The organism is Tamlana flava (genome assembly GCF_041287255.1).
Lineage (GTDB): Bacteria > Bacteroidota > Bacteroidia > Flavobacteriales > Flavobacteriaceae > Tamlana > Tamlana flava.
This window is the reverse complement of the sequence record NZ_JBGGTX010000001.1, coordinates 173,015-288,357: the sequence shown is the minus strand read 5'-3', so window position 1 is coordinate 288,357 and position 115,343 is coordinate 173,015. Positions and strand designations below refer to the sequence as shown.

General features: G+C 37.2%; 78 protein-coding genes (2 of these 78 running past the window's edge). 56 read left to right on the top strand and 22 right to left on the bottom strand.

Annotation, left to right across the window (positions count from 1 at the left end):
- Both ACB104_RS01085 and ACB104_RS01080 read right to left on the bottom strand, forming a co-directional pair.
- A protein-coding gene (locus tag ACB104_RS01085; protein WP_370476427.1) for a transglutaminase family protein crosses the window boundary here: on the bottom strand, positions 1-2,334 show its 5' portion. The gene continues 996 nt to the left of window position 1, outside the view; the window shows 2,334 of its 3,330 coding nt (coding positions 1-2,334); the start codon lies at positions 2,332-2,334; its stop codon lies beyond the left edge, outside the window.
- A 207-nt stretch (positions 2,335-2,541) separates the two neighbouring features.
- The gene (locus ACB104_RS01080) at positions 2,542-3,582 is read right to left on the bottom strand and encodes a GMP reductase (protein WP_370476426.1); all 1,041 of its coding nucleotides are present in this window, start codon (positions 3,580-3,582) and stop codon (positions 2,542-2,544) included.
- A gap of 221 nt (positions 3,583-3,803) precedes the next feature.
- On the opposite strand from ACB104_RS01080, the gene ACB104_RS01075 reads away from it, so the two are divergent.
- A complete protein-coding gene (locus ACB104_RS01075) occupies positions 3,804-5,180 on the top strand; it encodes an ATP-binding protein (RefSeq protein ID WP_370476425.1) in 1,377 nt (458 codons plus the stop codon).
- Between the two features lie 33 nt (positions 5,181-5,213).
- Here ACB104_RS01075 and ACB104_RS01070 read toward each other — a convergent pair whose 3' ends face one another.
- Positions 5,214-6,089 (bottom strand): lysophospholipid acyltransferase family protein, encoded by an 876-nt coding sequence (locus ACB104_RS01070; protein ID WP_370476424.1) that lies wholly within the window; start codon positions 6,087-6,089, stop codon positions 5,214-5,216.
- Positions 6,090-6,145: 56 nt separating this feature from the next.
- On the opposite strand from ACB104_RS01070, the gene ACB104_RS01065 reads away from it, so the two are divergent.
- From ACB104_RS01065 to cmk, 4 genes are all read left to right on the top strand, one after another.
- On the top strand, positions 6,146-6,796 hold the full coding sequence (locus tag ACB104_RS01065) for a rhomboid family intramembrane serine protease (protein WP_370476423.1): 651 nt from the start codon (positions 6,146-6,148) through the stop codon (positions 6,794-6,796).
- Between the two features lie 175 nt (positions 6,797-6,971).
- Positions 6,972-9,422, top strand: a complete 2,451-nt coding sequence (gene lon, locus ACB104_RS01060) for an endopeptidase La (RefSeq protein ID WP_370476422.1) — start codon at positions 6,972-6,974, stop codon at positions 9,420-9,422.
- A 106-nt stretch (positions 9,423-9,528) separates the two neighbouring features.
- Positions 9,529-10,548: a type IX secretion system protein PorQ gene (gene porQ, locus ACB104_RS01055; RefSeq protein ID WP_370476421.1), complete on the top strand. Its 1,020-nt coding sequence runs from the start codon at positions 9,529-9,531 to the stop codon at positions 10,546-10,548.
- A gap of 50 nt (positions 10,549-10,598) precedes the next feature.
- A complete protein-coding gene (gene cmk / locus ACB104_RS01050) occupies positions 10,599-11,294 on the top strand; it encodes a (d)CMP kinase (RefSeq protein WP_370476420.1) in 696 nt (231 codons plus the stop codon).
- A 15-nt stretch (positions 11,295-11,309) separates the two neighbouring features.
- Here cmk and ACB104_RS01045 read toward each other — a convergent pair whose 3' ends face one another.
- Genes ACB104_RS01045 through rlmD form a run of 3 tightly spaced genes read right to left on the bottom strand, consistent with a single transcriptional unit; the run spans position 11,310 to position 13,980 of the window.
- Complete coding sequence (locus ACB104_RS01045; RefSeq protein WP_370476419.1) at positions 11,310-12,059, bottom strand: DUF6048 family protein; 750 nt, start codon at positions 12,057-12,059, stop codon at positions 11,310-11,312.
- A complete protein-coding gene (locus ACB104_RS01040) occupies positions 12,025-12,567 on the bottom strand; it encodes a DUF6452 family protein (protein WP_370476418.1) in 543 nt (180 codons plus the stop codon). The genes ACB104_RS01045 and ACB104_RS01040 overlap by 35 nt, the downstream gene beginning before the upstream one ends.
- A complete protein-coding gene (gene rlmD / locus ACB104_RS01035; protein WP_370476417.1) occupies positions 12,568-13,980 on the bottom strand; it encodes a 23S rRNA (uracil(1939)-C(5))-methyltransferase RlmD in 1,413 nt (470 codons plus the stop codon). It abuts the gene before it with no gap.
- A gap of 135 nt (positions 13,981-14,115) precedes the next feature.
- On the opposite strand from rlmD, the gene ACB104_RS01030 reads away from it, so the two are divergent.
- From ACB104_RS01030 to ACB104_RS00885, 30 genes are all read left to right on the top strand, one after another.
- Entirely contained in the window at positions 14,116-14,673 is a 558-nt protein-coding gene (locus ACB104_RS01030; RefSeq protein WP_370476416.1) for an RNA polymerase sigma factor, read from the top strand.
- Complete coding sequence (locus ACB104_RS01025) at positions 14,663-15,049, top strand: DUF6768 family protein (RefSeq protein WP_370476415.1); 387 nt, start codon at positions 14,663-14,665, stop codon at positions 15,047-15,049. The genes ACB104_RS01030 and ACB104_RS01025 overlap by 11 nt, the downstream gene beginning before the upstream one ends.
- Before the next feature lie 139 nt (positions 15,050-15,188).
- Complete coding sequence (rocD, locus tag ACB104_RS01020) at positions 15,189-16,436, top strand: ornithine--oxo-acid transaminase (protein ID WP_370476413.1); 1,248 nt, start codon at positions 15,189-15,191, stop codon at positions 16,434-16,436.
- Positions 16,437-16,621: 185 nt separating this feature from the next.
- A complete protein-coding gene (locus ACB104_RS01015; protein WP_370476412.1) occupies positions 16,622-17,470 on the top strand; it encodes a dihydrodipicolinate synthase family protein in 849 nt (282 codons plus the stop codon).
- Positions 17,471-17,491: 21 nt separating this feature from the next.
- A complete protein-coding gene (locus ACB104_RS01010; protein ID WP_370476410.1) occupies positions 17,492-19,030 on the top strand; it encodes a sodium:solute symporter family transporter in 1,539 nt (512 codons plus the stop codon).
- 16 nt (positions 19,031-19,046) lie between these two features.
- Positions 19,047-20,195: an iron-containing alcohol dehydrogenase gene (locus ACB104_RS01005; RefSeq protein WP_370476409.1), complete on the top strand. Its 1,149-nt coding sequence runs from the start codon at positions 19,047-19,049 to the stop codon at positions 20,193-20,195.
- 11 nt (positions 20,196-20,206) lie between these two features.
- Positions 20,207-21,232, top strand: coding sequence for a 4-hydroxythreonine-4-phosphate dehydrogenase PdxA (gene pdxA, locus ACB104_RS01000; RefSeq protein ID WP_370476407.1), 1,026 nt, complete (start codon positions 20,207-20,209; stop codon positions 21,230-21,232).
- Positions 21,232-22,389 carry a four-carbon acid sugar kinase family protein gene (locus ACB104_RS00995; RefSeq protein WP_370476405.1) on the top strand — a complete coding sequence of 386 codons (1,158 nt, stop codon included), beginning with the start codon at positions 21,232-21,234 and terminating at the stop codon, positions 22,387-22,389. The genes pdxA and ACB104_RS00995 overlap by 1 nt, the downstream gene beginning before the upstream one ends.
- Positions 22,390-22,413: 24 nt before the next feature.
- Positions 22,414-23,553: an ABC transporter substrate-binding protein gene (locus tag ACB104_RS00990; RefSeq protein ID WP_370476404.1), complete on the top strand. Its 1,140-nt coding sequence runs from the start codon at positions 22,414-22,416 to the stop codon at positions 23,551-23,553.
- Between the two features lie 11 nt (positions 23,554-23,564).
- Complete coding sequence (locus ACB104_RS00985) at positions 23,565-24,710, top strand: CaiB/BaiF CoA transferase family protein (protein ID WP_370476402.1); 1,146 nt, start codon at positions 23,565-23,567, stop codon at positions 24,708-24,710.
- A complete protein-coding gene (locus tag ACB104_RS00980; RefSeq protein WP_370476400.1) occupies positions 24,710-25,849 on the top strand; it encodes a CaiB/BaiF CoA transferase family protein in 1,140 nt (379 codons plus the stop codon). Before ACB104_RS00985 ends, ACB104_RS00980 begins: the two co-directional genes overlap by 1 nt.
- On the top strand, positions 25,842-27,065 hold the full coding sequence (locus ACB104_RS00975) for an extracellular solute-binding protein (protein ID WP_370476399.1): 1,224 nt from the start codon (positions 25,842-25,844) through the stop codon (positions 27,063-27,065). The genes ACB104_RS00980 and ACB104_RS00975 overlap by 8 nt, the downstream gene beginning before the upstream one ends.
- A 4-nt stretch (positions 27,066-27,069) precedes the next feature.
- Entirely contained in the window at positions 27,070-28,140 is a 1,071-nt protein-coding gene (locus ACB104_RS00970; RefSeq protein ID WP_370476397.1) for a Gfo/Idh/MocA family protein, read from the top strand.
- 7 nt (positions 28,141-28,147) lie between these two features.
- Positions 28,148-28,591, top strand: coding sequence for a MaoC/PaaZ C-terminal domain-containing protein (locus tag ACB104_RS00965; RefSeq protein WP_370476395.1), 444 nt, complete (start codon positions 28,148-28,150; stop codon positions 28,589-28,591).
- A gap of 35 nt (positions 28,592-28,626) precedes the next feature.
- Positions 28,627-29,682: an L-rhamnose/proton symporter RhaT gene (locus ACB104_RS00960; protein WP_370476394.1), complete on the top strand. Its 1,056-nt coding sequence runs from the start codon at positions 28,627-28,629 to the stop codon at positions 29,680-29,682.
- A gap of 122 nt (positions 29,683-29,804) precedes the next feature.
- A complete protein-coding gene (locus tag ACB104_RS00955) occupies positions 29,805-30,497 on the top strand; it encodes a LamG domain-containing protein (protein WP_370476392.1) in 693 nt (230 codons plus the stop codon).
- Positions 30,497-32,083, top strand: a complete 1,587-nt coding sequence (locus tag ACB104_RS00950; RefSeq protein WP_370476390.1) for a pectate lyase — start codon at positions 30,497-30,499, stop codon at positions 32,081-32,083. Before ACB104_RS00955 ends, ACB104_RS00950 begins: the two co-directional genes overlap by 1 nt.
- Before the next feature lie 17 nt (positions 32,084-32,100).
- Positions 32,101-34,884, top strand: a complete 2,784-nt coding sequence (locus ACB104_RS00945) for a T9SS type A sorting domain-containing protein (protein WP_370476389.1) — start codon at positions 32,101-32,103, stop codon at positions 34,882-34,884.
- A 93-nt stretch (positions 34,885-34,977) separates the two neighbouring features.
- Positions 34,978-38,124, top strand: coding sequence for a DUF6298 domain-containing protein (locus ACB104_RS00940; protein ID WP_370476387.1), 3,147 nt, complete (start codon positions 34,978-34,980; stop codon positions 38,122-38,124).
- A gap of 11 nt (positions 38,125-38,135) precedes the next feature.
- On the top strand, positions 38,136-40,688 hold the full coding sequence (locus tag ACB104_RS00935; RefSeq protein ID WP_370476385.1) for a hypothetical protein: 2,553 nt from the start codon (positions 38,136-38,138) through the stop codon (positions 40,686-40,688).
- Positions 40,688-42,250, top strand: coding sequence for a family 43 glycosylhydrolase (locus ACB104_RS00930; RefSeq protein ID WP_370476384.1), 1,563 nt, complete (start codon positions 40,688-40,690; stop codon positions 42,248-42,250). Before ACB104_RS00935 ends, ACB104_RS00930 begins: the two co-directional genes overlap by 1 nt.
- 17 nt (positions 42,251-42,267) lie before the next feature.
- Positions 42,268-43,470: a pectate lyase gene (gene pelA / locus ACB104_RS00925; RefSeq protein WP_370476382.1), complete on the top strand. Its 1,203-nt coding sequence runs from the start codon at positions 42,268-42,270 to the stop codon at positions 43,468-43,470.
- 10 nt (positions 43,471-43,480) lie between these two features.
- Positions 43,481-44,740 carry a mandelate racemase/muconate lactonizing enzyme family protein gene (locus ACB104_RS00920; RefSeq protein WP_370476380.1) on the top strand — a complete coding sequence of 420 codons (1,260 nt, stop codon included), beginning with the start codon at positions 43,481-43,483 and terminating at the stop codon, positions 44,738-44,740.
- Entirely contained in the window at positions 44,740-46,095 is a 1,356-nt protein-coding gene (locus ACB104_RS00915) for an MGH1-like glycoside hydrolase domain-containing protein (RefSeq protein WP_370476379.1), read from the top strand. Before ACB104_RS00920 ends, ACB104_RS00915 begins: the two co-directional genes overlap by 1 nt.
- A 15-nt stretch (positions 46,096-46,110) precedes the next feature.
- Entirely contained in the window at positions 46,111-46,884 is a 774-nt protein-coding gene (locus ACB104_RS00910) for a cupin domain-containing protein (protein WP_370476377.1), read from the top strand.
- Between the two features lie 21 nt (positions 46,885-46,905).
- A complete protein-coding gene (locus tag ACB104_RS00905) occupies positions 46,906-47,916 on the top strand; it encodes a zinc-binding alcohol dehydrogenase family protein (protein WP_370476375.1) in 1,011 nt (336 codons plus the stop codon).
- Positions 47,917-47,925: 9 nt separating this feature from the next.
- On the top strand, positions 47,926-48,765 hold the full coding sequence (locus ACB104_RS00900; protein WP_370476374.1) for an amidohydrolase family protein: 840 nt from the start codon (positions 47,926-47,928) through the stop codon (positions 48,763-48,765).
- A 6-nt stretch (positions 48,766-48,771) separates the two neighbouring features.
- Positions 48,772-49,569, top strand: coding sequence for an SDR family oxidoreductase (locus tag ACB104_RS00895; RefSeq protein ID WP_370476372.1), 798 nt, complete (start codon positions 48,772-48,774; stop codon positions 49,567-49,569).
- Between the two features lie 49 nt (positions 49,570-49,618).
- On the top strand, positions 49,619-50,938 hold the full coding sequence (fucP, locus tag ACB104_RS00890) for an L-fucose:H+ symporter permease (protein WP_370476371.1): 1,320 nt from the start codon (positions 49,619-49,621) through the stop codon (positions 50,936-50,938).
- Positions 50,939-51,022: 84 nt separating this feature from the next.
- Complete coding sequence (locus ACB104_RS00885; protein ID WP_370476369.1) at positions 51,023-51,364, top strand: L-rhamnose mutarotase; 342 nt, start codon at positions 51,023-51,025, stop codon at positions 51,362-51,364.
- Between the two features lie 14 nt (positions 51,365-51,378).
- On the opposite strand, the gene ACB104_RS00880 is transcribed toward ACB104_RS00885, so the two are convergent.
- From ACB104_RS00880 to ACB104_RS00830, 11 genes are all read right to left on the bottom strand, one after another.
- Entirely contained in the window at positions 51,379-51,969 is a 591-nt protein-coding gene (locus tag ACB104_RS00880) for a LutC/YkgG family protein (RefSeq protein WP_370476367.1), read from the bottom strand.
- Between the two features lie 3 nt (positions 51,970-51,972).
- Positions 51,973-53,346, bottom strand: a complete 1,374-nt coding sequence (locus tag ACB104_RS00875) for a lactate utilization protein B (RefSeq protein WP_370476366.1) — start codon at positions 53,344-53,346, stop codon at positions 51,973-51,975.
- A gap of 16 nt (positions 53,347-53,362) precedes the next feature.
- A complete protein-coding gene (locus ACB104_RS00870; protein ID WP_370476365.1) occupies positions 53,363-54,100 on the bottom strand; it encodes a (Fe-S)-binding protein in 738 nt (245 codons plus the stop codon).
- A 36-nt stretch (positions 54,101-54,136) separates the two neighbouring features.
- Positions 54,137-54,994, bottom strand: a complete 858-nt coding sequence (locus tag ACB104_RS00865) for a fumarylacetoacetate hydrolase family protein (RefSeq protein WP_370476363.1) — start codon at positions 54,992-54,994, stop codon at positions 54,137-54,139.
- A 25-nt stretch (positions 54,995-55,019) separates the two neighbouring features.
- Positions 55,020-55,799 (bottom strand): SDR family NAD(P)-dependent oxidoreductase, encoded by a 780-nt coding sequence (locus ACB104_RS00860; protein ID WP_370476361.1) that lies wholly within the window; start codon positions 55,797-55,799, stop codon positions 55,020-55,022.
- Between the two features lie 149 nt (positions 55,800-55,948).
- Positions 55,949-56,815, bottom strand: coding sequence for an AraC family transcriptional regulator (locus ACB104_RS00855; protein ID WP_370476360.1), 867 nt, complete (start codon positions 56,813-56,815; stop codon positions 55,949-55,951).
- Positions 56,816-56,883: 68 nt separating this feature from the next.
- A complete protein-coding gene (locus ACB104_RS00850; protein ID WP_370476358.1) occupies positions 56,884-59,040 on the bottom strand; it encodes a hypothetical protein in 2,157 nt (718 codons plus the stop codon).
- A 13-nt stretch (positions 59,041-59,053) separates the two neighbouring features.
- A complete protein-coding gene (locus ACB104_RS00845; protein WP_370476357.1) occupies positions 59,054-60,130 on the bottom strand; it encodes a glycoside hydrolase family protein in 1,077 nt (358 codons plus the stop codon).
- Positions 60,127-63,555, bottom strand: coding sequence for a DUF4450 domain-containing protein (locus ACB104_RS00840; protein WP_370476355.1), 3,429 nt, complete (start codon positions 63,553-63,555; stop codon positions 60,127-60,129). Before ACB104_RS00840 ends, ACB104_RS00845 begins: the two co-directional genes overlap by 4 nt.
- Positions 63,556-63,562: 7 nt before the next feature.
- A complete protein-coding gene (locus ACB104_RS00835) occupies positions 63,563-64,639 on the bottom strand; it encodes a PKD domain-containing protein (protein WP_370476353.1) in 1,077 nt (358 codons plus the stop codon).
- Between the two features lie 11 nt (positions 64,640-64,650).
- Positions 64,651-66,126 (bottom strand): glycoside hydrolase family 28 protein, encoded by a 1,476-nt coding sequence (locus tag ACB104_RS00830; protein WP_370476351.1) that lies wholly within the window; start codon positions 66,124-66,126, stop codon positions 64,651-64,653.
- A 297-nt stretch (positions 66,127-66,423) separates the two neighbouring features.
- Here ACB104_RS00830 and ACB104_RS00825 point away from each other — a divergent pair, with 297 nt between their 5' ends.
- The 14 genes from ACB104_RS00825 to ACB104_RS00760 all read left to right on the top strand — a co-directional run bounded on the left by ACB104_RS00825 (position 66,424) and on the right by ACB104_RS00760 (position 95,179).
- A complete protein-coding gene (locus ACB104_RS00825) occupies positions 66,424-67,470 on the top strand; it encodes a GntR family transcriptional regulator (RefSeq protein ID WP_370476349.1) in 1,047 nt (348 codons plus the stop codon).
- 138 nt (positions 67,471-67,608) lie between these two features.
- Positions 67,609-68,865, top strand: a complete 1,257-nt coding sequence (locus tag ACB104_RS00820; RefSeq protein ID WP_370476347.1) for a rhamnogalacturonan acetylesterase — start codon at positions 67,609-67,611, stop codon at positions 68,863-68,865.
- A 5-nt stretch (positions 68,866-68,870) separates the two neighbouring features.
- On the top strand, positions 68,871-71,729 hold the full coding sequence (locus ACB104_RS00815; protein ID WP_370476346.1) for a glycoside hydrolase family 2 protein: 2,859 nt from the start codon (positions 68,871-68,873) through the stop codon (positions 71,727-71,729).
- An 18-nt stretch (positions 71,730-71,747) separates the two neighbouring features.
- Positions 71,748-73,253, top strand: a complete 1,506-nt coding sequence (locus ACB104_RS00810; protein ID WP_370476344.1) for a rhamnogalacturonan acetylesterase — start codon at positions 71,748-71,750, stop codon at positions 73,251-73,253.
- 228 nt (positions 73,254-73,481) lie between these two features.
- Complete coding sequence (locus ACB104_RS00805) at positions 73,482-75,725, top strand: fasciclin domain-containing protein (protein WP_370476342.1); 2,244 nt, start codon at positions 73,482-73,484, stop codon at positions 75,723-75,725.
- A gap of 1 nt (position 75,726) precedes the next feature.
- Complete coding sequence (locus tag ACB104_RS00800; RefSeq protein WP_370476340.1) at positions 75,727-79,008, top strand: SusC/RagA family TonB-linked outer membrane protein; 3,282 nt, start codon at positions 75,727-75,729, stop codon at positions 79,006-79,008.
- A gap of 20 nt (positions 79,009-79,028) precedes the next feature.
- Entirely contained in the window at positions 79,029-80,522 is a 1,494-nt protein-coding gene (locus tag ACB104_RS00795) for a RagB/SusD family nutrient uptake outer membrane protein (RefSeq protein ID WP_370476339.1), read from the top strand.
- Between the two features lie 12 nt (positions 80,523-80,534).
- Entirely contained in the window at positions 80,535-82,220 is a 1,686-nt protein-coding gene (locus ACB104_RS00790; RefSeq protein WP_370476337.1) for a fasciclin domain-containing protein, read from the top strand.
- A gap of 43 nt (positions 82,221-82,263) precedes the next feature.
- Positions 82,264-83,721, top strand: a complete 1,458-nt coding sequence (locus tag ACB104_RS00785) for a fasciclin domain-containing protein (RefSeq protein ID WP_370476335.1) — start codon at positions 82,264-82,266, stop codon at positions 83,719-83,721.
- A 21-nt stretch (positions 83,722-83,742) separates the two neighbouring features.
- Positions 83,743-86,907: a SusC/RagA family TonB-linked outer membrane protein gene (locus tag ACB104_RS00780; RefSeq protein WP_370476333.1), complete on the top strand. Its 3,165-nt coding sequence runs from the start codon at positions 83,743-83,745 to the stop codon at positions 86,905-86,907.
- 19 nt (positions 86,908-86,926) lie between these two features.
- Positions 86,927-88,690 carry a RagB/SusD family nutrient uptake outer membrane protein gene (locus tag ACB104_RS00775; RefSeq protein WP_370476331.1) on the top strand — a complete coding sequence of 588 codons (1,764 nt, stop codon included), beginning with the start codon at positions 86,927-86,929 and terminating at the stop codon, positions 88,688-88,690.
- Between the two features lie 125 nt (positions 88,691-88,815).
- Positions 88,816-91,806 carry a LamG-like jellyroll fold domain-containing protein gene (locus ACB104_RS00770; RefSeq protein ID WP_370476330.1) on the top strand — a complete coding sequence of 997 codons (2,991 nt, stop codon included), beginning with the start codon at positions 88,816-88,818 and terminating at the stop codon, positions 91,804-91,806.
- Positions 91,807-91,916: 110 nt separating this feature from the next.
- Positions 91,917-93,554 carry a right-handed parallel beta-helix repeat-containing protein gene (locus ACB104_RS00765; protein ID WP_370476328.1) on the top strand — a complete coding sequence of 546 codons (1,638 nt, stop codon included), beginning with the start codon at positions 91,917-91,919 and terminating at the stop codon, positions 93,552-93,554.
- A 167-nt stretch (positions 93,555-93,721) separates the two neighbouring features.
- Positions 93,722-95,179, top strand: coding sequence for a right-handed parallel beta-helix repeat-containing protein (locus tag ACB104_RS00760; RefSeq protein WP_370476327.1), 1,458 nt, complete (start codon positions 93,722-93,724; stop codon positions 95,177-95,179).
- Between the two features lie 81 nt (positions 95,180-95,260).
- On the opposite strand, the gene rhaM is transcribed toward ACB104_RS00760, so the two are convergent.
- The 5 genes from rhaM to ACB104_RS00735 form a co-directional block, all read right to left on the bottom strand.
- Positions 95,261-95,587, bottom strand: coding sequence for an L-rhamnose mutarotase (gene rhaM, locus ACB104_RS00755; RefSeq protein WP_370476325.1), 327 nt, complete (start codon positions 95,585-95,587; stop codon positions 95,261-95,263).
- Complete coding sequence (locus ACB104_RS00750) at positions 95,584-96,597, bottom strand: family 43 glycosylhydrolase (RefSeq protein ID WP_370476324.1); 1,014 nt, start codon at positions 96,595-96,597, stop codon at positions 95,584-95,586. Before ACB104_RS00750 ends, rhaM begins: the two co-directional genes overlap by 4 nt.
- Positions 96,598-96,609: 12 nt before the next feature.
- Positions 96,610-97,977, bottom strand: coding sequence for a sulfatase-like hydrolase/transferase (locus tag ACB104_RS00745; RefSeq protein ID WP_370476322.1), 1,368 nt, complete (start codon positions 97,975-97,977; stop codon positions 96,610-96,612).
- 145 nt (positions 97,978-98,122) lie between these two features.
- Positions 98,123-99,643: a RagB/SusD family nutrient uptake outer membrane protein gene (locus ACB104_RS00740; protein ID WP_370476321.1), complete on the bottom strand. Its 1,521-nt coding sequence runs from the start codon at positions 99,641-99,643 to the stop codon at positions 98,123-98,125.
- 17 nt (positions 99,644-99,660) lie between these two features.
- On the bottom strand, positions 99,661-102,771 hold the full coding sequence (locus tag ACB104_RS00735) for a SusC/RagA family TonB-linked outer membrane protein (protein WP_370476319.1): 3,111 nt from the start codon (positions 102,769-102,771) through the stop codon (positions 99,661-99,663).
- A gap of 454 nt (positions 102,772-103,225) precedes the next feature.
- On the opposite strand from ACB104_RS00735, the gene ACB104_RS00730 reads away from it, so the two are divergent.
- From ACB104_RS00730 to ACB104_RS00700, 7 genes are all read left to right on the top strand, one after another.
- Positions 103,226-104,485, top strand: a complete 1,260-nt coding sequence (locus tag ACB104_RS00730; RefSeq protein WP_370476317.1) for an oligogalacturonate lyase family protein — start codon at positions 103,226-103,228, stop codon at positions 104,483-104,485.
- Positions 104,486-104,494: 9 nt separating this feature from the next.
- The gene (locus tag ACB104_RS00725; RefSeq protein ID WP_370476315.1) at positions 104,495-107,227 is read left to right on the top strand and encodes a glycosyl hydrolase; all 2,733 of its coding nucleotides are present in this window, start codon (positions 104,495-104,497) and stop codon (positions 107,225-107,227) included.
- A gap of 8 nt (positions 107,228-107,235) precedes the next feature.
- On the top strand, positions 107,236-108,360 hold the full coding sequence (locus tag ACB104_RS00720) for a glycoside hydrolase family 88/105 protein (RefSeq protein WP_370476314.1): 1,125 nt from the start codon (positions 107,236-107,238) through the stop codon (positions 108,358-108,360).
- Positions 108,361-108,459: 99 nt separating this feature from the next.
- Positions 108,460-110,013 (top strand): family 43 glycosylhydrolase, encoded by a 1,554-nt coding sequence (locus ACB104_RS00715; RefSeq protein WP_370476312.1) that lies wholly within the window; start codon positions 108,460-108,462, stop codon positions 110,011-110,013.
- 128 nt (positions 110,014-110,141) lie between these two features.
- On the top strand, positions 110,142-113,126 hold the full coding sequence (locus ACB104_RS00710; protein WP_370476311.1) for a glycoside hydrolase family 2 protein: 2,985 nt from the start codon (positions 110,142-110,144) through the stop codon (positions 113,124-113,126).
- Positions 113,113-114,912 (top strand): prolyl oligopeptidase family serine peptidase, encoded by a 1,800-nt coding sequence (locus ACB104_RS00705; protein ID WP_370476309.1) that lies wholly within the window; start codon positions 113,113-113,115, stop codon positions 114,910-114,912. Before ACB104_RS00710 ends, ACB104_RS00705 begins: the two co-directional genes overlap by 14 nt.
- A gap of 189 nt (positions 114,913-115,101) precedes the next feature.
- A protein-coding gene (locus ACB104_RS00700; protein ID WP_370476307.1) for a hypothetical protein crosses the window boundary here: on the top strand, positions 115,102-115,343 show its 5' end (the start). The gene runs 2,302 nt beyond the window's last position; the window shows 242 of its 2,544 coding nt (coding positions 1-242); it begins with the start codon at positions 115,102-115,104; the stop codon falls past the right edge of the window.

Genomic DNA, 115,343 nt, shown 5'->3' with positions numbered 1-115,343 from the left:
AACTTCGCCATTTTTTGGAATTTTGCTAAAGGCAATTTCCAGCTCGTACAGGTTTTCCATACGGGCTTCATCAATTCTGGGTGCTTGACTGGTAGCGCCAATGAAAGCCCCAGAAAACAAATAAGATAGTCCCGGGTGATGTTGCCAAAAGGTCAGCAAACTTCTGAGCAAACTAGGTTTACGAAGCAATGGGCTGTCTGCTGGAGATACGCCGCCGAGGGTCACATGGTTTCCTCCGCCAGTGCCAGTGTGCTTACCATCTAGCATGAATTTTTCAGTACCCAAACGAGATTGTTTGGCATGATGGTAAAGGGTAAGCGTGTTATATGTGAGTTCTTTCCAGTTTTTTGCGGGTTGCACATTCACCTCAATAACTCCAGGATCTGGCGTTATTTTCATCGATTCCATTCGGTTATCGTGCGGTGGGTCGTAACCCTCAAAAATTACGGGAATATTAAGCTCTTTTGAAGTTGCTTCAATCGATGCCACAAGGTCTAAATAAAACTCAGCAGTATCCAAAGGAGGTAAAAATAAATAGAGTTTGCCTTCCCGAACTTCGGCACACAAAGCTGTTCTTACAAAATATTCAAACTTGGGCTTTTCAATGCCTTTGGTTTGAGTTTTTTCAAAACGCTTTTCAACCGTTTTTGAATAAACGGGTAATGCATCCAGTTCTGAAAATTGGTCGGGTTCAAACCTTGGGAACTCTTTTTGTTTTGGTTTTTGGATGAGTGAATTTAACGGTAACCTTAAACCAATCGGTGAATTTCCAGGAACCAGAAAAATGTGTTTTCTTCGAAATTTCCAATCGCTCGTGTACCAAACACCTTCTGAATTATTTAAAGGCAGAACATAGCCCACAGGTTTTGAGCTGCCTTCCTTTAGGATGTCCATTAATTTGTCTTTTACCAACAAATTGCCGTTTTCTTTGGTGGGGTCAATATCCACCGGCATTTGTCCTTCTTGCCAAAGGAAATAAAAACTATCTTCGTAAGTGGGTTTTATGTTTTTACCGGAAATGCCAAGGTATTTGGTCAGCGTTTTTAAGAATTTTTTATCCGCATCTTTTGGCAATTTCGGGTTATCTGAAAATAAGGATAGCAGATTCTTCGTGTTCCAAATAGGTTTGCCATCTTTTCGCCAACAAATTTCTATCGACCATCTGGGAAGTGGTTCGCCGGGATACCATTTTCCTTGAGCTTGGTGCAAAACGCCACCTTTTCCAAATTCGTCATATAGTCTGGCCGACAGGTTTTTGGCCAACTCACGTTTATGAGGTCCGTCGGCATCTGTATTCCATTGAGGTGATTCCATATCATCTATGGAAACAAACGTTGGTTCGCCACCCATAGTCAAACGTACATCGCCTTTTTCCAATTCCTCCTCAACTTTAAAACCTAAATTATAAATGGCATTCCATTGGTCTTCAGTATAAGGTTTTGTAACCCTTGGCGATTCGAAAATTCGTTTTACGGAATTTTCAAAAAAGAATTCGGTTTCGCAAACATCTGTCATTCCTGAAACGGGCGAAGCACTTTCAAATGATGGCGTACAGGCTAAAGGAATATGCCCTTCACCAGCCAATAAACCAGAGGTAGCATCAAATCCTATCCACCCGGCACCGGGAATGTAAACTTCGGTCCAAGCATGTAAATCGGTAAAATCTTCTTCAGGGCCAGACGGGCCGTCCAATGATTTTTCATCACTGCTCAATTGTACCAAATATCCAGAAACAAAACGGGCACCAAAACCTAAATGACGCATCACTTGAACAAATAGCCAGGCATAATCTCGGCATGATCCATTTTTTTGCCCAAGGGTTTCTTCGCAGGTTTGCACACCTGGGTCCATCCGGATATTGTAATTGAGGAACTCATAAATCTTCCGATTGATATCAATCAAAAAATAGATGGTTTTTCGTGGCGATAAATCAACGGTTTTAAGGAATTCTTGTAAAAGTGGGCCATTATCCGTGATCTCCAAATAGGGAAGCAGTTCCTTTTTAGTGGTTTCCAAGTAATTAAAAGGGTAATCCTCGGCATATTTTTCAACAAAAAAATCAAACGGATTTATGGTTTTTAAATCAGCAATAATTTCAACATCTATAGATAGCTCCTTAGTTTTTTCAGGAAAGGTCAATCGGGCCAAATAGTTTCCAAAAGGATCTTGTTGCCAGTTAAAAAAATGGTTTTCTGGCTTTATTTTAATGGAATAGGCCTCAATGGGCGTCCTGCTATGCGGTGCCGGGCGTAGTCTGAAAATATGGGGAGAAAGTGAAACTAAACGATCGTATTTATATAAGGTTTTATGAGAGATTACAATTTTTAAAGCCATAAAGAAATTGATTTTTTGCTGGTCTAGCCAGATACGCAAATATAAAAATACACTAAAATTACAGCTTTGTATATTTTAATGTGTATTTCGTTAAATTATTAATTAGATTTTAAATTTTTACAATCTAAAATGATAATATAATGAATTTAAGCTTTAATTATTTTAAAATCATTAATGCGACTTAAGACAAATTTTAAGGGGATGTTTCTATGAATCGTAAACCCTATTTTCTTGCTCATTCACACGTATAAAAGTGGTTCGTTTGGTGAGCTCTTTGAGTCGCGATGCCCCCACATAAGTACATGTACTGCGCAAACCTCCCAAAATATCTTGTAAGGTGCCTTCAACCGGACCTTTATAGGCTACTTCAACGGTTTTACCCTCACTGGCTCTGTAATCAGCAACGCCACCAACGTGTTTTTCCATTGCAGTTGACGAGCTCATGCCATAAAACTTTCTGAAGGGTTTGCCATTTTTTTCAATCATTTCGCCACCACTTTCGTCATGACCGGCCAGCATGCCACCCAACATAACAAAATCTGCCCCTGCGCCAAATGCCTTTGCAATATCTCCAGGGCTAGTACATCCACCATCGCTAATAATTTGTCCGCCCAAACCGTGCGCTGCATCAGCGCATTCTATGATTGCTGAAAGCTGTGGGTAACCAACGCCCGTTTTTACCCGTGTAGTACAAACCGAACCTGGACCAATGCCAACTTTTACAATATCAGCCCCAGAAAGTAATAATTCTTCAACCATTTCACCGGTAACTACATTCCCTGCAATAATGACTTTTTCAGGATATAGCTCTCTTGTTTGTTTTACAAAATGGGCAAAATGTTCAGAATAGCCATTGGCTACATCAATACAAATGAATTTTAGGTTTGGGTTTATTTCAAAAACTTTTGCAAGCTTTTTTGAATCGGTAAGGCTTGTTCCCGTACTAACGGCGATATTATTTTCGGCACCTTGAGGTAAGTTTGACAGAAAAACGCTCCAATCTGCCATGGAGTAATGTTTATGAATTGCAGTAAAAAGATTTTTTTCAGAAAGAGCTTGCGCCATCATAAATGTCCCAACAGTATCCATATTCGCTGCCATAATGGGTATTCCTCGCCAAACAACTGGGCTATGTAAAAATTTAAATTCGCGCTCTAAATTCACTTCAGACCTACTTTTTAACGTTGAACGTTTAGGTCTTATCATCACATCCTTGAATCCTAATTTTATATCATATTCTATCCTCATTCTTAATTTTTTAATGCATTTGTTTCTCGTTAATTTAAATTTTTATCACCATATGTTTATCTAAGCAATACAAAGGCTTTCACAAGTAAAAATAATGAAATTTAAAATATTTTGCATTGGTATTTGTAAACAATAGTTTTGTAATTTGTAATAATTATGGATAAGTTTGTTAAAAGCACCATATCGTGAATTTTCTTCCAAAATTTTTAGAATCTATCAAAGTGAAGAGGAAACTATCCCTTTTCATTTTTATTTCTATTGCCGCTATTCTTATTGTTGGGTTTTGTGTCATCGAAGGGAAAATTTATACTGAAAGCGCAGCCTTACTTTTGTTCATCATTGCTATTCTTCAGGTATTTGGCTTGCAATATTTTTTGAAGACCATCTTAAAAAATGAGGTTATAATTACTAATCTTAGGCTCAGAATAGATGAATTAAAAGCAGAATTGCATGCCGCTGATGATTTGGCCAATGAAAAATCTGTTTATTTGGCCAATATGAGTTACGAGGTGCGAACACCTTTAAGTACCATTCTAGGCATGCTAAACATGCTGAAACAAACCGATTTGACTACAGACCAAAGAGCACAAGTTGAGATTGCCGAATACTCTTCAAAACATTTGTTGCAATTGGTTAATATGGTGACCGATAATTCGGAAGTTGAAACGGGTGAAGTGTCTTTGAACCTAAAGACCATCGATTTGAGGTCCGATTTAATGAAGTTGTTTAAGGTTTTTGAGTACCAAACTTGGGAAAAAGGTTTGGATTTTGAATTTAAGTTTTTACCACAAGAAAAAGATAAGTTTTTGCTCATGGGAGATTCTGCCCGTATTCAGCAGGTAGTTATCAACTTAATTAACAATGCCATCAAATTTACACATTCCGGAAAGGTTTCAATTATAGTAGATCAGTCCGTGGGTATTAAGGATGATCAAATCGTCACTTTCTATATTAAGGATACGGGCATTGGTATGCGACCGCATGAGGTAAAACAAATTATGGGTAATCCCGATGATGCAGATAGCCAGCTAACATTTAAAGATTATAGGGGGCGTGGTATAGGCTTGACTATTTCAAATAAATTGGTAAAACTTATGGGAGGCCAGTTGAAATTGGAGAGTAAAGAAAATGAAGGGTCAACTTTTCACTTCAGCTTGCAGCTTAAAAAGACCTTGAATTTGAAAGTAGAGGAAGAATTCCTTAAGCCTGTTTTAATGGACAAACTAAGTGTTTTAGTGGCTGAAGATAACCGAACTAACCAAAAGGTTATTAAGTTTTTACTCGAGCGCCAAGGGGCGGATTGCACGTTTGCCAAAAATGGATTGGAAGCAGTTGAACTGTATAAAATATTGGATTTCGATATTATTTTTATGGATATTTATATGCCGGACATGGATGGTTACCAAGCTACAAAATTCATTAAGGAAACCGCTAAATATGCCATGAACAAAACACCTATTATTGCTGTTTCGGCCAGTGCCTTTGAAGAAGACATCAATAATGCAAAACTGGTAGGAATCGATGATTTTCTTGCCAAGCCCATTGAAGTGGTAAAGCTTAGGGAGCTACTGACAAAGCATGCTAAAAAGAGCGCGTAAAAGAATCGCGCTAGTCTCTAATTTTGAAGGTATTTATCCCTTAGCTTGATGTTTCCAGCGTTTGTGGGTCCAGAAATAATATTCTGGGGCTTCATAAATCTGTTTTTCAACCTCGCGCAAAAACATATCGGTCACTTTATAATCCTTATATTTTTTTGGTTCTTCGGTAAGGGTCATAAATTCAGCTTCGTAATATCCACGTTTTACTTTGTTTACTTTTAAGTAGGCAATGGTCAAATCTAATTTTTTTGCCAAACGTTCTGCGCCAGTGAAGGAGGGTACTTTTACCCCCATAAATTCACCCCAATATACGTCTTTGCTCAATCTTGGAGACTGGTCGCTAATAAAAGCCACAATACTTTTTATGCCTTTGGCCTCGTTTTGGTTTATGGTTGCAATGGTTTCTTTGGTGCTTATCAGTGTCGTTTTAAATTTAGAGCGAATGTCTCTTGCCAATTTATCAAAGTATTTGTTAGCCAGTTTTTTGTAAACCCCAAATCCTTCAAAATTAATATGGTTTTGGATTTCAACCGACCATTCCCAACTGGCATAATGCCCATACATTAAAATAATGCTTTTGTTCAATGATTCCAAACGTCGCAATTCTTCTGGGTTCTTAATTTTGAAGCGTTTTTGCATTTCAGCTTTGGTAATGGATAATGTTTTGGCCATTTCCAAAAACATATCGCATAAATGCTTGTAAAACTTCTTTTTAATTCGTTTTAATTCTACTTCAGATTTATCTGGAAACACCAATTTTAAGTTATCTGAAACTACTTTTTTTCGGTATCCAATAACGTAGTAAAGAAGAATATATAAGCCGTCTGATAAGAAATAAAGCAATCTAAAAGGCAATATGGAAATTATCCACAAAAAAGGATAAACCAGAATATAAGCTAGAAATTGCATGAATAAATTTTAGATTTGCAAATATATGTTAATTCAAATTTAAACGTTTACTCCTTATGGGCAAATTAGATTTAATAACGGTCGTTTTAATCGCTGCCAATGTGATTATATCGTACAAAGGTTTTAACGACTATTCCTTTTTTGAAAAATACAAATTTAACGTGGGTGGAGTTAAACGTGGTGAAAAAATAAGGATTTTTAGTTCAGGTTTTCTCCATGCCGATACCCAACATTTATTGTTCAATATGCTTACGTTGTATTTTTTTGCCAATGTGGTAATTGCATTGCTAAATACTGCGGAATTCATATTCATATACTTTGGCAGTTTGTTGTTAGGTAATTTATTGTCACTCTATTTCCATAAAAATGAATACCATTACAGTGCTGTTGGGGCAAGCGGTGCAGTTTCTGGGGTTGTTTATGCCGCCATACTTTTAAGGCCAGATATGAGTTTGTATCTGTTTTTTATCCCGATTCCCATCCCCGCCTATATTTTCGGTATAGGGTATTTGCTATATTCCATTTATGGCATGAAAAATAGGGTTGGCAATATAGGCCACGATGCCCATTTTGGTGGAGCCATAGGAGGTTATTTAATTACCTTGGTCCTTTCACCATGGTTGTTCAAGTACAATTTACTTATGGTGGTGTTATTGGCCATTCCTATTGTCTTATTGTTTGTTTTGAAGAAAATGGGGAAAATGTAAATCTGCATTCAAAATTTTAAGTTTTTCCATCTATGGCATAGCTATTGAGTTTATATAGTGACTGAAAGAATTATGTTATCTTTAAACACTTGTATTTCAGTATTTTAACAAAAATTTGATTTAATTAAATAATAGAACAATCTGGTTTTAATGACAGATTGGCTTAATATAATATATGAAGAAAGCGAATATCATGAATCTTGACAGTTTGTCATTGCAAGATTTTGATGAAAATGCAGAATTGATTCCATTAATGACACCTGAGGATGAGGAGGCCATAAATAATGAAGAGCTCCCTGAAACCTTGCCTATTTTGTCGTTGCGCAATACGGTATTGTTTCCAGGCGTAGTTATTCCTATCACAGCAGGTAGAGACCAATCCATTAGACTTATTAATGATGCCAACAAAGGCGGGAAGGTAATAGGTGTTGTTGCCCAAAAAGATGAAACTGTAGAAAGACCGACGGCCAAAGACATTCATGAAACAGGAACTGTTGCTAGGATTTTACGTGTTCTTAAAATGCCAGATGGTAACGTAACCGTTATTATTCAAGGCAAACGAAGGTTTAAGGTTGCCGAGGTCATTACAGAGGAACCTTATATGAATGCGACGATAAGAGACCTTCCTGAGGCTAAACCTGCCGTTAAAAACAAAGAGTTTATGGCCATTATCGATTCCATTAAGGATTTGGCCTTAGATATCATTAAGGAAAGCCCGAACATTCCTAGTGAAGCGTCATTTGCCATAAAAAATATTGAGAGCAACTCATTTTTGGTGAATTTCGTATCGTCAAACATGAATCTTTCAGTGGCCGAAAAACAAGAGCTTTTAGAGATAAACGATCTTAAAAAGCGTGCGTTAGCTACCTTGAAATATATGAATGTTGAGTTTCAGAAACTTGAACTTAAGAATGACATACAGTCTAAAGTTCAAATGGATATGAGCCAACAGCAACGTGAATATTTCCTTCATCAGCAAATGAAAACCATTCAAGAGGAGTTGGGTGGTGTAAGTCATGATGAAGAGCTTGAGGAAATGAGAGCGAAGGCCGAAGAAAAGCTTTGGGATGAAAAGGTGGCCAAACATTTTGATAAGGAATTGGCCAAAATGCAGCGGATGAACCCTCAGGTGGCAGAATACTCCATTCAGCGCAATTATTTGGAGCTGTTTCTGGATTTACCATGGAACGAATATAGCGAAGATAAATTCGACTTAAAACGTGCCATGAAGATTTTAAATAGGGACCATTTTGGACTTGAGGACGTTAAAAGAAGAATCATTGAATATTTAGCAGTTTTAAAGCTACGTAACGATATGAAATCGCCCATCTTATGTCTTTATGGCCCTCCCGGAGTTGGTAAAACTTCTTTAGGCAAATCAATAGCCGAAGCTTTGGGACGCGAGTATGTACGAATATCATTGGGTGGTTTACGCGATGAAGCAGAAATTCGTGGGCACAGAAAAACTTATATAGGCGCTATGCCAGGTCGAATTATCCAGAGTTTAAAGAAGGCTGGTACGTCCAATCCGGTTTTTGTCTTGGATGAAATAGATAAACTTTCCAATTCACACCAAGGTGATCCATCATCTGCCATGTTGGAAGTTTTAGATCCTGAGCAGAACAGCGATTTTTATGATAATTTCTTGGAAATGGGTTACGACCTTTCAAAGGTTATGTTTATTGCCACTTCCAATAGTTTATCTACCATTCAACCGGCATTGCTTGATAGAATGGAAATCATCAATGTTACCGGTTATACCATTGAAGAAAAGGTTGAGATTGCCAAACGCCATTTGTTACCCAAACAGCTTAAAGAGCATGGTTTGTCTGCAAAAGATTTAAAGATTGGAAAACCTCAATTAGAAAAAATTGTTGAGGGTTATACCCGTGAATCTGGTGTACGTGGTTTGGAAAAGCAGATAGCAAAAATGGTTCGCCATGCGGCCAAAAATATTGCTATGGAAGAGAAATACAATATCAAGGTGACCGATGAAGACATTATTGAAGTTTTGGGTGGACCAAAATTAGAGCGTGATAAATACGAAAATAATAATGTAGCCGGTGTAGTAACAGGTTTGGCTTGGACAAGGGTAGGTGGAGATATTCTTTTTATTGAATCGATTATTTCAAAAGGAAAAGGAGTATTAACCGTTACAGGTAACTTGGGAAAGGTTATGAAGGAATCGGCTACAATTGCCATGGAATACATAAAATCAAATGCTGAAGAATTTGGTATTGATTCGGATGCATTTGATAAATATAATGTGCATATTCACGTCCCCGAGGGCGCAACGCCAAAAGACGGACCAAGTGCTGGGGTTACTATGCTCACCTCTTTGGTATCGCTGTTCACCCAAAGAAAAGTAAAGAAAAGCTTGGCCATGACAGGTGAGATTACTCTGCGTGGAAAAGTGCTTCCTGTTGGTGGAATCAAAGAAAAAATATTGGCAGCTAAAAGGGCAAGAATAAAAGAAATATTGTTGTGCGAGGAAAACAGGCGCGATATTGAGGAGATAAAACCAGAATACTTAAATGGACTGACCTTTCATTATGTTACAGATATGAGCGAGGTCATCAATATAGCCCTGACCCATCAAAAAGTGAAAAATCCAAAAAAAATATAGCGTTTATTACAAAGAACCTCGAAAACTTTCGAGGTTTTTTTGTGATTTAAAATAAAAGATACATGCTATCGTTTTAAGATAGATTTAGTTACTTTGCGTCGTAAATATGCTAAAAAAACTTATCCCATTTTTCTGTTTCGCTTTACCTACTATGGCCTTGGCACAAGTTGGAGGTGAGCATACCTATCAGTTTTTAAACTTGGTGTCCTCTCCACGTCAGGCTGCTTTAGGGGGCAAGGTGTTGACTAATGTTGATTACGACGTAACCCAAGGCCTGTTCAATCCGGCGACAATTAATGTGGAAATGGATAACCAATTGGCACTAAATTATACCAGTTATTTAGGGGGTATTAGTTATGGTACAGCCGCATACGCCTATACCGTTGATAGGCACACGCAAACGTTCCACGGCGGAGTTACCTATGTGAATTATGGTTCTTTTGACGGGTATGACGAAAATGGAAATTCCACAGGAACCTTTTCTGGTAGTGAAACGGCGCTTTCAATGGGTTATGCTACCCAAATAGGATATTCTGATTTTTATTTTGGAGGAAACTTAAAGTTGATTACCTCAAAGTTAGAGCAGTATAGCTCCCTAGGGGCAGCAGTAGATTTGGGATTGATTTTCATTGATGAATATCTAGATTTTAATGCAGCGTTGGTTATCAGAAATTTGGGTTCTCAAATAACAACATATGCTGGTTTAAACGAATCTTTGCCTTTTGAGGTTGCTTTTGGCATGTCGCAAAGGTTGGAAAACGTGCCTATTCGTTGGCATGTTACTTTAGACAATTTGCAAGAATGGCCAATTTCAAGACCAAACCCAGCACGAACCACAAGCGATTTGTCAGGAAACCAGACCAACGAAAAAATAGGGTTTATTGGGCAGGTTATACGGCACGCCATTATAGGTGCCGAAGTATTTCCAGAAGGAGGTTTTAACATCCGATTGGGCTATAACTTTCGGAGAGGTGAAGATTTAAGAATATTGGACCAGCGTAACTTTTCAGGGCTTTCTGCTGGTATTTCTGTAAAAATGAATAAAATGCGCTTTAGTTTTACCCATGCCAAATATACCAGCGCAGCCAATTCAAACTTCCTAGGGCTTCAAATAGATTTGCAATAGAAGAACTTCTTTAAGTATTTTGAGTACTTTTGGCATTTCTAACCTTGACTATGAATAAAATCACTATTGCCATAGACGGATTTTCATCAACAGGAAAAAGCACCGTGGCCAAACAATTGGCCAAATATCTGGGCTATGTTTATGTTGATACTGGTTCCATGTATCGAGCGGTCACACTTTATGCTATGAAGCATGGATTGATTAATAATGATGATTTTAATGTTGAGGCACTTATTTACCAACTGCCACAGGTCCATATTAGTTTTAAATTCAGGGAAGATTTGGGTTTTGCCGAAGTATATTTGAACGGGGTTAATGTTGAAAATCAAATCAGGACTTTGGAAGTTTCCGGTTTCGTCAGTAAAGTGGCAGCTATATCTGAGGTTCGCCAAAAACTTGTTGAGCAACAACAAAAACTCGGGGAAGATAAAGGTATTGTCATGGATGGCCGAGATATTGGTACGGTGGTTTTTCCAAATGCAGAACTTAAGTTATTCATGACTGCATCACCAGAAACCAGAGCAAAAAGACGCTATGACGAACTGATAGGCCGAGGCGATAAAGTAGTATTTGAAGATGTACTTAAAAACGTTAAGGAACGTGATTATATTGACTCTAATAGAGAAGATTCTCCACTTGTAAAGGCTGAAGACGCCATTGTTATAGACAACTCAAATATGACTTTGGAAGAGCAGTTTGAAAAAATCCTCAACCTCGTAAAAATGACCATTAAGGATTTCGAATAGAAATTTCTTAAATCATCAGTTTTTAGCCTCAGCTGATTGTTTGTACTTTTTATAAAGCGGAATCCTGTAGGATAAAAAGTAGCTATATCCAACCCCGATACCTGTGCTATCATAGGTTTTTCCAAATCCCGGAATATAAACATTCTGAAAATTATTAGGTTCGGTTTCACTGGCTGATACTTTCAGTTGTGCATTAAGGCACATATAGAGATTATTGAACAGCTCTACTTTAATGCCCAACATGATTTCAGCCCAAATGGCCGTTAAACCACTAAAAGATTCGTTTTCGGTTGACGTAAATTGTTCCCAATATTGGTTGGTGTTGTAAACCGTAAAACTGTTTAAATCGTGGCTGAATGTACTGGCGCCAATTCTAAAGCCTGCGTAAATCATGTTGTCCATATCAAGCCAGTTTTCATACATGTTGTAATCAACACCGGCTTTAATATAACTGCCTTTGCTGGTAATATCTAGATAATCGTTAATGGTGCTTTTTTCTTCAAAACCAATTTCACCGGCAATGTAGAGGTCTTTTTTTATGCGATAATCTCCTTGGATTTCAAAACCACTATAGTCATCATCAAGTGTGGTTCTAATAAGTTTTCCAATGTCGCCACCCAATCTTAACCCATACTTTAGTTTTACCCTTGTAGTATCAACTGAAATTTCTGCAATAGTGTCATTTTGAGCATTAACCGATGCACAAAACAAAAAAAGCACTAAAAAACTTTTAATGTGTAATAGTAAAGTGCGTTGTTGTTTCATCTTCTACAGATTGGTTATCGGTTAAAGGTTGTCTGGATAGCATCCAATTATCACTATCGGGTTCAATGGTGAGCGTTACATTTTTGAAAATGGTTTTGTAACCGCAGGCACGAGAAACAAAAACTTGTTCTCTGCTATAGTTTATAGTTATGACATCTGAATTGCCATCAACAAAATCATCCGTATTGTCGTCAGGCGTGCCGTTCTCATTTACTTCCGCTTCTTTAAAAATAACGTATTGCGTGGTGTTGTCATCCGTTTTTAAGGGTAACATTAGGGTTGAGGCACTAACAAAATTATAGCCTTCGAGAATAAATTCATTCCCAACACCTGCAACAACAATATCAAATACATTTTTTTTGTTATCGGGGTTTACACTATCTAAAAAATCGATAATCAATCGAGGGGTTGTTGGTGTGCTTTCCGGACAAATATCATCGCGTTCGCAGCCAACGGACAATCCAACAATCAATAGTATTGGAATGATAAGTATTTTAAAATATTTCATTTATCGTCTTTCTAAAAGTACTACATTTTCAACATGAAAAGTTTGTGGAAACATGTCAACGGCCTGTGTTTTTACAACCTTATACATCGTGTCCATTAAAGCTAAATCCCTTGCCTGTGTGGCACTGTTGCAGCTTACGTAAACCACACGCTTTGGTGAAATGTTCAATATTTGTTGCACAACATCTTTGTGCATACCATCACGTGGTGGGTCGGTAATGATAACATCGGGTTGCCCGTGTTTTTTGATGAAATCATCATTAAAAACATGCTTCATGTCGCCCACAAAGAATTCAACGTTATTTATGTTGTTTAATTGTGCATTTTCCTTGGCGGCAATAATAGCATCAGGCACGGCTTCAACACCAACTACCTTCTTTGCCTTTTTGGCAACAAATTGAGCAATGGTTCCTGTTCCGGTATATAAATCGTAGACGAGTTCATCCCCTGTTAAACCTGCAAAATCACGTGTAATTTTATAAAGTTCAAAAGCTTGATCTGAATTTGTTTGATAAAAAGATTTGGCATTGATTTTAAACTTAAGGCCTTCCATCTCTTCAAAAATATGGTCAGAACCTTTATAACAAATGATTTCCTGATCGTAAATCGTGTCATTAGCTTTTCCGTTGATAACATAAAGTAATGAGGTTATTTTTGGAAAGGTTTCAGCAACAAAATTTAGAAGCAATTCACGTTTTGCCTTGTCTTCCTTAAAAAACTGAATGAGCACCATAACATCGTCTGTGCTTGCCGTGCGAATCATCATAGTGCGCAAAAAACCCGTTTGGTTTCGGGTATTGAAAAATTCCAAATTATTATCAATTGAGAAATGCTTAACCGCGTTTCTTATGGCATTTGATGGGTCTTCCTGTAAATGGCATTTTTTTATGTCCAGAATTTTGTCCCACATACCGGGAATATGAAAACCAAGCGCATTTTTATCTCCTAAATCTTTGTCAGATTGAATTTCGTCAAGTGTTAACCACCGGCTGTCACTGAACGAAAATTCCATTTTGTTTCTGTAGAAGTATTGTTTTTTTGAACCTAAAATGGGTGTGACTTCAGGTAGTTCGATATGGCCGATTCGGGTTAGATTATTGGTAACTTCCTTTTGTTTGTAAAACAATTGGTGTTCGTAAGCCATATCCTGCCATTTGCATCCACCGCATGTTCCAAAATGCTCGCAAACAGGGGCCGTGCGTTTTTCCGAATATGTGTGAAAATGAATTGCTTTTCCCTCGTAGTAAGCTTTTCGTTTTTTAAACGTTTGAACATCAACTACATCACCTGGCACAGCATTGGACAAAAAGATAACTTTTCCATCTGGTGCTTTAGCGATGGTTTTCCCTTTTGCACCCGCATCCATTACCTTAATATGTTCAAAGATTTGTTTCTTGGCTAATTTTCTGGACATGCTGCAAAAGTAATAATTGCCAGAAAAAAATATCATTTTATTTCTGTTAACTTTGGTTGAATTCCTTTTTCCACAAAATAAAATGAACCTTTTCAGATTTTCTATGTCTTTAAGGTATAAGTTCGGATTTATTTAATGAGCGCAAAGCAACGAATTAGAGACAGTAAGTTAGTTTCAGATTATCAGGCGGGCGATTTAAACGCATTGAATGGCCTTGTAAAAAACTGGCACAAAACATTTTGTGAAAAAGCTTTTTGGTTGGTTAAAGATGCCGATGTAGCAAAAGACATAGCTCAGGACAGTTGGAAGACGATTATTGCCAAAATCAATGACCTTAAAATTCCTGAAAGTTTTGGCAGTTGGGCTTTGCGAATAGTCTATACAAAATCTATTGATTGGATTAATTTGAACAATAAAACGATTGAAAAACATCAAGTTTATAGTTATGAACAAGAACTGACAACCACAACTGTAAATACGGATTATGAAGATTTGAAGCGTGCACTTTTAGCAACTGTAAAGAAGTTGCCCAAACAGCAACAAGTTGTTATTAAGTTGTTTTATGTTGAAGACTATTCATTAAAAGATATAAGTGAAATGCTAAATATTTCAATTGGAACTGCAAAATCGAGACTGTTCCATGCTAGAGAAAAATTAAAAACAATATTAAAAAATATAAATTATGAAAACTAAGATGGAAGACATTGACAAATTAATCAAAGAAACGCTTACAGAAGAAGAAGCAAAGTTTTATGATGAGTTGGATGAACAAAACCTCTTTCAAATGCTATGGGGCGTGTTTAAAGGCAAAAACTCTTGGGTGGCACTAGTTATGAATATTTTCAATGCCTTGGTTTTTGGGCTTCTTATTTATTGTATTATTCAAACCATGGATGTTGAAAAAACAAATGATTTAATTCTATGGGTAGGTGCAGTAATTATGTGTTTTTTAACCATGAGCATGATTAAAATCTACATTTGGATGCAAATTCACAAAAATGCTGTTATTCGCGAAATAAAAAGATTAGAATTACAGGTGTCATCACTGTCAGCAAAAATCTCAGAATAAGACTTTTGCGAGCCATTAATATTTACTAACTTGCACGCCTATCCAGGGATGATTTCTCTCCCACGCTGCTTTTTCGGATTCCACGAAAGAATAAAGGTACAGAAGGAATGGTTGTTTTATCAATTTAAATTTCATTAAAATGGCTGTTTTAGACCAATTAACTTCGCAACAAGCGATAGATTTAGAAAACAAGTATGGCGCACATAATTACCATCCATTACCTGTGGTTTTGGCAAAAGGTGAAGGTGTTCATGTTTGGGATGTAGAAGGAAAAAAATATTACGACTTCCTATCGGCTTACTCGGCGGTTAACCAAGGGCATTGCCACCCGAAAATTGTTAATGCCATGACACAGCAAGCACAAACCCTAACCTTAACTTCACGGGCATTTTACAATGACATGCTCGGTAAATTTGAAAAATTTGCTTGCGAATACTTTGGATACGATAAACTTTTACCAATGAATACAGGGGCTGAGGCTGTTGAAACCGCCTTGAAGTTATGTAGAAAATGGGCATATGAAGTAAAAGGTATTGATGAAAATGAAGCTGAAATCGTTGTGTGCGAAAATAACTTTCACGGACGTACAACAACCATAATATCATTCAGTAACGATCCAGTTGCCCGAAAAAACTTTGGCCCATATACAATGGGCTTTATTAAAATTGAATATGATAATTTGGATGCTTTAGAAATGACTCTGAAAAGCAATCCAAATGTGGCAGGTTTTCTGGTAGAACCTATTCAGGGCGAAGCGGGTGTTTATGTGCCAAGCGAACACTACCTTGCAAAAGCAAAGGCACTATGTGAGCAGTATAATGTTTTGTTTATTGCAGACGAAGTCCAAACCGGTGTTGCACGCACAGGAAATTTATTGGCAGTAGACTACGAGCATGTAACCCCGGACATTTTAATTTTAGGCAAGGCCCTAAGTGGTGGTGTTTATCCAGTTTCTGCGGTTTTGGCAAATAATCAAATAATGAATGTTATAGAACCAGGTAACCACGGAAGTACTTTTGGTGGAAATCCCGTGGCAGCCGCTGTAGCCATGGCCGCTTTGGAGGTAATAAAGGATGAACATTTAGCCGAAAACGCTTTTACTTTGGGTGAATTGTTCCGAACAGAAATGAGCAAATACATAAAAACCAGTAATATTGTTAACCTAGTTAGGGGGAAAGGCTTATTGAATGCCATAGTGATAAACGATGATGAAGATAGCGATACTGCCTGGAACATTTGTTTGGCATTGCGCGACAATGGTTTATTAGCAAAACCGACACATGGTAATATTATCCGTTTTGCACCTCCATTAGTTATGACCGAAGAGCAATTATTGGATTGTGTAAATATTATAACGAAAACACTTCAACAATTTGAAAGGGAGTAATTTATAAAAAAATATGCGAGCAAAAAATGTGCGTTTCACAAAGAAACGCACATTTTTTTATGTCCTTTTGAAAGAAAAATTCACTTGTGAATTTTACAAAATCGGTCGACGCTCAAAAATAACACCGAAATATTTTTTAAATGGCAATATTGCATGTTGCAATTTTTAAATACCTTTTCATCAATATGCAGAAACGTTTCTCCGGTGTTGTTGTACCCATGATTACCCCATTAAATGAGGATTTAACTGTGGATTTACATTCGGTAAAGCTCATAGTTGAACTTTTCGCTGAGAATGGAATACACCCACTTGTTTTGGGAACTACTGGTGAATCCAGCTCTATTGGGGAAGTTGAAAGTTACAGGATGGTAGAAACATCTGTTAAAGCAAAATCGGAAGGGCAATGCATTTATGCTGGATTGGTTGGTAACCACGTGAATAATCTTATTGAGCGCGGAAACACTTACATTAGTTTAGGGGCCGATTGTGTTGTGGCAACACTGCCTTCCTATTATGGTCTTACGCCAAACCAAATGACTGCTTTTTATGAAACCCTTGCAAATCATATTTATGGCCCGTTAATGATGTATAACATTAAGGCGACAACGCAAATGTCTATTCCTTTAGAAGTGGTTGAAAAATTATCTGAGCACCCAAACATTTGGGGTTTAAAGGATTCTGAACGTGATGTGGGACGAATGAAAACCTGTATTGACCTCTATAGCAATGACGAAAATTTTTCTTTTTTCTGCGGATGGGGTGCACAAAGTTATGGTAGCCTAAAATTGGGGGCAGATGGTATTGTACCCAGCACGGGCAATTATGTTCCAGAAATGTATAAAAAAATGTATAAAGCTGCATTGAATAAAGATTGGGAAGAATGTGAAAAATGGCAAAAGGAAACAGATGCTATTGCAGAACAATATCAAAAAGACAAAACATTGGGTCAATCCTTGGCGGTTTTAAAGGCTTTAATGAATAAAAAAGGATTGTGTAATAAAACCATGATGCCACCTTTAACCGAGGTGGAATAAAACTAGCTAAACTAAACTAATATGTTAAATATTCACTGGATTGACATTGTCATTGTAGTCATTTCTGTAGCCTTTACTTTAGGGGCTGGATTTTACTTTGCACATCGTCAAAAAAGTTCCGATCAATATTTTTCAGGAAGCAAAACTATTCCTGCTTGGGCCATTGGTATTTCCATTTTTGCAACGTTAATCAGTAGCGTTACGTTTTTGGCATATCCAGCTGCTGCCTATAAATCGAACTGGATTTTATTGGTTCAGGGTTTAATGGTGCCTATTGTGCTGATAGGATTGGTTTGGGTTATTGTACCGCTATTCCGAAAGGTAATCAGATTGAGTACCTATGAATATTTTGAGCGCCGCTTTAGTCCGTTTGCTCGACTATATAGTTCTGTTGCGTTTATATTGACCCACTTTTCCAAAATGGGGACGGTGCTTTATCTGGTGAGTTTGGCTTTGGCCACCCTTACGGGGATTGATGTGACCACATTTATAATTGGCCTTACCATTATAATCATCCTTTTAACCCTATTAGGTGGAATAGAAGCTGTAATTTGGATGGATGTTATACAAGGATTTTTGCTTATTGGAGGGGGGCTGTTGTGTATTGGCATACTCTTGTTCAAATCCGAAAGTGGAGCAGGTTTCATGATTGATGAAGCTTTTGCTATGAAGAAAATTGACTTCGGACCATACGATTTTACGTTTACAGAACTCACATTTTGGGTTTTGGTAATAAATGGTGCTTTTTATGCATTGCAAAAGTATGGAACCGATCAAACCATTGTTCAACGTTACCTTACCGCCAAAAGTGATAAAGATGCAAAAAAAGCAGCTTATATTGGGGTGTTCGCTAGTGTACCGGTTTGGGCGTTGTTTATGCTGATTGGGTCTTTGTTGTTTGTTTTTTACAATACAGGTGGGGCGGTTTTAGCAGAGGGGTTAAAGTCGGATCAAGTTTTTACTTATTTCATCGGAACAGAATTACCAATTGGTGCCGTTGGTTTGGTTTTGGCAGCACTTATTGCTGCAGCAGTTTCTAGTTTGGACTCTGACATGAATTGTTTGGCGGCCATTGGTGTTGAAGATTTTTATCAGCGCTTTAATCCAAATTGCACCGATAAACAACGTTTAATGGTAGGGCGTTTATTAGTGTTGTTTTCAGGTATAGCCATGTTGGTTGTCGCATTACTTTATGCCGCCTGGGATGGTCAAGGAGTTTTAGGTGTAGTATTCAAATTATACGCCATTTTTTCCGCAGGAATAGTTGGCATTTTTATGTTAGGTTTATTCTCTAGAAGAGCAAATAAAAAAGGGTTGCATATCGGTATTTTCGTTTGCATAGTGTTCACTGCATATGCTGTTTTGACCACTACTGAAATTAACGATTCACTGATTTTGGACTTTGGCTCATATAATTTTCCACATCACAAATACATGTTGGGGGTTTATAGCCATTTAATCGTATTGGTTGTTGGCTATTTGGCAAGCTTCCTTTTTAAATCTGAACCTGTTAAAGATGAATTGACCATTTATGGTTATTTTAAATTAAAAAATAAATAAAGATTAAGATTTGAACATGAATTCAATAACCTTATTGCAACCTGGAAAAATTGAATTTGGAGAAGGCTCTTTAGGTAAACTTTCTGAAGATTCCATTTTGGAAACTTCAAACAAAATATTACTGCTAGTTGCCACACCGCTAATGAATGCTTTGGCGGAAACCGTTAAAACTCTTCGTTCAAAAAATAAAGACGTGAGTTTAGTAGAATATAAATTTGTTGGCGAGCCTACATTTGCGCAATTCAATACATTAATGGATGAAAATGAAGGATTTAATCCAGATTGTGTAATCGGTGTTGGTGGTGGAAGTGTTCTGGATTGTGCCAAGTTGATGGCTGCGCTCATCAACAATACGAAGAAACTTGAGGATGTTGTTGGCATTGGTTTTTTGAATGGAAGAAAAGCAAAATTGATTTGTATTCCAACCACTTCGGGAACGGGAAGTGAAGTGTCGCCAAATGCCATTTTATTGAATGAGGCTACAAATGCCAAAAGTGGCATTATAAGTCCATATTTAGTGCCAGATTCCTGTTACCTCGACCCCGTTTTAACGGTAAGTTTGCCAGCTAAATTAACAGCCGAAACAGGTATAGATGCTTTGTCTCACTGCATTGAGGCTTACACCAATAAGTTTGCTCATCCAATGATTGACACTTATGCATTAAGAGGTATTCAGTTAATTTCTGAAAATCTACTAAAAGCCTATCAAAACGGACAGGATATTGAAGCCCGTTCAGCCATGTTGCTGGGTTCTATGTACGGTGGTTTGTGTTTAGGGCCTGTTAATACTGCTGTGGTTCATGCTTTATCATATGGATTGGGCGGTAAATTTCATATTGCCCATGGTTTGTCAAATGCTATTCTGATGCCAGAAGTTTTAAGGTTTAATCTTCCTTCCAATCCAAAAAGACATGCTGAAGTAGCCCGAGCTTTAGGAATTACTTGGAACGGAAAAGATGAAAATATAGCATCATTAGGAATAGAGAAAATAGAGGGATTGTCCATAGCGTGCGGTATTCCCCAAAAATTATCTGAAATCGGAATCACTGGGGATGTACTACCTGAATTGGCGGATATTGCTATGAAAGTAACTCGTTTATTGAAAAATAACCCTAGAGAAGTGACCAGGCAAGATGCTATAAATATTTATAAAAAATTACTTTAGAATTGGTACATATGAAACCAAAAATAGGAATCTCAATGGGCGACCCTGCAGGAATTGGTCCAGAAATCATTATAAAAACATTGGCATTAAAGGATGTTTACAAGCGATCTAACCCTTTGGTTGTTGGCGATGCACAAACCATGCGAAACGAAGCCAAAGCGTTGAAATCATCATTAAAAATCAACGCCATACAAAACGTTTGCGATGCCAAATTTGAACATGGAACCATTGATGTTTTCGATTTAAAAAATGTAAACATAGAGGAATTACAGCCTGGGGTTGTGACCGGCATGGCTGGTAAAGCGGCTTTTGAGGCTGTGATAAAAAACATAAAATTAGCTTTGGCAAAAGAAATTGATGCCACCGTTACGGCACCTATAAACAAAGAATCCATTCACAAAGCTGGACATAAATATTCTGGTCACACCGAAATTTATGCCGATTACACCAAAACCAAAAAATACGCCATGCTTTTGGCTGATGAAAACTTTCGGGTTATTCACGTAAGCACCCATGTGTCCTTACGTCAAGCCTGCGATTTATGTAAAAAAGAACGTGTTTTTGAAGTGATTACCTTGTTGCATGATGCTTGCCAAAAATTCGGTATTGAAAAACCTAGAATTGCTGTGGCAGGGTTAAATCCGCATGCAGGTGAAAACCAATTGTTTGGAGATGAAGAGGTAAAAGAAATTATTCCTGCTATTCAAGAAGCTCGTGAATTAGGCTATGACGCCCAAGGGCCTTTTCCGCCAGACACCATGTTTGTCAAAGCTGTTCAAGGTAAGTTTGATGGCTGTATTGCTATGTATCACGACCAAGGGCATATTCCTTTTAAATTGGAAGGATTTAAGTGGGACAACGAAAAGGAAACGATGAAAAGTGTTAAAGGTGTGAACATCACCTTAGGATTGCCCATTATTAGAACTTCAGTAGACCATGGAACGGCTTTTGAAATTGCAGGACAAGGAATCGCTTCTGCCGATGCCATGTTGGTTGCGATAGATTACGCCATTGTGATGGCAAAACACAAAAAATAATGATTACCGTTATAGCCGATGACTTAACCGGAGCAGCTGAAATCGCAGGTATTTGTTTACGTTATGGTATTGATACAACTTTTGGTATTGATACTATGTCTGAAAGGGAAGCGAAAGTGGATATTATTGCAACGGATTCACGTTCATTATCAGAGACGGAGGCTTATCAAGTTCATTGCCAATTGGCTAAAAAAGTCATTCAAAAAAACAAAAATCAAATTGTTTTTAAAAAATGTGATTCGGTATTGAGAGGGCACGTTTTAACAGAACTAGCTGCATTAATGGATGCTTCTGGAAAAGAAATCGTATTGTTGCAGCCCTCAAATCCAGTTTCAAATCGAGTCATCAATGATGGTATATATTATGTAAATGATGTAGAAATAGAGAACACGGGATTTTCGGCAGACCCAGATTTTCCAGCAAAAACATCATCAGTTAAAAAGTTGTTTCTGAGTAGAACTTCAAAACAAGATATCGAAGTTTATTCGGGGAATATTTCAAACATTGATTCAAAAGGGATTTACATTCCAGATTGCAATTCTGAAGAAGATTTAATGACAAATCTAAAACATTATCACGATGATTTTGTCATTGGCGGAAGCGCAGCTTTTTTCGAGCAATTTTTAATCCATTTGAACATCGCTTCAAACAAAACGGAATTAAAAAGACTGCATTTTTCAAAAGGCTATTTGTTGGTTTCGGGGAGTATGCATCCTGATAGCATTCAATTTGCAAAAATGCTTCAAACTAAAGGTTGTCAGTTGGAATATTTTTCAACCGGAATGATTAAAAAAGAGGTTGATGCAGATGATATAAATGCTTTTGGTGATAATTTACGTGAAGTTTATAATAAGCACAAGAAACTAATCCTTCGTGTTTCAGATGATATTCAGCTATTTGAAGACAGTTCGAAAATTTTAAAAAACAGGCTCAGCACTGTTGTTAAGCATCTCTTAGAAAATACAGATGTTGATGAAATTTTTATAGAAGGAGGTGCCACGGCGTACAATATTCTTCATGCACTGGGTTGGAATTCGTTCACTCCAACGGAAGAATTGGCTTTGGGAGTTGTACGGATGCAATATAATTCAAATCCCAAAAACCATATTACCCTAAAACCCGGAAGTTATAAATGGCCGGAAGGATTGTTTAATTAGTATATTTAGAAGGAAATAAGTTTTATGATACACTTAAAAGGCATAGCATGGAACCATACCCGGGGGTTTACCTCGGTGGTGGCAACCGCACAACGTTTTGAGGAACTCAACCCAAATGTTAGGATTACCTGGGAAAAGCGTTCGCTACAAGCCTTTGCTGATGCGCCTTTGGATGACTTGACCAGCCAATATGACTTACTGATTATGGACAATCCGCATGTTTCCATAGCGGCGCGCGATAAGGTTTTGTTGCCTTTTGATGATTATTTAAATAACGATTTTTTAACGGAATTGGCCAAAAATAGCGTGGGTAAATCCTATGCTAGTTATCATGTAAATGGGAAGCAATGGACTTTGGCTACCGATGCAGCAACACCCATTGCAACTTGGAGGGAAGATTTGGTTAAAAAGCACAACGTTCAATTACCTAAAACTTGGGAGGACCTTTTGGCGTTGACAAAAACAGGAAAAGTGGCTTTTGCTTCCATTCCAATCGATACCTTAATGCACCATTACATGATGTGCATTGCTTTGGGTGCTGAAGTTTTTGAAAATAAAACTGAAGTGGCGCCACGTCAAATCATGATTGACGCTGTAAAATCTTATAAGGAATTATTGGATTTAGCACCTTCGTTTTGTTTGGAGATGAATCCCATAAAGATTTATGAGCGTATGACGCAAACAAATGATATTGTATATAGTCCGTTTAATTACGGGTATTCCAATTACTCAAAAAAGAATTATGCAGACCATGTTTTAAAAGCAGGAGGTTTGGTAACCTTTAATGGAAAACGACTTCGTTCTACTTTGGGAGGTGCGGGTATTGCCGTATCTGCCAAAACGGAACATGCTAACATATCCATGAAATATGCTGAATTTACGGCTTTGGAAAAAACACAATCGGGTTTGTATTTTGAGTCGGGGGGCCAACCCGGACACCGTAAATCATGGTTAAGTGAAGAAGTAAACAGCCAGTGTAAAGACTTTTTTAAAGACACTTTGCAAACGCTGGATGAAGCTACTATGCGTCCACAATATTACGGTTATATGCATTTTCAGGATGAAGCAAGTCCTGTTATTCATGAGGCAATGACTGAAAGAGTGTCTATTGAAGCAGCCGTTGATAAAATGAACGAAATTTACAGAGAATCATTAACATATTAATGTAATAAAGATTGAAACCACTAGAAGGTTTATTGGTTTTGGAGTTTTCACAGTTTTTGGCTGGGCCATCAGCTGGTTTAAAATTGGCCGATTTGGGAGCTCGCGTTATTAAAATTGAACGCCCTGTGAAAGGTGAAGCTTGTCGGCAATTAAGCATAAAGGATTTATATGTTGACGATAGCAGTATGCTTTTTCATACCATCAATAGAAATAAAGAATCGTTTGCAGCTGACTTAAAAAATCCTGAAGATTTAGAACAGGTAAAGAAACTCATAGTACAAGCCGATGTGATGACACACAATTTCCGGCCAGGCGTTATGGAGAAAATTGGCTTGTCGTTTGATAATGTATTGAAAATCAATTCTAAAATAATTTATGGAGCCATAACAGGCTACGGAGATAAAGGCTCTTGGGCTAACAAACCTGGGCAAGATTTATTGGTGCAATCACTTTCTGGGTTAACATGGTTAAGTGGAAAAAGTATTCAAGGGCCTGTACCATTTGGTTTGGCTGTGGCCGACTTAATGTGTGGTAATCACTTTGTTCAAGGCATTTTGGCAGCATTGTTAAAACGAATAAAAACAGGTAAAGGTGTTTTGGTTGAGGTGAGTTTATTGGAGTCTATTCTCGATGTGCAGTTTGAGGCGCTTACCATATTTCTAAACAACGGTGGAAAACTGGCTAATAGGGGAAACGTGCGGGGTAGTGCCCATGCTTTCTTAAGTGCGCCTTACGGGATTTACGAAACCCAAGATGGCTATTTGGCCTTGGCCATGGGCGATTTGCTTTTATTAGGAAGTATTCTTGAGGTTGATTTAGGAAAGTATACCGATAAAAAATCATGGTTTAGGTCGCGTGCTGCCATCCGAAAAATTTTAAGCAAAAAAATAATAATACAGACCTCAGATTATTGGATTAAAGCATTGCGCAAAAAAGGTATGTGGTGCGAAAAAGTATTAAACTATCAAGATTTGAACAGTAAAGCGTTTATGGATGATTTACAGCTAAGACAGACCATTGTATATACTGAAGGCGAAACAATGACTACCACAAGAAGTCCTATTCAAATTGATGGAACTATTTTAAGTTCAAAAAAGGGAGCTCCAAAGGTTGGGGAGGATAATGAAAAGATTTACGAACAATTTTTAAGCAATTGATGAAGCCTTTAGAAAATTATTTAATAGTAGATTTTAGCCAGTTTCTTTCTGGACCATCAGCCAGTTTGCGGTTGGCCGATTTGGGTGCGCGTGTTATAAAAATTGAAAAACCAGGAACAGGTGATATTTGTCGCTCACTTTATACTTCGGATTTAATCATGAATGGTGAATCGTCCATTTTTCATACCATCAACCGAAATAAAGAGTCCTTTGCCGCGGATTTCAAAAACGAGTCCGATTTAAAAACAATCAAAAAACTTTTGACAATAGCAGATGTGGTAATGCATAATTTCAAACCTGATGTTATGCAACGCGTTGGCCTGAGTTACGATGACGTAAAAGCCATTAACCCAAATGTGGTTTATGCCGAAATCTCTGGTTATGGCAACCATACCGATTTAAAAGAGCATCCCGGACAGGATTTGCTATTGCAATCGCTTACTGCTTTAACTTGGTTAACAGGAAATCAAAACGATGGTCCTGTACCCATGGGGCTATCAATTGTTGATATGTTGGCAGGCGCGCATTTAGCCCAAGGTATTTTGGCAGCGTTATATAGAAAAGCGGTTAATAATTTCGGTGCCCTGGTTCAGGTAAGCATGCTAGAATCGGCCATAGATTTTCAATTTGAAACCATCACAACATTTTTTAATGACGGTGGCGAACTGCCCGTTCGCACCAAAAGCAATAACGCCCATGCCTACTTAGGTGCTCCTTATGGTATCTATAAAACGAAAGAGGGGTATTTGGCTTTGGCCATGGGTTCCATTTCAGTCCTAGCGCAACTTCTTAAGTGTGATGAGTTGCTTCAGTTTCCTGAAAATAAATTCGCTTTACGCGATAAAATTAAGGTCGTTTTGGCAAAACATCTTAAAACCCAAACAGCGGATTATTGGTTGTCTGTGCTCGAGCCTGCCGATGTTTGGTGTGCCAAAGTGTTGAATTATCAAGAGCTTTTTAAAGAAGAAGGTTTTAAGGTACTGGATTTTGTTCAAAAAGCAACCATGGGGGATGGGTATGCATACGAAACTACTCGATGCCCCATAAAAATTGATGGCGAATTATTCACTTCGGGTAAAGGGTCCCCGAAATTAGGAGAGCATAACGATAAAATTTTAGAAGAATTGATGCATGGATAAGATAAGAATTGCCGTTAGAAAATTTGAACCTTTTGAAACCGCCTTACAGAAGTTGTGGAAGTTGTTTTGTACTGAAAATAACTTAACCCTTAAAGCCGAAATGATTCCGATGGAGTTACATGATTTATATGAAGTAACATTAGCCAATAAAGGACTTCAAAAAGGTGATTGGGACATTGCCCACATCAACACCGATTGGATTTTTGATGCGGTTAATGCCCAAGCCGTTGAAAATTTATCACCGTTAATTCAACAAAACCCACCTCAAGATTTCCCTTACGGATGGCATGAATCTTTATTGCATCTTCAAGAAATCAATGGAAATGTTTACGGTTTACCCTTTCACGACGGTCCCGAATGTTTAATTTACAGAACAGATTTGTTTGAAGATGAAATAGAACAAATCAACTTTAAAAAACAATATGGGTACGACTTGAAACCACCAAAAACTTGGCAAGAATTCACTCAAATAGCAGAATTTTTTAATAGACCAGAGGACAATCTTTTCGGTTGTGTATTTGCCAATTACCCAGATGGTCACAATATGGTATTCGATTTTTGCCTGCAATTATGGACACGTGGTGGCTCGCTGTTAGATAAAAACGGTCAAATTAATATCAATACTTCAGAAGCAGCTAAAGCGTTGGATTTTTACCGTTTAATTGTGAATAATCAAAAAACGACCCATCCGAAATCAAAAGACTTTGGTTCGGTTGAAGCTGGTATGGCATTCGCAACAGGTGAAGCCGCTATGGCCATTAACTGGTTTGGGTTTGCTTCAATGTGCGAAGTGATAGACGCATCGAAAGTTAAGGGTAAAGTGGATATTTCCGAATTGCCTCATGATGAAACTTCTAATCCAGCTTCTCTAAATGTGTATTGGCTCTATACTATTGGTTCGGGGAGTAAATATAAAGAACTGGCTTACGCTTTTTTAAGATTTGCTACAACTCCAAATAGTGATAAATTGCAAACAAATGAAGGTGGTATTGGGTGCCGAAAATCGACTTGGAAAGACGCTGAAATCAACAATACCATACCATATTACCATAAACTAGGTATGCTTCATGAAAATGCCATGACATTGCCTCAAACGCCTGTTTGGCCAAAAGTAGCAGAATTGATAGACCATATGGTTTTAAGTGCCATTGAAGGTGTTCTTCCTTCAAAACAACTGCTGGAAGACACGCAATACAACATCAAAAAACTACTATAATATAATGAATATTACTTATAAGCCATTATTGCCCGAAACACTGCAGCCCATCATCATTATTGGTGCGAGTGGTATTGTAAAAGATGCCCATTTGCCAGCGTATAAAATGGCAGGTTTTCAGGTGTTTGGTATAGCAAATAGAACCATTTCAAAGGCACGCGACATGGCCGAAAAATATGGTATTCCGCATGTTTTTGATACCGTTGCCGATGCCGTAAAGAGTGCTCCTAAAAATGCGGTTTACGATATTACAGTGTTGCCAGATCAATACATTGAAATATTAGAGCAATTACCTGATGGTGCTGCAGTACTTATCCAAAAGCCCATGGGGAATGATTACAAGCAGGCAAAGGATATTGTTGAAGTATGTGAACGTAAAAATTTAGTTGCAGGCATCAACTTTCAGTTGCGTTTTGCTTCTTTTGTAAGTGCTGCTAGAAATATTATAGACCAAGGGTTGATAGGTGATTTGTACGATTTGGAGTTTAAAGTTACTGTAAAAACACCATGGGAACTATTTCCAGTAATTAAACAACATCCGCGGTTGGAAATACTTTTCCATAGTGTGCATTATATAGATTGTATCCGGTCGTTTTTAGGCAATCCTCAACGGGTTATGGCAAGAACTTGGAAACATCCAGAAAAGGATTTATCGTCGTGCCGTTCCACAATTATTTTAGATTATTGTGATACCATGAGTGTAAAAATAAACACGAACCACGACCATGATTTTGTTACAAAGCATCAAGAAAGTTACATCAAATGGGAAGGCACAAAAGGAGCAATTAAAGCAAAAATGGGTTTGTTGATGAACTACCCGGATGGCTTGCTCGATGCTTTTGAATACATCATTATAGAAGAAGGCAAAGAACCCGAATGGAAAACGTTAAATCTCGAGGGTTCTTGGTTTCCTGAGGCGTTTATTGGTACCATGTCCAATCTAATGCGTTTTAAAGAAGGTTCCGATAAGGTTTTGCATGCCAGTGTTCAGGATGTTTTGGATACGATGAAAGTGGTGGAGGCGTGTTACATGAGTAGTAATAATGGTGGAATAAAACTAACTGAATTAAATTAAACGATATATGTATTTTAAATCAACATTTTTTGAAGATTATAAACTAAATGAAAAACGGGTTACGCTGGGCAGAACTATTACTGAAACCGATTTTGTGGTTCACGCGGGCCATACGGGCGATTTCTTTCCTCATCACATGGATGAAGAATGGTGTAAAACACAACCTTTTGGTCAGCGTATCGCTCATGGAACGATGATTTTTAGCATCGGAATAGGCTTGACTGCATCAGAAATAAACCCCGAGGCTTTTTCAAAAGGCTATGACCGTTTGAGGTTTGTGAAACCTGTTCATATTGGTGATACCATTCATTCAGAAATTACAATCTCAGAAAAGGGCGACGCTAAAAGACCAGAAATGGGTACTGTAACCGAGCATGTGGAAATCATCAATCAGCGAGGGGAAGTAGTTTTGGTTTGCGACCATTTACTCCTTGTTAAAAGAAAAGCATAAAGCCGAAAAAAGCAATAACTAAAAACTAAATTATAATGAGTTCACCAAATTCCTTATTGGGTACCCTTCTCCATGCTGTAGGTGGAATTTCTGCTGCAAGTTGTTATTTACCTAGTACAAAAACGAAGGGCTGGTCTTGGAATACCTTTTGGTTGGCTCAATCGATATCTGCTTGGTTAATTGTGCCTACATTGTTAGCTTGGTTCACCGTTCCAAGCTTTTTTTCAATAATAGCAGAAGCGCCCTCCAAACCATTTTGGATGGCATTTTTCTTTGGTGCAATTTATGGCTTTGGAGGCATGTCTTTTGGTAAGGCGATTAACCATATTGGGTATTCACTTACCTATACATTGGCTATTGGGATTTCAGCCGTTGTGGGAACGATTATCCCTTTAATTGTTTTTGGAGGACTCGGCGATTTCTTCAATAAACCTGGGGGAGGCATTGTGCTTTTAGGAATGATTTTATCCATTTTGGGTGTTATTATTTGTGGGTGGTCTGGTTTTAAGAAAGAAAAGGATTTAGATGCCGAAAAGCTCAACAAAGCAGGATTTAATATGTTCTTGGGTTTAATTTTAACCATTATAGCGGGGGTGCTTTCGGGCGTATTTAATTTGTCGTTGGAATACGGGCAGCCCATTGCAGATTTAGCCGCTGAACATGGCGCAGGAGATTTTGAAGGAAATGCAAAACTCGTTGTGTCCACTATCGGTTGTTTTGTGACAAACTTTGTCTGGTACATCATTGCGGGCTTCAGGCAAGGAACTATTAAGGAATTTCTTCCCAACAAAATGGAAAATGGTAAATCAAAGAACAGCCTATTTAGAAACTGGTCGCTATCTTCATTAACGGGAGCATTATGGTGCTTACAATTTTTCTTTTATGGATTAGGACATGTTAGAATGGGCGAGTATAAATTTGCGAGTTGGGTATTGCATATGTCTATGCTAATTTTCTTCAGTTACATTGTCGGGGTTCTGATGAAAGAATGGAAGAATGTAAAAAGGAAAACTTATGTTACATTGCTCCTTGGGTTGATTTTATTGGTCGTTTCCTTTTGCGTTACCAGTTACGGTAGTTACAACAATTAATTTGTTAATCGGTCAATTAAACTATTTAATAATTTGTTAGTCATATTTAAGATTTTTAATTTGAGTGCCTTTGTTTTTTTAGATATCTTTGAGTAATCGATTACATTTATCGTTTGGTATAGATGGAAACAACATCAAAAAATAGAGGGTTTGGCTCTCTAAGAACAAGAATTTTAATATCATTTTGCTTGGTCTTCAGTGTTTTTAATTGTCAAAATTCTAATGATGTTTTCGTTTGGGATTTAGCTAAACTGGTTCAGGATAAGCCCAATACTAGTGAAATTAATGGTAATCCAAAAATTGTTGAATCCCCATTTGGAAAGGCAGTCTCTTTCAATGGTAGTGACGATGCCGTTTTTTTAGACGAAAATCCACTTATATCTTTTGAAGAATTCACCGTTGAAATGATTTTTAATCCGGCCATGGATGGCGATTTTGAGCAGCGCATTGTTCATATGGGAGAAGTTTCTGGAGATAGAATGTTACTTGAAATCAGGGCTGTAGATGGTTTTTGGTATTTTGATGGGTTTGTGGCTTCTGGCTACAACAAATTGGCGTTATTTGATGAAAAACTTATTCACCCATTGGGTAAATGGCATCATGTGGCTTTAGTTGTGGGTAAAAATAGCATGAAAACTTATGTAAATGGAAATTTAGAATTAACTGAATCTTTTAGCTTTTCACCCATAAAAACAGGTAAAAGCTCGGTAGGCGTGCGTTTAAATAAGCGTTCTTGGTATAAAGGTTCCATAGATAAAATTAAAATTACTCCTAAACCCCTAAACCCTGAAAGTTTTTTAAAACTTGTAAATTAATGAGACGAGTCTTCCATATTTTACCCATTGTTTCGCTTCTATTTTTTGGATGGAATCTAAAGGGTCAGTCTAAAATTTCTAAAGAGCAAGTTGAGGAAACCATGATCAAGGCAACCAAATTTATGGTTGAAGAGGTGAGCACTAATGGTGGCTATTTATGGTTTTATATGCCTGATTTTTCACGACAATGGGGAGAAATGGAAGCATATAAAACCATGATTTGGCTGCAAAACCCTGGAACCATTAGCATGGGGCATGTCTTTTTAGATGCCTACAGGTCCACTCAAGACGAATATTATTATAAAGCCGCGGAAAAAGCTGCCAGAGCTATTATTTGGGGGCAAAGTGAGGAAGGTGGTTGGAACTATATGATTGATTTCGCCGGAGACAGGTCGCTTAAACAATGGTATAATACCATCGGAAAAAATGGTTGGCGCCTAGAAGAGTTTCAGCATTATTATGGTAACTCTACTTTTGATGATGATGTAACCACTGATGCTGCTCGCTTTCTATTAAGAATTTATCTGGAAAAAATGGACCCAACATATAAACCCGCTCTCGATAAAGCAATAGACTTTGTTTTAAAAAGCCAATATCCAAAAGGAGGTTGGCCACAACGATATCCTTTGCGACATGATTTCGAAAAGCAGGGATTTCCGGATTACTCATCTTTTTACACGTTTAATGATGACGTTATTTGGGAAAACATCAACTTCCTTATGCAATGTTACTTAGTGTTGGGTCAAGAACGTTTTTTGGATCCAATTTATCGCGGTATGGACTTTTATAAAATATCCCAAGATAGTTGTGGTGCTTGGGGCCAACAAATAAATATGAACATGGAAGCTGCTAGTGCCCGTACATACGAACCAGCCGCCTTTTTGCCAAGCGCAACTTGTGAAAATGCCATGTTACTCATAAAATTTTACAGGTTAACCGGCGACAAAAAATATCTTGAGGGTATTCCAAAAACCATTAAATGGCTTGAAGAAGTGAAGCTACCAGAAGATAAAATTGAAGGACATCGAACACATTCAACTTTTATCGATGCAAAAACCAACAAGCCTATTTATGTGCATAGAAAAGGATCTAATGTGAAATTTGGGCGGTACTATGTGGATGAGGATGATAAAAATTTACTTTCTCATTATTACGGCAAGGCCTATGTTAGGATAGATGAACTAAAAAACGAATATCAAAACGTTTTAGTTCTTTCAGCTGAAGAAGTTACAAAAGACTCACCATTAATTCCTGAACAATTTATGTTTCCAGGAACTCCACAGACTTATTATGATTTGAATCGATTTGCGTTTAACTTTAAGGTTGAAGCATCCCAAGTTGAAGAAGTTGTTAATGGTTTGGATAGTCAAAATAGATGGCTCACAACAAGGGCATATATTAGTAACCCATATATTGGAGATGGAAAGAATACTTCTCAAACCGATAAATATGCAACTACAAGAGTTGGAGATGAAACTGATACATCCCCTTTTCCCAATGAAACCAATCAAGAGTATATTTCCACAAGAACCTATATTAGAAACATGAAATTGCTAATCAATTTTATTAATTCAAAAGAAAATTAAGCTAAAGAAAAACTACCATGAAATTATTAAAACAAGCTATGAAAATTACCTATAAACAGTTGTTTTTTCTGTTGATTATAACAGTTACGGGCGTTTATGCCCAAAATCCTGTGGTGAAAATAGATTTTGATCAGGGTGGACGATCTCTGTCAGAGGTTAACGACCCTGCATACGTGTCTTGGGTTGTGCCAGGGGCCGACTCCGCAAGCAAAACTGAGAATGGAATTACCTTTACAATTAAGCGTGTTGGCACTTATGGTAACCAGTTGCGAACCAATTGGGAAAAGGCGGCCGTACAAGCACCCTATTATGCAAGATTAGTCGGTGATGGGGTAACAGTCAATAATTTGCAAACTGGACAAAACGCACAAATTGAGTTTCGTATGAGTGGTTTGCAAGCCGGAAATCATACGTTACTTATGTACTTAAATGTGGTAGACAGTGAAGCATATACTTATAGCCCGATTGATATTTCTGTTGATGGAAACCAAGTTATCAATGACTTAGCGCCAAGTGTAAGAGCAAAAAAGACTTCAGATGCTGCCTATGCCTATATTGAATTTACTGCTGCTGCAAGTACGGACGTGGTTATTTTGTTTGCCGCGGATACCTCAGGGTCTTATGATTTTTACAACGTAATGCTTAATGGGTTTGAATTGAACACGCCAGACCCTGCTAAGTTGGCCAAAGACCCTATTCCGGCCCATGATAATGAACATGTTGAATTATCTTCTGGTGGCGTATTGCTTGAATGGACTCCTGCAGATGCAGGCCCGTCATCCCATAATGTGTATTTCGGTGCAGATTTCGACTTGGTCAATGATGCTACAACCAGTTCTAGTGAATACCAAGGAAATTCTGTTGCTCCCTCATATCAAATAAACAATTTGTACACTGGAGATACTTATTTTTGGCGAATAGATGAGGTGTTTCCAGGAGGAGAAATACAAAAGGGCAGTATTTGGCGTTTTCGTCCTGCTCAGTTAGCATTCCCAGGAGCAGAAGGATATGGGCGTTTTGCTCGTGGTGGCCGAGGAGGCAAAGTAGTAGCCGTAACTAATTTAAATGACAGTGGCCCGGGAAGTCTTAGGGAAGCCATTACAAATGACATCGGTCCAAGAACAATTGTTTTTGATATTTCTGGACGAATTGATTTAAATTCAAGATTGGTTTTAAATCAACCATACGTAACCGTTGCAGGTCAAACTGCACCGGGAAAAGGAATAACGTTGGCAAGAGCACCGTTTGGAGTTACAGGAGATGATTGTATAGCCCAACACATTCGTGTTAGATTGGGTGGTGGGCAAACATACGATGGTATGGGAATGACAGGAGGAGACCACAGTATTATTGACCATTGTTCTATTAGTTGGACCATTGATGAGGCTTTTAGTTCCCGTGGAGCTCATAATATTACGTTGCAGCGAACACTTATTTCCGAAGCCTTAAATGCGGCAGGCCATCAAAATTATCCTGTTGGTACACAACACGGCTATGCGGCATCAATTGGTGGTGATGTTGGTAGTTTTCATCATAATTTATTGGCTCATAATTACGGTCGTAACTGGAGTTTGGCTGGAGGATTGGATGGCAACGGTTATTATTCAGGTCTTTTGGATATTACCAACAATGTTGTTTACAATTGGGGATCACGCACTACAGATGGTGGCACTAAAGAGCTAAATTTTGTTGGTAATTATTATAAACCAGGTCCAGGAATTGAACTTACGAGATATGCATTAACTGTAGACCATGAAAATGTTGGTTTGGGTATGCAACGTGCTTTTTTTGATGGTAATAAAATGCCCGGATATTTTGATGAAACTAACCAGGACTATGGAAGAAGGTCAAGAGACTCCAACGGGGCTAATACAACCTATGAAACGTTTGTTAATGCACCGTTTTTTCCTTCTCACGTAACGACGCAAACCGCAGACAATGCATATAAAATGGTGCTATCAGATGTTGGTTGTACACAACCTGTTTTTGATGATCATGATATTAGAATGATAAATGAAACTCTGGCAGGAACATATTCAGTAATCGGCAGTTATACAGGTAAAAAAGGATTTCCTGATGATGAAGCTGATGCTGGAGGCTATGAAGATTATCCAGAGGTGTTAAGAGGAACAGATTGGGATACCGATGGTGATGGTTTGCCAGACTGGTGGGAAATGTATGCTAGTAATACCTCTATAAACTCTGGAGCAGGCGATTTTTCTGAGACCAATGATGATAAAAATGGCGATGGCTACACCAATATGGATTATTACTTGCAATGGATGAGCTTACCACACTTTAGCACAGATTCTGGAGCTATGATTAGTATAAATCTGCAAGAATTGTCGAGAGGATTTGAAAGCAGTCCTTCGTATCAAATTTCTAACGTGGTTAATGGCTCAACCAATTTGGCAGGAAACGTTTTAGAATTTACTCCAATTGCATTAGGAATGGGGTCTTTCGACTTTACTGTGACCGACTCACAAGGCGATAGTATGACGCGTACCGTGAACATTGTCAATGGTGTTGACCTTACATTGTCCGTCGATAAAAAAGTAATTGAAGATTTTAAGATTTGGCCAATTCCCAATAACGGAACATTCTCGATTAGGATAAAAGGCGGTTTTGACAAATCGGAGTATAAAATATTTGATATTCTAGGGAAAGAAGTATCTCATGGAATTATTGAAGGAGGTGTAGATAACAATCTGAAAATTAATTCAAAAGGAATTTTTATTTTGAAAATCATTGAATCTAAATCAAAACAAATTTTGCGTACTCAAAAAATTATTGTGCAATAAATTTATTGTAGAACAGGTGTTCTATTTGTTATGCCTGTACTATTATTTTGAAGAAATAACAGCTAAAGATAACTGAGAAAATAAAAAGAAATTATGAAAACCAACTGGACTAAACATATAAAAATCTATGTTTTGTTAATCGTTTTGGTTTGCCCTTCGTTTGCCTTTCTTCATTTTAAAACAACAAAAGATTCTCCGATTCATATAACTGATGAAGGGAACTTAGAATATAAAATTCAACCCAATGGTGACCGTGTTCCAGATTATTCATATTGTGGCTATAAGGCATCAGAAAAGGAAATTCCCAATGTACCAATCAAGTTAGTGATTTCAGAAACCAATGAAGACGCCACTTCACTGTTGCAATCTGCAATTGATTACGTGTCTGGTCTTCCAAAGGATGAGAATGGATTAAGAGGTACAATACTTCTTAACAGAGGTACTTATAAAATTAATGGAAGTTTAAAATTGTCTTCTAGTGGTGTGGTTTTAAGGGGAAGCGGTTCTGGGGAAAATGGAACCACACTTTTGGCCATAGGAAAAGGTAGAGAGACGCTTATAAAAGTGGCAGGAAAAAATAATCGCTCAATTGATACACCAATTGAGTTGGAAAACAAATACTTTCCTGTAAATACTTCAATTCTGACCTTTTCGGTAGCTCATCCATTTAAAAAGGGAGATAAAATCATTATAAATCGGCCATCAACTAAGGAATGGATTGAGAGCATTGGAGCAGATAAAATTGGGGCATATGTAGATTATCCGCTTACTGTTTGGGAGCCTGGAGATTTCGATATGAATTGGGATAGAGAAGTTGTTGATGTAACGCCAAATTCAGTTACTATTGATGCACCCTTAACTAATAGTTTAGATCTAAAATATGGAATTTCTACCGTTGCTAAATATATCTGGGAAGGAAGAATTGACCATGTTGGAATTGAAAACTTGAGATGTGTTTCAACTTTTGATACGCTTAATTTAAAAGACGAAAACCACCGCTGGATGGCCATAACTTTAGAAAATGTCCGTGATTCTTGGGTTCGTCGTGTTACAACAGAAAATTTTGTAAGTTCTACAGTAGCTATTTGGGATACAGCCAAACGAATAACAGTCGAAGATTGTAAGTCACTTAATCCAATTGGAGAAATAGGCAATTATCGTCGTTATTCCTTTCAAACCCTTGGTCAGCAAGTGCTGTTCCAACGTTGCTATGCTGAATATGGGTACCATGCTTTTTCTGTAGGTTTTACAACGTCTGGGCCTAATGCCTTCGTGCAATGTTACTCCTATATGCCTTATAATTTTAGTGGAACAATAGGTGGTTGGTCAAACGGTATTTTGTTTGATAAAATGACGATTGATGGAGGAAGTATTAGCTTTGATTATCGTGATGTTGATGGACAAGGAGGCGGATGGAGTGCAGCAAACTCTTTTAGTTGGCAAGGTAGAGCGGCAAAGATTTATCTATCAAAACCACCCGAAGCTCAAAACTGGGCATATGGTAGTTGGGCACAAGGATATGGACAAGGGCATCATGAACTGCAACATACCTTCATAAAACCTGAAAGTTTATATTATGCGCAATTAAAGGCAAGAACGGGAGAAACGTTCAACGAGGAAGATAAAATACTGATTTACAGATCTAGCAGCACTACGGCTCCGGTAACGGAAATGACCAAAGAATTTAGTGAACGTTCCAAAACACCAGATTTAATAATGGATGTTTGGATTGATAAAATGATTGAGGAATACCCCATTAAATCTGATATTTCCAATGCTATAATTTGGGATAAAACCAAAATACCAGAAATAAAAAAGTCTGCTGGAGCAACTTCACAAGTTGAAATTGAAAACGGTAAAATTGTTCAAGAAAATAAGATTCTTTCTGGAGGGCGGCAAAGAACATCACTTTGGCGCGGTTCAACCAGACCATCTCAATTAAAAAGACCAGCACCCAATTTGGTACGCTTTGTACCAGGAAGAGAAGGACGTGGCTTAACGGACAATTTAGATACTTTGGTAAGCGATATGCAAACCAGAAACATTTCTGTAATGCAAAGCTTCCCGTCGCTTTGGTATGAACGAAGAAGAGATGACCATGCTAGAACACGACGTGCGGATGCCGATGTTTGGGCACCATTTTATGAACAACCGTTTAGTAGAAGTGGACAGGGAGAAGCTTTTGACAGGTTGAGCAAATACGATTTAAATTCTTGGAATTCATGGTACTGGATACGTTTAAGACAATTTGCAGATTTAGCCGATAAAAATGGATTGCTTTTTATTCAAGAACACTATTTACAACACAATATTATTGAAGAAGGGGCACATTGGGCAGATTATCCATGGCGTACGGCAAACAATATAAACAATACGGGATTTCCCGAAAACCCTGCTTACGCTGGTGATAAGCGTATTTATATGGCTGAGGAATTTTACGATACTACCAATGTTGTTAGAAATCGACTCCACAAACAATACATTCGTAAAAGTTTAGAGGAATTTAAAAACAACAAAAACATCATTCACCATTTAGGATGGGAATATACTGGGCCTGTGCATTTTGTTCAGTTTTGGTTAGATGAAATTGCCTCTTGGGAAAAGGAAAATAAAAAAGATGTGCTTGTTATGCTACCAGGTACAAAAGACGTGCAAGATGCTATTCTATCTGATAGAAAAAGGTCTAAATTGGTTGATGTTGTTGATGTTATTCAATGGAAATATAGGGAAGATGGTACTTTATACGCACCCCCTGGAGGTGTTAGTCTTGCTGGTCGCCAATATGCAAGAATACTTGACCCCGGACAAACATCATTCGACCAGATTTACAGGGCTGTAGTTGAATATAGAAACAAATATCCCTATAAAGCTGTGGTGTTTTCTCAAGGACGAGCACCTTTTTCAAATTGGGCAATCTTTATGGCTGGTGGTTCTTTAGCTTCAATACCACTAATTGATGATGCAATTTTTTTTCAAGATGCTATTGAAATGAAAAGTTATACAATTGAAAATTCAATTGGAAAATCTTATGTGCTAGAAAAGAAAGGACTAGGGTATATCATTTTTAGCGAAAATGGACAAGTCCAAGTAGATTTCAAAAACGATTCTAATTCTTATAATCTGGATTGGATAGATGTCAAAACAGGTGAGATTACAAAAACAAATATGAGTGTAAATAAAACAACAAAAAACCTAACGGCAAATTCAGAAGGTCCAGCTGTGGCATGGCTTCATAAATAAAAATTACATTTATGTTCATCAATCAATCCATAAAAAAGCAAATAACTACTTTAATTATTTTTCTAGGTATAGTACAGGCTGGTTTTTCCCAAAGTTATCAAGGTGATTTATACCAAGATTTAGAATTTAATAAAACCTACATTATTTATAAAGGCGAGAAAATTGACCTAGGACCAATGGCTTTATTTATTGATGGACAATTGAGCAACGACGAGGCTGCAAAATATGAGTTTGTCTACAATTCAGTTAATGAAGCTTCCAAGCATCTAACCTACGGAACGGAAGAAGCCCCCATGGTGCTCTACATTGCGCCGTGGGTGTACTGGATTGATGATCCAGACGACCCTGAAATTAGATTACCTGATAGAGTTGGAGGGTCACCAATAGGACTGGAAATAAATTGTGAATGGTTAAAATTCCAAGGGTTGTCAGACAATCCGGAACATGTAATTCTAGCCAGTAATCGAGGACAAACCATGGGCTCTAAGGGTAATTTTACCATGTTCAGAATTAACGGTGATGGAATTAGTGCAGAGAATATCACCTTTGGAAATTATTGCAACATCGATTTGGTTTACCCGTTAAATCCAAAATTGAACAGAGAAAAACGTGGCTCAGCTATCGTGCAGGCACAGCTTGTTTTCTCGAACGGAGATAAAGTTGTGGTTAGAAATTCACGTTTTATAAGTCGCTTGAATTTAGGTCCGTTTTGGGGCAGTGAACGCACGCTATTTGATGGATGTCATTTTGAAATGACTGACGACGCGCTTAATGGAAGTGCTGTCTATCTCAATTGTACTTTTGATTTTTATTCTTCAAAACCTTTCTATAGAACAGATGGCACAGGTTCTGTTTTCCTAAATTGCGATATAACCTCATACACACGAGGCAATCAATATTTTGCGAAAGCTAACGGTACTATAGCAGTTATTGATACTCGGTTTTCAGCTGAAAATTTAGAATATCTGGGTTGGCGCGATATTCCAGCTTTAGAAACGCGATATTATCAAAGTAATGTGAATTTAAATGGAAGCCCTGTTTTAATCAGCAAAAACAACCCTGATGCAACGGTAGATATTTCAAAGAAACCACTGCTCAATGCCTATCGTTTTGATTATAACAATGCGGTTATTTACAATACCTTTAATTTACTTCGAGGAAATGATAATTGGGACCCAATGGGCATAAGACCTCTTGTTGAGCAAGTTGAAAAAGAAACAGGTATAGACTATTCTTCTATTCCAACACAACTCATCATAAAACCAACACAACAAAAACTAGAAACAGGAAAAGACAGTTTGATTCTTGAAACGACGGTAAATCGTTTTGGTAATTTTGAAGTTGAAAGCGAAGCCATAAACTGGCAAGTTTCAGATGAATTCATGTCGTTTGTAAAATTGCAGGACAATCAAGATGGCAAGTGCTTGGTCATTCCAACGAACAATGAAAACGAAACCAAAGAAGTTATTGTAACAGCATCTACACTATCAGGTTTAGAATCGGCTACAGTGCTCTATATTGCACCGTCATTGCTCAATCCGCCCACATTCAAAAAACACCCAACGATTAGTAAACCAAAAGAGGGTAAACTTCATTTGGATTATGATTTAGATATGACTTTTGAAGACCAGTCTATAATCAGTTGGTATCGCTGTAAAAATGCAAATGGAGATGAACCGATTGAAATCGCTGTTTCAAGGTTTGATAGCCCTTTGAAAACATATCAACTTTCTGAAGGGGATATTGGTTATTATATTATGGCGAGCATAGCGCCAAAGCATTTACGTTGCATTCCAGGAGAAGTGAAATCTGTGGTTTACAAAAAAGCAATTTCAGCTAAAGAGGTAAAAGTAAATTCCAAGATTTTAATACCAAATCTAGAGAATATGTCTGGTAAGTATCAACCAAAAATTTTACCAGGTTTTTGGTCATTAGATAGTTATGCACCCGAAGATACCAAAGAATTTAATTGGGAAGCTGATAACAGTCAAGACCCTTGGTATTATGGTGAGGGTATTAATGGAGCAGCAGGAGTTAAAGGTTTTGTACAAAACACCAAGGGAGCTAGAATGCGATACACACCTGTTGGGAATGGTTTTGGTGATATGAAAATCAGTTTTGTGGCCCTACCATCTAAAACGGCTGGTCAAGGTTTTAGCAGTGCTAGAATGCAATATATGGATATTGGTATCAAAATGGACACCAAAATCGTGAATGGCTATGCTTTACGATTAATCAGAACCACAAAGTATAGTGATGCAATTGATTTTGTTTTAATGAAATATGAAAATGGCGCTGCCTCGGCAATAAGCCAACCCGTTTCTGCGTCGTGTTATCGTCCCAATTGCAAAATTAGTGTTGAGATTAAAGGCAATAAGTTGATGGCTCATGCAGAAAATACTGAAGACTATTTTACGCAACACGATACATCCGAAGTGGTAAAAGTAGTTGATATGGAAGTTGAAATCACGCCTAACAGTTATGGGGGAATAAGTTTTCAACATACAGGAACGGTGCGTAGTGGTGCAACGTTGATAAAAGATTTAAAAATAGAATGGTTCTAATGGTATATTTTATAATAAAAAAACTGAAATTAAAATCAGCCTTAATCGTAGTTGGAATATTGTTTTCAGTATTAATGCTTACTAATTGCAAAAATGAATCTGGAACAAATGGTAAAGATGAAGAAGCGACGGAGCAATCAACGTATTCAAATCCCATTTTAGGAGGGGATTATCCAGACCCTTCAATTGTAAGAGTAGGAAGCGATTATTATATGACGCATTCATCATTTAATTACTATCCAGGGTTGATTGTTTGGCATTCAACTGATTTGGTAAATTGGGAACGTATTTCTCATGCCTTAACTAAAAATGTTGGCTCTGTTTGGGCGCCAGATTTGGTGTTTGTAAACGATAAATATTACATCTATTTTCCTGCAGGGGGAACCAATTGGGTAGTTTATGCTGATACGCCAAATGGTCCTTGGAGCGAGCCAATTAATTTAAATTTAAGTGGATATATCGACCCCGGCCATCTGGTTGATGAAGCCGGAAATCGTTATTTGTACCTTTCACACGGCTATGTTGTAAAGTTAACGGATGATGGTTTGGCAACAGCTGAAGAACCTGTTCAAAACTATGAAGGCTGGCAATTTCCAAAAGAATGGAGCACTGAGTGTTTTTGTTTGGAATCTCCAAAATCAACCGTTCAAGATGGCTATTATTATTTAACTACGGCCGAAGGAGGAACCGCTGGTCCGGCCACAGCGCATATGGTGGTTTCTGCCCGTGCCAAATCACCCTACGGACCTTTTGAGAATTCACCATATAATCCCATTGTCCACACTGAAAATAGAGGTGAGCGCTGGTGGAACCAAGGGCATGGAACTTTGGTAGATGATTTTAATGGCAAATGGTGGATTATGTATCATGGCTATGAAAAGCATTTTCAAACTTTGGGTCGTCAAACTTTAATGTTGCCCATAGAATGGACTGAAGATGGCTGGTTTAAAGTGCCTGATGACATTAAGGCTTCAGATGATATTGAACTTCCTAAACTAAAAATTTCAGAGGCGTCGCATGGTTTGAGTGACGATTTTGATAACGAGGAGTTAAATCTTCAATGGCAGTTTTATAAAGATAATGATCTAGATAGGGTTAGTTTCATGGAAGGTAAACTACTTTTTCAAGCCAAAGGAAAATCGTTTGCGGATAGTTCTCCAATTTTGGTGAACAGTGGAGATAGAAAATATGAAGTACAGGTTGAGTTCACTGTTTTAGATGATGTTGAGTTTGGTTTGTGTCTGTATTACAATGAAGTGGCAAACATGCATATTTCTGCAAGCAAAGAACGATTTAGTGTGTTTAACAGACAAAGAAGAAAAATCAATGAACCCAATATGCTTGGGAATCATGGTTATTTGCGTATTTTAAATGATGAAAATGAAGTTAGTTTTTATTTTAGTAGTGATGCTAAAAATTGGTCCCGCGTTGAACGAAGTATTGAAGCAAGTGGATTTAATCACAATGTTTTCGGGGAATTTTTAAGTCTCCGAGCGGGGTTGTTTGCTTTTGGAGAAGGTCAGGTTCAATTTGATAATTTCATTTATAAATCACTCGATTAACTTAACAATGGTAATTAATGTATCATAGAAAAATTAAGGCTTATTGTATTTTATTTTCTTTAGTAGTGGTTCTCTCTTCAGGAAATTACCTGAATGCACAAAACCGAAAAGAAACAAATACCAGGATTAGTACAAGGCCGTTCGCTGATGGAATTGGACATTGGTACAATATTAAAAACGAACACAGCCTTGTAGACCCCGTGCCCAATCAAACAAGATACTTGGAGTCTGATTATACCAAAATAGCTGATAACATTATCTTGTTTCAAAGAGATAACGGTGGCTGGCCAAAAAACTATGACATGCGTGCTATTTTAACACCAGCACAGGTAAAAAACGTTGAAAAAACAAAAGATGTTCTATACACAACTTTTGATAATTCAACAACATTTCCACACATATTTTATTTGGCGCAGGTGTATACGGTAACTAAAATTGAAAAGTATAAAGAAGCTTCTTTAAGGGGAATTCACTTTATGCTTGATGCACAATATGAAAACGGTGGATGGCCGCAATATTACCCTTTACAAGATAATTACAGTAGGCACATAACCTTTAATGATGAAGCCTATATGGGTATAATGAATTTACTGAAAAAAGTAATTAATAATGACACAAATTTTCAGTTTATAGATAAGGAGTTAAAGAAAAAAGTAACAAAGTCTTATAATAAAGGTTTAGAATGCATTTTAACCATGCAAATTGAAAATAATGGAACACTAACAGCTTGGTGCCAACAACATGACGAAATAAATTTGTCTCCTGCATGGGCTCGTGCTTTTGAGCCACCAAGTATCTGTAACAAGGAAAGTGTGCCGGTAGTTTTATTTTTGATGCAAATAGATCATCCAACTGAAAGAGTTATAAAATCCATTCAAGGTGCTGTAAAGTGGTTTGAAGACTCTAAAATTTATAACACTAGAGTTGAAACTTTTGACATAGAGCCTTTCGAGTCTAAGTATAAAACGGTTAGTAAAGATAGGCGCGTTGTGGTTGATTCTTCAGCAGCTCCCATTTGGACACGCTATTATGAATTAAGAACTGGTAGGCCGTTATTTTGCGACCGAAATAGCAAGTATTTGTATTCCATGTCTGAAGTTAGTGTTGAGCGAAGAAATGGTTATGCCTGGTACACTTATGAGCCACAAAATGTTTTGGAAAAATACCCGGAATGGCAAAAAAAGTGGGCGCCAACCAACAATGTTTTAGAGCAAAATTAAAATTAACCTTATGGTTTATAACCGAAGAAAGTTTTTAAAAATTACATCGGTGTCCAGTTTGGCGATATCATTAATGTCTTGTGCAAATATTGGCAAGGAAGATACTTTGGTTGAAGAACAGGAACTTATTGATATATGCAACAAACCACAATTAAAAATAGACAAATCGAAACAGCCTATTATAATTGAGTCGATGGAGTTGGTTAATTTGGGCGAAACTTATTTTGTTCGAACTAGATCTAAAGATGGGATTGAGGGAATCTCAGTTACCAATAAACATGTCGATATTCTTTATCCAATACTATTAAAATCGATTATTCCTTTTTTTATCGGAAAAAATGCGTTGCAAATAGAAACATTATTAGATGAATTATATGTCCACAACAGTAATTATAAAATGCAGGGTTTGGCATTGTGGTGTTGTGTTGCATGGGCAGAAGGTAGCATTATTGATTTGTTGGGTAAATATGAAGGAAAACATATTAGCGATTTGTTCGGGAGCAAACAAAGAGATAAAGTTCCTATATATGTCGCTAGTGGAAACCGTGGCACAACACCAGAAGAAGAAATTGAGGTTCTTCAACAAAGAATAGAAGAAACCGGAGCCAAAGCTGTCAAGTTTAAAGTTGGTGGTAGAATGAGTCGAAACAAAGATTCTCTTCTTAATAGAACAGAAGGTTTGATTGAGTTATCCAGAAAAATATTAGGTGATAAAATAACAATTCAGGCAGACGCTAATGGTTCGTACGGTGTAAATAACGCCATTGAGATTGGTAAAAGACTTGAGGGTATTGGTGCCTATTTGTTCGAGGAACCATGCCGTTTTGATAACTTTGAAGAAACAAAGCAAGTTGCAGATGCTCTCAGCATACCAATATCTGGTGGAGAGCAAGAATCTAGTGAATATCGTTTTCGAAAACTTATTTCAGGTAACATTCTACAGATTGTCCAACCAGATTTGCATTATTATGGCGGCTTTATTCGAGCGTCACGAGTTGCTAAAATGGCGGATAGATTAGGTAAGCCTATTACTGTTCACATATCCAATAGAAACGCAGGATATGCTGAAATGGTTAATTTTAGTAGTTACACACCAAATATTGGATTATTTCAAGAGCTTAAAACGGGAATGGAAGCTACGGCGGATTTGTTTGAGCCAGCAATAAAAGTTGAAAATGGTTACTTAAACGTACCTACAGCGCCCGGTCTGGGCATGGAACATGCGGAATATGCATTAAAAAACGCAAAACCAATTAAACCAGAATTTTAATGAATAGATATGCAATAACTTTTATTATCCTTTTTTTTAATTCTTTGATTTATGGTCAAAAGAATTCTATTTCCAACTATGCTTCCATTATAAAAAGCTATGTTTATAAAGATTATAAAAACATGTATCGCCCCAGCAGCGGTTCATTGGTTTATCCGTTTTTAACACCAGGGAGCAACCAATATGACAATGTGTTGTGGGATTGGGATTCTTGGTTAAGTAATATTGCGCTTCGACAAATTCTAACGGATATAGGTTCAGAAAAGGACAAAAAGGAAGCCATTAAATATGAACAGGGCTGTGTGCTTAATTTTTTGCATTACGGAGAGTGGGATGGTTATTTGCCCATTGTAATTTGGGAGGATTCCAACCCACGTAATATTTTGTCTGAAAATATTTATGATGTTAACATGCATAAACCTGTGTTGGCGCAACATGCTGCTTTTTTAACAAAGACCAGCGGTGGACATGCTGAATGGATTAGGGAGAAATTCTATTATTTACAGGCCTTTGTGAACAACTACAAAACGTATCATCGCCATAAAGCCACGGGGTTGTATTATTGGCAAAACGATGTGGCCATCGGTGTGGATAACGACCCAAGTACTTTTTTCAGACCACCAAAAAGTTCTGGCTCTATTTATTTGAACTGTTTGATGTACAAAGAGCTTTTGGCTATGGTTTATTTATCAAAACAACTTAATCAAGTGGAAATTGGTAAAGAGTTTCAAGAGGATGCCAAAAACTTAAAAGCTGCCATTCAAGAACATTGCTGGGATGAGCGCGATGGATTTTACTATAGTGTAGATCTTAATTTAACCCCAGCAAAGAATAGATTGGATAACACTTTGGGCAAAGAGTTTATGATTCACAGTGGTTATCCGCGTGATTATGATTGCCTTATTCAACGTATCGAAGTGTGGTCTGGATTTTTAGCCTTGTGGGCAGGAGTCGCCACTCCTGAGCAAGCTGAACGTATTGTTAAGGAGCATTATTTAAATTCTAAAACATTTAATTCGCAGTCTGGAGTACGTACCCTTTCCAAAATGGAAAAAATGTATAGCATGAGAGCAAGTGCCAACCCATCAAATTGGCGTGGACCTATTTGGGGCATTTCAAATTATATGGTTTATAAAGGTTTAAAGGATTATGGTTTTATTGATGAGGCTAAGGAATTGGCGTCAAAAACTATTTGGCTATTTGGAAGGGATTTTGAAAAAAATGGTGCTCTACATGAATACTACGAACCCGAAACAGGAGAGCCGCTTTTGAACAAAGGTTTCCAAAATTGGAATTATTTAGTGTTAAACATGATTGCTTGGATGGAAGGCAGTCAAATTGTTGAAGAATTTTAGGTTAAACATAAAATTATGATAAAAAAAATTGCAATTTGCGTTTTGTTTTTTTGTTCAATTACAATGCATGCGCAATTGGAACCTGTAAAGAATGGAGTTTATAAATGGAACGAACTAATTGTAAATAAAAGCGAAGACAGAGAATCAAGACCTATTCTTGAAGGCACATCACCTCACTTTGAATATTTGGAAATTCATGCCACAACACAATTACCCGGAGCAAAGCCAAATGCACCAAATGCCAATGATGATATTGAAGAATGCATTATTGTAAAGGAAGGTTTGATGAAAGTCACCAATGAAGGAAAAAGTGAAATAGTAGGCCCAGGAAGTGTGGTGTTATTTATGCCAAAGGAAGTACATTCCATTGAAAATGTGGGAGATGGAAATCTTACATATTATATTATGAGCTATAAATCTAAAAAGCCAATGAATATTGAAAGAGGGGAACAAAGTGTTGGCACAGTGGTTTATAACATAGAAAATTTAGAATACAAACCCAGTTCAAAAGGTGGCGGTATTGCTTTTTTTGACAGACCCACTTCAATGTGCGAACGGTTTGAAATGCACATTACCGAATTGAATAGAAAAGGTCTTAGCCACAAACCACATACCCATATTGAGACGGAAATTATATTGGTTTTATCGGGAGATACCGAAATGATGATTGATGGTGAAACATATAATGCATCGGCTGGCGACTTATATTTTGCAAATTCTCAATTGCTTCACGGAATTAGTAATGCTAGTGATGATACATGCAAATATTTTGCTTTTAAATGGAATTAATTATATTGAAAAAAAATATAAATGAAATACATAGTTTGTGAAAAACCAGGAGAATTCCAACTTAAGGAAAAAGAAATTCCTGTTAGAAAACCAGGCGAAGCCCTGTTGAAAATAAAAAAAGTAGGCATTTGCGGTACAGATTTGCACGCCTACGGTGGTAACCAGGCATTTTTTACTTATCCCAGAATTTTAGGACATGAATTGGCCTCTGAGGTTTTAGAAATAGATGACAATGAAAAGGGTATCAAGGCTGGAGATAAAGTGGTAGTCATGCCTTATGTAAGCTGTGGTAAATGTATTGCTTGCCGAAATGGAAAAACAAATTGTTGCACCAATATTAGGGTTTTGGGTGTTCATGCCGATGGCGGTATGCAACAGCAAATCACTGTTCCAAACAATATTTTATTGCCTGCAAACAAGCTTTCAGATAATGAAATGGCCATTGTTGAACCTTTGGCAATCGGAGCACATGCTATAAGGAGAGCCAATATCCTAAAAGGGGAAATCGTTGCCGTGGTTGGGTGTGGCCCCATAGGCATCGGTATTATGAAATTGGCGCAAATTGCCGGAGCAAAAGTAATCGCCATTGATATGAACGAACAACGATTGGCCTACTCCAAAGATAAAATTGGTGTAGATTATGTTGTTAAAGCTGGTGAAACTGCTGTTGAAGATATTTCTAGAATAACCAATGGCGATTTATGCACCGCTGTTTTCGACGCCTCTGGGAATAAATATGCCCTAGAGGCTTGTCCGAGTTATATGGCACACGGTGGTCGTTTTATTTTGGTTGGATTGTCTAAAGGAGAATTGGTATATAATCACCCAGCAATCCACGCCAAGGAGATGACGTTAATGTGCAGCAGAAATGCCACGACAGAAGATTTTGAGCATGTCATTAGTGTGCTTAATCAATTTCCAACAGATTCATTTATTACGCATTCCGTAGATTTCACAGAAATGATTCAGAACTTTGATAGTTGGTTAAAGCCAGAAACAGGCGTGATTAAAGCAACGGTAAGTTTTAACTAAAATTTTATAATGACAATAGATTCTCACCAGCATTTTTGGAAATACGAACCTATAAAACACGATTGGATTGATGACGACATGGCCATTATCCGAAGGGATTTTATGCCGTCAGACTTAAAAGAAGTCTACGCGAAAAATGGCGTTGATGGTTGTGTGGCTGTTCAGGCCGACCAAACATTGGCAGAAACTGATTTTCTATTGGATTTAGCTTCAAAAAACGATTTTATAAAAGGCGTTGTTGGCTGGACAGATTTAAGGGGAAATGACATTGAAACTGTTTTGGAAAAGTATACGTCGTTTGAGAGATTAAAAGGATTTCGTCATGTAGTTCAGGGTGAACCTGACCATAATTTTTTGTTGCGACCAAACTTTTTAAGGGGTATTAAAGCTCTTGAAAAACACCAGTTTACTTATGATATTTTGGTGTTTCCACATCAATTGGGAGCTGTTTTGGAGTTTGTAAAACGTTTTCCAAACCAAAAATTTGTGATAGATCATATCGCAAAACCTTATATAAAAGATGGTTTTTTTTATGGATGGGCCACCTTAATGAAAGAAATTGCTAAATGCGAAAACGTATATTGTAAGGTTTCGGGAATGATAACTGAAGCTGATTACAAGTTATGGACGGAAGCACAGATACAGCCCTATTTAAACTTGGTTTTTAATGCTTTTGGAACAAAACGTATTATGTTTGGTTCCGATTGGCCTGTATGCCTGGTAGCTGGAAAATATGCCCAAGTAAAAGCAATTATAACTGCATTTATTACCAATCTTTCAGAAAACGAAAAAGAAGCAGTGATGGGCAAAAATGCCATTCAATTTTATAATTTACAACAAACTAATTAAGTATAAATGAACTTAGAATTAAAAGATAAAGTCGTTGTGGTTACTGGGGCGGCAGGAATTAAGGGAAGTATTGGCGAAACCATCGTACAGCACTTGGCCAACGAGGGTGCAATTCCAGTGATTGTATGTAGAAACGACCGTGGATTTGGTTATGAAAAAGAACTTCAAGAAAGAGGTATCGATTCCATTTTTATAAAAACCGACCTATCCGATTACAAACAAATACAAAAAGCTGCCAAAGTTATTGAAGAAAAATACGGTAGGGTAGATGCCTTAATCAATAATGTAGGTGTTAATGACGGAGCGGGGTTGGATAGCCCAATGGAAGATTTCATGTATTCTATAAAATTGAACATGGTGAGCTACTTCGCCATGACAAAGTACTGTCTGCCCATGATAAAAAAGGTGAAAGGCAACATTTTGAATATTGGTTCTAAAGTGGCCATCACAGGTCAAGGAGGTACTTCGGGTTATGCGGCCTCAAAAGGCGGTGTTTACGGATTGACTCGTGAATGGGCTGTGGATTTAATAAAGGAAGGTATCCGTTGCAATGCCATTGTTATTGCCGAAAGCTGGACACCGGCCTATGATAATTGGATAAAAACTTTGGAAAACGGTGAGGAGAAGCTAAAGTCCATAGTAAAGAAAATTCCGTTGGAAAACAGAATGACCACGCCAGCCGAAATAGCCGACCAATGCTTATTCACCATTTCAGAAAGAGCATCGCATACCACGGGGCAGTTCATCACGGTAGATGGTGGCTATGTGCATTTAGACCGCTCACTTTTAACAGACACTGAATAAAATTCAACAATAAATCAATTTCAAAATAGCACTAACTAAACTAACACTTATGACGAATGACAAAATACCAGTGGTAACCAAATCGGTTCTTATTCCTTTTATTTTAATTACCTCACTTTTTGCACTTTGGGGCTTTGCCAATGATATAACAAATCCTATGGTTTCTGCTTTTAAAAAGGTTTTGGAGCTTGATAATTTTCAGGCGTCCTTGGTTCAGTTAGCTTTTTATGGCGGATATTTCACCATGGCGTTGCCAGCGGCCATTTTTGTAAATCGGTATTCATACAAAAAAGGGGTTTTGTTGGGACTAGCACTATATGCAGTCGGCGCCATATTATTTTATCCTGCCGCGGCTTTTGAGGCATTTGGGTTTTTCTTGGCAGCACTATATATTTTAACGTTTGGTTTGGCATTTTTGGAAACCACGGCTAACCCATATATCTTGTCCATGGGAGATGAAAGCACAGCAACACAGCGTCTTAATTTGGCTCAGGCTTTTAATCCTATTGGAGCTTTGGGTGGTCTTATCGTTGCTCAAAAATTTATTTTGGGGTCTTTGCAGTCTGATGATTTATACCCTGATGGTTCATCGGTTTATGAAACCCTTAGCGAAACGGCCAAAGCGGTTGTAAGAACTTCTGATTTGCAGGTTATTCGAAATCCTTATGTGATTTTAGGGTTGGTAGTTATTGGGTTTTTTGTACTAATCGCTTTGATGAAAATGCCTCAAAATAAAGAACAGGAAACTAGGGTTCATATCGGCAATTCCATTGGGCGTTTATTTAAATCTCCAAAGTTTGTTTGGGGTGTTATTGCCCAAGCATTTTATGTGGGTGCACAAATTATGTGCTGGACTTATTTGTACCAATATGCTGAATCTATTGGTATTGATAACCAATCGGCAGTAACTTATGGAATCAGTGCCTTGGTGATTTTTTTAACGGGAAGATGGGTTGGAACCGCTTTATTGAAATATGTAAATAGTGGTCAACTATTGTTTTATTTTTCCATTGGTGCTTTGGTGTGTACGGCAACCACTATGTTTGTAACTGGTATGGTTGGCCTCTATGCCTTGGTAGGCATTTCATTCTTCATGTCTATCATGTTCCCAACTATTTATGGTATTGCGCTTGAAGGACAGGGTGAAGATGCCAAATTTGGAGCGGCATTTTTGGTTATGGCCATTGTTGGAGGTGCGCTTATGCCTACGTTTCAAGGTATGATTCTAGATTTGGGAGGCATTGGCTATAAAGATATAACTATTATGGGCGTTCCTGAGGTCAATTTTTCATTCATTCTACCGGCACTTTGCTTTGTAGTTATTGGTTATTACGGTATGGGTGTGTATAAAAATAGATTTTCAAAATGAAACATCCATTGTTAATTTTTAGCCACTCAGAGGATGATTATTTAGATGTTATATGTACCATTGAAAAACAATAAAAATAAACACATGAGAACCAAACGATACTGCTACGCCTGTGATTTAAAAAACGATTCCAAGCTTATTGAAGATTACAAAAAGCATCATAAAGCCGAAAATGCATGGCCTGAAATCACTCAAAGCATAAAAGACGCTGGTATTGTTGACATGCAAATTTATTTGACGGGAAATCGCTTGTTCATGATTATGGAGGTTGATGATACTTTTAGCCCTGAACGAAAAGCCAAAATGGATGCGGAAAACCCAAAAGTACAAGAATGGGAAAACTTAATGTGGGATTTTCAAGAGGCTATTCCTTGGGCAAGAGATGGCGAAAAATGGATAGCTATGGAACGTATTTTTAAGCTTTGAAAAACCAGAAAACTTTAAGACTTTAAAAATACCGTCAAACTTAAAGCACCGTGTGCCCCAATAACCAATGACTGTTCGATATCAGCCGTTTTTGATGGTCCAGAAATAAACACGCCAAAATCGGTTGGTGCATTGTTCAGTTTTTGATAAGCTTGGTGCATATAAGGAACAATGTGTTTTTTGGAAACTACCAAAACCAAATGCTTGGTAATAAAAGGTAAAACCCGAAACGGAAGTTGACTATCTGCAACCCAAACCGCGCCATTTTCGGCCACGGCCAAATCGCTTTCTAAGATTAAAACATCTAAATCTTCTAAATCCTGTGGGCTTTTAATGCTGGCTAAATCTAACGTGTTGAAATCTGTAGTTTTTTCTAAAGTTGAAAAGTTAACTTTTGAATCGGGGAAAAATGTTTTGACATGTGAAATCACATCAACGTTCGATTTAATTTCACGCACATTACCACCCACAACTTCTACTTTTTTGGTGAACTCTTCTACAAGATTTAAACCCTCATCAAAAATTAACGGGTCTATATTTGGTAATTCTAACGACTCTGGTTTATTGGCCTTTATTTTTGCCAATATTTCTGCTCTACTTCCCATAACCTAACTGTTTTTGTTTTGTTTCCTTTCGTTATACCATTCATCAAAGCTTTGTTTTGGTCCTTCGGGCAGGTCTCTGGCTTTTCCCCAAGCGTTGGGTTTGGAATTAATAAGCGATTTAGGTAAATTTCTAAGCGACCACCGGGCTATTTTTCCAATTTTTTCAAACTTCTTGGGTTTAGCAAATATATTGCCCATCATTTGCATGGATTTCTTTTTTATAAAAGGCTGAGGCGTGTTTTTGGTAATAATTTGTCGCCATTTGTATAATTGCGCATGTATATCAATTTTCACTGGACAAACATCGCTGCACGAACCGCAAAGGGTAGAGGCGAACGGCAATGAACTATGTTTTGATAAATCTTTACCAGGTGATAAAATGGAACCAATTGGCCCAGGAATGGTGGCATCATAACTATGCCCACCACTGCGTCTGTAAATAGGGCAGGTGTTCATACAGGCACCACAGCGAATACAGTGTAGCGAAGCCCTAAAATCGGGTCTGCTTAATTGTTCTGAACGGCCATTGTCCACAATAACAATGTGCATTTTTTTATCTGCTTTTGGTTTTTTAAAATGCGATGAATAAGTGGTTACAGGTTGCCCAGTTGCCGAACGCGCCAATAATCTTAAAAACACCCCCAAATGCTCCAGTTTTGGGATGATTTTTTCAACACCCATGCAAGCAATGTGTATTGGGGCGATATGTGCGCCCATATCCGCATTTCCTTCGTTGGTACATACTACAAATCCACCGGTTTCAGCAATGGCGAAATTAACGCCTGTAATGGCGGCATCGGCCTCAATAAACTTTTGCCTCAGATGCTTTCTCGCTTCTCCCGTTAAATATTGAGGGTCGCCATCACAGGGTTTTGTGCCCAAATGCTCCTGAAAAAGCTCGTCAACCTCATGTTTATTTTTATGTATGGCAGGCAATACAATATGACTGGGTGGCTCTTTGGCCAATTGCACGATACGTTCACCTAAATCGGTATCGACTACTTCAATACCATCCGCTTCTAAATAAGGGTTTAAATGACATTCTTCAGTAAGCATCGATTTACTTTTTACAACCTTTTTAGCATTGTTTTCCTTTAATATTTTATGGACGATTTGGTTGTGCTCTTCGGCATTGGTGGCCCAATGTACCTCTACACCGTTTTTTTTGGCATTGGCTTCAAATTCCTCTAAATAAGCATCCAAATTTGAAAGCATATGTGCTTTTATCCCATGCCCCAAATTTCGTAATTCTTCCCAACCTTGAACGTGATGAACCGACATATCGCGTTTATGGCGCACAAACCAAAGGGCTTTGTCGTGCCAATTAACCTTCTTTTCGTCTTTATTAAATATGCTTGCTAATTGTGGATGGCTCATAATTTAATGGTTGGAATTAAAGGTTGCTATTTAAAATTTCGGCGATATGAAGGATTTTAAGCGGCTGTTTGTTGCGGGTTACCAAACCTTCCAAATGCATTAAACAAGAAGTGTCGGTTGCCGTAATCACTTCAACGCCACTTTCCAGATGGTCTTTAATTTTGTCTTTCCCCATTTTTACCGAAACGGCTTCTTCGGTAACCGCAAAGGTTCCTCCAAAGCCACAGCATTCATCACTTCGTTTTACTGGTATCAATTCAACACCTTTTACTTCTTTTAGTAAATCTTCAATGTATGAATACTCTGGAGTAACGCGTTCCGAGCATGACCCTAAACGCAAGCCTCTGAGTCCGTGGCAACTTTTGTGCACGCCAACTTTATGCGGAAAATAAGCACCTAATTTTTTAACTTTTAAAACATTTAAAATGAAATCACAAAGCTCATAAACATTGTTCCGGACTTTGGTGACATCATTGGTTTGGGGAATAATGTTATAATGCTTTTTTACATGATAGGCACAGCTTCCGGAGGGTGTTACAATGTAATCAAAATCCTTGAAATTATTCACAAAATGGTGGCAAGCGCCAACAGATTCCGATTCGTAACCCGAATTCGCCATGGGTTGCCCACAGCAGGTTTGCCCTGATGGATACACAACTTCTACGTTCAGTTTTTCCAAAAGTTCCAAAGTGGCTTTTCCAACTTGAGGATATAATTGATTGATATAACACGGAATAAATAGCCCTACTTTCATTTTTTAGACTTCTTAGATTTTTAGATTACTAGAGTTCTATTTTTTAAAAGGAACTACTCTTTGTTTTGAAGTTCCTAAACCTTCGATACCCAATTCTACAACATCACCAGCTTTTAAATAAACAGGAGGATTAAGCCCTAAACCAACGCCAAAAGGTGTTCCGGTTGAAATGATGTCTCCAGGAAGCAAAGTCATGAATTGACTAATATGGCTAACTGATTGTTGCACGTTGAAAATAAAATCGGAAGTTGAACTGTTTTGCATAATTTCACCATTCAATTTCAACCATAAATTCAGATTGTTAGGGTCTGGAATTTCATCTGTAGTGGCAATGAAAGGGCCAACAGGGGCGAAGGTGTCGCATCCTTTTCCTTTGCACCATTGCCCTGAACGTTCAATTTGAAATGCACGCTCGCTTACATCGTTGTGCAAAACGTAACCAGCAATATGGTCTAAAACTTCATCTTCTTCAATATAAGATGCTTTTTTACCAATTACGATAGAAAGTTCTACTTCCCAATCGGTTTTTGTGCTGTTTTTTGGCAACATAATATCATCATTGGGTCCAACCATAGCCGTGGTGGATTTAAAGAACAAAACTGGTTCTTTGGGTACTTCCATTCCGGCTTCAGCGGCGTGTTGTGCATAGTTCAAGCCAATACAAACTATTTTTGAAGGTCTGGTTAAAGGAGGTCCTAGGCGAACACTGTCGTCTATTTCTGGACAGTTGGACTGATTAGCTTCCAACCAAGTTTTTAATTTTTCAATGCCTTCGTTTCCGAAGAATTCTTCATTGTAATCCATCCCAAAGGTGGAAACATCTATTTTTGTTCCGTTTGCCAGTTGAATTCCTGGTTTTTCCAGACCAGTTTCTCCAAATCGTATTAATTTCATCAGTTTCGTTTTATATTTTGAGTGATTATCCGTTTAGTGTTACAAATCCACCATCAATGGCATAGTTTGAACCTGTAATGAAGCCAGCTTCATCAGAACACAAGAATAGCACTAAATCTGCCATTTCCTGTGTGCTGCCCATACGCCCAATAGGTTGTGTTTTAGATAGTTTTTCAAACATTTCTGCTTCTCTTCCTGGGTAATTTTTACTTATAAAACCATCAACAAAAGGCGTATGCACACGTCCAGGAGCAATACTGTTGCATCGAATACCGTCGTTAATATAATCTTTGGCCACAGAATAAGTCATAGTTAAAACAGCTCCTTTGGTCATGGAATAGGCAAAACGGTCGCTCAAACCAACTGATGATGCAATGGAAGCCAGATTTAATATCACACCGCCACCATGACTTTTCATGGATGGAATTACTGCTTTTAAACAGTTGTAAACACCTTTAATGTTAACGTTATAAAGTCGGTCTAAATCGGCCTCTTCAACAGCTTCAATATTGCCAACATGTGCAATGCCTGCGTTATTTATTAATATGTTTATGTTTTCAGTTTTCAAAATACCGTTAATGACTTCAAATACATTTTTTTGATTTGAAACATCACATTTATGGGCTTCGGCTGAAGATTCAAGTTTTTTGATTTGAGAAACAACATGTTCGGCCGCTTCCAAATTGAAATCGAGAATATGAACCTTGGCACCCTGTTGGGCAAAGGTCAGCGAAATAGCCTCGCCAATACCACTTCCACCTCCGGTAACAACGGCAACTTTATTTTTTAAACTGAATTTAGACATGTAAGTTTAGTTTTAATTTAGCAGAATATCAAGTTACAATATTAGCTTGAAAAAGATTGAAAATCTTCCTAATAATTGATTTTATATGATACTTTTTTTGCTTTAATTCCGTAGTTATTAACATTTAAGCAATTAATCACAAATAGGTCTTATCGCTTTTCATATTTTTGTAAATACTCAGAAGGCGTGCAGTTCATGATGAGTTTAAACTGTCTATTAAAGTTGGAAATGTTTTTAAAACCTGAATCATAGCAAATTGCAGAGATGTTGTATTTGTTTTCCAATAGCAATTTACAGGCGTAACCAATGCGAATTTCCGTAATGTACCGTGAGAATGTTTTTTGGTTTATTCTTTTGAAATATCTACTAAAAGCAGAAGGATTCATATGGGCAATTTCGGCCGCTTTATTTAATGTGATGTCTTGATTAAAATTCTTGAAAATATAGGCGTGAACTATATCTTGCGTGTCACTTTTTGAAGTTTGAAAAGAGCTAACAAAACCGGGACTGGAAAGCCGTTTCGTGTCTTTATGTTTTGCCAAACTGTTGAGTATATTGAGAAAAGCCATTGTTTTTTCAAAGCCTTTTAGCTCCAGCATATTTTGAATATCGGTTATTAGATTTTTGTTAATATTTAAGAATTTAATGCCGAAACGGGCACGTTCAAACAGTTCCAAAATATAAATCATCTCTGGGGTTTCAAAAAACTTGGGACCCAAGTAATCCTGTTTAAAATGAATAGCTATGGCTTTGGCTGTTTCCTTTGAAGATTGTTGAAAATAGCCTTCATCGTTTAACCACATATGCGGCAAATTTTTTCCGATTAAAACAATATCTCCTATGCCAAATTTTTCCACACTGTCACCAACAAAGCAAGTTCCTTCACTTTTTAAAACCACAACCAATTCTAATTCCGGGTGATAATGCCATATTTTTAAAAAATAAGGATACTCATTTACTTTGGTGGTAAACGAACTGTTGGAAAGGTTACTTCGGTCTAAAAGGTGAAGTTTCATCAATGTATTTTTATAGCTTAAAATTAATTCTATTTGAATTTATAAGCAAAAATAATATCAAATAAACGTTAAGGCATAGGTTTTAAACCTTCCCATTTCACATTCCAAGTACCATCTTTTGGGAAACCTGGGTTATCAATGGTATTACCATCGTAACCGGCGCACATCAATGCTATGGCAGAAAGATAACCACCATTTCCTGGCAGATAAAGTGTTAATCTTGGTGTTTGGTAATTATGTCCACTTGGCAAATAAGTATTCGTGATTTCACCTCTGAACAATGCATTTATGGCATCTTTAGGTCTGTTTAATCGGGTGGCTGCCATAGCTTCCAATGGGAAATCCCAACCCCAAGTGTGATTCCATGTCCAAACTTTATTAACAACATCAAACGTTCTGTTCATTGTTGGTATATCGATGTAATTATTTTGAGGAAGATAGCTAATTGCCCCCAAAACGGCAGGATGGTCAATGGTATGTTCGCTCGTTTCCGAATAAGAATTCGGTACACTTTCTGCAACTAAATACACACCATCGTTTTGTGCCATTGGTGACAGCTTGTCAATTATTTTTTGCCATTCTTTGTTGGGTTCTAAATCTAATCTTTTGCGCCATTCTTGGGCTTTTTCCAATCCCCATTTCCAATAGGAAAGTTCCATAGGTGGATTAAAAGTCTCCGTTTTGTCAAAACACTCTTGGGCTGGAATAACACCCTTTCCCAGATTGTATCTATCATTTTCTGCATCATAACTAGGAAAGGATGCCATAAAATTGGCAGTTTCAAAAATTAAGTTTTTATACTTTTCTAAGTTTTCTGATGTTGGGTTGTTTCTGTAAATCAGTTCAGCCAAATAGATAACATGAGGTTGCTGCCAGATTAAAAACGACCCCACATTTGATGGCGCTTCGCCACCGGCATGGTCGGTCATTTTTTGCCAGCGCACACCTTTATAGCCTTGTCTTTGGGCAATTTCTTTGGCGCCTTCAAATGCATCAAAATACCAATGCATGCTGTTTTCTAATAAGTCCGTTCTCCCCCAAAGTGGGTAATGCGCCGCGTGCCACCAATACATTTCCATGTGTGGTTTTCCGTACCAACTGTTATAGGTTAACCCTGTTTCTTGCACAGGATAATGTCCAGCACATTGCGAACGTGTTAAATATTGTGATAATACCACGCGCCGTTCCAACTCAAAAGCTCTGGAGTCTGTGCACTCTGAGAAATCCACAGCGCCACCAGACGACCAAAACTCCTCCCATTGAGCGATACTGTTTTGCTCAATAACATTGAAATCATTCAAAACTGAATTAGTTTTTTCGGCGGAAAACTGCACGGTCACTTCTAAAGTTCCGTCCGAATTCGGTAATAGAGTATAATAATGGTCTTCAATTTTTGAAAGTTCGGCCTCTGAAGATAGTTTGGCGGATACAAAATACTGGTCGTTATCTAAAGTTCTGATAAACAAAAAAGAGTTTCCGTTTTCTTTGTTAACTTCGGTGGTGTGTTTTTTACTCTGTGAATAATTGGTGCCCTTATCGGCGAATTCGTTGGTTGGATAAGAAAATCTAAACTTTAATTGCAATCGGTTTTCTTTAAGTAACGGAGACTCTATTTTAGCAGAAATGCCATCGGTTTTTGAATCACCATATGTTATGACTTTCACGGGAACACCTTCAACGTTAAAGGCGCTTTCAATTTTACCTGTCCATAAATTCAATTCTTGGTTTATATTTTTAATGTCTTCAGGTTTAGCTATTGAGCCATCCTTTTTAAGGATTTCCAATCCAAAATTTCCCAATTGAAGTCGGTGTGGATTAGCCCTAAAATAATCGGCTGCTGCCATAGCCCTTTTATCCTCTCTATTTTGTATGGCGTACAAACTGTTTGGGTTTCCATTAAAATTATAGGCTTTTAAAGTTTCTTCATGTTTAAAATCCTCGGTGTTTAGCGACGTATGCCAACCCCATTCTGATTGCGTTCCCAACGGTACGCCATTACTGTAAAATTCAGGAAACGTTTGCAATCCTGTAACATCTACTGTAAATGAAAATTTACCGTTTCCCACATTTAATGAACCTAAGGTGTCTACTTCCGAAATTTTTACGTTGTGTCTGGTTACTACTGCCTTTCGGTCAATTTTATTTGGCTTTTCTTCTTTTTTAGTGCAAGAAAATGCAATTAAAATTAAAGGTATTAGTAGTAAAAGGAAGTTTGATTTTTTCATTTTCAGGAGTGTTTTATGAATTGATTTTAAAAATAAAGCCCGAGGCTGTTTCGTATTTGCCACCTTGTGAAGCCGTAAACAAATAGGTTGGTTTTCCGTTTTGAAAAAGTAGTTGGGGTCTTTCGGCTCTACCATAGCGATTCAAATGCTTTGGCGCAGGTGGCTGATTTAAATATTTGTTAAGTTGTTGATAGCCAATTTCAGGTTCTGACCAATCTTTGCCATCATCCGATTCCATGTATAAACCAACATCAATACCATAAACCCCTAAATCCCTGGCCAGCATTTTAAATTTGCCATTTTCATACCAAACATAAGCATCTTCGCATTGTTGATTGTTTCCCATTTCATGATAGTCAATAACAGGATTGCCGTCATATTTTTTATAAGGTCCAAATAGCGACTTGGAGGTTGCTAAACCGTATTTACGATTACCTTTAATTTTAAATTTTGGATGGACGTAGCCTTCAGTATCAAACGACTTGTAATACAACCAGTATTCACCGTTTGGATGTTTGAAAAATGATGGATTTGTTGTGCAATGGTCATCCCATTCACCTACTTTTCCTGGTAGCAACAACGGTTTGTCAGGTCGCTTCCATGGTCCATATAGTGAATTAGCAATTGCTAAGCCAACCCTTTGTGTATCCAGCTTGCCGTTGGAATTTCCCATAAAAAACAAAGCATATTTTCCATCAACATAATGAATGCTCGGGTTATGGCAGGTAGTGGCATCCCAAAATCCCTCACCTCGAGGTGCTAGAACAGTGCTTACATGTTCATACGGGCCTTCAGGTTTATCGGCAACAGCGTGAGCGATTTCCGAGGCATGTGTCCAACCACTCATACTTTTTGATTTTGGCCAACGTGAAAAAAATACATGAATTTTTCCATCAGGGCCTTCAATGGGGCTATTGCACCAAACATAATAATCCTCAAACTCTAAAGCTCTTCCAACTGGCGATAATCGTTTTTCAAAATCGGAAAGTTTTGGACACCGGTTTTGGGTTAAAACACTAAATGCATTAATAGGAAGCATAGCGCCTAAAGACGTTAAAAATGTAAATGTTAAAAACTCTTTTCTGTTCATTTTTCTCTCACTAATGTTACGCTCATTAAACCAATAAGCACATCGTTTGCGACAGCTTTTAATTCCAATGATTTTATTGTTTTTACTGGGTTTAAAGGCAAATCTAAAATCGTTCCAGCCCCACCATCAACTCCAAAATCAGTAAATCCTTTGATACTTATAAAATCTTTAAAATCTCTGGTAATTTCCCCTGTTTTAAAATACACTCGGGGCGGTTTTGGCGCATCGGTTGTAAATGCTAACCCATCAATGAAATAGTTCTGTTCAATCGGCCACCAGTTTTCTGGGTTTTTCAGATGAAGGATTTCTGAAGAGCCATCTGTATAGTTCACTGTAATTTCACCATTAACAAACCGACTTTGCATTGGGTTTGTTGTTCCAGCCATCATAAAATACGCATGGGAAGCTTGTCCTGAAAGGGGAACTTCAATTGACTTTGGAAAATTATCCCATTGAGAAGCAAAAGCAATATTGTTTTTGGTTTTATCTGAAGGCGTTGTAAAAGGAATGTTTTGCGGACTTATAATCGTATTATTTTCTCCTGCTTTTTGACGTAATCCTGAATCATCGATTTTAGGTTTTACATAAGGATAGCACCAATTACCAATACCTTGAGTCGGTAATTGTAAAGTAGGTGATGTTGGTCGTGGACTTAAATATTTTTCCTCAAAAACATTGGTGACTTTATTGTTGAAAATAGATTCTAATGGAATGGTTTCAAAAATGGTTTCTTCTGAAAGTTTTTCATCCCAATTTTGAAATTTAGAGTTTTCTTTGTCCTCCAAAATATTCAAATAAATCGGTTGCCACCAAAGAACTTCGTTTTGCTTTAACTGAATAAAAAATGTTTTGTTTCCACTTGCTGCCTCTATTTTAAAATTGAATTGATTGGAGGTTTTGCTTATTTCTGAAATTGCGGATTGCGGGTCTTGAATTTGAATAATTTCTGATTTTGAAACATTAAATTTAATTGAATCACCTATTTGAGTTTCAAATTGTGATTTTGGTTGTTCCAGTTTTTCGCCGTTCCATTTTATTTCAATGTTGTAATGTTTTTGATACGGACTCTCAATGATTATTTTAGGGTTTCCAACAACATTTTTATCAAGTTTCCAAGTCGTATTCTCGTCATTTACTTTCACAAATTCAATAGCATCGAGAGTAGCGTCGACTTCTAAATGAAGTTTCATTTCGTTTTTAAATCTAGATTCGATTAAATATTTAGAACTGTTGTTTTCTTCCGAGTAAGCAATTTTAATATCAGAAACTTCTAACGAAGCATTCTCCCATTCTTTTGGAAAACCGGGTTTGATAAACAATGTCTTTTCAATAGCATTAGGTTGTATTCCAAACAAACCTTCGACTAATGAACGTGCAGCCATTCCAATTGGGTCGGCAAAATCGCGGTACAATTCACCACGAATGGCATCATAATAGGAGAGTTGCTGAAATCCGCCTGGAGAAGCTCCTAAATACATACTTTCCAACAAAGCACTTTGCCACAATTTATAGGCCTCTTTCTTTCGGTTTCCTTGCCAATAAGCCAGTGCTGTATGCAGATTTTCAGCAAGTGCCACATTATTGACAGACCAAGTGTAGGGTTGCCAATTACTGGTGGAAATCAATTCTAAATCCTCAAACGGTAAACCTTCTGCTTTTACTGGAATATGTGGCATTTGGGTGTCAATATACCTTAAAGCTTGATACGCCTGAAAGCTGTTGGCAATACTCTCATCCAATGCATGGTAAATCGTCCAAATACCTGGGTTATCATGCAAAAGTTGTTGCCCGAGCAAATCTTTGTATTCGGCAAAAACCCCATTTTCGGCAATCCATAAATGCTTTTCAATGGCATTTTTGATATGTTTTGCTTCCTCAAAATAAGGTTCTGGGTTTTCGCCCAGAAGTTTCGCTATACTTGCCGCCAAATGGTTTACTGAATAATTGTAAGCCGAGGCATAAGTTACACCTCCACCCGAATATTGCAAGGCATCGCTAGCCCAAATGGTAGCGTAGGCATCATAAAGTCCGTCACCATCAGCATCAAAATTACGCTTTTCCCAAGCTATATGTCGTTTAATAATAGGCCACATTTTTCGCATGAATTCCAAGTCGCCAGTCCATTGAAATCCACGTAAAATCTGATTAATAAACACGGAATTCATATCATAATGATGTGCTTTGGTATTGTTATTGGGGTTTCTGCTAATATATCCGCGACTAAACATAGCGGTACCTAAAACCTCTTTCTGTCTGGCAAAATTTCTAGAGCTATCTAAAACCACAGGACCAGTTTCGGGCTCTAAAACCTGTGAATTTCCATAACTTTCAAAGTGCGTTTGGGCTCTATCGTGCCAACCTAATGGATGCGCTACATAGGCGCCTCGCCATGCATTTAAGTGCATACGCCAAGCCACTGCGCCGTGTAAGTAAGCGGGACTTTCCCAAATGGCATCACCAGCAGTTGCCAATGCGCCACCTAAAGTGTTGATGTACGGATCTGGAGTTTTTAAGGTAACTCGATTTCTAAGCTGTTTTGCTTTTTCAAGAACTTGTTGGAATTCTAATTCGATTTGATTTTGTGGAGTCTTTGAATAGGCACCTTCATTTTCTAGTTTCCAAAATAGTTTTTCTGATGATTTTAATACAATTTCACCAATTATAATAGGTAAGCCATCTGATGTGGAATTATAGAGGCCTTTAGGGGATTTTTCTAAATCAGCGTTAACTATTTTGGTGTTTGATTTTGGAAAATAACCTAAAATAGTTCGGTTGTTGCCAGTTTTTTGCTTATTACTTTCAGAACCAAATTCGAGTTTAAAATGTTCGTTTTTAACTTCATATTGATTATTGACACAATATTCAGGAAGCATATAAAATACCGATTCTGGGTCAGCACCAATATCGCCATCGCGATGAAATTTTTTGCCCGTTGCTCCCCCGTAAACCCAAATAAGTTTTATGTCTTTGGGAATATTTTCTGTTTCCACCTTTAACAAAAAGGCTTCATTTGTGGCATGAGCAGCAACGTCAATCTTTATAATCTCATGGTTTAATTGGCTATCTCGAACTTCATAGTGCATCACACCCGGGGTGTAAACAGTTTTTATGGAATCACATTCGGGGAGCCATTTACTGGAAGTTTCTGTTGAAATGCCCAGCTTAAAATTACCGCCCATTCCGGGCAAATACATGGCAAATTCAGGTAAATCACCTGTTTCAACTCGAAAACCAGTGTTTGTGCCATATAAAGCACGGTTGAATTTTCGAGTGCCATTTTTTAGAATAAAACTTTCGCCGTCTGGCACGTAATGTATTTTTCTTTGTGGTTGCGTTTTATATTCTACCTGGGCAAAACATCCCATGGTGAACATGATGAGTACCATGAAGCTTTTGAGAACGTTTATGGTGTTGAAGGAAGACATTATTGAATTACTTTATGGCTACATCCCAAACCTTCGATAATTTTGAAGTACCCTTGGGACCGTTGATTTCTAAAACTACAACATATTTTCCTTCCTTTTCGTATTGGTGAACAGGATTTTGGTCTATTGACGTGTTCCCTTCACCAAAATCCCAATGCCATGAATCTATTTCGCCATGTGATTCATCATTAAAAGCAACGGTTCTGTTTTCCATATCAATAATCTTAAACGACCATTTAGCATCAATATCTTTAGTGAATTCTTGTTCTAAAGGCATTAATTTAAAGGGCAAGAGGTAAGATGCATTACCGTACATAGTATGCTCTTTTGAAAGGTTCCAAAATCCGTTGTTTTCTTCCTTGGTAACATCATCATAATCAATAATAGCCCAACAAAGACCGATGTTTTTATTTTCTTCCAACACTGATTTTATGGCTCTTTCAGGGTTATTTCCGGCATAATCAAAAGGGGTTATCCAAAACTCAAGAATAAGCTTTCCGCTTTCACCGGGTTTAAAATTATAGTTGTAAGCGGCATTGGCGTAGGGCAAATTCTTTATCCAGGGTTGACTGCCCCAAACCATGGTCCAATCCTTGTCTTTTGCTGGAGTGAAAATGTGGTAGTTTTGGGCATGAACACCATGGTACGAATAGTAGGCTTCCATAATATTCAAACTTTTGTTAGGGTGAAAACGATCTATAAACGGACCGCCAGATTGGTCGGCATCTACAACCACTTCAAAAGTATCGTTATGCAAACCAGATTGCGAAAAATCCCAGTAATCATCATAAGCTTCATATAGAAAGTAAAGACGATTTAGCCCTTTTACCCAACCTATTTTCACTTTTACATCTAAATTTTTCGGGTTTGCAACGGGTTGTTTTCCACTGTCATCCCAAAGTTCATCTAAACCGACGGTATAACTTTTTGGTACTAAATCCCAATCAGAAGTATCTCCATTTATAGTTGGAATTTTATCTTTTGGAAATTGAAAGATCTTAAAACTCCGGGTGTCTTGGGCTTGTGTTCTTAAAATGATTAAAAAGATAGCTGACAAAAACAGCAATTGTTTTGGGTTTGCCATTTTACGAAAAATTAATTTTTACTATTTGAATAAACCGTTTCTGGAAACTCAATATTTGAGGTGTTTTCCAGTGAAACCTTAGAGCCGTCTTGCGCAATTACCGTTACGTTATTTAATGTCCAATTGGCACTGTGGCTAATTTGTCCCGGCTTTTTGGCTTCAATATAAACGTTGTTTAGTGTTACGTTTTCGACTATAGATTGCTCGATTCCGCTAACATTTATGGCCGTTGTGGCACCTTTAACATTAATATTACTCAATGTGATGTTTTTAAACGTTGGAATGCCTTTTTCGGGCTCGACTTTCATCAGCATTTTTTTCCAATGTTCGGGAATATCATTTTCGTTGAATTCCTCCGGAAGTTTGGAATAGCTGTAAGCCGGATTCCAATTCATACCCACTTGCATAAAGGTATGTACGCTATCCATTTTTATGTTTTCCAAATAAATATCTTCAACAGTTCCACCGCGGTTGGTGGCCGATTTTATATTCAACCCATTTTTTGTACCCAAACCTTTAATGTTCGATACATAAACATGCCGAATACTGCCAGCGGTTTCACTTCCCAACGTGAACAATCCTGCACCTTGTCGTGCCATACAGTCTTTAATCACAACATATTCTGTCGGTCTGTTAACGCGTTGGCCATCCCAATCACGACCTGCTTTTAAACAAAAATTATCGTCATTACAATCAATATCGCAATTTTGAACCAATATCCATTCAGAGGAGTCGATATCAATGCCATCGGTACTTGGGCCATGACCTCCAATATTATTTTTTATGGTTAGGCCATCAATGGTAATAAATTTTGAATAAAGCACTTGTACGGTCCAAAAGCCAGCTCTTTGAATATTCAAATTTTTAAAAACCACATCACTTGAATTAGAGATTAAAAAAGTTCTTGGGCGCTTGGCATCATAATCAACAATCCACCGCAATCCTCTGGGTTCGTAATCGTTTCTGCGTAAATCCCAGTAATAATCCCAAAATACCTTGCCTTGGCCATCAACTGTGCCTTCACCATCAATAACCACATTTTTTTCGTTTCTAACATTAATCAGTGCCGCAGGCCACTTCATTTCAATACCTGCAATTCTGGTGTTAATTTCTTTGTAATCCTTAATATTTTCGCTTCCTAAAATATTTACACCTTTGGGGACTTCAAATTTGATGTTGCTTTTAATGAATATTGCGCCCATTAAATAATCACCTGGTTTAAAAGTGACAGTTCCTCCTCCGTTTTTGACACAAGCATCAATAGTCTTTTGAATAGCTTCTGTATTTAATGTTTTTCCGTCGTTAACAGCTCCAAAATCATTTACGTAATAGGTTTTGCCAGAAATTTTAAAATCATGTGCACCAACTTTATCTACCCAATCAGGTTTGTAACTTGTTTTGGATGCTTCAGTATTGGCGTTTGGCTGTTTACAAGAACCTAGTAATAAAATAATTAAAGAGGTGAGTGTAAGGGTGAGTTTATTCATTTAATAATCTAATTTTCAAGTGTTCAGTTGTTCGGTTTTGTAATGAGTCTCAACTAAAGTAATGAATTATGGACTTCCACATAGAATCAGATGTAAACTTATAACAATCTTAAAGCGAATCTATCCTGTACATACATGAGCTTTTAAATATTTGTAGTTTTTTTGTTAAGGTGTTAAAATTTAAGGAATATTCAATTGTAATCGATAATATTGAGTGTAATATTTACTTATCGATTAGATTTTATTTAGCTTTGTTTATCTACATTTTTCGCATGTAACTTAATACTTAAAGTACTTATGTCTCAAACCATAGAAATAAAAATTAATGAGTCTTCAAGGGTTCCAAAATACAAGCAAATTGTGGACTCAATTATTAACGATATTTCAAAAGGAAAATTAAAAATTGGAGAAAAAATACCCTCTATAAATGAGTTGAGTGAGTCCTGTTACCTGTCTAGAGACACGGTTGAAAAAGCCTATAAACAGTTAAAGGAGCAAAAGGTGATTGTTTCAGTAAAGGGAAAAGGATATTATACGGCCAAAACAGATTTGATTTCAAAAATTCAAATCTTCTTCATGATTAATAAACTGAGTTCCTATAAAATGATGATTTACAACTCGTTTGTTAACAGCGTTGGAATAAACGCACATGTTACTTTATCAATTTATCACTGCGAGGAATCTATTTTTGAAAGAACTTTGGAAAGAAATTTGAACGCTTTTGATTATTATGTGATTATGCCTCATTTTAAAACAGAAGAGCTAAACCATGTTAGTGCAACAAATGGCGCCATTAAAATGATGGAAAGGATACCAAAGGACAAACTTATCATTTTGGACAATGACAAAATAGGGGTTCAAGGGGATTATGGTGCGGTTTACCAAGATTTTCAAGAAGATATTTATAATGCTCTTAAAACAGGATTGGAAAAGCTTAAAAAATACGACAAGCTGGTTTTGGTTTACCCTTCAAAAACGGTTTATCCATATCCACGAAGGATTGTGCATGGGTTTAGAAAGTTTTGCTCTAAATTCAATTTTGACTTTGAGGTGCTAGACGAAATATACGACGATATGGAACTTGACAGCAAAGATGCATATATCATTATTGAAGAAAATGATTTAGTGAATTTAATGCGACAAGTGCGCGAAAAAAATCTTGTTTTAGGGAAGGATATTGGCATAATTTCATATAATGACACACCGTTAAAAGACCTTTTGGGAATTAATGTAGTCAGTACGCACTTTAAAGCCATGGGAGAAACAGCGGCCTACATGGTTTTAAACAACAAAAAAGAAAAGGTTAAAAACGTCTTTGAATACATTGAACGTAATTCACTTTAATTAAAGATTTAAATTCATAAATTTAGAGATTCATCATAGTACAGGATGGATCTTTTTTATTTTAAGAATATTTTAGTCGAAAATTAATTTATGCCAAGTTTTTTCAAGTGTATTTTTATACTTTTTTCATTAAGTTTAATGAGTGCAAATGCTCAAAACAAGACTTTTAACAAAGTATTTTTATTCGGAAAAAAAACTAGTAGCCCCTATGCTATTTCAATCAAAAACCCAATTAATTTCAATGAAAATTTAGGCTACGGATTCGATTTTGGGTCTGGAAAAGATGTAAATTTCAAAAAAGACTATATAATAAGTGAAACTTCCGTTTATTTTTCGGTAAAACTACCTGAGGGCAATTATAAAGTTAATGTGGTTTTAGGTGGAAAGAAATGTGCCAAGACTACCGTAAAGGCAGAATCTAGACGCTTGATGCTTAAAGAAATTGTGACAGAGAAAAGGGATGAAGTTCAATATTCGTTTGTGGTTAATGTGAGAACTCCAAAAATAAATGTTGATAAAAACATAAAGGTTAAAGACCGGGACAAAGGCCAATTAAATTGGGATGATAAATTAACGTTAGAGTTTTTAGGAATGTCAGCCATTAAAAGTATCGAAATCAAATTGGCCAATAACATAAAAACCATTTTTCTGGCGGGTGATTCTACGGTGACAGACCAGGATGTGGAGCCATGGGCATCTTGGGGGCAGTTATTTACCAATTACTTAAATGCTGACATTGTTGTTGCCAACTATGCAGAATCTGGTTCCTCTTTACCTGCATTTAAAGGCGCTTTAAGATTGGAAAAGATAATGACCATTATGAAACCTGGTGACTATCTCTTTATTGAATTTGGACATAATGATGAAAAAATTAAAGGTGAAGGTAATGGTGCATGGGGGCTTTACACCAACTTGCTTAAGGAATATATCAGCACTTTTAGAGAGCGTGGAGGCAAGGTTTTACTGTTAACGCCAACCGAAAGACGCTATTTTGATGATAATGACAACCTAAAGCATACACATGGCGATTACCCCGATGCGATGCGAAAAGTGGCAAGCGATTTGCAAGTGCCGTTGATAGATTTAACCAACATGACCCGTTCAATGTACGAAAGTTGGGGTGCCGAATCTTCAAGAAATGCTTTTGTGCACTATCCAGAAAACACGTTTCCAGGGCAAGATAAGAAGTTAGAGGATGACACACATTTTAACAGTTTTGGGGCAAACGAAATTGCAAAATGTGTGGTGGAAGGCATAAAAGATTTAGATTTAGAACTTGTGAAGTTTTTAAAACCAAATATCCCCGCTTTTAATCCAAAAAAACCTGATAATTTTAATGATTGGGCCTTGCCAATGAGCACCCGTTTTGAAATAGAAAAACCTGATGGAAATTAAATAATATGACAAAAAATACCGCTAAACTAAACACCCTTTTTGTAATCATTCTGCTTTTAAGTTTGACTTTATCGGCTCAAGAAACCGAAAAAATATACTTGTCGGGTAAAGATGTTGAAAATCCTGTTACATGGGAATTCATGTGTACAGACGGAAACAACAGTAAAAAATGGACAACTATAAATGTGCCATCCAATTGGGAGTTGGAAGGTTTTGGTGAGTATACTTATGGACGTTGGTACAAAGAGTTAAATCAAGATGAACCAAGTAAGGAAGAAGGGTTTTACAAATACAAGTTTAATATCCCAGAGGATTATAAAGGAAAAAACATTACCATTGTTTTTGGTGGAGCCATGACTGATACTGAAGTAAAAATAAATGGAAAATCGGCTGGTGATATCCATCAAGGTGGATTTTATGAATTTAAACATGACATCACAACACTATTAAACTATGGAGGTGAGAATTTATTGGAAGCTCGTGTTTCAAAACATTCAAGTAACAACTCGGTAAACAATGCCGAAAGAAAAACAGATTGGTGGTTGTTTGGTGGTATTTATCGCCCGGTGTGGTTAGAGGTTTCACCTGAATCGTACATTGAGCACATAGCTATTGATGCTAAAATGGATGGTTCGCTACGCGCAGATTTAAATTTGGTAAATGTTCCGAAAAACTCGGTTGTTGAGGCTAGTATAAGTCCAATTGGAGGAGATGGAAATTTTCAATCTGTCACCATTCCTCTAAAAGATGATTCAGATTTTCAAACCATCGAAGCCAAATGGTACCATGTAAAACCTTGGAATCCAGAATCTCCAAATTTATATACTTTATCCTTGTCACTAAAGAATAATGGGCAAGTATTGCACACTTCAGAAACAGAAATTGGTTTCAGAACCATAGAGTTCTTAAAAAAAGACGGCATTTATGTTAATGGCAAAAAAATTCTTTTGAAGGGCATAAATCGTCATACCATTTGGCCAGAATCCGGTAGGAGTACCACTAAGGACATCAGTATTCTTGATGTCAATCTAATCAAGGATATGAATATGAATGCGGTGCGTTTTCATTATCCGCCAGACACCCATTTTCTTAAAGTTTGTGATTCTCTTGGGCTTTTTGTGCTGAATGAAGTTGCTGGTTGGCAAAATGGCTACGATACCAAAACAGGAACCAATCTCATAAAGGAAACTGTTCAGCGTGATGTAAACCATCCATCAATAATTATTTGGGACCACGGTAACGAAGGTGGCTGGAATTACCAAATAGACCATGTTTTTCACGAATACGACCCACAAAAGCGCATCGTCATCCATCCATGGGCAGATTTTAACGGTTGGGACACACACCATTACCCAACCTATTTAACGGGTATGCACCGTTTTAATAATGGCGAGAATGTGTTTCTTCCAACCGAATTTATGCATGGCACTTACGACAATGGCATTGGAGCAGGATTGGAGGATTTTTGGAAACGCTACAAACATAGTCCTTTGTTTGCAGGTGGATTTATGTGGGCCATGTTGGACGAAGCAGTATTGCGAACCGATTGGACAGGCGAGCAAAAATACGATTCGAAAGGAAACCTAGCTGCCGATGGTGTTTTAGGTCCGCACAGAGAAAAGGAAGGCAGTTTTTTTACTGTGAAGGAGGTTTGGTCACCCATTCAATTTGAACCCAAAAGAATAACCTCAAAATTTGATGGAACGTTTTTAGTTTCAAATGAATACATTTTTACAAATCTCAATGCATGTAAGTTGGCATACAAGATTGTAAAGGCCGATAAAAGCATTTTATACAATGATGCTAAAGCTGAAGTTATTGCGTCAAGCCCAATTGAAATTGAAAGCATAGAGCCTGGCGAAACCAGAAAAATCCAATTTAAGGTTCCCGAAAACTTTTTTGAGGGCGATTGGTTGGAAATCACTGCTCACGATAATCATGGAAGGGAAATTTACACTTGGTCTTGGCCAATGCACAGAGCTTCTTATTTTGCTGAAAAGTTTATTGAAAAGAATGAGGTAAAAAAGTCTGCCAAAGCCACAAAGGTTGATGATGAGGTGCTTTTAAAAAGCAAAACAGTTAGTGCAAAATTCGATGCCAAAACAGGTGAAATAATCAGTATTGAAAATAAAAATGGCATTGTGCCTTTTGCAAATGGACCAAAGCCTATTGGGATGAAAGCTGATATAGAAAATGTTTCCGTGGAGGAAACAGATGATGCTGCCATTTTTGATGTAAAGTACAATGGTGGAATTCATTCCGCAAAATGGACTCTTTTTAATGACGGTCGGTTAAAAATGGAAATGATTGTTTTAAAAGATGCAGGAAGAAGTAATGGTTTTGATGGTGCGTTTTTTGAAGGTGAAATTAACAAGTTTGGAATTACCTTCGATTTTCCTGAAGAAGGTGTAGAAGGCATCAAGTTTATAGGAAATGGGCCTTACCACGTTTGGAAAAACAGGATTAAGGGAACAGAATTCGGACTTTGGGAGAAAGATTACAACAATACCATAACAGGTGAAAGCTTTGAAAACTTGGTGTACCCTGAATTTAAAGGCTATCATGCCAATTTTGTTGCTGGAAACCTTAAAACTCAAACTGGAGACTATAAATTCTTTAGCGAAAACGACAACTTGTTCTTAAGATTATTTACTCCCGATTTACCTATAAACGAGGTTTCAAAAACCTTTCCGCAACCTGATTTTCCTGAGGGCAATATTTCATTTATGTATGAAATTCCAGCCATGAGGGCCTTTAAGCCTTTGGAGCATCAAGGGCCCGAAAGTCAACCAACCAATATTAGAATCAAAAGTGGGGATGATGGTATTCCCATGACCATATGGTTCGATTTTAGAGGCAATTAATCCATTTAAAAATATTATATGAAAGCATTCAAGTTTTTATTCATCATTCTATTTTCGATTTCATTTTTTAGTTGTGCGCAGCAACTTAATGTAAAACCAACGGTTTACACTGTTGGGGATTCCACAGTTAAAAATGGTAAAGGTGATGGTTATGGAGGACTCTGGGGCTGGGGCGATTTTATCGGTCAGTTTTTGGATTCTTCAAAAGTAAAATTTGAAAACCATGCTTTGGGAGGGACAAGTAGCAGGACTTTTCAAAATTTAGGATTGTGGGATACGGTAAACAGTAAGCTTAAACAAGACGATTATGTTCTGATTCAATTTGGGCACAACGATAATGGTCCTGTAAATGATACCATTCGTGCTCGTGGTACTATAAAAGGTATTGGAGATGAAACGGAAGAAATTGACAATATGATAACTGGCGTACATGAAATAGTGCATAGCTACGGTTGGTATATTGAAAAGGTCGTAAAGGATACCAAAGCAAAAGGCGCAATTCCGGTAATTATGTCACCCATTCCAAGAAACGATTGGAAAGAAGGAAAAGTTCCAAGAAACAACAATTCCTATGGCTTGTGGGCAAAACAAATAGCCGAGAGAAACGATGTTACTTTTATTGATTTGAATGGTAAAATGGTCAGTAAAATGGAAAGTTTGGGTGAAGAAAACGTTACTGAAACCTATTTTTATAAACGAGACCATACACATACATCTGCCAAAGGTGCTGCAATGGCTGCGTCAATAATTGGCAGTGAATTAAAGAAAACAGATAATTCTTTAAAAGATTATATTCTTGAAAACCCTAAAATTAAGTTACCCAAAAAGAAGAATATTTTTTTAATTGGTGATTCCACCATGGCGAATAGTAGTAATCCAAATGCGATAGGCTGGGGTATGGCTTTCCCAAAGTTTTGCGATACCATGCAAGTCAACGTCATTAACAAAGCTAGAGGAGGTAGAAGTACTCGTACCTTTATTTTTGAAGGTTTATGGGATGAAGCTAAAGCAGAATTTCATGAAGGTGATTATGTATTTATCCAATTTGGGCACAATGATGCTGGAAATATTGATAAAGCCAAATATAGAGGGTCTTTAAAAGGAATGGGCGAAGAAACTCAGGAAGTTAATAGAGATAGCGTTACCGAAATAGTACATACCTACGGATGGTATATGAAGAAAATGATTCGTGAAACTAAAGAAAAAGGTGCTATACCTGTAGTTTTGAGTTTAACCCCTCGTAACGAATGGCCAAATGGAAAAGTTGAACAAAGATTCGATACATACGTTAAATGGGCCAAGGAAGCTGCCAACGCCGAAAACGCAATTTATATTGATTTAAGCGATACCGTAGCTCAAAGGTATCAAGACTTGGGTAAAGAAAAGGTAAAGGGGTTCTTTCCTAAGGACCACACGCATACAGGGTTGGAGGGAGCAACTTTTACAGCTTCAATAGTTGCCAAATTAATCAGGAAAAATAAAGAATTAGGATTCTTAAGAGGTTGTGTTTACCCTAATAAATAGTTAATTTGAAAAATAAGAGAGGATAATATCTCTTATATCATAAAATAAAAGACAATAATTATTAGATGTACAGGATGGTGCAGGATGGTGTTATTGCTGTATAATCATAATTTTGAGTGTTAAATATTTTCTAAAATTATGTTAAATAATTTCTAAAGAAGTGTTATTTTAACATGTTTTTAGCCAACTAATTCATTTTAACAACTTTATAAATCAATTCAACTAATAATGAATAAAAAAATACGCTGCTATTTATTTTTCTTGCCACTTGTATTTTTACTTTCTAATTGTAGTAGTAAGGAGGAATTTGATAACTATTATGCAAGACCTGGCGATTTAGAAGATCCAATTTTTCAGCAATTGGAGGCTCACGGTAATTTTACCAACCTTACAGCTTTAATTGAAAAGGCCGGTTACAAAGACATTTTAGGAAAATCGGGCTATTGGACTATGATGGCGCCGAATGACAATGCGTTTGCCGATTTTTTCCAAGAACAAGGCATATCTGGTGTAGCCAGCATCGATTCAACAACTGCCGCTAAGATTGTTAGGTTTGCCTTAATTTACAATGCTTTCAGAACAGAAAGGCTGTCAGATTACCAATCGAGGACAGGTTGGGAAGAAGACAATTCATTTAGACGAAGAACGGCATACTATGATGGCTTTCAAACCAAAACTGTTGATGGAAACCAAATAGTAGTTGCTGGTTCAAATAGAAATAATGCTCCGGGTGCTGATTATTACATTCCAGGTGACAATAACAATAAATATATTACTTATTTTGTTTCGGAGTACATGGATGCACTTGGTTTAAGTGCATTTGATTATCAATATTTTTATCCAAGTGAAACGTACACAGGGTTCAATGTGTTAGGAGGAAAAACGGTTCAGGCGGATATTGTTGCTGAAAACGGTATCATACATGAAGTAGATAAAGTTTCGCTTCCTCCAATCAATTTAGACCAGAAACTTGAAGAAAGTTCTAATTATAGTCTTTTCAGAGATTTGTTGGAAACCAATTTGGTTGAATATATTTTTGATCAGGATGCAACGGATACCTATCAAAATTTTACCAGAAAATCTGATGAAGTATATGTAAAGGTTTATGACCCTGCCTTGTTTTTTTCACCTAATAACGAAAACTATATTAAGGAAGCTGATAATGATGGCCAGTTTGATGCTTACACACTATTTGCACCAGAGAATACAGTCTTTCAGCAATTTATTGATGAGGTGCTCTTGAAAAATTACACGGCACTTGATAAATTACCAAAATACATATTCGAGGATTTATACAATGCACATATGGTTCAAAATGCTGTTTGGCCATCACTTTTGGCGACTTACAGCAATGGATTGGATGAAGATGTGCGTTTTGATATCAATACAGATATTATTGAAGCAGATGTTTTAAGCAATGGATTTTTCTATGGTACAAATAAAGTTCAGGAATCCAATTTGTTTTACAGTGTTTACACTTCAGCATATTTAGACCCAGATTTTACTTTGGCAACACGCCTATATAATGATGGTTCCGGTTACCGGGAAATAATAAGTAACATTACAGGTAGGTATACGCTATTTCTCCCTACAGACGAAATACTCAGGGAACACGGCTATGAATACAACATTAACAGAAGTGAATGGGTTTATACAGATCCAGAAACTGGAAATACCGTTGCGGGTACATTGGCCAGATCACGTTTATTAAGAGTGCTATATAATGGTATTGTTCCAACACCAAATGGAGAGATGGATGATCTTTCGGGTTCTGGTATCATTCGTACTGGTGATTTTGATTTGGCAGGGGAGTATATTAAATGGGAAAACAATCAAATTTGGGCTGCCGGTGGAGAGGAAGTGCAGATTGTAGGCGGTGAAATTTTACAAGAAGAAAAACGAGTGAATATCGTAGGGTTTGAAGATCAAAATAATGGGCGTACTTATTATATTGATGATGTTATAGATTTTACCGAAGTAACACCCGGGTTTGAATTATTTGCTTTGGCTCTACAGCCGAAAGGATACCTGAATTTCTTTTTCTACCTATATAGTTCGTCATTATTTGATCAAGCCACTGGAAGTATTGATGGCATAGAGTTGGGTACTTCTTATACTTTTGCTATTCCTAGTGATGCTGCCATATCACAAGCTATTAGTGATGGTGTTTTACCAGCAAACAGTAATCCCTCCGATCCAGATCAAAGAACACAAATCGAAGATTTTATCAAATACCATATTTTGGCCACTCGTACAGCCTCTGACGATGGTTTAATTAATGGGCAAACCGAAACTTTGCTAAAAGATTTTGAAGGAAACAAAACCTACATTAATGTTTTTAGTGCACCAGGAGAACTTAGCTTTATAGATTCGGCCGGCAGAATAGCGAATTATGTCCCTAGTTCTAGTAATAATTTGGCTGACCGCACTTTAATTCATTTAATAGACAATTATCTTTTATATACGGAATAAAATGAAATATAAACTTACCAACTTATTTTACCGTCTTTCATTTGTATTAATCTCCCTTATTTCCCTTCAGGGCTATGCTCAGGTAACTGATGAAGTTATTAGGGGACAGGTACTTGATGCCAATACCAACGAGCCGCTTTTGGGAGCTACCGTTATTGAACAAGATGCAGAAAAACGTACTGTTACCGGTGTAGTAACTGATTTTGATGGAAATTTTGCCATCCGAGTAAAGAATGTCAATCACCAATTGGTTATTTCAACTTTGGGGTACAAAGCCCAGACTTTAAACATAGGAACAAAAAGAAATTTTATTGTTAATATGGTTGAGAATGTTGAAGGTCTTGAGGAAATTGTAATTAGTGCAACGAAAACACCCGAAAGCGGACTTTTAAATATCGCAGCCAGAGATTTAACCACAAGTGCCGTTACTATAAGTGCGGTTGATGTAGAAAATACACAGGCTGCCTCTATTGATGAGGCGCTTCAAGGAAGGGTGCCCGGTGTTGATATTACTGCAACATCTGGTGACCCTGGAGCAGGTATGCAAATCAGGATTAGAGGTACATCCTCAATTACTGGATCTTCAGATCCGCTTGTGGTTGTGGATGGTATGCCATACGAAACGTCGATTCCAGAAGATTTTAACTTTGGATCGGCTGATGAACAAGGTTATGCCGCACTTTTGAATATTGCTCCTACTGATATTGAAAGTATTACCATATTAAAAGATGCTGCGGCAACAGCCATGTGGGGTGCACGCGCCGCTAGTGGTGTTTTAATTATTAATACTAAAAGAGGGTCAGTGGGCAAACCAAAAATTGGATACAGTTTTACGGGAACTTATTCTAAGTTACCACGTACTATACCTATGCTTAGCGGAGACCAATATTCTATTTTAATTCCAGAAGCTTTTATGAATAGAACTGGGGCACCACTAAATACGCTAACGGTTAAGGAATTCCAGTACGATCCCCAAGAAGTCTATTGGTATAAAAACTATGGAAATAATACAGATTGGGTTGAAGCCATTACCCAAACCGGTACAACAGGTGAGCATAACTTATCATTACAAGGAGGTGGTGAAAGAGCAAGATATTTTACCTCCATTGGATACTATAATTCAAAAGGTGTAACAAAAGGAACTGGTTTTGAGCGTATTAATGGCCGTTTAAATTTAGATTATGTGGTTTCTGATAGAATTCGTTTTAAGGCAGACATTTCATATACCCATACCGATACAGAGCGAAATTATGTGAACGGAACGGGTAGTGGAGACCGAGTAAGAAGTGTTGCCTATACCAAAATGCCAAATATGAGTATTTATGAATATGATGACTTGGGAGATCTAACGCCAAATTATTTTTCTCCAGCCCAGAATATTCAGGGAGCATATCCCCGTACTTATAACCCTGTGGCTTTGGCGGAATATGCTTCAAACCAGCAAACTGGGTATAGAATTGTACCTCATTTTAACTTAAAAGTAGATTTTATTCCCAACAAGTTAATTTCCACTTTTGATCTTCAGTATGACTTCAACAGTACAAAAGCAAAGGCATTTTTACCTCAAAATGCAACAGGAAGACCCTTTACAGAAACAGTGGTAAACCAGGCATCGGATGCAGATGTTGACGTTACCAGTGTTACTACTAAAACAAATTTTATTTACACTCCTAATCTTGGTAGTCAAGATCACAAGTTGCAGACCATTTTGTCCTTGCAAACTAATGACTTTCGATATGAATCACATCAGGTGCTTACTTCCAATACGGCATCGGTTTTTTTAACAGATCCTTCAGTGCCTTCAAGAACGCAGAATGCGGAATTGGCTCTGTATAATAACAACAGCCAATCGCGCAGTGTGGCTGCTCTAATAAATGCCCAATATGGTTTATTGGACAGATATATAATAAACGTTGGGTTACGCGGTGATGGAAACTCTAAATTTGGTCCGAATAATAGATATGGGCTTTTTCCATCTGTTTCAGCACGTTGGAGGGTTTCTGGTGAGCCATTTATGGAAAGTTTTGATTTTGTTGATGATTTTAGTTTTAGAGCCAGTTTGGGACAATCTGGTAGAGCACCGCGTTATGATTATCGCTATTTTAATATTTATGGAAATTTCAACTCAGAATATCTAGGTCTTAATGGTGTTTACCCTCAAAACATGGAACTAACCGACTTGAGATGGGAAACCCTTACAGGTAAGAACTTAGGTATAAACCTTCAAATGTTCGATAAGAGATTCCAGATAGATGTAGATGTTTATCAAAACCGTACGAAAGATCTTTTATTCCAAAATCTTGATGTAACAACCATTTCAGGTTACAATAATATTTCTGACCAAAATGTTGGTGTTATAGACAATCAAGGATGGGAAGTAGGTCTGTATACAACACCTATTAAAACTGATAAATGGAAAGTAGATTTCAACTTTAACATTTCCAGAAATGAAAACATCATTCGTGAAATTTCTGAGTTTTTCCCTAGCGAAAGCGGAAATGTTGATAGAAATGGACAATTCAAAAGATTCCTCCAAACCGATAATCCATTTGGCTCTTTTTATGGATACCGATTTAAAGGTGTATATCCAGACTTGGCATCAACACAGGCACGTGATGCAAATGGGAATATTATTGTAGGGCCTAATGGGCAAACCGTATTCATGAGGTTCAATTACCCAAGTATAGACTACGTATTCCAACCGGGTGATGCGATTTACGAGGATGTAAACCACGATGGTAACATTGATAGTAGAGATGTGGTTTACTTAGGAAACAGCAACCCGAAATTTTCGGGTGGTTTTGGGCCATCAATTACATTTGACAAAAAATTTAAATTGTTACTTTTCTTTACGTATCGATTGGATTACGATATTGTGAATGGAACGGATATGCTAACAACCAACATGTATTCTTTCGATAATCAAAGTACGGCAACCTTATCGAGATGGAGAAATCCAGGGGATGTTACCAATATGCCACGTGCCGTTTATGGAGCAGCATACAACTGGTTGGGATCTGACCGATATGTTGAAGATGCATCATTCCTGCGTTTCAGGTCGGCGACCTTTAGTTACAATTTTGATAAAGAGTTTTTAAAGAAATTAAAGCTTGACGATTTAAATCTGTATTTCACGGCAGATAACCTTTTAACTTTTACAAAGTATAGAGGTCAGGACCCTGAGGTAAATATGAGGGGTGGAGATCCTTTTGGAATTGCTATTGATTATTCCAGAACACCACCAACACGTCGTTTCACACTGGGGCTTAGAACCAGATTTTAATACTAAACTATTTGACTCATATGAGAACAAGAATTATATATACGCTGTCTTTTCTAATGGTATTGATCAATTTGTCTTGCGATAGCTATTTAGATTTAAAACCTGAAAACGGAACAATTCGAGAGGAATTTTGGCAAACGAAGGAAGACGTTCAGTCTGCTATAATCGGAATCTATTCTTCAATGCTAAATACACCTCCTTCAGAAAGCGATCGCACACTTGCAGAATATATTTTCATGTATGGTGAGCTTAGAGGAGACATGGTAAGCCCAGGAGGATTCATGACAGATGAGCAATCGGAGATATTGACCTCAAATATTTTACCAGCAAATAGCTTAACAACATGGTCGCAATTTTATCGAATCATAAATTTTTGCAATACAGTTATTGATTTAGCACCGGGAGTTTTGGATAATGATCCAACATTTACGCAAACACAACTCAATAATTATTTATCCGAGGCTTTAGCCATAAGAGCTTACTTGTATTTTACTTTGGCACGTTCATTCAAGGATGTACCCCTTAAGTTAGACGCTACCCTTTCTGACCAAGACAACTTTCAGTTGCCTACCACCCCACAGTCAGATATATTTGCCCAAGTGGTTTTAGATTTAACTACAGCGGAAGTTTTCGCAGTTGAAGATTATGAAAGTAATGCGTCTAACAAGGGTCGAATTACTAAAAATGCAATCAATGCCATACTCACGGATGTCTATTTATGGCAAGAAGATTATGATTCGGCTTTGGCATCGGCCAACAAAGTAATTAATTCTGGAGATTTTGCCCTTATTGAAGCAAGTCCACAATGGTTTACTACGGTTTTTGCTAGAGGAAATTCAACTGAAAGCATTTTTGAACTTCAATATACTACCCAAAACCTCAACCCATTCTACAGTATCTTTTTGCAACGCCCACAATATTTGGCTGCGCCAACGGTACTTGAAAGTGTATTTGGGATAGATTTTGAAGACCCATTTAATAAAGATATTCGCGGAGAAAGAGCCTCATTGGTTCCAGGTACCAACGAAATTTATAAATATACTGGTCTTAATGAAGATCAGCGTAAATCACTTCAGGAATCAGACACACATTGGTTTATCTATCGTTATGCCGATGTGCTGTTAATGAAGGCCGAAGCTTTAAACGAACTAGGTCGTGGAAGTGAAGCCCTAGATATTATCGCAGATTTGCGGGAAAAACGAGCTGCTATTCAGTTAACCGAAGAACAACTTGGTGTTGATGACACAGCCGGTATTAGATTGTATATTCTAGCCGAACGTTCAAGAGAATTGGCTTTTGAAGGTAAACGATGGTTTGATATTTTACGCAATGCGCGTAAAGAAAACTATGCGTATTTGGATATTTTATTGACTGTGGCGTTGAGAAGCGCTCCTGCTAATCAGCAACAAAGTATTATTGCCAAACTGCGAGACTCAAACAGTCATTATCTTCCTATTAATGAGAATGAACTGTTTACCAATAAACAGCTCGTTCAAAACCCCTTTTACAAATAAAAAAGTGCAATCATGAAAAAAGTATTTAATTTAACCAATTTGTTGAGATTAGGGCTCACAGTTTTAGTCACCATAGTAGTGCTGAACTGTACCACTCAAAAATATAAGGAGTCCACTGATGAGACTTTGAATATTACTGAGTTCTTGAGAGCTAACGAGGAGTATTCGTTATTTTTAGAGATTTTGGAAGTTACCGATTATGCCTCGTTCATGAATACCTATGGAACATATACACTTTTTCTTCCAACGAATGAGGCCGTAACGCAATTGCTTAGTGAGTTAGGGGCTAGTTCCATAAGTGATGTTCCTCTGGAAGATCTTCAAGAGCTGGCAAAGCTTCATATTTTACCTGAAACTGTTAATACAACGTCTTTTACTGATGGAAAAATACCAAGTCCAAGTTTACAAGGGCAATTCCTAATAACTGGTGCGGCATTTATAGATGGACAATCAAGTATAACAGTGAATAAGGATGCCAGCATTATCAATTCCAATATTGAGGTAGGAAATGGTATAATACATGTTTTGGATAAGGTGCTTCGCGTTGCTAATAAAACTTTGGCCGAGAGTATTGATGAGGACCCTTCACTTTCACTTTTTTCTGAAGCCTTAAAAGCAACCGGATGGTACGATAAACTTGATGAACCAGTTACTTATGATGCAGATAGCATATCTAGTCATCTTACCGTCTTGGCACAAACCAATATGGTTTTTCAAGAAAGCGGATTTAATAACTTAGATGACCTAAAGACGAGATATAGCCATTTAGGAGATCCATTAAACCCAGAAGATAGCCTCAATTTATTTGTGGCTTATCGTGTTTTACCTGGATTGAATTACTTGGCAGACCTTGCGGTAACTCCGGCGTTACTTACTAAAGCGCCTTTGGAAGTAATAACGGTTAAATTGTCGGCAGATTCACTTTTAGTTAATGAAGTAACATTTAATGGAATTTTTGAGAAAGGCGTTGAAATAAACCGTAGCTTAAGTGATAACACTGCTTCCAATGGTGTTTTTCATTTGATGAAAGACAATTTTTTCATAAAAAAGAGATTCCCTGCTCCTGTGTACTTTGATGTTGGTGATCAACCTGAAATTAGACAATTAAGTTCGGTTTTTAGAAAACCTGGCAACTCAGTTTCATTAAAAAAGAGTGAGCTAAGTGAGGTAGATTGGCCTGATGACCAATCGTTAGTATATCGAGCTGCAGCAATTGGAGATGGGGCCTATCTTGATAGAGCATGGCATGGAGATGTAATAGAATTAACACGTTTTCGCAATGGCTTCACTGATCCGGTTACATTTACCACACCAGTAATTATTAAAGGGAAATATAAAGTTTGGGTGTCTTACCGACAAAATGGTAGATCTTCACCGGCTTGTGAAGTTTCCTTTAACGATATTCCGTTTGCTAGACGTGTAAACTTTACGGAATATGGTAATACTGACTTACCAGAACGCGTTTTGGAATCACAGGGTTACAAAAGACATATTGAACCGTTTACGAACAGATTTAACTGTAGATTGGTTGGTATTGTTGATGTTCCAACGACAGGACGACATAAATTAAAATTTGAAGCCGTGCAAGATAGTAGAAACGGGGAGACATGGATAGATGTAGTAGAGTTTAGGCCTGTTGATATGGATCAATTATACCCTAAATTCCAGTCAGGTGGGGACGGCTTAATTTATGAATAGAAAATATAATTAAATAGCGATGGTTAAACTTAATCCATTAAGGATGATATCAATTAAAACATACACAAAAATATTTATTGCAAGTTTCGCTTTTTTTGCGCTAGCTTCCTGTTCAGATCCATGGGATGATCACGGTAAAACTGTCGATCAAAATCTTAATCAAAACTTAAGTGAGCGAATACAAAGTACTTCTCAAACCAGTGAGTTTGGAAAACTTTTGGAGGAAACAGGCTTAAGTGGGGTACTTTCCAATTCCAAAACATACACAGTTTGGGCACCAACTAACGATGCCATGTCTCAGGTTGATGCAAACTTGTTGAGTGATTTAGATAAAAAGCGATTATTTGTAAGAAACCATATTGCACTTACAGCGTTTTCATCAGTAACCGAAGCCGATACCGTGACCGTACAGATGCTTTCCAATAAATATTTGGAGTTTAGAAACGGTAATATCATAGAAGATGCGCCGGTAGTTACTGCTGATCAATATGCTTCTAATGGATTATTTCATGTCATTAGCAAGGCATTAGAGCCGAGATTAAATATTTGGCAGTATGTTAAAAGCCAAGCAGGGAGTAATACCATGAGTTCCTTCTTAACTTCTCTCAATGCTTTTGATATTTACAGAAATGATAGTATAGCTAAAGCCAATGAACCGGAGATTCATCAGCTCTATGCGGATTCATTGAGGAATTCCTATTTAACAAATGTTTACAATTTAAATAATGAGAAGAATAAGTACACTCTATTTCTTCTGGAAAACAGTGGGTTCAATGCTGAAGTGGATAATCTGGAACCTTACTTGATGAAAGGCACAGCTGATTCAACCAGAACCTATGCGAGCTATTTTACCGCTAGGGATATGGCATTTCATAAGGCTATTGCTAGGGAAAACCTTTCAACTACACAATTTGTCTCACACTTTGGTGTAGAAGTGCCAGTCGATGAAGATAATATTGTTGACGAGATATTATTAAGTAACGGTATCGTTTACATAATGAGCGCTATGGAAGTACCGCTTGAAAATCGTTTACTTACCACTCAAATAGAAGGGGAAGAACCCACTGGGTTTAGTCAAAATGATAGAAGGTCCAACACATTCTACAGGGAAAAGGAAGATCCAGACGGCATTTTGTTTTATGACATCATGGTGCAAAATCATGGGGTGCCGCAGTTTGCCATAAACTACAGTGCCAATGATATGTATAGTACAACATACCAAGCTTATTGGAGAGCAATTAACGATATTCAGGGTAATACATTTTTACAAACTTTAAGAGTTGGTGGTACTGTTGATGTTGACGGTTCAGTAGTAGATCCAATAGCCGAATTAGAATATGAGGTAGGCCTTAATGTGTATGATGAAGTTTTAATTGGAGAGTTTACTCTTGATGAAGCCGGTAGGCTTGACCTTATTTCGCTTGTAGCTGCAAACACAGGTGTTAACGGCAACAATACCTTAACCCTTGATTATTTAAAACTAGTTCCAGTAATAAAATAAATGTCTTTTAAACCAATAATTATGCTCAAAATATTACAACTAACCACTCTACTAGGCATACTGTTTTTCGGTGGAATTGACAGGAATCTATACGCACAAAATGCTTCAGATTCAACAGCTGTAGATTCTCAAACCAATAAAGGTATTCAAATTAAAGGTTTGATTAAAAATGCAGTAACTGGAGAAGGAATTTCAGGTATAAATGTTGCTGTAAAAGATTTTTCTGCGGCAATTTCTGAGGAAGATGGCAGTTTTTCAATAAATGTTCCACATTTAAGCGCACTGCTCATTGTTAGTGGTCAAGATTACCAATCCAAAGTTTTTCCTCTCAATGGAAGAAAAAGTGGTTTTGAAATTGCTTTATATGAAGCTAGTTATTCCCAATTTTATCAAAGTGCCAATTTACCTGGTAATGCTCAAGAATTACAGTACAACAATCCAAAGGCAGCACAAGTTTTAGATTTTGAAAAAGAACAATGGGGCAATCCAGTAAACCAAACAATAGGGAATTTTCTTCAAGGGCGCATTGCTGGTTTAAATAGTGTTGGTAATTCAGGTGTTCCTGGTTCGGGAGCATATTTAACATTGAGAGGGTTTAATTCGCTATATGCTACCAACAAACCATTAATTATTCTTGATGGAATGATATACGATGATGAGGACTATGGTTCTGGCATTATTCAGTATAATAGTTCTTCGCCACTTTCAATGTTGGAAGTTAAAGATATTGAAGATGTTACGGTATTAAAGGACGGATCATCTCTATACGGTACTAAAGGGGCTAATGGTGTAATTATCATTACCACAACCCGCCCAACGGAATTGAGTACTAAAATTGATTTCACCATGTATGGCGGTGTTAATGAAGACCCTAGACCATTGCCTATTATGGGTGCAGCCGATTACAGAACATATTTATCGCAATTAATGGCAACAAGAGGTGATACTCAAGAACAGATAGCAAATATGCCCTGGATGCTTGATAACCGCGATAGTGGGGTTTATTACCAGTACCATAATAATACCGATTGGCAGGATAAAGTATTTAGATCAAGTCAAAACCAAAGTTATCATTTAAAAATTAGAGGGGGTGATGATATTGCTAAGTATGGAATTTCCGTTGGTTATTTAAATAGCGAAGGAATTTCTGGAAATTCAGATTTGAAGCGATACAGTACCAGACTAAATGCAGCCTTGAGACTTACCGACCAACTTTCGGTAGATGCTAATTTATCATTTATTTACAATACTGAAAATCAAAATGACCAAGGATTGTCATACAAAACGAGCCAACAATATTTGGCCTTAACCAAAGCACCTTTTGTAGCGGTAAATGCCATTAACGAAACTGGTGAGGTATCACCGAATTTGGCAGACGTAGATATTTTTAATGTGAGTAACCCTGTTGCAATCATGCAAAATGGTATTGGAATAAACAAAAATTACCGGTTCTTTGGAAATTTAAATTTCCAATATGACATCAGCGAATCTTTGAAGGCTAATTTATTGTTAGGGTTAACATATAACAAAGAGCGAGAAACCTTCTTTATTCCTGATTTTGGGGTCGCTGATATTGTTTTACCAACTGCCATTGGGAAAAACAGAAGTGGAAGCGAGGTTCAAAAATTATATTCCTTGTACACAAATGGTTATTTATCATTTGACAAGAGCATCGATTTTAAACATAATTTTCATGTAAGATTAGGTATGAGAACCCAATCAAATGAATCAGAGAGCGATCTTGGACTTGGGTTTAATTCTGCTACGGATGATTTTACCACGGTTGGAGCAGGTAGTAACCTATTAAGACAAGTTGGTGGAGCACTGGGCGAATGGAACTGGGTGAATGCTTATTTAAGCGCAGAGTATAATTACGTTAATAAATATTTCTTTACGCTGAACACAGCCTATGATGGTTCCAGTAGATTTGGGGAAGATGTTAAGTTTGGCTCTTTGGGGTCACTTTCAGCAGCTTGGTTAATTTCATCTGAAAAATTCATGAACAACTCTGGTATAGATTTGTTCAAACTTCGCGCAAGCGTTGGTTTAAGTGGTAATGACGATATAGGTAACTACACGGCACAGCAACTCTATGTTTCCCAAAACTTATTGGGAATTCAGGGCTTGGTAAGAGGTAATATAGGAAACCCTAAACTGCAAAATGAAAAAGTGCGTAAGCTAAATTTAGGGACAGACATTGCTTTGTTTAATGAACGTTTAAATTTCTCAATTGATGTTTACGATAACGAAACTACGGATATGATTACCTATCAAACGCTAAATACCACTAGTGGATTTGATTACATAGTGTCAAATAGTGGAAATATGAGAACCCGTGGAGCTGAACTAGGACTTAATGCTAGGTTGATAAATACGCCTGACATGAAATGGGATTTGGGTGTTAATTTATCAACCTACAAGAATGAGGTTTTAGGTATTCCTAATGATAGAATAATCACACATTTTGGAGGTGCCACTTATATAACCGATGAAGGCCAAGATGCAAATCTATTTTACGGGTATCAAGCAAATGGTGTATACAGCACAACGGCACAAGCCAATGCAGCTGGATTATCACGTAGAATGGAAAATGGTAGTTTAATGCCGTTTAGTGGAGGCGATGTAATATTTGAAGATTTAAATGGCGATAATGTTATAGATGATAATGATCGTAAGGTTATTGGAAATCCTAATCCAGATTTTACAGGTAGCATAAGTACTGTATTCAACTATAAAAGGTTAAGTGTTTCTGGTCTGTTCAATTTTTCTGTAGGTAACGATCTCTATAATGGGGTACGTCAAAGTTTGGAGCAAATGAGCGGTTATGAAAATCAGAGTATCGCTATAAACAACCGTTGGGTGGCTGAGGGGCAACAAACTGCAATCCCAAGGGCGGTTTGGGGAGACCCTTTGGGGAATTCTTCTTTTTCAAGTAGATGGATTGAAGATGGTTCATTCTTAAGACTTAAAACCCTGACAGTTTCTTATGATATTGAGATAGATCCATCTGGCATCATAAAATACGTGAAAGTTTACGCCTCAGGTAATAACTTGTTAACTATAACAGATTATTTAGGTTATGACCCAGAATTTAGTGCAACCTCATCTATTTTTGGTCAAGGTGCAGATATTGGGCTTATGCCGCAGTTCACCTCAGTTCAATTAGGATTGCGTTTAGGACTATAAAGATTTTAGATTTAGAAAAATGAAAACAATGATTATAAAAAATATTAAAGGAAAATTTAGTTTAATAGTCCTATCAACATTAATCGGTTTCACCTCTTGTCAAGATTTTTTGGAAGTTGAGCCTCAGGATAAACTAAACGAAAATCAAGTTTACCGTGATGTTTTTGATGCAGATGCTGCAATTGTTGGTCTTTATGGAAAATTAATGGGGCTTGCCGAGAAATATGTTGTTTTAAATGAATTAAGAGCAGATTTAGTCAGCCCAACGGAAAACGCCGATTTAACTTTTCAAGAGCTACATGAACATTCAGTTAGCGTGAGCAACCCATACGCTAATCCAAAAGATTTCTATGAGCTTATAAATAACTGCAATGACATTCTCAAGAATTTTAGGTTAATGCGTGCAGATTTTAGACTTGATCCTGATGAGTTTAATGAGCGCTATTCAGATATTGGTACTTTGCGCAGTTGGTTATATTTACAATTGGGTATGCACTATGGTAATGTGCCCTATATTACCGATCCGATAGAGGACATCAATGACATTGGTGACCCCGATAAATTTCCTAAAATTCCATTGGATCAACTTATTGATGAATTGGTAGCCTTTACTGAAAGTTTACCTTATACTGACCCTTATAGTGGAGACAGCTCTTTGGTCATTAATGTAGATGGCTACAACACAGCCAAGTTTTTCATAAACAAAGGTTGTTTGCTCGGAGATCTCCAACTTTGGAAGGGAAATTATTTAGAAGCCGCGACCTACTACAAAAATGTCATGGAAACAGGCACTGGCAGTGGTGATATTGCCGTGCTTTTTGATACATACCGTGTGGGTTCTCGTAACGTTAGTACCAACGACGATTTATGCGTGGGCTATTTGCGTTTTAGAGAGCAAGATGCCACAGGGCTGGTGGATAGTAATGAAAGAGGCTGGCGGTCAATATTTGCTAGAGAGAAAGATGCCAGATGGAATACTGAGTGGATATGGTCATTGCCTTTTGACACTAATTTTGCACCAAAAAATCCATTTATAGATTTGTTTTCAAACCAAGGAGGAAGTTATCTTTTAAAACCATCACAACGGGCTATTGATTTATGGAAAGACCAAACACAACGGAACCTTATCCCTTACGATGCCAGAGGAGAAAGGTTTTCGTATAAGGTGATTAACGATCAAGAGGTTATCATGAAATATCTCTATAGATATTTAGACTTTACAAGCCAACTTCCTATTGACGAGTTTGTAAGAGATGGTGATTGGTATTTGTACCGTGCTGCTAAATTACATTTGCGATATGCCGAAGCCGCTAATCGTGACGGACAACATAGGTTAGCCAATACCCTTTTGAATAATGGTATTCAAACCGAGTATGGTGTTCCGGGAGAGGAAGATGTTACTGATATAGAGCAAACAAATCTACCTTTTCCCTATAATTTTGATGGGAGACAGGGTGATTTTCCATATTACAGAGGCGATTGGCACCGTAACGATGGTGTACGGGGAAGAGCCTATGTTGAATTCAAGGAAGTGGTTGGAGATAGTTTGATATCAATTGAAGACAACCTTATTGAAGAGAGTGCTCTTGAATTGGCTTTTGAAGGTAATCGTTGGGGAGATTTGGTACGTGTTGCATTGCGAAGAAACGATCCTGCATTTTTAGCTGATAAGATTTATGAAAAACTTTCAAAAGAAAGCAATCCGAATGCAGATGATGTTCACTCAAAATTAATGAGCCAAGAGAATTGGTTTTTGCCTTTTAATTGGAAAGAGGAGGAATAGAAAAAAAGTTTAATGCTTATCTATTAATATCAATGGATAAGCCTTTTTCATAATCATAAACTTAAAGGCCTTAATTACTTAGTTTAGGGCCTTTTTTACATAAAGTACAGACAAATATCCTATTTATGAAACTAAATATTTTACTACATAAAGGTGCTTTTGATTTGTGTTTGATTGGGTTACTCATTACAACTTCAATAAATTTAAAAGCGCAAACCTTGGCATTTCCGGAAGCAACAGGTTTTGGTCGATATACAACCGGGGCAAGAGGCCATGCCAATCCAGAGATTTACTTGGTAACCAACTTAAATGATAGTGGACCAGGTTCGTTCCGTGATGCCGTTAGTAGAGAAGGACGCTTTATTTTATTTAGGGTAGGTGGTATCATCAATGTGGCATCAGATATTGTAATACCCAAGAATACTACCATAGCTGGACAAACGGCTACTGGAGAAGGCATTGTTTTTTATGGCCAGCGGGTAATGTTTACAGGTGCAAGTAATACCATTGCGCGCTATATTCGTATTCGTTTTGGTGGATGGGCAAAAAATAAAGATGCTTCGGGTTTGGCAAATGGTGCAAATATGATTTTTGACCATATGACCTTTACTTGGGGAACAGATGAAGTATTCTCCATAAACTGGGATAGTAAGGGAACAAGTCCAGATAATATAACCATCCAAAATTCAATAATTGGGCATGGATTGCACCGTCATAATCATTCCGCGGGTGGTTTGATGCAACCCTCTGATGGAAAAATTAGTATAATAGGAAATTTATACATTAGCAATAAAACGCGTAATCCTAAAGTAAAAGGCATCAACGAGTTTGTAAACAATGTGGTTTACAACTGGGGCAATTATGGGAATACTTATGGACATACTGAATCTGGAGATGCCTATATTATGGGTGGCGATTCAGCTGGAATTTCCAATGTAAATATTATAAATAATTATTTTATCAGCGGACCACATACAGGGGATGGTTTATCAACGCCTTTTAACCGGGGAAACTCGAACTTCTATTTATTTGGTTCAGGAAATTATTTTGACAGCAACAAAAATGGGATTTTGGACGGTACTTTAGTCCCAGAGGATTTGATTGGATACCCAACGGGTGATGCCATGAGCCTTCAACCAACGCCATATGATTATCCTGTTAAAGATGCTCCGATGACCGCGGAACAAGCTTTTGATAGAGTGGTTTTAAATGTTGGAGCATCATATCCTAGACGCGACCAAGTGGATAGTTTAATGATTGCAGATTTAACCTCAAAAGGAACGGAAGCCTTTTATGTTTACCGCGAAACCGATTTGCCTTTTATAAATGGTGGGGTAGGGCATGTTTATGGCGCACCGGCACCCCAAGACACTGATAATGACGGAATGCCGGATGAATGGGAGGATGCCAACGGATTAGATAAAAATAATGGCGCTGATGCTTTGGCGGTTAGCATATCCAATGCTCCTTATTTTAACATAGAAGTTTATATTAATGGTTTGGTTAATGAAACGCCTCCAGACTTTATCATTCCGCCATCAAATGTAAATTTTACTAATTTAGTTTCAGCTGAAACACCGCCGAGCAGTTCGTTAACCGTTAATTGGAATGACAATTCAGATAATGAAGATAACTTTGTGATTGAGCGTTCGACAGATGGAAATTCTTTTTCAGAAATTGCTCAAATGGGTGCCAATGTAACATCCTACAATGATTCAAACTTAATTCCAAACACACAATATTTCTATAGAATAAAGGCTGTTAATAGTCAGGAAGCCTCGATTTACAGTGCCGTTACTTCAGTTGCAACCCCAGCAATTCCTTCTGCGCCTGATAAACCAACATCACCAATGCCAAACAATGGTTTCAATTTTGTTGAACTCTCAGGAGGTAGTGTAATCTTAAGATGGGGTGGAAGCTCAAATACAGAGAATTTTGAGGTTTATTTTGGGGAAGATGCTTCAAGTCTTGTAAAGTTGGCGGATGTTGCATATTCAGCAAGTCCCTCTTTTCAAGTTAATGGTTTATTCACAGAAACCAATTATTATTGGCGAATAGACGCTTCAAACAACAAAGGACTTGTTTCGGGCGATGTATGGAACTTTAGAACAATAGCCGATATACCTGCGGAAATGGTGGGCTATTGGTCATTTGATGAATCACCTTTGGATGGTGGTGAAATAATAGATGGTTCAGCTTATGCCAATCATGGCGTATTGGACGTTAACTATGATAATGCTAGTGTTCGAGTTGCGGGCAAAGAAGGTAATGCGTTGGATTTTTCAACCGCTCCAGATAATGATTTTATAGTTAATATTCCAAATCAAGATCAAATTTATCTTAATAACAGTTCTTTTTCAATCTCACTTTGGATGAAAGCGGCCTTCAACTCATTGCCAACGGGTACAAATAGTGTCTATCTCTTATGTAAAGGGTCTTTTACAGCAAATACAACTACTGGATCGACAGGAAAGCGTTTTAATATTGAATTTAAGAATAGTGAATTTCGTTTTGCCATTGATGATAACGTAACCAAAAAAGAGTTGTCAACAAGTGGAACACCATTTTATTCAGGTATTTGGGTGCATGTTGTGGTTATGCGAGATATTGATGCGCATAAACTAAGATTATACCGAAACGGAAATTTTGTTGCTGAATTGGACGAAACTGGGGTTATAGGTATTGCAGAGGTAAGTGATTTAATAGTAGGCAATATTGGAGAATTAGAGCTATTAAATGGCACGGCGCCGGCACCCTATAAAGGACAATTGGACGAGCTTATAATATTTAATTATGCATTGAGTGATGCCCAAGTTTCTAGCCTATATGAAAACGGTACTTTAAGTAGTCGAGAATTTGATTTCAATAATGGTATCGCGGTTTTTCCAAATCCGATAGATCAAAAAATTAATATTGTTCTTAATAAATACAGTTCGGTTAAAATATTAGCGACCCTTACTGATATTACAGGTAAGGTAGTTTTAAAGGAAAATTTGGATACTACTGGCAAAGGAAATTTTGTTTTAAATGTTGAAGACAAGAATCTGTCAGGAATTTATATTCTAAACATTGTTGGTGAAAATTTGAATAAAAATTTAAAGGTAATTGCAAAGTAGTATAATTCCCTTGGTCATTTATAAAGTGAAATTTATCTTCTAATAAGGCAGTTACACGATTAATCTTGATAACAAGTTTTTAAAGAATTAATTTTATAAATAAAAAATAAATGAGAAAACAATACTTTACTATTCTAGCCATTTTAGGTTTTACATTATTCTCATTTGCTACAGATTATTATGTGGCACCCAATGGAAATGATGCCAACGATGGTAGTTTTGCCAATCCTGTAGAATCCATTAAACGAGCCCAAGAATTGGCTTCATATGGAGACACGGTTTATATCCGCGGAGGTCTGTACACGATGCGTGAGGACCAGATACAACGTTACTATCAAATTTGGGCTTATGTAACAGAACTTAATAAAAATGGGATTAATTATTTTTCATATCAAGATGAAAAACCAGTTTTTGACTACCAGAATATTAAGCCGGCAGACAAACGCATTTTCGCATTCTATCTTACCGGTAGCAATATTCATATTAAAGGCATTGAAATAATAGGTGTTCAGGTAACTATTACAACGCATACACAATCTGAATGTTTTGAAATTAAAGGGAGCAACAATATTCTAGAAAATATAAGTATGCACAACAATATGGCCATTGGAGTTTATATTTTAGATGGCTCCAACAATTTAATATTAAATTGTGATGCATACGAAAATTGGGATTCGGTCTCAGAAGGAGGAGTAGGAGGCAATGTGGATGGTTTTGGTTGTCATGTGCGTGGTGGAGATACTGGAAATGTATTTAGAGGTTGCCGCGCATGGTTAAATAGTGATGACGGTTTTGATTTAATTAATTCTGCAGAACCCGTACTTATTGAAAATTGTTGGGCTTTCTATAATGGATATTCTTCCGCATCTGGAACAGGGAGTGATTTAATTTCTCGTGGAGACGGTACTGGTTTTAAAGCAGGAGGCTATGGTAAAACGGCACAGACATATCAGCAAGTTGTTGATAGATATGCGCCCATTCCTATGAACACAGTTCAATTTTGCATCGCAGCAAAAAATAGATTGCGCGGTTTTTATGCTAATCATCATTTAAATGGGAATTATTGGTACAATAATACAGCCTTTCAGAATCCTGAAAACTATAACATGCTAAATTGTAAAGCTTTAAATCCTACAGATTACGGCACTGATGTTCCGGGATGGGGACATGTAATGGCGAATAACTTGGGAGCTGGAGCTTCAACTGGCAAAGAAGTGGTTAATATTGATAAACCACAGTGTATACTTAACAATAATTATTTTGATTTGAGTGTTACCGTTACGCCAGATGATTTTGTAGCTTATGATATCGAATTGCTGAAAGCACCTAGAAAAGCTGATGGTAGCCTGCCTGATACTGATTTTTTAAAGTTGGTACCAGGAAGTGACCTTATTGATGCAGGCTATGATATAGGGTTTTCATTTAATGGAGCTGCCCCTGATTTAGGATATAATGAATTTGGGACACTCAGTGTAAAAAAAAATGAACTACTGGAAGGTTTTTCCAACTATCCAAATCCGTTTTCAGATGAAACTAATATTGTGTTCAGTTTAAAATCGCCATCAAAAATTAAAGTTTTGGTTTACAGTTTATTGGGTGTTAAAGTGTTTGAAACAGTTGAACAAGAATATCCATCCGGTAAGAACTCCTTTGTTCTAGAGAGAAACGGTCTGCCTTCAGGTAATTATCTGCTCATTTTACAGAATTCGGATAATGTAAAGAGTAGCCGTCTAATAAGTCTTCAATAAATACCAACTTGAATAAAATTTCTAAAAAAACGGGTGAGCTATTAAGTTTTCCCGTTTTTTTGTTCAATAATATTTTGATTAAAGCAATCGATTACAAAAAATGAACCAATAGAGTTTTCGATTGATAAAGTTCATATCTTTGTATTACAATCAATAAAATAATTCCCATGAAAAGAACTCTACTATTATTTTTAATCTTGTTTAATTGTTTGTTAGGTTTTTCACAAACTACTGTAAGCACGCCACAGATGCTTTTTACAGCGCTTTCAAGTGCTAGTCCAGGTGATATTATTTATGTGATGGAAGGCACCTATAATTTCACTTCTAAGTTTTCTATTAACAGAAATGGAGTCAACGGAAATTTAATTTCATTACTTCCACACCCAGATAATATTTCTAGGCCACTTTTCGATTTTTCCTCAATGGCTGAAAGTTCCTCAAACAGAGCTATTACCTTATCTGCTAATTATTGGCATATTAAGGGTCTTGATGTCTTCGGTGCAGGTGATAACGGCTTGTTTATTAGTGGCAGTAACAACCTTATTGAATTTTGTTCTTTTAGTGAGTGTAAAGATTCAGGCCTGCAAATGGGCAATGGAGCGGCAAATAATACCGTGTTAAACTGTGATTCTTATAATAATGCTGACTCTTTAGTAGAAAACGCTGATGGTTTTGCTTGTAAATTGGATGCAGGGACAGGCAATAAATTTATAGGTTGCCGGGCATGGCAAAACCTTGATGACGGTTGGGACGGATATCTAAGAGGTGCTGATAACATTACTACGACTTATGAGAATTGTTGGGCCTTTAGAAATGGTTACTTAAAAAATGGGACTATTGGCGGTGGTGATGGTAATGGATTTAAAACAGGTGGAAGTGATGATAAGTTACTCAAGCACAATGCCATTTATAAAAATTGTATTGCTGCAGGTAATGTTTTTGACGGGTTTGACCACAATAGTAATAGAGGAAATGTTGAGATTTATAACTGTTCCGCTTACAGCAATGGTAGAAATATAAGTTTCAGCAGTACCAATATTGCTAGTTCACTAACTATTAAGAATTCTGTTTCCCTTTCTGGAGGAAGTAACGATAGTTATAATGCAACCGCAACAGATATAACTAACAATGGTTGGCAAAATGGCTTAGTTACCAATTCAGCAGATTTTGAAAGCTTGGATATTACTGAACTAATGACTGCCCCTAGAAAAGTAGATGGTAGTTTGCCAGATGTTAATTTTATGAGGCTAACTGTTGGTAGCGACCTTATTGACGCTGGAATTGACGTTGGCTTACCGTTTAACGGTGCTGCACCAGATTTAGGTTACCTTGAAACAGGTACTTTGGGCATTAATAATATTTTGGTTAATGGTAGTTTTGTCAATTATCCTAACCCGTTTTCAACAGAAACCAATGTTGTTTTCAATCTAAAGCAATCATCCCAGTTAAGTGTTTCTGTTTATAATTTAATGGGCGTGAAAATTCTAGATTTTGACAAAAAGGATTTGGCTGCAGGAAATAATTCATTTGTTTTAAAAAGAAACGAATTGAGTTCAGGAAACTATCTGTTGGTTTTAATGGATAATGAGGGACAATCGAATTCAAAGTTAATTACCGTTAAGTAGCAATTATTTTATTTTGAAAACAAAAGCAGGTTCCTTAAATTTAAGAAACCTGCTTTTTTTTTGTTTTATAAATGGATTTTTCTAATCCATATGAAAAACTTCCTTTAGTGAAAAGGAAATAGGGGAGTTGTCTGGGTTGGTTTCCATGATATCGGCCATATAAGCCCACCATTTTTTTACGATTGGATGGTTGGGTAGAAAGTCATGGTCAAAACCTCCAGAGATTTTCTGAACAGCAAAAAGTGTTAAGGTTTCTTCGTCTAAAAAAATGCTGTAATCTTTTATGCCCGTTTCAGAAAGTAAGGCATTCAGCTCTGGCCAAATTTTATCATGACGTTTTTTGTATTCAGCTTCAAAACCGGGCTTCAATTTCATTTTAAAAGCATTTCTAATGGTATTGTTGTTCATTGTTTTATTGGTTTAAGATTGATGTTAACGGGTTTGTTTCTGTTGCAAATAATTTCTCCGTTGACATATTCAAGTTCGGCAACTTGAATTGAACTTCTTCTGGTTTCATAACTATCAACGTCTTCATTTTCGGGTGTTCTTCCCGGATGGGTAAAATAGAAAACATATGCTTTGCCATCTTGCACAACAACATCTGGGTGTCCGCCCTTTACCTTATCGTCTTTTCCAGTTCCCGGTGTTTGTAGAATGTTTTTTGGTTGTCGTTCCCATGTTATAAAATCTTCAGAAGAATAAACGCCCAACCCTCTCCACGCGTCGTTTATCATCCAGTTTTTGTTTTTCCATTGAAAAACTACAGGGCCCTCACCTCGGTCCTTTATAACTTTTCTGCTACTATCTACCCAGTGGTACAAGTTTTCACTATCAGCATAATAAATAGATTTACCATCGTTTTCATTATTATAATACATGCGCCAAGTACCGTTGGGCAGCCGAAATACATCGGCGTCAATGCAGCGCTCTGAGGCCAAATTTAGTTTTGACTCAAATTTCCAATCAATTAAATTGTTACTTGTTAAATGAATGATATATCGCGGATGGTACCAATCTTCAAATATTCCGGGGACAATGGTTAAATACATATGGTAAACTCCATTGTGTTCCATTACGTCTGGCGCCCAATGGGTTATATTATTTAATTCGTAATTGATGTTGGCAGTACCTTTATACGCCCAATGGGCGCCGTCTTTTGATTCCGCAATACCAATTTTTGTACCATGTACCCATGCTACACCACTTGCTGTAGAATCTTTAGCACGCCGGTTTGTATAGAACATAAACCACTTTTTTTCTTTTTTGTTCCAGACGATTGAAGGGTCTGCTGCGCCATCAAAAACGGGGTCTCGAAACAAGGGTTTGTCTGCTAAATTTGAAACATTTTTATGTGTGTTTTGTGATTTGCAGGATAGACAAAACAATAATAATATTATGTAAATGAATTTTAAGTTCATTGTGTTTTTAGGTTATTTCAACTCAACGTTAACTGTTTTGTCGTCTTTAGCAAATTGATTCTGAAGCAAAACTTTCATTTTGTTGGAAATTAAAGTGTCTACATCGATAATATTATGTTGTTCTTTGGGGTCATTTACAATGTTGAAAAGCTGAAAGTCTGCTGGTGAGCCGTCTTTATGTCGTGTTCTAATGATTTTATATGGTTGATGGATTAAACACTCCTGTTTATGTCCTCGAACATAAATATCATGGGAAGTTGTAATATTGGAGTTTTCAATAGAAGGCCAAATATTAACGCCCTCAACACCTTTTGGAATATCTTTTTCAATCAAAGAAAGTATGGTTGGCATAATGTCTGAGACCGAGATAAAATTTGGATTTACTCCTGTTTTCAAATGATTTTCCCAATACAAAATAGCAGGAACTCTAATGGCTCCTTCATAGTTTGATGACTTCCAGTCTCGCAATGGGTCATTATTTCCTAAAACTGGATTCGGGCCATGAGCGCCATTGTACTGATAGGTTGGGAACCAATTTTCCATAGCGCCATTATCGCTCATAAAAATAACCAAGGTGTTTTCATTTAGTCCAGTTCGTTTTAAGGTTTCCATGATTTCTCCAATGGCAAAATCTAAATGTGCCATGGCTGCAGCATAATCTCGTCGCGAGTCATCTTTAATGGTTTCCAGATAGGGTTCTTTCCATTTGTCTTCTTCCTGAAGGGGGAAATGTGGTGCACTATACGCCAATTGTACATAGAAGTTTTTTGAAGTATCTCGTTTCGTCGTTAACCACTCAATGGCTTCTTTGGTAACTAAGTCCGTGGTGTGGCCTTCCTCCTCAATCATTTTATCATTTCTGTACCAACTAGCATCGCCGTTTTTGTATCGGTGTGTGTATTGGTCTATTTGCCCATGAAGGAACCCATATGAATAATCAAAACCAAAGGCGTTTGGCCCATTAGATATGTCCAACCCTAAATGCCATTTCCCAAATAGAGCATTTTGATAATTGTATTTTTTAAGTGCTTGTGGTAAAGTTGTAATAGAATCGGGAAGTGTTTTTGTGCTTTTGCCACTTATAGGAGCAACTACACCTATTCTGCTAGACGGTATTCCAGTTAAAAGAGAAACTCGTGATGGAGAGCACGTTGGGTTAACGTAAAATCGATTGAGTTGCACCCCATTGTTTGCTAACCAATCAATATTTGGTGTTTTTATTTCTGAACCGTTATAACCCACGTCGTTCCAACCTGCATCATCGGCAATGATTACAAGAATGTTGGGATTTGATTTTTCGACTCCTTTTTTTTCTGTTTTTTGATTGCAACTTCCTAGAAAAAATAAACAAACCCCAAAAATAATTTTGATAGACCTCATATAAAGTAGTTATTCAATATTCTCAAAATTATTTGATAATTAATAAAGTTCCATCCTGTTCTGTACTGCATTTTTATAAAAAAAGCGCTACCAAATTATAGTAGCGCTTTTTACAATCAAAAAATTAAACTAAAATAAAAAGCTATTAATTATATCCCGGGTTTTGTTCATACAATCCAGGGCTTACCTCTAATTGACTTTGATTTATCGGATAAATTATAAAGTTTGCTTCCATTTGGTTCATGACATCAGCAGCATCATCAACCGCTATCCAAGCATTCATAACATCAATCACCTTTCCTGTTCTTACAAGATCATGGAACCTTAAACCTTCTCCATAGAATTCTTTTCTTCGCTCTTCAAGAAGCACATCCAGATTTACATTTGAAACAGTTCCTAAGCCCGCTCTATTTCTAACATCATTTATAATCTTGTCGATGTCTGTCTGGCTACCTCCGGTTTGAATCAGAATCTCTGCTTTCATAAGTAGAACATCGGTGTAGCGAATAACTGGGAAATCAACACCCCAATTAAAGCGATCAACGGGAAGGGTAGAAGCTATAGGCTCATCATTTGAATCTAGATCTAAATACTTCACAATCATGGCATCTGTACTAAGCCCGCCTGTATCATCAACCCAACTTCTTAAAATGGAGTAATCATCCCTGACATCACTAGCTTCAAACGAGTTTAAAACTTGGTTTGAAGGGGTTACGATACCGTCGCTAGGGCTACCACCAGCAAAAGGCAAATGTACTCTAGCCCAACTTTCATGATACATTAAAGTAGGTAATATGGTTCCAATACCTTTATCTCCACCAGTACCATCATTAATGTTTTGAATAGCAAATACGATATCTGCGTTATTCTCAGATGTTGAATTGAAAATGGTAGCATAACTGGGAACGTCGCCAAATTGACCACTTGAAATAACATCATTAAATAGTGTTAATGCATCTGATTTCATATCTACTCCTAATCCAGGTCCAGAGATGCCATAAGTAGGCCCAGACATGGTCAAATAAACTTTACCAAGAAGCGCTTTAGCAACAACTGAAGATGGTCTGCCTGCTTCTGATGGCGTATTAGGCAGCAGGGTAATTGCACTTTTTAAATCAGAAACAATTAAATCATAAACATCTTGTGGCGTGCCGCGAGGAATCTCTAAGGCTTCCGCAGGTGTAATTATACGATCAATAACAGGTACTCCACCAAAAAAACGAACCAAGTCAAAATAAAAGAATGCTCTTAAAAATTTGGTTTCACCTTCCATTCTGTTTCTTGTTGTTTGGTCAGGAACAGCGGCTTCGTTTAATTTATCAAGAACAGTATTAGCTCTTAAGATACCAACATATGGGGCATCCCAAGCTGTCCTTGTAATTGAATTCCCCAAAGTTCTTGAAAGATTGGTAATTGGAATCCACTCACGAACACCTGCTAATCCCGCAATGTAAACATTGTCTGATCGTACTTCGGATAGATAAAATTGTGAACCAGAATGGTAGCTCAAGGCATTGTAAACACCAACTATAGCTTGTTCAAAATCAGTCTCATTGTTATAGAACGTTGCCGCACTTCTATTTGATATTGGAGCTTGGTCTAGCTCACTTTCACAGCCACTAAATACCATTACTGATAAAAGGCCTAATAATATTATTTTTTTCATATTCTGAATTTTTTATTTTAAAAGTTAAGATTAAGACCTAAGATAATAGACTTAGACAATGGGAATGCGCCATAATCGTCTCCACTATTATTAACGGCCTCTGGATTAAACCCACCATCGTATTTATCTCCTCCAAACCAGTTTTCAAGAGTAAAATATAATCTAGCCCCTGAGATGACATCAGATTGAAATTGTGCACCCAAGTTATAACCTAAAGTTATATTTCTTACTCTCCAATAGTCGTTATCGTATAACCAATCTGTGTTTTTAATTCGCCCGAAGCTAGAAGGCGATTTTCTTGTATGGCCAGCTAAATCAGCCTCTGTAACCACGGCACCTTCTTGCCATACATATCTGTCTCTGGTCAATCCTAAAGTGTTATCTGGAACACCCATTCCTGTTCTGTACATGGCTCTACCGAATGTAGAATAAATTTTTCCTCCCCATTGGCCTTGTAATTGTACGGATAAATCAAAATCTTTGTATGTAACCGTATTAGTAATCCCCCAAATATAGCTTGGGTCTGGATGGCCAGAGTAGGTTCTATCAGCCGCTGTAATAACTCCATCACCATTATGATCTACATATTTTGGGTCACCAGCTTCTTGGTTTCCATACATCGGAACTCCGTTGTTAATGTCTTCTGTTGATAATAAACCATCTTGTTGTACAAGATAAAGTGTGTACATAGGTCTACCAACTTCTAAGATATTATGTGTGATATCCCATGCACCTCCTAAAATAGGTGTGTTGTTAGGTCCAAGCTTTTTAACCTCATTTGTGTTGTGGCTAAGATTTAAATTGGTTGTCCAAGTAAAGTCACTATTTGTAATGTTTCTTGAAGTCAATTCAAGTTCCCATCCTTGGTTTAAAACCTCTCCTATATTTGTAAGGGCGGTTGAAAAACCACTTGATGTTGGTACCGGAATGCTAAGGAGTAAATCGGAGTTTCTTTTGGTATAATATTCTATAGAAGCAAAAATTTTGCTTTTGAACATACCGATATCTAAACCAATATTGGTTGATTCTGATTTCTCCCAACTTAAATCTGGGTTTGCAAAATTAGATGGAGATTGCCCACTTGCAAAAGTGCCACCAAAGCTATAATTCGTGTTGCTTAAGTTGGCGATGTGCTCATAATTTCCAATGTTATTGTTACCAGAAAGACCCCAGCTAGCTCTTAATTTAAGTTCATTAAATAAATCGTTGTCCTTCATGAAATCTTCTTCAGTAATCCTCCATCCAGCAGAAAGTGAAGGAAAGGTACCAAATTTGGTGTTATCGCCAAATCTCGATGATCCGTCACGTCTTAATGTTGCTTGAAAGAAGTATTTTTCCTTGAAGTTATATTGCAATCTACCAAAATAGGATAGTAAAGTGTTTTTACTTTTTGTAGTGCTACCACTAGTTGTTGAAGCAACATTTAATGTTCCTACATCATCAGAAGGGAAACCAGTTCCACTGATAGAATAGTCATCAAAATTGAATTCATTGTATGAGTAACCAGCTAATAAATTGAAGTTATGGTTATCAAGGGATTTCATGTAATTTAGAGTGTGCTCTGTAACAAAAGAAGTTCTTGTGTCACCAGATTTAGAACCTGAAGCCGTTCTGTTTCTTGTAATCCAAGCAGGAGTGAACCTTGTGGTTGTATTCATTTGAAGGTCAGAGTTAATGGTTCCGCGGTACTTTAGGCCTTCCAAAAATTCATACTCAACAAAAACAGTAGCCAAGTTTCTAAAACGTTTGATTTGTCTTTGGTTAAACGTTGCTTCTGCCAACGGACTTACTCTACTTCCCGCCCAAGCATATCTTGAAAACTCACCTGTATTTGTGTAAAGCGCACCAACTGAGGATTCTACCACAGGAGTCATACCTACAATAATGTGTGTAATGGCATCTTTTCCTTCAACACCTGGATCATCAATGGTGCCAAATGAAGGAGCTAAATTAAGCCCAAATTTAAGTTTGTCATTTGGTGAAACCTCTATGTTTGCTCTTAAATTAAATCTTTCGTTGTTTACGCCAATTGCTATTCCTTCTTGGTCAGAATAGTCACCTGAAACATAATAACGGGTTATATCGTTACCTCCTGTTGCAGATAACTGATAACTTTGTACAAACCCTTTTCTAAAGTATAGGTCTTGCCAATCAACATAATCAAGTCCGGGATGCCCTGGTTGCAACCATCTTTCGTCATACATATAACCAGTATTAATTTCACCAGGAGCCAATCCTAAAATAGCACGTCTTTGGTCGTTTGTATGGCTAGAGGTAGCACCTTGACTTCCAAAGTTTCTAACATAGGCATAATTTTGATGCTCAATGGCGCGCTCAACCCATTCATCAGCAGAAAGGACATCTAATTTCTTTACAGTTTCGTTCCAACCGGCATAAGTATTGAAAGTGATTTTTGGCTTTCCAGATTTTCCTCTTTTAGTTGTAATTAAAACAACACCGTTAGATCCTCGAGAACCATAAATTGCAGTGGATGAGGCATCCTTTAAAACCTGGATGGATTCAATATCGTTGGGGTTTATGTTTGAAGGCTGTCCATCAGTATCCAATGGAAAACCATCAATGACGTATAGAGGCTCGTTACTCGCGTTTATAGAACCTGTACCCCTAACTTGAATCGTAAATCCTGCCCCAGGAACACCACTTGTTTGTTTAACCCTTACACCAGATAGTTGCCCAACCAAAGCTTGGTCCATTCTTACCAAAGGTCTTTCAACCAGGCTTTCAGCTTCAAAAGAAGCTACGGCACCGGTTACGCTCGTTCTTTTTTGCGTACCATAGCCAATTACAACAACTTCATCAAGTTGTGCGTTATCGGTTTCAAGCGAAATATTGTACACATTATCGCTTCCAATAGTAACTTCTGTTGTTTTAAACCCAATGTAAGAAAATGTAAGGGTCTCACCAGGTGCTACAGAAATACTGTAGTTTCCGTCAAAATCAGTACTTGTTCCTCTGCTTGAGGCCTTAACGATTACGTTTACGCCTGGTAAAGGAATGCTGGAGACATCGGTTACCGTCCCCGTAACAATTTTTTCTTGAGCATTACCTAAAGTGTGCATTAATGCAAACACCAGGATACTCAACAAAAGAGTCATTTTGTTTTTCATGTAAAATTTAGTTTAGTTAATAATTGGTTTTAAAATTTTAGAGTTAAATCCATATTTGTATCTCATACAATCGATTGCATTAAAGATAAGAAACAATTTAAATTATTTAATAAATTATGGTTTCTAAAATTTTAGCCAAATTATTTAGAAAAGTTTCTGCATGTATCCTGTACCTACATGGTTAATCATATAAATTGTTTATAATTGATAGTCAAAACATTTATTAAATAAATATATCATGCGGATATCAACAGTTTATGCCGAAATGCTAAATTTTTAAGAACCGTTATTTTTTTGAGAGATAGGTCTCAAATGTAGAAAGAAAACAGGATGCCACAGGATAGAATACATAATTGAGAAGCTTAATTTTATTAAAAATTTTTTTTGACGTAATTTACGGGTAGAATGCATTTAATTAAACCGCTGAAAAATAAACTACAATAATCTTAAATTTATGAAATTTTTACCGCCAACTTTAGCACTTCTTATTCTACTGAACGTTTCATGCAAAGAAAATCAATCAAAAGACACTATTTCTGCAAAGGGTGAATTGGTTCAAATTCCAATGATGGAAACAGGGAAAGAAAGTTCCTTGGCGAAAGTTTGGATAGATTCTGCAACAGGGCATAAGGTTGAAAAGTTGGTTGACAGGGAAGGAGATAACCGTAGTTTTTATTTTCATAATAATCCGTTTTTAAAATCAAAGGATGGTAAGCAAGATTTGATGGTTTTTGCGGGACAGACTGAAACGGGGAGTCAATTTTTTACTATTAATCTTCAAACTAAGGATATTGACCAAATAACCGATAGGGTTGGAGGGAAAAGAGGTGAAATAGTTGGCCCTAAAACCCGAAAAGTTTTTTATCAAATAAAGGATAGTGTTTTTGCCACGCATATAGATACGCATGAAACAGAGTTTATTTACAAGTTTGAGGATAGTATTTTAGGTTCGGTTTCTACACTTAATGCGGACGAAACCCTTTTGGCGGGAGCACTTATTACCAAAGAAGAAAGTGAGATTTTTAAAAAAAACCCGGCTAAGTCAAGTTATTTTGATAAAATTTATGAAGCCAAACTCGAACGCAGTTTATTTACAATAAACGTAAACACCAAAGCTTTCAATACGATATATTCCGAAAATGCTTGGTTAAACCACATCCAATTTTCACCAACCAATCCGGAGCTTTTAATGTATTGTCACGAAGGTCCATGGCACAAAGTAGATAGAATATGGACAATTGACATTGAAACGGGAAAAAACGAATTGATGCACAAAAGAACGTTGGAAAGGGAAATAGCTGGTCACGAATTCTTAAGTCCAGATGGAAAAACCATTTGGTTCGACCTTCAAATTCCAAGGAGTGTCACATTTTACTTAGCAGGAAAACATTTAGTTAAAGAAGAAGAAACGAGATACGCCCTAAAACGAGATGAGTGGTCCATTCATTTTAATATATCACCAGACCAAAAAACATTTGCCGGTGATGGCGGCGACCCTGGTCAGGTAGCACGTGCCAAAGATGGCATGTGGTTGTATCATTTTGTTCCAAAAGGAGATAGCTTGGTTTCCACTAAATTGGTCAATATGAAAAACCATGATTACGATTTAGAGCCTAACGTCCATTTTTCTCCAGATGGAAAACAAATTATTTTTAGAGCTAACTTTGAAGGAAGCACTCAAATTTATGCTGTAGATATAAAAAAACACCACTAAACTAAAACTATGCGAAAAAACAACCTTATAGTTATTGCCCTGATGGGTATTCTAATATGCTCATGTTCAGGGCCAAAAAACAGTGAAATAGCTGATGTGAGTATTTTTCCTGAAATAAAATCAGAAACAAAACCTTGGACGCGCTGGTGGTGGATGGGCAGTGCCGTAGATTCTGTAAACATTAAACAAAACTTAATCGATTTGCAAAGAGTTGGTATTGGTGGCGTTGAAATCGCTCCTATTTATGGTGTAAAAGGTGAGGAAGAAAACTTCATTGATTACCTGTCTACAAAATGGATGCGCATGTTAAGCTATACGACAAAAGTAGCCGATAGTTTGGGAATGCAAGTCGATTTAACTTTGGGAACAGGTTGGCCCTATGGCGGTCCCCAAGTAACTAGAGAATATGCTGCAACTAAGTTAATCACCCAAAAATATGAAGTAAAAAAGGGAGAAACTTTTTCAAGGGAAATCAAGGTTGAAAACCCCAGAGAAAGACAGCCCGCTACTTTAAATTATATTTTGGCTTATGGAGAAAGTGGCGCTTATTTTGATTTAACTTCCGAATTGAAAGACAATAAAATTACTATGGAAGCCAAAGACGATAATTACACTATTATTGCAGTCTTCACGGGAAAAACAGGACAACAAGTAAAGCGTGCTGCTCCCGGTGCAAAAGGATTTACATTAGACCATTATTCTGAAGAGGCATTAAATACATACGTAAAACCTTTTGGCGAAGCTTTTATTGGTTTCTCGGGAAAAATCCGATCTATTTTTAATGATAGCTATGAAGTTTATGGAACCGATTTTACTCCTAACTTTTTTGAAGCTTTTCAGCAATATAGAAAATACGATTTAAAGCCGCATTTACCTTTATTGTTAAGTGAAGAAGACACAGACGAAGGCAATCGCGTAAAAAGTGATTACCGAGAAACCTTATCAGATTTATTGCTTTATAAATTCGATGAACCTTGGACGCAATGGGCAAACAATCATAATTTTAAATCTAGGTTACAAGCTCATGGTTCACCAGGCAATTTAATCGATTTGTATGCCTCAGCCGACATTCCAGAGTGTGAAACCTTTGGTTCTATGCCCTATGATATTCCAGGTTTGAGACGAGAAATGGAAGATATCCGTGAAGGTGATGCCGACCCTGTTATGCTTAAATTTTCGTCATCGGCGGCACATATTTCAGGTAAGCCATTAACATCTTCTGAAACATTCACTTGGTTACGCGACCATTTTAAAGTCGCTTTATCACAATGTAAACCCGAAGTTGAAGATTTGTTTTTAAACGGTGTAAACCATGTATTTTTACACGGAACTACCTATTCGCCAGAACGGGCTGCATGGCCTGGTTGGAAATTTTACGCTTCGGTAAATTTTAATCCTAATTTGGCTATTGGTGAAGATGAAAACCAACTGTTTTCGTATATAGCCAATTGTCAATCTTTATTGCAAGAAGGAAAAGCAGATAACGAAACTTTGTTGTATTGGCCTATTTATAATGTTTGGAATACTTATTTGAAAGGAAGCTTGTTTTTTCAGTTTAAAATCCATTCATTGGAAGAATGGTTGCACCATGAGCCATTTTACAACACCACAAAAGGCTTGATGCAAAAAGGATATGCACTGGATTTTATCTCGGATAATTTTATTGCGAAGGCTACCGTTAAAAATAACACGATTCAATTACCTGGTGGAAACTACAAAGCCTTAGTTGTACCAACCTGTAAATATATGCCACTAAAGACTTTAGATCGTTTAATCGATTTGAAGAAACAAGGTGCCAATATCATTTTTCAAGATGTTCCAGAATCGGTCCCAGGCTTCAATAATTACGAAGAAGAAAACAACAAATTGAAGCTGCTTTTAGAAAATAATAAAACAATCGCTCAACCTTCAAAAGATGTTTTTTCCGATTTAGGTGAAGCCAATATTTACCCAGAAACATTGGTTGAAACAGGTTTAAAATATATTAGAAGAGATAGCGACGGAAGCAAGATTTATTATTTAGTCAACCATACTTCAAAAACTATAAATCAATTTATTCCAATTAATAGTGAATCTGAGGATGTACTGATTTTAGACCCAAAATCGAAGGCTTATGGTAAGGCTGAAGTAAAACAGGAAAATGGAAAAACGTTAGTTAGAATAAACGTAAAACCCGGTGGTGCTTTGTTTTTAAGGACTGGAGGAGGTTCCAATATCGAAAATTGGAATTATTTAGAATCCACAAACATAACCTATAATATTGAAGGCGATTGGCAGATTTCGTTTTTACACGGTGGTCCAGAATTGCCCGACAATGCCAATATGAAAGAACTTGTCTCTTGGACAACTTTAGGCGAAAAAACTGAGAACTTTTCAGGAACCGCCAAATATGAAATCGAATTCGAAAACCCTGACGCATCTATTAAAAATTGGAGGTTAACCTTGGGTGATGTTAGGGAAAGCGCCAAAGTTTGGGTAAATGGTAATTATATGGGCACGCTTTGGGCAAACCCTTTCGAAATAAATATCGGCCCACTTCTTGAAGGAACGAATACATTAACTTTAGAGGTGACTAACCTTTCAGCCAATAGAATTCGAGCTAAGGAATTACGAGGTGAAGAATGGAAAAACTTTTACGAAATTAACATGGTGAACAAAGATTACCAAAAATTTGATGCCACCAAATGGAACCCAATGCCTTCTGGTATTCTTGGTCCTGTTACATTAACAGCTTTAAAATAACACACAAAATGAATACACGTATCGCTTATTTTTTAATCGCTTTTTTATCGTTACAACTTTTAACGGCTCAAGAAATTCCAGATAAAAAAGAAATTTTGCAGCATATGCAATTGGCTAACAAATACTTCATGGAAAAATGGCCTGATGTAGGTAAAACCATAGTTACAAATAAGGAACGCCCAAGTAATATTTGGACGCGTGGCGTTTATTACGAGGGCTTGATGGCATTACATGAAATCTATCCAAAAGAAGAATATTACCAATATGCTTATGAATGGGCTGAGTTCCACAAATGGGGATTTAGAAACGGTAATGCGAACCGTAATGCGGATGATTATTGTGCTGCGCAAACGTATATTGATTTGTATAATTTAGAACCTGATTCTAAAAAATTAAAAAACACGAAAGCCTGCATCAATATGTTGTTGAATACGCCGCAATTGGATGATTGGTCATGGATTGACGCCATACAAATGGGCATGCCCGTGTTTGCTAAATTAGGCGTTTTGGAAAACGATGAGCGTTACTTTGAAAAAATGTACGACATGTATATGTACACAAGAGATAAGCACGGGGACAATGGTTTGTTCAACCCGAAAGATGGACTTTGGTGGCGTGATGCTGATTTTGACCCGCCTTATGTGGAACCTAATGGAGAGGATGCTTATTGGAGCCGTGGAAATGGTTGGGTTATTGGAGCTTTGGCAAAAACGTTGGCCATTATTCCAGAAGATGCACCCCACAGAGAGCAATACATTATGGATTTAAAATCGATGGCTCAAGCATTGGTTCCCATCCAGCGTAAAGATGGATTTTGGAATGTAAGCTTGCATGACCCAACACATTATGGTGGCAAGGAAACTTCAGGAACTGCCCTATTTATCTATGGAATGGCTTATGGGATTAATAACGGTATTTTAGATAGAGAAAAGTATTTACCCGTAGTGTTAAAAGGATGGGCAGCCATAACTGAAGACGCCTTACACAAAAATGGCTTTTTAGGTTGGTTGCAATCTACCGGAAAAGAACCAAAGGATGGGCAGCCATTGTCTTACGATAAAGTTCCAGATTTTGAAGATTATGGTTTAGGATGCTTTTTATTGGCAGGAGCAGAGATTTATAGAATTCAATAATTTATATCAAACAATTTATATTCAAAATAAAGCCTAGAATATTTTTTAAGAATGATCGTCATTAAGATTACACGAAAAATGCATTTAAGCATTTTATTTATGTTTTTTTTGAATTATTCGGTTTTTGCACAATTCTTTAATATTAAAAACGATCATTTTTGGAATACCGTTGATGGCCAGCCAATTTTTAGTCAGGGCGGTGGTATTTTTGAATTTCCTGACCCTGAAACTGGCGTGCAAAAATATTTTTGGTATGGTGCGCATTATAATGAAGCTGAACTGTACCGTCAGGATCCTTCATACACACAACCTAAAGATAATTTTGTGGCTGTATCCTGTTACAGTTCTACAGATTTGGTGAACTGGACCTTTGAAAATAACGTCCTAAAACTGGAAGAAGCCCTAAAGCATGATGAGCGTACCCGTTGGATGGGCAGATTGGGTGTAGCATTTTTAAATGAAATCAATAAATATGCGCTCTTTATTCAGCACAATAACGGAGTGTTGATTGCTTTGTCCGATTCGCCCAAAGGAAATTTTAGATGGCATCAACGTTTGGATATGACGGATATGATTGGCACACCAAATACAGGTGACCAAACCGTATTTATCGATTATGATACTGGAAAATCTTATTTGGTATATTCTTATGGCCAAGGGCGAAATAAAATTTATATTTCTGAAATAGGAGTGAAAAACGGTAAGGTCAATTTACTCGACTGTACAGAGATTTATAGGGGTAAGGGGCGCGAAGGCAATTGTATGTTTAAATATCAAGGTAAGTATTATGTGTTTGCTTCCAACCTTTATGGCTGGGATTCATCGTATGCTTATTATTTGGTTGCAGATGATATAAGAGGGCCATACCAACCCGATGAAATGCTAATCACACCTGGTTGTATAGAGGATTTTGCACACATTACCCAAACCGGATTCTTTGTAAACGTTAAAGGTACAAAACAGGAAACCGTAATGTATTGTGGCGACCGTTGGGCCAATTTTGCCGGTAACGGCTTGGGTTTTAACCAATGGATGCCATTGTCTTTTGAAGAAGATAACCCGGTTTTTAATTCATTGAATTCATGGGATTTGAATGAAACTACGGGAGAATGGCAAGTGTCCGATGACAACAACTATGTAAAAAACCCAAGCTTCGAAGCCGACCGCAGGACCATTCCCTCTCCGGTTAAACCCATTCAGGCGCATATTACGGGATGGATAACCCACATTTATCAAGGAAATACGGTATTGGTTGGAGAGGATGAATCGCCACAATTGAACTATTTCAATACGAGGGAAGACCGAAAAAAGGTAATAGGTGAAAAAAGTTTAAATATTGAGGACAAAGTTCCTTTTAAGCGCAGGGTTTATCAAATGATAGAATCGACACCTTTTGTTGAGTTAACCAGCGGGACCTATTATTTATCGGCTTCGGTCAAGACCAATTCAAAATTTAATAAACTGGAAATTTACGCCGAAAGCGGAGGCATACATAAAAGTCAATCCTTAAAAAGTGAAAATGGAAACTGGACAAGAATCACTTTAAATAAAGTCGAAGTAAAAAACGGAAAGGTAGAAATTGGCTTTTACGCCGATGGAAAAGCCCATGCCAGTTGCCAAATTGATGATGTGGAATTTGTAAAAACCATTTAGAGGTTAATCGAACAAAAGGTTTTTTATACCAAAAATAATAATAGAAAAAGGGGCAAAAACAAGTTTAAACCTATAATAAAACTGGCTATAAGCAATACGTACAGGACTGAAGCTAACTTATAATCAAAATGAAACGAAAACTTTTTTTAACGCTTTGGATTGTCTATACTTCGCTCTCATTTTCTCAAGAATTTGTTAGGGGGAAGTACAACTTCAATTCCGACTGGAAATTAAAATCTGGTGATTTCAGTCAAGCTGAAACCAATAATTTTGATGATTCAACTTGGAAGACCGTAACATTGCCTTATGCCTATAACCAAAAAGAGGCATTTTTAAAAGCCATTGATGACCTTACAACTGGAATTGTTTGGTATAGAAAAACATTTGTATTGCCAGAACATGCCGAAAATAAAAAAGTGTTTATTGAATTTGAAGGCATTCGTCAAGGTGGAATAATTTATATAAACGGTCAAAAAGTGGGGATGCACGAAAATGGTGTCATGGCCTTTGGTTTTGATGTATCTGAATTGGTAAAACCCTATCCATTCAGAAATGTAATCGCCCTTCGTATTGATAACGATTGGAAGTATAGTGAATCTTCTACTGGTGCAACTTACCGTTGGAACAATACCAATTTTAACGCCAATTACGGTGGCATTCCCAAAAACGTGTATCTGCACATCACAAATAAACTATATCAAACTTTGCCGTTGTTTTCCAACTTGAAAACTACTGGCGTTTATGTTTATGCTAAAGACATCGATGTAAAAGATAAAAGTGCCGCGGTGCATGTTGAAACTGAGGTCAAAAACGATTTTAAAGCAGTCAAGGAAGTAGTTTTGTATGTAGAAGTATACGACATGAATGAGGAGCAAGTTGCTTCATTTTCATCTGAAAAATCTAAAATAAACTCAGGACAGACAGCAATTTTAAAATCCAGTCAATTAATCAATAATCTAAATTTTTGGAGTTGGGGTTATGGTTATTTATACAACGTAAAAACTTGTTTAAAGGTTGATGGAAAAATAGTTGATGAAGTGATAATTACGACTGGTTTTAGAAAAACCGAGTTCAAAAACGGAGAAGTTCTTTTAAACGATAGGGTCATCCAAATTAAAGGGTATGCGCAACGCACCAGTAACGAATGGCCAGCAATAGGCATGTCCGTGCCTGCATGGGTTAGTGATTTCAGCAATAAAATGATTGTTGAGGGCAATGGCAATTTGGTTAGGTGGATGCATGTAACACCATGGAAACAAGATGTGGAATCCTGCGATAGGGTAGGTTTAATGCAAGCTATGCCTGCTGGTGATGCCGAAAGAGATTCACAAGGTACCCAATGGAAGCAAAGGGTTTCATTAATGCGGGATGCCATAATTTACAACAGAAATAACCCGAGCATTGTTTTTTATGAATGTGGCAATGAAGTGATAAGCGAGCCCCACATGCATGAAATGAAAAGCATCAGAAACACGTATGATCCTCATGGTGGGCGGGCCATCGGCTCCCGTGAAATGTTGGACAGTAAAGAAGCAGAATACGGTGGTGAAATGCTTTACATTAACAAAAGTGCGGGTAAACCACTTTGGGCAACTGAATATTCACGAGACGAAGGCTTAAGAAAATATTGGGATGAATACAGTCCGCCATACCACAAAGATGGTGATGGTGGCACCACACATACCAATGTAAACGGAAGTAAAGTGGCTGATGCCAGCCCATACAACCGTAATCAAGATTCACATGCCATTGAAAATGTTGTCCGTTGGAATGATTATTACGTTGAACGTCCTGGTACAGGCCATCGTGTAAGCTCTGGAGGGGTAAATATTATTTTTTCAGATACAAATACGCATTTCAGGGGTGCCGAGAATTACAGAAGAAGCGGGGAAGTCGACCCTATGCGAATTCCAAAAGATGGGTATTTTGCCCATCAAGTTATGTGGGACGGTTGGGTAGATATTGAACATTATAAAACCCATATTTTAGGCCACTGGAACTATGCCAAGGATGTCGTCAAAAATATTTACGTAGTATCCTCAGGTGAACGGGTTGAACTATTTGTAAATGGAAAATCTAAAGGTCTTGGTGAAAAAAGTCATAGTTTTTTGTTCACTTTTAAAAACATTCAGTGGGAAAGTGGTAGAGTAAAAGCAGTGAGTTATGATGCTAGTGGAAATATACTGAGTGAGGATGAAAAAACAACAGCAGGAAAACCATTTCGAATAAAATTGACCCCACACATCAACCCCAATGGGTTTTTGGCCAATGGCGCTGATGTTGCTTTGGTAGATATTGAAGTGGTAGATAAAAACGGCCACAGATGCCCAATTGATAATAGCTTAATTGAATTCTCATTAAAAGGAAATGCTACTTGGCTGGGCGGTATTGCTAAGGGGCCAGATAATTATATTCTTTCTAAAAATCTTCCTGTTGAAAATGGGGTGAACCGAGTGATGATTCGTTCAAGTTTTGAAGCAGATAAAATCAGCATTGAGGCAAAATCACAGGGTTTAAAAAGAGACAAAATCATTTTTAATACGATTCCATTTGAGTCAGAAAACGGACTTTCTACTCAGTTACCCAATCATAGGTTGCCATCGTATTTAGAGCGCGGGACAACACGACAAACGCCTTCTTATTCTGTAAAACGGAACCCCGTTTTCATTAGTCATGCCAAAGCTTTATCAAATCAAGATATGGTTTATAATAGTTATGACGACAATGAATTAACCGAATGGCGCAATGACGGCAGGATTAAAACAGGGAAAATCACCTATATCTTAACGAAACCATCATTGGTAAACGAATGTGTTGTGAAATTTTCGGGTTGGCGCAGAAAAAGCTACCCAATTCGTATTTTAGCGGATAATCAATTGGTTTATGAAGGGGAAACAGAAAGAAGTTTAGGGTATATCACCATGCCTTTAAAACCAGTTTTATCTAATGAGATTACCATTGAGTTAATAGGAATTAATATCGATAGTGATGCATTCAACCAAATAGTTGAAGTAGACCCCAACAAGGAATTGGATATGTTTAAAGAAACAGATACCGAAAATAAAAAAGGCCAATTACGAATAGTAGAAATTGAATTTTATGAAAAACTTTAAAAACCAATTAGTTTTACTTTTAGTGTTGCTTTTTGAAAGCACAATAAATATGTCAGCTCAAAACAAAGAAATCCCTCTTTGGGACAAAGTACCCAATGCGATTGAAAATAGTGATTATAAAGAAAATTTCAGGTTGGATAACGAGGGCAACCCAAATGCTATTCGAAATGTTACTACACCAACTCTTAAAATCTTTTTGGCTGATAATAAAAAGGTAGATAACGCGGGGGTAGTTGTTTGCCCTGGTGGTAGCTATGGTGTGCTGTCCCATTTAAAAGAAGGTGATAAAGTGGCAGAATGGCTTAATTCTATTGGTATTTCTGCCTTTGTTTTGAAGTACAGATTGCCAAGTGATTTGATAATGAAAGAGAAAACCATTGGTCCGCTTCAAGATGCTCAAGAAGCTATTAGGACGGTACGAAGAAATGCAAAAGAGTGGAATTTGAATCCGAACAAAATTGGAATTATTGGCTTTTCTGCCGGAGGGCATTTAGCTTCAACCGCTTCAACGCATTATAGTGATAACGTTTATAAAAATGGCGAAACCAGTGCGCGACCAGATTTTTCCATGTTGATTTATCCTGTAATCTCCATGGAAGATGGTGTTACCCATGCTGGTTCTAAGATGAATCTTCTTGGAAAGAATCCTTCAAAGGAATTGATTGAAAAATATTCTAATGAAAAACAAGTCGATAAAAATACGCCTCCAACTATCTTAATTCATGCCACCGATGATGGTGCCGTTCCAATTGAAAACAGTATCAATTACTATATGGCATTAAAAGAAAATAAAGTACCTGCCGAGATGCATATTTATGAAAATGGCGGACACGGTTTTGGGTTGGGTAGATTTGGCACACACCTTAATTGGCCAAAGGCTTGTGAAGATTGGTTGGTTGTACATAAGTTTATTCCTGAAAAGGAGGTTTACATGTTTTCATATTTTAAGGGCAATGGCGAGGACGGTCTGCATTTGGCTTATAGTGAAGATGGGCTTAAATGGAAATCGCTCAAAAATGATGAGTCATTTTTAACACCAGAAGTAGGCAAAGACAAACTTATGCGAGATCCCTGTATCATAAAAGGAGGTGACGGTTTATACCATATGGTTTGGACCGTGAGTTGGACAGATAAAGGGATAGGGTATGCCAACTCCAAAGACTTAATTAATTGGTCTGAACAGAAATTTATCCCAGTAATGGAACACGAAAACGGCACGCGCAATACTTGGGCGCCTGAGGTTACCTACGATGAAGTGAATAAAGAGTATATGGTTTATTGGGCCAGTACTATTATTGGTAAATTCCCTGAAACTCAAATAGAAGAGGATGCTGGCTACAATCATAGAATGTACTACACAACCACAAAAAATTTTGTAACCTTTACACCAACAAAGTTACTTTATGACCCAGGGTTTAATGTTATAGATGCGACCATTCACAAGATGGAAGATAAATATATCATGTTTTTAAAAGACGAAACAAAGGTTCCTGTCAGAAAAAATTTAAAGATTGCCTTTGGTGATAATCTTACTGGTCCATATTCAGAAGCTAGTGAACCTATAACTGGAAAATATTGGGCAGAAGGGCCAACGGCTGTTCAAATAGATGGAAATTGGGTGGTTTATTTTGACAAATATAGAGACCACAAGTATGGTGCTATTCAATCTTCGGACCTAATAACCTGGGAAGATTTTTCAGATAAGATTCAATTCCCAAAAGGAACAAGACATGGCACGATTTTTAAAGTTCCAATGGCATTATTGAAGAAAATAATGAACCAGTAGGCAGTACATCCGTAAAATATGCATTTCATCTAGCATCCCGTAAATTACAGGTAAGTACAGGATAGCTAAGCTTAAATTCATTCATATTTTTAGAAAATAATCGATTACATTGATTGATTTTTATCTTATATTTAGAGGATAATCTTTTTTAATTAAAATTCATTAACTATTTAACAACTTTACTAAATGATGAAAACAACTTTACTAAAGAACTTTTTAACGTTTTGTGTCGGAGTCTTCGCTGTGGGGGCTTTAAGCGCGCAAACAATTACTTGGACAGGAGCAGTTGATTCTGTTTTTGTTAACGCGGCCAACTGGGACTTAGGGGTTATCCCTAATGGTGCCCATGATGTAGTTATAGACTCAACTACAATTAAGCCATTTTATATCACATCTTTGATGGATGCTGGTAATGGAGACAATTATGTAAA

Excerpts from the sequence above, each read along its gene's own strand:
- ACB104_RS01080 (WP_370476426.1), bottom strand. The coding sequence starts at position 3,582 with ATGAGGATAGAATATGATATAAAATTAGGATTCAAGGATGTGATGATA.
- ACB104_RS01070 (WP_370476424.1), bottom strand. The coding sequence starts at position 6,089 with ATGCAATTTCTAGCTTATATTCTGGTTTATCCTTTTTTGTGGATAATT.
- ACB104_RS01065 (WP_370476423.1), top strand. The coding sequence starts at position 6,146 with ATGGGCAAATTAGATTTAATAACGGTCGTTTTAATCGCTGCCAATGTG.
- lon (WP_370476422.1), top strand. The coding sequence starts at position 6,972 with ATGAAGAAAGCGAATATCATGAATCTTGACAGTTTGTCATTGCAAGAT.
- porQ (WP_370476421.1), top strand. The coding sequence starts at position 9,529 with ATGCTAAAAAAACTTATCCCATTTTTCTGTTTCGCTTTACCTACTATG.
- cmk (WP_370476420.1), top strand. The coding sequence starts at position 10,599 with ATGAATAAAATCACTATTGCCATAGACGGATTTTCATCAACAGGAAAA.
- ACB104_RS01045 (WP_370476419.1), bottom strand. The coding sequence starts at position 12,059 with ATGAAACAACAACGCACTTTACTATTACACATTAAAAGTTTTTTAGTG.
- ACB104_RS01040 (WP_370476418.1), bottom strand. The coding sequence starts at position 12,567 with ATGAAATATTTTAAAATACTTATCATTCCAATACTATTGATTGTTGGA.
- rlmD (WP_370476417.1), bottom strand. The coding sequence starts at position 13,980 with ATGTCCAGAAAATTAGCCAAGAAACAAATCTTTGAACATATTAAGGTA.
- ACB104_RS01030 (WP_370476416.1), top strand. The coding sequence starts at position 14,116 with ATGAGCGCAAAGCAACGAATTAGAGACAGTAAGTTAGTTTCAGATTAT.
- ACB104_RS01025 (WP_370476415.1), top strand. The coding sequence starts at position 14,663 with ATGAAAACTAAGATGGAAGACATTGACAAATTAATCAAAGAAACGCTT.
- rocD (WP_370476413.1), top strand. The coding sequence starts at position 15,189 with ATGGCTGTTTTAGACCAATTAACTTCGCAACAAGCGATAGATTTAGAA.
- ACB104_RS01015 (WP_370476412.1), top strand. The coding sequence starts at position 16,622 with ATGCAGAAACGTTTCTCCGGTGTTGTTGTACCCATGATTACCCCATTA.
- ACB104_RS01010 (WP_370476410.1), top strand. The coding sequence starts at position 17,492 with ATGTTAAATATTCACTGGATTGACATTGTCATTGTAGTCATTTCTGTA.
- ACB104_RS01005 (WP_370476409.1), top strand. The coding sequence starts at position 19,047 with ATGAATTCAATAACCTTATTGCAACCTGGAAAAATTGAATTTGGAGAA.
- pdxA (WP_370476407.1), top strand. The coding sequence starts at position 20,207 with ATGAAACCAAAAATAGGAATCTCAATGGGCGACCCTGCAGGAATTGGT.
- ACB104_RS00995 (WP_370476405.1), top strand. The coding sequence starts at position 21,232 with ATGATTACCGTTATAGCCGATGACTTAACCGGAGCAGCTGAAATCGCA.
- ACB104_RS00990 (WP_370476404.1), top strand. The coding sequence starts at position 22,414 with ATGATACACTTAAAAGGCATAGCATGGAACCATACCCGGGGGTTTACC.
- ACB104_RS00980 (WP_370476400.1), top strand. The coding sequence starts at position 24,710 with ATGAAGCCTTTAGAAAATTATTTAATAGTAGATTTTAGCCAGTTTCTT.
- ACB104_RS00975 (WP_370476399.1), top strand. The coding sequence starts at position 25,842 with ATGGATAAGATAAGAATTGCCGTTAGAAAATTTGAACCTTTTGAAACC.
- ACB104_RS00970 (WP_370476397.1), top strand. The coding sequence starts at position 27,070 with ATGAATATTACTTATAAGCCATTATTGCCCGAAACACTGCAGCCCATC.
- ACB104_RS00965 (WP_370476395.1), top strand. The coding sequence starts at position 28,148 with ATGTATTTTAAATCAACATTTTTTGAAGATTATAAACTAAATGAAAAA.
- ACB104_RS00960 (WP_370476394.1), top strand. The coding sequence starts at position 28,627 with ATGAGTTCACCAAATTCCTTATTGGGTACCCTTCTCCATGCTGTAGGT.
- ACB104_RS00955 (WP_370476392.1), top strand. The coding sequence starts at position 29,805 with ATGGAAACAACATCAAAAAATAGAGGGTTTGGCTCTCTAAGAACAAGA.
- ACB104_RS00950 (WP_370476390.1), top strand. The coding sequence starts at position 30,497 with ATGAGACGAGTCTTCCATATTTTACCCATTGTTTCGCTTCTATTTTTT.
- ACB104_RS00945 (WP_370476389.1), top strand. The coding sequence starts at position 32,101 with ATGAAATTATTAAAACAAGCTATGAAAATTACCTATAAACAGTTGTTT.
- ACB104_RS00940 (WP_370476387.1), top strand. The coding sequence starts at position 34,978 with ATGAAAACCAACTGGACTAAACATATAAAAATCTATGTTTTGTTAATC.
- ACB104_RS00935 (WP_370476385.1), top strand. The coding sequence starts at position 38,136 with ATGTTCATCAATCAATCCATAAAAAAGCAAATAACTACTTTAATTATT.
- ACB104_RS00930 (WP_370476384.1), top strand. The coding sequence starts at position 40,688 with ATGGTATATTTTATAATAAAAAAACTGAAATTAAAATCAGCCTTAATC.
- pelA (WP_370476382.1), top strand. The coding sequence starts at position 42,268 with ATGTATCATAGAAAAATTAAGGCTTATTGTATTTTATTTTCTTTAGTA.
- ACB104_RS00920 (WP_370476380.1), top strand. The coding sequence starts at position 43,481 with ATGGTTTATAACCGAAGAAAGTTTTTAAAAATTACATCGGTGTCCAGT.
- ACB104_RS00915 (WP_370476379.1), top strand. The coding sequence starts at position 44,740 with ATGAATAGATATGCAATAACTTTTATTATCCTTTTTTTTAATTCTTTG.
- ACB104_RS00910 (WP_370476377.1), top strand. The coding sequence starts at position 46,111 with ATGATAAAAAAAATTGCAATTTGCGTTTTGTTTTTTTGTTCAATTACA.
- ACB104_RS00905 (WP_370476375.1), top strand. The coding sequence starts at position 46,906 with ATGAAATACATAGTTTGTGAAAAACCAGGAGAATTCCAACTTAAGGAA.
- ACB104_RS00900 (WP_370476374.1), top strand. The coding sequence starts at position 47,926 with ATGACAATAGATTCTCACCAGCATTTTTGGAAATACGAACCTATAAAA.
- ACB104_RS00895 (WP_370476372.1), top strand. The coding sequence starts at position 48,772 with ATGAACTTAGAATTAAAAGATAAAGTCGTTGTGGTTACTGGGGCGGCA.
- fucP (WP_370476371.1), top strand. The coding sequence starts at position 49,619 with ATGACGAATGACAAAATACCAGTGGTAACCAAATCGGTTCTTATTCCT.
- ACB104_RS00885 (WP_370476369.1), top strand. The coding sequence starts at position 51,023 with ATGAGAACCAAACGATACTGCTACGCCTGTGATTTAAAAAACGATTCC.
- ACB104_RS00880 (WP_370476367.1), bottom strand. The coding sequence starts at position 51,969 with ATGGGAAGTAGAGCAGAAATATTGGCAAAAATAAAGGCCAATAAACCA.
- ACB104_RS00875 (WP_370476366.1), bottom strand. The coding sequence starts at position 53,346 with ATGAGCCATCCACAATTAGCAAGCATATTTAATAAAGACGAAAAGAAG.
- ACB104_RS00870 (WP_370476365.1), bottom strand. The coding sequence starts at position 54,100 with ATGAAAGTAGGGCTATTTATTCCGTGTTATATCAATCAATTATATCCT.
- ACB104_RS00865 (WP_370476363.1), bottom strand. The coding sequence starts at position 54,994 with ATGAAATTAATACGATTTGGAGAAACTGGTCTGGAAAAACCAGGAATT.
- ACB104_RS00860 (WP_370476361.1), bottom strand. The coding sequence starts at position 55,799 with ATGTCTAAATTCAGTTTAAAAAATAAAGTTGCCGTTGTTACCGGAGGT.
- ACB104_RS00855 (WP_370476360.1), bottom strand. The coding sequence starts at position 56,815 with ATGAAACTTCACCTTTTAGACCGAAGTAACCTTTCCAACAGTTCGTTT.
- ACB104_RS00850 (WP_370476358.1), bottom strand. The coding sequence starts at position 59,040 with ATGAAAAAATCAAACTTCCTTTTACTACTAATACCTTTAATTTTAATT.
- ACB104_RS00845 (WP_370476357.1), bottom strand. The coding sequence starts at position 60,130 with ATGAACAGAAAAGAGTTTTTAACATTTACATTTTTAACGTCTTTAGGC.
- ACB104_RS00840 (WP_370476355.1), bottom strand. The coding sequence starts at position 63,555 with ATGTCTTCCTTCAACACCATAAACGTTCTCAAAAGCTTCATGGTACTC.
- ACB104_RS00835 (WP_370476353.1), bottom strand. The coding sequence starts at position 64,639 with ATGGCAAACCCAAAACAATTGCTGTTTTTGTCAGCTATCTTTTTAATC.
- ACB104_RS00830 (WP_370476351.1), bottom strand. The coding sequence starts at position 66,126 with ATGAATAAACTCACCCTTACACTCACCTCTTTAATTATTTTATTACTA.
- ACB104_RS00825 (WP_370476349.1), top strand. The coding sequence starts at position 66,424 with ATGTCTCAAACCATAGAAATAAAAATTAATGAGTCTTCAAGGGTTCCA.
- ACB104_RS00820 (WP_370476347.1), top strand. The coding sequence starts at position 67,609 with ATGAGTGCAAATGCTCAAAACAAGACTTTTAACAAAGTATTTTTATTC.
- ACB104_RS00815 (WP_370476346.1), top strand. The coding sequence starts at position 68,871 with ATGACAAAAAATACCGCTAAACTAAACACCCTTTTTGTAATCATTCTG.
- ACB104_RS00810 (WP_370476344.1), top strand. The coding sequence starts at position 71,748 with ATGAAAGCATTCAAGTTTTTATTCATCATTCTATTTTCGATTTCATTT.
- ACB104_RS00805 (WP_370476342.1), top strand. The coding sequence starts at position 73,482 with ATGAATAAAAAAATACGCTGCTATTTATTTTTCTTGCCACTTGTATTT.
- ACB104_RS00800 (WP_370476340.1), top strand. The coding sequence starts at position 75,727 with ATGAAATATAAACTTACCAACTTATTTTACCGTCTTTCATTTGTATTA.
- ACB104_RS00795 (WP_370476339.1), top strand. The coding sequence starts at position 79,029 with ATGAGAACAAGAATTATATATACGCTGTCTTTTCTAATGGTATTGATC.
- ACB104_RS00790 (WP_370476337.1), top strand. The coding sequence starts at position 80,535 with ATGAAAAAAGTATTTAATTTAACCAATTTGTTGAGATTAGGGCTCACA.
- ACB104_RS00785 (WP_370476335.1), top strand. The coding sequence starts at position 82,264 with ATGATATCAATTAAAACATACACAAAAATATTTATTGCAAGTTTCGCT.
- ACB104_RS00780 (WP_370476333.1), top strand. The coding sequence starts at position 83,743 with ATGCTCAAAATATTACAACTAACCACTCTACTAGGCATACTGTTTTTC.
- ACB104_RS00775 (WP_370476331.1), top strand. The coding sequence starts at position 86,927 with ATGAAAACAATGATTATAAAAAATATTAAAGGAAAATTTAGTTTAATA.
- ACB104_RS00770 (WP_370476330.1), top strand. The coding sequence starts at position 88,816 with ATGAAACTAAATATTTTACTACATAAAGGTGCTTTTGATTTGTGTTTG.
- ACB104_RS00765 (WP_370476328.1), top strand. The coding sequence starts at position 91,917 with ATGAGAAAACAATACTTTACTATTCTAGCCATTTTAGGTTTTACATTA.
- ACB104_RS00760 (WP_370476327.1), top strand. The coding sequence starts at position 93,722 with ATGAAAAGAACTCTACTATTATTTTTAATCTTGTTTAATTGTTTGTTA.
- rhaM (WP_370476325.1), bottom strand. The coding sequence starts at position 95,587 with ATGAACAACAATACCATTAGAAATGCTTTTAAAATGAAATTGAAGCCC.
- ACB104_RS00750 (WP_370476324.1), bottom strand. The coding sequence starts at position 96,597 with ATGAACTTAAAATTCATTTACATAATATTATTATTGTTTTGTCTATCC.
- ACB104_RS00745 (WP_370476322.1), bottom strand. The coding sequence starts at position 97,977 with ATGAGGTCTATCAAAATTATTTTTGGGGTTTGTTTATTTTTTCTAGGA.
- ACB104_RS00740 (WP_370476321.1), bottom strand. The coding sequence starts at position 99,643 with ATGAAAAAAATAATATTATTAGGCCTTTTATCAGTAATGGTATTTAGT.
- ACB104_RS00735 (WP_370476319.1), bottom strand. The coding sequence starts at position 102,771 with ATGAAAAACAAAATGACTCTTTTGTTGAGTATCCTGGTGTTTGCATTA.
- ACB104_RS00730 (WP_370476317.1), top strand. The coding sequence starts at position 103,226 with ATGAAATTTTTACCGCCAACTTTAGCACTTCTTATTCTACTGAACGTT.
- ACB104_RS00725 (WP_370476315.1), top strand. The coding sequence starts at position 104,495 with ATGCGAAAAAACAACCTTATAGTTATTGCCCTGATGGGTATTCTAATA.
- ACB104_RS00720 (WP_370476314.1), top strand. The coding sequence starts at position 107,236 with ATGAATACACGTATCGCTTATTTTTTAATCGCTTTTTTATCGTTACAA.
- ACB104_RS00715 (WP_370476312.1), top strand. The coding sequence starts at position 108,460 with ATGTTTTTTTTGAATTATTCGGTTTTTGCACAATTCTTTAATATTAAA.
- ACB104_RS00710 (WP_370476311.1), top strand. The coding sequence starts at position 110,142 with ATGAAACGAAAACTTTTTTTAACGCTTTGGATTGTCTATACTTCGCTC.
- ACB104_RS00705 (WP_370476309.1), top strand. The coding sequence starts at position 113,113 with ATGAAAAACTTTAAAAACCAATTAGTTTTACTTTTAGTGTTGCTTTTT.